The sequence below is a fragment of the Mesorhizobium sp. Root102 genome, from assembly GCF_001425625.1.
Classification (GTDB): domain Bacteria; phylum Pseudomonadota; class Alphaproteobacteria; order Rhizobiales; family Rhizobiaceae; genus Mesorhizobium.
In genome coordinates this window covers 1-115343 of the sequence record NZ_LMCP01000003.1, presented here as the reverse complement: position 1 = coordinate 115343, position 115343 = coordinate 1, and the positions used below count along the sequence as shown (strand labels likewise).

At 62.5% G+C, this 115343-nt stretch carries 106 protein-coding genes and 1 pseudogene (1 of these 107 running past the window's edge); 64 read left to right on the top strand and 43 right to left on the bottom strand.

Going from position 1 to position 115343, the window contains the following annotated elements; all coding sequences use genetic code 11:
* Positions 1-150 carry the 5' end (the start) of a LysR family transcriptional regulator gene (locus tag ASD12_RS05155; RefSeq protein ID WP_056582557.1) on the bottom strand. It extends 762 nt beyond the left edge of the window, so the window shows 150 of its 912 coding nt (coding positions 1-150); the start codon lies at positions 148-150; the stop codon falls past the left edge of the window.
* A 150-nt stretch (positions 151-300) separates the two neighbouring features.
* Here ASD12_RS05155 and ASD12_RS05150 point away from each other — a divergent pair, with 150 nt between their 5' ends.
* From ASD12_RS05150 to ASD12_RS33970, 5 genes are all read left to right on the top strand, one after another.
* On the top strand, positions 301-1497 hold the full coding sequence (locus tag ASD12_RS05150; RefSeq protein ID WP_056582555.1) for an acyl-CoA dehydrogenase: 1197 nt from the start codon (positions 301-303) through the stop codon (positions 1495-1497).
* A gap of 109 nt (positions 1498-1606) precedes the next feature.
* Entirely contained in the window at positions 1607-4966 is a 3360-nt protein-coding gene (locus ASD12_RS05145; RefSeq protein WP_056582553.1) for a transglutaminase family protein, read from the top strand.
* 6 nt (positions 4967-4972) lie between these two features.
* Positions 4973-7384, top strand: a complete 2412-nt coding sequence (locus ASD12_RS05140; protein ID WP_056582551.1) for a circularly permuted type 2 ATP-grasp protein — start codon at positions 4973-4975, stop codon at positions 7382-7384.
* Positions 7385-7387: 3 nt separating this feature from the next.
* Complete coding sequence (locus ASD12_RS05135) at positions 7388-8272, top strand: transglutaminase family protein (protein WP_056582549.1); 885 nt, start codon at positions 7388-7390, stop codon at positions 8270-8272.
* 170 nt (positions 8273-8442) lie between these two features.
* Positions 8443-8724, top strand: coding sequence for a hypothetical protein (locus ASD12_RS33970; protein WP_156398538.1), 282 nt, complete (start codon positions 8443-8445; stop codon positions 8722-8724).
* Here ASD12_RS33970 and ASD12_RS05130 read toward each other — a convergent pair.
* On the bottom strand, positions 8711-9313 hold the full coding sequence (locus tag ASD12_RS05130) for a hypothetical protein (protein WP_082525257.1): 603 nt from the start codon (positions 9311-9313) through the stop codon (positions 8711-8713). The two genes, ASD12_RS33970 and ASD12_RS05130, sit on opposite strands and share 14 nt — an antisense overlap.
* 291 nt (positions 9314-9604) lie before the next feature.
* Between ASD12_RS05130 and ASD12_RS05125 the strand changes: the two genes are divergently transcribed.
* Together ASD12_RS05125 and ASD12_RS05120 are read left to right on the top strand one after the other, a co-directional pair.
* Positions 9605-10411 (top strand): hypothetical protein, encoded by an 807-nt coding sequence (locus ASD12_RS05125; RefSeq protein ID WP_056582545.1) that lies wholly within the window; start codon positions 9605-9607, stop codon positions 10409-10411.
* Between the two features lie 267 nt (positions 10412-10678).
* Entirely contained in the window at positions 10679-11059 is a 381-nt protein-coding gene (locus ASD12_RS05120; RefSeq protein ID WP_156398537.1) for a hypothetical protein, read from the top strand.
* A gap of 304 nt (positions 11060-11363) precedes the next feature.
* Here the strand turns inward: ASD12_RS05120 and ASD12_RS05115 are convergent, their stop codons facing one another.
* A complete protein-coding gene (locus ASD12_RS05115) occupies positions 11364-12251 on the bottom strand; it encodes an IS1595 family transposase (protein ID WP_056582541.1) in 888 nt (295 codons plus the stop codon).
* A gap of 87 nt (positions 12252-12338) precedes the next feature.
* On the opposite strand from ASD12_RS05115, the gene ASD12_RS35170 reads away from it, so the two are divergent.
* The 6 genes from ASD12_RS35170 to ASD12_RS05090 all read left to right on the top strand — a co-directional run bounded on the left by ASD12_RS35170 (position 12339) and on the right by ASD12_RS05090 (position 17939).
* Entirely contained in the window at positions 12339-12896 is a 558-nt protein-coding gene (locus ASD12_RS35170; protein ID WP_244482745.1) for a glycosyltransferase family A protein, read from the top strand.
* A complete protein-coding gene (locus tag ASD12_RS35165; RefSeq protein WP_244482744.1) occupies positions 12896-13267 on the top strand; it encodes a hypothetical protein in 372 nt (123 codons plus the stop codon). The genes ASD12_RS35170 and ASD12_RS35165 overlap by 1 nt, the downstream gene beginning before the upstream one ends.
* A 111-nt stretch (positions 13268-13378) precedes the next feature.
* Complete coding sequence (locus ASD12_RS05105) at positions 13379-14485, top strand: DNA topoisomerase IB (RefSeq protein ID WP_056582539.1); 1107 nt, start codon at positions 13379-13381, stop codon at positions 14483-14485.
* A 108-nt stretch (positions 14486-14593) separates the two neighbouring features.
* Positions 14594-14968 (top strand): YciI family protein, encoded by a 375-nt coding sequence (locus ASD12_RS05100; RefSeq protein WP_056582537.1) that lies wholly within the window; start codon positions 14594-14596, stop codon positions 14966-14968.
* Entirely contained in the window at positions 14965-16239 is a 1275-nt protein-coding gene (locus ASD12_RS05095; RefSeq protein WP_056582535.1) for an RNA polymerase sigma factor, read from the top strand. Before ASD12_RS05100 ends, ASD12_RS05095 begins: the two co-directional genes overlap by 4 nt.
* A gap of 185 nt (positions 16240-16424) precedes the next feature.
* Positions 16425-17939, top strand: coding sequence for an aldehyde dehydrogenase family protein (locus ASD12_RS05090; RefSeq protein WP_056582533.1), 1515 nt, complete (start codon positions 16425-16427; stop codon positions 17937-17939).
* Positions 17940-18230: 291 nt separating this feature from the next.
* On the opposite strand, the gene ASD12_RS05085 is transcribed toward ASD12_RS05090, so the two are convergent.
* Both ASD12_RS05085 and ASD12_RS05080 read right to left on the bottom strand, forming a co-directional pair.
* Complete coding sequence (locus ASD12_RS05085; protein WP_056582531.1) at positions 18231-19088, bottom strand: hypothetical protein; 858 nt, start codon at positions 19086-19088, stop codon at positions 18231-18233.
* Between the two features lie 264 nt (positions 19089-19352).
* Entirely contained in the window at positions 19353-19727 is a 375-nt protein-coding gene (locus ASD12_RS05080) for a hypothetical protein (protein ID WP_082525265.1), read from the bottom strand.
* A gap of 250 nt (positions 19728-19977) precedes the next feature.
* Here ASD12_RS05080 and ASD12_RS05070 point away from each other — a divergent pair, with 250 nt between their 5' ends.
* The gene (locus ASD12_RS05070) at positions 19978-20160 is read left to right on the top strand and encodes a hypothetical protein (RefSeq protein ID WP_056582524.1); all 183 of its coding nucleotides are present in this window, start codon (positions 19978-19980) and stop codon (positions 20158-20160) included.
* A gap of 53 nt (positions 20161-20213) precedes the next feature.
* Here the strand turns inward: ASD12_RS05070 and ASD12_RS05065 are convergent, their stop codons facing one another.
* The 3 genes from ASD12_RS05065 to ASD12_RS05055 form a co-directional block, all read right to left on the bottom strand.
* Positions 20214-20549 carry a hypothetical protein gene (locus tag ASD12_RS05065; RefSeq protein ID WP_056582522.1) on the bottom strand — a complete coding sequence of 112 codons (336 nt, stop codon included), beginning with the start codon at positions 20547-20549 and terminating at the stop codon, positions 20214-20216.
* A gap of 74 nt (positions 20550-20623) precedes the next feature.
* Positions 20624-21472: an endonuclease/exonuclease/phosphatase family protein gene (locus ASD12_RS05060; RefSeq protein ID WP_082525256.1), complete on the bottom strand. Its 849-nt coding sequence runs from the start codon at positions 21470-21472 to the stop codon at positions 20624-20626.
* Positions 21473-21584: 112 nt separating this feature from the next.
* Positions 21585-23048, bottom strand: coding sequence for a phosphatidylserine/phosphatidylglycerophosphate/cardiolipin synthase family protein (locus tag ASD12_RS05055; protein WP_056582746.1), 1464 nt, complete (start codon positions 23046-23048; stop codon positions 21585-21587).
* A gap of 263 nt (positions 23049-23311) precedes the next feature.
* On the opposite strand from ASD12_RS05055, the gene ASD12_RS32780 reads away from it, so the two are divergent.
* The 12 genes from ASD12_RS32780 (at position 23312) to ASD12_RS04995 (ending at position 38174) form a co-directional block, all read left to right on the top strand.
* Positions 23312-23515 carry a hypothetical protein gene (locus tag ASD12_RS32780; RefSeq protein ID WP_057143041.1) on the top strand — a complete coding sequence of 68 codons (204 nt, stop codon included), beginning with the start codon at positions 23312-23314 and terminating at the stop codon, positions 23513-23515.
* A gap of 497 nt (positions 23516-24012) precedes the next feature.
* On the top strand, positions 24013-24702 hold the full coding sequence (locus ASD12_RS05045; protein WP_244482743.1) for an AraC family transcriptional regulator: 690 nt from the start codon (positions 24013-24015) through the stop codon (positions 24700-24702).
* A 223-nt stretch (positions 24703-24925) separates the two neighbouring features.
* Complete coding sequence (locus ASD12_RS05040; protein ID WP_056582515.1) at positions 24926-25444, top strand: AraC family transcriptional regulator; 519 nt, start codon at positions 24926-24928, stop codon at positions 25442-25444.
* 196 nt (positions 25445-25640) lie between these two features.
* A complete protein-coding gene (locus ASD12_RS05035) occupies positions 25641-29834 on the top strand; it encodes a YadA-like family protein (protein ID WP_056582513.1) in 4194 nt (1397 codons plus the stop codon).
* Between the two features lie 7 nt (positions 29835-29841).
* Positions 29842-30399, top strand: coding sequence for an invasion associated locus B family protein (locus ASD12_RS05030; RefSeq protein WP_056582511.1), 558 nt, complete (start codon positions 29842-29844; stop codon positions 30397-30399).
* Positions 30400-30412: 13 nt separating this feature from the next.
* A complete protein-coding gene (locus ASD12_RS05025; RefSeq protein WP_056582509.1) occupies positions 30413-31078 on the top strand; it encodes a hypothetical protein in 666 nt (221 codons plus the stop codon).
* A 37-nt stretch (positions 31079-31115) separates the two neighbouring features.
* On the top strand, positions 31116-31577 hold the full coding sequence (locus ASD12_RS05020) for a DUF4189 domain-containing protein (RefSeq protein ID WP_056582507.1): 462 nt from the start codon (positions 31116-31118) through the stop codon (positions 31575-31577).
* On the top strand, positions 31547-32110 hold the full coding sequence (locus tag ASD12_RS05015) for an invasion associated locus B family protein (protein WP_200953682.1): 564 nt from the start codon (positions 31547-31549) through the stop codon (positions 32108-32110). Before ASD12_RS05020 ends, ASD12_RS05015 begins: the two co-directional genes overlap by 31 nt.
* A 474-nt stretch (positions 32111-32584) precedes the next feature.
* Entirely contained in the window at positions 32585-34033 is a 1449-nt protein-coding gene (locus tag ASD12_RS05010; protein WP_056582503.1) for a TolC family outer membrane protein, read from the top strand.
* A 39-nt stretch (positions 34034-34072) separates the two neighbouring features.
* A complete protein-coding gene (locus ASD12_RS05005) occupies positions 34073-36205 on the top strand; it encodes a type I secretion system permease/ATPase (protein WP_082525255.1) in 2133 nt (710 codons plus the stop codon).
* A gap of 42 nt (positions 36206-36247) precedes the next feature.
* Positions 36248-37537 (top strand): HlyD family type I secretion periplasmic adaptor subunit, encoded by a 1290-nt coding sequence (locus ASD12_RS05000; RefSeq protein WP_056582501.1) that lies wholly within the window; start codon positions 36248-36250, stop codon positions 37535-37537.
* Entirely contained in the window at positions 37527-38174 is a 648-nt protein-coding gene (locus ASD12_RS04995) for a ribbon-helix-helix domain-containing protein (protein ID WP_056582500.1), read from the top strand. The genes ASD12_RS05000 and ASD12_RS04995 overlap by 11 nt, the downstream gene beginning before the upstream one ends.
* A 25-nt stretch (positions 38175-38199) precedes the next feature.
* On the opposite strand, the gene ASD12_RS04990 is transcribed toward ASD12_RS04995, so the two are convergent.
* A complete protein-coding gene (locus ASD12_RS04990) occupies positions 38200-39141 on the bottom strand; it encodes a transglutaminase-like cysteine peptidase (protein ID WP_056582499.1) in 942 nt (313 codons plus the stop codon).
* A 324-nt stretch (positions 39142-39465) separates the two neighbouring features.
* On the opposite strand from ASD12_RS04990, the gene ASD12_RS04985 reads away from it, so the two are divergent.
* The 8 genes from ASD12_RS04985 to ASD12_RS04955 all read left to right on the top strand — a co-directional run bounded on the left by ASD12_RS04985 (position 39466) and on the right by ASD12_RS04955 (position 48778).
* Positions 39466-41496, top strand: a complete 2031-nt coding sequence (locus ASD12_RS04985; protein ID WP_056582497.1) for a VCBS domain-containing protein — start codon at positions 39466-39468, stop codon at positions 41494-41496.
* Complete coding sequence (locus tag ASD12_RS35160; RefSeq protein ID WP_244482742.1) at positions 41471-42196, top strand: VCBS domain-containing protein; 726 nt, start codon at positions 41471-41473, stop codon at positions 42194-42196. Before ASD12_RS04985 ends, ASD12_RS35160 begins: the two co-directional genes overlap by 26 nt.
* Positions 42197-42755: 559 nt before the next feature.
* Positions 42756-44516 (top strand): type I secretion C-terminal target domain-containing protein, encoded by a 1761-nt coding sequence (locus ASD12_RS35155; protein ID WP_348271706.1) that lies wholly within the window; start codon positions 42756-42758, stop codon positions 44514-44516.
* A gap of 25 nt (positions 44517-44541) precedes the next feature.
* On the top strand, positions 44542-44910 hold the full coding sequence (locus ASD12_RS04975; protein ID WP_056582494.1) for a hypothetical protein: 369 nt from the start codon (positions 44542-44544) through the stop codon (positions 44908-44910).
* Between the two features lie 32 nt (positions 44911-44942).
* Positions 44943-45701, top strand: a complete 759-nt coding sequence (locus tag ASD12_RS04970) for a transglycosylase SLT domain-containing protein (protein ID WP_056582744.1) — start codon at positions 44943-44945, stop codon at positions 45699-45701.
* A 155-nt stretch (positions 45702-45856) separates the two neighbouring features.
* Positions 45857-46993 carry an ABC transporter substrate-binding protein gene (locus ASD12_RS04965; RefSeq protein WP_244482748.1) on the top strand — a complete coding sequence of 379 codons (1137 nt, stop codon included), beginning with the start codon at positions 45857-45859 and terminating at the stop codon, positions 46991-46993.
* 33 nt (positions 46994-47026) lie between these two features.
* Positions 47027-47731, top strand: coding sequence for a thermonuclease family protein (locus tag ASD12_RS04960; protein ID WP_056582490.1), 705 nt, complete (start codon positions 47027-47029; stop codon positions 47729-47731).
* Between the two features lie 444 nt (positions 47732-48175).
* Entirely contained in the window at positions 48176-48778 is a 603-nt protein-coding gene (locus tag ASD12_RS04955; protein ID WP_244482741.1) for a GGDEF domain-containing protein, read from the top strand.
* Between the two features lie 29 nt (positions 48779-48807).
* Here the strand turns inward: ASD12_RS04955 and ASD12_RS04950 are convergent, their stop codons facing one another.
* The gene (locus ASD12_RS04950; RefSeq protein ID WP_056582486.1) at positions 48808-50385 is read right to left on the bottom strand and encodes a GMC family oxidoreductase N-terminal domain-containing protein; all 1578 of its coding nucleotides are present in this window, start codon (positions 50383-50385) and stop codon (positions 48808-48810) included.
* A 43-nt stretch (positions 50386-50428) separates the two neighbouring features.
* The gene (locus ASD12_RS04945) at positions 50429-51106 is read right to left on the bottom strand and encodes an FCD domain-containing protein (protein WP_056582484.1); all 678 of its coding nucleotides are present in this window, start codon (positions 51104-51106) and stop codon (positions 50429-50431) included.
* Between the two features lie 204 nt (positions 51107-51310).
* Between ASD12_RS04945 and ASD12_RS04940 the strand changes: the two genes are divergently transcribed.
* The 9 genes from ASD12_RS04940 to ASD12_RS04900 all read left to right on the top strand — a co-directional run bounded on the left by ASD12_RS04940 (position 51311) and on the right by ASD12_RS04900 (position 60407).
* Positions 51311-52939, top strand: a complete 1629-nt coding sequence (locus tag ASD12_RS04940) for a choline dehydrogenase (protein ID WP_056582483.1) — start codon at positions 51311-51313, stop codon at positions 52937-52939.
* 289 nt (positions 52940-53228) lie between these two features.
* Complete coding sequence (locus ASD12_RS04935) at positions 53229-54380, top strand: cupin domain-containing protein (protein ID WP_056582481.1); 1152 nt, start codon at positions 53229-53231, stop codon at positions 54378-54380.
* Between the two features lie 78 nt (positions 54381-54458).
* Entirely contained in the window at positions 54459-55592 is a 1134-nt protein-coding gene (locus tag ASD12_RS04930; RefSeq protein WP_244482740.1) for a hypothetical protein, read from the top strand.
* Between the two features lie 9 nt (positions 55593-55601).
* Positions 55602-56009, top strand: coding sequence for a RidA family protein (locus ASD12_RS04925; RefSeq protein WP_056582478.1), 408 nt, complete (start codon positions 55602-55604; stop codon positions 56007-56009).
* 26 nt (positions 56010-56035) lie between these two features.
* The gene (locus ASD12_RS04920) at positions 56036-56656 is read left to right on the top strand and encodes a glutathione S-transferase family protein (RefSeq protein WP_056582476.1); all 621 of its coding nucleotides are present in this window, start codon (positions 56036-56038) and stop codon (positions 56654-56656) included.
* A complete protein-coding gene (fhmpcd1, locus tag ASD12_RS04915; protein WP_056582741.1) occupies positions 56656-57585 on the top strand; it encodes a 5-formyl-3-hydroxy-2-methylpyridine 4-carboxylate 5-dehydrogenase in 930 nt (309 codons plus the stop codon). The genes ASD12_RS04920 and fhmpcd1 overlap by 1 nt, the downstream gene beginning before the upstream one ends.
* Before the next feature lie 130 nt (positions 57586-57715).
* Positions 57716-58546 carry an ABC transporter ATP-binding protein gene (locus tag ASD12_RS04910; RefSeq protein ID WP_056582474.1) on the top strand — a complete coding sequence of 277 codons (831 nt, stop codon included), beginning with the start codon at positions 57716-57718 and terminating at the stop codon, positions 58544-58546.
* Positions 58543-59358: an ABC transporter permease gene (locus ASD12_RS04905; RefSeq protein ID WP_056582472.1), complete on the top strand. Its 816-nt coding sequence runs from the start codon at positions 58543-58545 to the stop codon at positions 59356-59358. Before ASD12_RS04910 ends, ASD12_RS04905 begins: the two co-directional genes overlap by 4 nt.
* A gap of 38 nt (positions 59359-59396) precedes the next feature.
* Positions 59397-60407, top strand: a complete 1011-nt coding sequence (locus ASD12_RS04900; RefSeq protein WP_056582470.1) for an ABC transporter substrate-binding protein — start codon at positions 59397-59399, stop codon at positions 60405-60407.
* A gap of 38 nt (positions 60408-60445) precedes the next feature.
* Here ASD12_RS04900 and ASD12_RS04895 read toward each other — a convergent pair whose 3' ends face one another.
* A complete protein-coding gene (locus tag ASD12_RS04895; RefSeq protein WP_056582469.1) occupies positions 60446-60871 on the bottom strand; it encodes a hypothetical protein in 426 nt (141 codons plus the stop codon).
* Between the two features lie 98 nt (positions 60872-60969).
* Here ASD12_RS04895 and ASD12_RS04890 point away from each other — a divergent pair, with 98 nt between their 5' ends.
* From ASD12_RS04890 to ASD12_RS04850, 9 genes are all read left to right on the top strand, one after another.
* Positions 60970-61998, top strand: coding sequence for a BMP family protein (locus ASD12_RS04890; protein WP_056582467.1), 1029 nt, complete (start codon positions 60970-60972; stop codon positions 61996-61998).
* 77 nt (positions 61999-62075) lie between these two features.
* Positions 62076-63644, top strand: a complete 1569-nt coding sequence (locus tag ASD12_RS04885; protein ID WP_056582465.1) for an ABC transporter ATP-binding protein — start codon at positions 62076-62078, stop codon at positions 63642-63644.
* Entirely contained in the window at positions 63641-64738 is a 1098-nt protein-coding gene (locus tag ASD12_RS04880) for an ABC transporter permease (RefSeq protein ID WP_056582464.1), read from the top strand. The genes ASD12_RS04885 and ASD12_RS04880 overlap by 4 nt, the downstream gene beginning before the upstream one ends.
* A gap of 3 nt (positions 64739-64741) precedes the next feature.
* Positions 64742-65677: an ABC transporter permease gene (locus ASD12_RS04875; RefSeq protein WP_056582462.1), complete on the top strand. Its 936-nt coding sequence runs from the start codon at positions 64742-64744 to the stop codon at positions 65675-65677.
* A gap of 47 nt (positions 65678-65724) precedes the next feature.
* Positions 65725-66531: a 4-pyridoxolactonase gene (locus ASD12_RS04870; protein ID WP_056582461.1), complete on the top strand. Its 807-nt coding sequence runs from the start codon at positions 65725-65727 to the stop codon at positions 66529-66531.
* Positions 66532-66557: 26 nt separating this feature from the next.
* On the top strand, positions 66558-67736 hold the full coding sequence (locus ASD12_RS04865) for an alanine--glyoxylate aminotransferase family protein (protein WP_056582739.1): 1179 nt from the start codon (positions 66558-66560) through the stop codon (positions 67734-67736).
* 38 nt (positions 67737-67774) lie between these two features.
* Complete coding sequence (locus ASD12_RS04860) at positions 67775-68521, top strand: SDR family NAD(P)-dependent oxidoreductase (RefSeq protein WP_056582459.1); 747 nt, start codon at positions 67775-67777, stop codon at positions 68519-68521.
* 127 nt (positions 68522-68648) lie between these two features.
* Positions 68649-69485, top strand: a complete 837-nt coding sequence (locus ASD12_RS04855) for a sulfite exporter TauE/SafE family protein (protein WP_082525252.1) — start codon at positions 68649-68651, stop codon at positions 69483-69485.
* A gap of 176 nt (positions 69486-69661) precedes the next feature.
* Positions 69662-71053, top strand: a complete 1392-nt coding sequence (locus ASD12_RS04850) for a family 16 glycosylhydrolase (RefSeq protein ID WP_056582458.1) — start codon at positions 69662-69664, stop codon at positions 71051-71053.
* 72 nt (positions 71054-71125) lie between these two features.
* Here ASD12_RS04850 and ASD12_RS04845 read toward each other — a convergent pair whose 3' ends face one another.
* The 5 genes from ASD12_RS04845 to ASD12_RS04825 all read right to left on the bottom strand — a co-directional run bounded on the left by ASD12_RS04845 (position 71126) and on the right by ASD12_RS04825 (position 73513).
* Positions 71126-71527: a periplasmic heavy metal sensor gene (locus tag ASD12_RS04845; protein ID WP_056582457.1), complete on the bottom strand. Its 402-nt coding sequence runs from the start codon at positions 71525-71527 to the stop codon at positions 71126-71128.
* Positions 71524-71958 (bottom strand): hypothetical protein, encoded by a 435-nt coding sequence (locus ASD12_RS04840; RefSeq protein WP_056582456.1) that lies wholly within the window; start codon positions 71956-71958, stop codon positions 71524-71526. Before ASD12_RS04840 ends, ASD12_RS04845 begins: the two co-directional genes overlap by 4 nt.
* Positions 71955-72539, bottom strand: coding sequence for a sigma-70 family RNA polymerase sigma factor (locus ASD12_RS04835; RefSeq protein ID WP_056582455.1), 585 nt, complete (start codon positions 72537-72539; stop codon positions 71955-71957). Before ASD12_RS04835 ends, ASD12_RS04840 begins: the two co-directional genes overlap by 4 nt.
* A gap of 108 nt (positions 72540-72647) precedes the next feature.
* Positions 72648-73031, bottom strand: a complete 384-nt coding sequence (locus tag ASD12_RS04830; RefSeq protein ID WP_056582454.1) for a hypothetical protein — start codon at positions 73029-73031, stop codon at positions 72648-72650.
* Between the two features lie 47 nt (positions 73032-73078).
* Positions 73079-73513, bottom strand: coding sequence for an EF-hand domain-containing protein (locus ASD12_RS04825; protein ID WP_056582453.1), 435 nt, complete (start codon positions 73511-73513; stop codon positions 73079-73081).
* A 283-nt stretch (positions 73514-73796) separates the two neighbouring features.
* Between ASD12_RS04825 and ASD12_RS32775 the strand changes: the two are divergent.
* Positions 73797-73976: pseudogene (locus tag ASD12_RS32775) on the top strand (PDZ domain-containing protein); the annotation flags it as partial.
* Positions 73977-74297: 321 nt separating this feature from the next.
* Here ASD12_RS32775 and ASD12_RS04820 read toward each other — a convergent pair.
* A complete protein-coding gene (locus ASD12_RS04820; protein WP_244482738.1) occupies positions 74298-75860 on the bottom strand; it encodes a winged helix-turn-helix domain-containing protein in 1563 nt (520 codons plus the stop codon).
* Between the two features lie 114 nt (positions 75861-75974).
* Here ASD12_RS04820 and ASD12_RS04815 point away from each other — a divergent pair, with 114 nt between their 5' ends.
* Complete coding sequence (locus ASD12_RS04815; RefSeq protein WP_056582452.1) at positions 75975-76445, top strand: cupin domain-containing protein; 471 nt, start codon at positions 75975-75977, stop codon at positions 76443-76445.
* A 79-nt stretch (positions 76446-76524) separates the two neighbouring features.
* Here ASD12_RS04815 and ASD12_RS32770 read toward each other — a convergent pair whose 3' ends face one another.
* The 6 genes from ASD12_RS32770 to ASD12_RS35145 all read right to left on the bottom strand — a co-directional run bounded on the left by ASD12_RS32770 (position 76525) and on the right by ASD12_RS35145 (position 81834).
* A complete protein-coding gene (locus ASD12_RS32770; RefSeq protein ID WP_244482737.1) occupies positions 76525-77007 on the bottom strand; it encodes a hypothetical protein in 483 nt (160 codons plus the stop codon).
* Positions 77008-77540: 533 nt separating this feature from the next.
* Complete coding sequence (locus ASD12_RS32765; RefSeq protein WP_244482736.1) at positions 77541-77948, bottom strand: SH3 domain-containing protein; 408 nt, start codon at positions 77946-77948, stop codon at positions 77541-77543.
* A 322-nt stretch (positions 77949-78270) separates the two neighbouring features.
* Complete coding sequence (locus ASD12_RS04810) at positions 78271-78696, bottom strand: hypothetical protein (protein ID WP_056582451.1); 426 nt, start codon at positions 78694-78696, stop codon at positions 78271-78273.
* 823 nt (positions 78697-79519) lie between these two features.
* Positions 79520-80008 carry a hypothetical protein gene (locus ASD12_RS04805; RefSeq protein WP_082525261.1) on the bottom strand — a complete coding sequence of 163 codons (489 nt, stop codon included), beginning with the start codon at positions 80006-80008 and terminating at the stop codon, positions 79520-79522.
* A 1008-nt stretch (positions 80009-81016) separates the two neighbouring features.
* Positions 81017-81394, bottom strand: coding sequence for a hypothetical protein (locus ASD12_RS35150; RefSeq protein WP_244482735.1), 378 nt, complete (start codon positions 81392-81394; stop codon positions 81017-81019).
* Positions 81391-81834, bottom strand: coding sequence for a hypothetical protein (locus tag ASD12_RS35145; RefSeq protein ID WP_244482734.1), 444 nt, complete (start codon positions 81832-81834; stop codon positions 81391-81393). The genes ASD12_RS35150 and ASD12_RS35145 overlap by 4 nt, the downstream gene beginning before the upstream one ends.
* A gap of 189 nt (positions 81835-82023) precedes the next feature.
* On the opposite strand from ASD12_RS35145, the gene ASD12_RS04790 reads away from it, so the two are divergent.
* On the top strand, positions 82024-83349 hold the full coding sequence (locus tag ASD12_RS04790) for a chloride channel protein (RefSeq protein WP_056582449.1): 1326 nt from the start codon (positions 82024-82026) through the stop codon (positions 83347-83349).
* A gap of 270 nt (positions 83350-83619) precedes the next feature.
* Here the strand turns inward: ASD12_RS04790 and ASD12_RS33955 are convergent, their stop codons facing one another.
* From ASD12_RS33955 to ASD12_RS04775, 4 genes are all read right to left on the bottom strand, one after another.
* Positions 83620-83847 (bottom strand): hypothetical protein, encoded by a 228-nt coding sequence (locus ASD12_RS33955; protein WP_156398533.1) that lies wholly within the window; start codon positions 83845-83847, stop codon positions 83620-83622.
* Positions 83848-84752: 905 nt separating this feature from the next.
* A complete protein-coding gene (locus ASD12_RS04785) occupies positions 84753-85538 on the bottom strand; it encodes a hypothetical protein (RefSeq protein WP_056582448.1) in 786 nt (261 codons plus the stop codon).
* Entirely contained in the window at positions 85525-86058 is a 534-nt protein-coding gene (locus ASD12_RS04780; RefSeq protein WP_056582447.1) for a sigma-70 family RNA polymerase sigma factor, read from the bottom strand. Before ASD12_RS04780 ends, ASD12_RS04785 begins: the two co-directional genes overlap by 14 nt.
* 578 nt (positions 86059-86636) lie before the next feature.
* Positions 86637-87755: an FAD-binding oxidoreductase gene (locus ASD12_RS04775; protein ID WP_056582446.1), complete on the bottom strand. Its 1119-nt coding sequence runs from the start codon at positions 87753-87755 to the stop codon at positions 86637-86639.
* Positions 87756-87858: 103 nt separating this feature from the next.
* On the opposite strand from ASD12_RS04775, the gene ASD12_RS04770 reads away from it, so the two are divergent.
* From ASD12_RS04770 to ASD12_RS04750, 5 genes are all read left to right on the top strand, one after another.
* Positions 87859-88764: a LysR family transcriptional regulator gene (locus ASD12_RS04770; protein WP_056582444.1), complete on the top strand. Its 906-nt coding sequence runs from the start codon at positions 87859-87861 to the stop codon at positions 88762-88764.
* An 89-nt stretch (positions 88765-88853) separates the two neighbouring features.
* The gene (locus ASD12_RS04765) at positions 88854-90932 is read left to right on the top strand and encodes a hydantoinase/oxoprolinase family protein (protein ID WP_056582443.1); all 2079 of its coding nucleotides are present in this window, start codon (positions 88854-88856) and stop codon (positions 90930-90932) included.
* 5 nt (positions 90933-90937) lie between these two features.
* Positions 90938-92923, top strand: coding sequence for a hydantoinase B/oxoprolinase family protein (locus ASD12_RS04760; protein ID WP_056582731.1), 1986 nt, complete (start codon positions 90938-90940; stop codon positions 92921-92923).
* Complete coding sequence (locus tag ASD12_RS04755; protein ID WP_056582442.1) at positions 92920-93222, top strand: (2Fe-2S)-binding protein; 303 nt, start codon at positions 92920-92922, stop codon at positions 93220-93222. Before ASD12_RS04760 ends, ASD12_RS04755 begins: the two co-directional genes overlap by 4 nt.
* The gene (locus ASD12_RS04750; protein ID WP_056582441.1) at positions 93219-94586 is read left to right on the top strand and encodes an FAD/NAD(P)-binding oxidoreductase; all 1368 of its coding nucleotides are present in this window, start codon (positions 93219-93221) and stop codon (positions 94584-94586) included. Before ASD12_RS04755 ends, ASD12_RS04750 begins: the two co-directional genes overlap by 4 nt.
* A 44-nt stretch (positions 94587-94630) precedes the next feature.
* Here the strand turns inward: ASD12_RS04750 and ASD12_RS04745 are convergent, their stop codons facing one another.
* Entirely contained in the window at positions 94631-95956 is a 1326-nt protein-coding gene (locus tag ASD12_RS04745) for an FAD-binding oxidoreductase (RefSeq protein ID WP_056582440.1), read from the bottom strand.
* A 224-nt stretch (positions 95957-96180) separates the two neighbouring features.
* Between ASD12_RS04745 and ASD12_RS04740 the strand changes: the two genes are divergently transcribed.
* Positions 96181-96657: an Lrp/AsnC family transcriptional regulator gene (locus ASD12_RS04740; protein WP_056582439.1), complete on the top strand. Its 477-nt coding sequence runs from the start codon at positions 96181-96183 to the stop codon at positions 96655-96657.
* Positions 96658-96672: 15 nt separating this feature from the next.
* Here the strand turns inward: ASD12_RS04740 and ASD12_RS04735 are convergent, their stop codons facing one another.
* From ASD12_RS04735 to ASD12_RS04705, 7 genes are all read right to left on the bottom strand, one after another.
* Positions 96673-98328 carry an ABC transporter ATP-binding protein gene (locus tag ASD12_RS04735; protein ID WP_056582438.1) on the bottom strand — a complete coding sequence of 552 codons (1656 nt, stop codon included), beginning with the start codon at positions 98326-98328 and terminating at the stop codon, positions 96673-96675.
* Positions 98325-99170 carry an ABC transporter permease gene (locus ASD12_RS04730; protein ID WP_200950969.1) on the bottom strand — a complete coding sequence of 282 codons (846 nt, stop codon included), beginning with the start codon at positions 99168-99170 and terminating at the stop codon, positions 98325-98327. The genes ASD12_RS04735 and ASD12_RS04730 overlap by 4 nt, the downstream gene beginning before the upstream one ends.
* A gap of 2 nt (positions 99171-99172) precedes the next feature.
* The gene (locus tag ASD12_RS04725) at positions 99173-100123 is read right to left on the bottom strand and encodes an ABC transporter permease (protein ID WP_056582436.1); all 951 of its coding nucleotides are present in this window, start codon (positions 100121-100123) and stop codon (positions 99173-99175) included.
* An 86-nt stretch (positions 100124-100209) separates the two neighbouring features.
* A complete protein-coding gene (locus tag ASD12_RS04720; RefSeq protein ID WP_056582435.1) occupies positions 100210-101820 on the bottom strand; it encodes an ABC transporter substrate-binding protein in 1611 nt (536 codons plus the stop codon).
* Between the two features lie 63 nt (positions 101821-101883).
* The gene (locus tag ASD12_RS04715; protein ID WP_056582433.1) at positions 101884-102606 is read right to left on the bottom strand and encodes an HAD-IA family hydrolase; all 723 of its coding nucleotides are present in this window, start codon (positions 102604-102606) and stop codon (positions 101884-101886) included.
* Between the two features lie 237 nt (positions 102607-102843).
* Positions 102844-104217, bottom strand: coding sequence for an aspartate aminotransferase family protein (locus ASD12_RS04710; RefSeq protein ID WP_056582430.1), 1374 nt, complete (start codon positions 104215-104217; stop codon positions 102844-102846).
* A gap of 14 nt (positions 104218-104231) precedes the next feature.
* Positions 104232-105071, bottom strand: coding sequence for a GNAT family N-acetyltransferase (locus ASD12_RS04705; protein WP_056582428.1), 840 nt, complete (start codon positions 105069-105071; stop codon positions 104232-104234).
* Positions 105072-105390: 319 nt separating this feature from the next.
* Between ASD12_RS04705 and ASD12_RS04695 the strand changes: the two genes are divergently transcribed.
* The gene (locus tag ASD12_RS04695) at positions 105391-106059 is read left to right on the top strand and encodes a haloacid dehalogenase type II (protein ID WP_056582424.1); all 669 of its coding nucleotides are present in this window, start codon (positions 105391-105393) and stop codon (positions 106057-106059) included.
* 16 nt (positions 106060-106075) lie between these two features.
* The gene (locus ASD12_RS04690) at positions 106076-107350 is read left to right on the top strand and encodes an FAD-binding oxidoreductase (RefSeq protein WP_056582422.1); all 1275 of its coding nucleotides are present in this window, start codon (positions 106076-106078) and stop codon (positions 107348-107350) included.
* A 38-nt stretch (positions 107351-107388) separates the two neighbouring features.
* On the opposite strand, the gene ASD12_RS04685 is transcribed toward ASD12_RS04690, so the two are convergent.
* From ASD12_RS04685 to argE, 6 genes are all read right to left on the bottom strand, one after another.
* Complete coding sequence (locus tag ASD12_RS04685) at positions 107389-108846, bottom strand: NAD-dependent succinate-semialdehyde dehydrogenase (RefSeq protein WP_056582420.1); 1458 nt, start codon at positions 108844-108846, stop codon at positions 107389-107391.
* A 17-nt stretch (positions 108847-108863) separates the two neighbouring features.
* Entirely contained in the window at positions 108864-109907 is a 1044-nt protein-coding gene (locus tag ASD12_RS04680) for a tartrate dehydrogenase (protein ID WP_056582729.1), read from the bottom strand.
* A 10-nt stretch (positions 109908-109917) separates the two neighbouring features.
* Complete coding sequence (locus tag ASD12_RS04675) at positions 109918-111381, bottom strand: aldehyde dehydrogenase family protein (RefSeq protein ID WP_056582418.1); 1464 nt, start codon at positions 111379-111381, stop codon at positions 109918-109920.
* A 149-nt stretch (positions 111382-111530) separates the two neighbouring features.
* A complete protein-coding gene (locus ASD12_RS04670; protein WP_056582416.1) occupies positions 111531-111884 on the bottom strand; it encodes a cupin domain-containing protein in 354 nt (117 codons plus the stop codon).
* A 23-nt stretch (positions 111885-111907) separates the two neighbouring features.
* The gene (locus ASD12_RS04665; protein WP_056582413.1) at positions 111908-112831 is read right to left on the bottom strand and encodes a glyoxylate/hydroxypyruvate reductase A; all 924 of its coding nucleotides are present in this window, start codon (positions 112829-112831) and stop codon (positions 111908-111910) included.
* Positions 112832-112842: 11 nt separating this feature from the next.
* The gene (gene argE, locus ASD12_RS04660; protein ID WP_056582411.1) at positions 112843-113967 is read right to left on the bottom strand and encodes an acetylornithine deacetylase; all 1125 of its coding nucleotides are present in this window, start codon (positions 113965-113967) and stop codon (positions 112843-112845) included.
* A gap of 240 nt (positions 113968-114207) precedes the next feature.
* Here argE and ASD12_RS04655 point away from each other — a divergent pair, with 240 nt between their 5' ends.
* Positions 114208-115110 (top strand): GNAT family N-acetyltransferase, encoded by a 903-nt coding sequence (locus tag ASD12_RS04655; protein WP_056582409.1) that lies wholly within the window; start codon positions 114208-114210, stop codon positions 115108-115110.
* Positions 115111-115172: 62 nt separating this feature from the next.
* Here ASD12_RS04655 and ASD12_RS32760 read toward each other — a convergent pair.
* Positions 115173-115343, bottom strand: a 171-nt coding sequence (locus tag ASD12_RS32760; RefSeq protein WP_348271705.1) for an IS3 family transposase, incomplete at its 5' end; no start/stop codon positions are given.

The window sequence follows — 115343 nt, the reverse complement described above, 5'->3', positions numbered from 1 at the left end:
CTGATCTTCCAGCAATCTGATCTGCCGGCTGACCGCGCCCTGGGTCAGATCGAGCTCCTGGGCGGCGGCGGTGAAACTGCCAAGCCGAGCCACCGCCTCGAAGGCGGCAAGGGCGCTGATGTTGGGCAAAAGGCGGCGCTGGACACTCATGATTCATTCCTAACGCTCATTGATCGGTGAAGCAATTTCGTTTGATTTTTTCGAGGCACAGGCCGATAAGCCGGGCCAAGATTTTGCTTGATGCCTGTCATCCCAAGCCGCTGAATATTTTTGGGGACATGCATGGTTTGGGAGAACGTCATGGCCGCCGACAAGAATGCATTCGTCTGGGAAGACCCGTTCCTGATCGAGGACCAGCTTTCGGAAGACGAGCGCATGGTGCGTGACGGCGCGGCGGCCTTCGCCGCCGACAAGCTGGCGCCCCGGATCGAGGACGCCTATCTCAACGAGACCTTCGACACCGCGATCTTCCGCGAAATGGGCGAGGCCGGCCTGCTCGGCATCAATATCCCCGAGGAATTCGGCGGGCTTGGCGCCAATTATGTGACCTACGGGCTGGTGGCGCGTGAAGTGGAGCGCGTCGATTCCGGCTATCGCTCGATGATGTCAGTGCAGTCGTCGCTGGTGATGTATCCGATCTATGCCTATGGCTCGGACGAACAGCGCAAGAAGTATCTGCCCAAGCTTGCCAGCGGCGAGTGGATCGGCTGTTTCGGCCTGACCGAGCCGGATGCCGGCTCCGACCCGGGCGGCATGAAGACGCGCGCCGAGAAGACCGCCAACGGCTACAGGCTCTCCGGCTCGAAGATGTGGATTTCCAATTCGCCGGTCGCCGATGTGTTCGTCGTCTGGGCGAAGTTGAAGGGCGAGAACGGCAAGGACGAGATCCGCGGTTTCGTGCTGGAAAAGGGCATGAAGGGGCTTTCGGCGCCGAAGATCGGCGGTAAGCTGTCGCTGCGGGCGTCGATCACCGGTGAAGTGGTGATGGAAGGCGTCGAGGTTGGCGAGGACGCGCTGCTACCCAATGTTTCCGGGCTGAAAGGCCCGTTCGGCTGCCTCAATCGGGCCCGCTTCGGCATTTCCTGGGGCTCGATGGGTGCCGCGGAAGATTGCTGGCACCGCGCCCGCCAGTACGGCCTTGATCGCAAGCAGTTCGGCAAGCCGCTGGCCGGCACGCAGCTCTACCAGAAGAAGCTCGCCGACATGCAGACCGAGATCGCGCTGGGGTTGCAGGCTAGCCTGCGTGTCGGGCGGTTGCTGGATGAAGGCAAGATGGCGCCGGAAATGATCTCGATCGTCAAGCGCAACAATTGCGGCAAGGCGCTGGATATCGCTCGCCAAGCCCGCGACATGCATGGCGGCAACGGCATCCAGATCGGCTATCACGTCATGCGCCACGCGCAGAACCTGGAGACCGTGAACACCTATGAGGGCACGCACGACGTGCACGCGTTGATCCTGGGACGAGCGCAGACCGGGATACAGGCGTTCTTTTAAGGCGGAGCGGTAGCTGCTTAAATTAGGTGCACCGCAACATCTCTGCTTGGAGAATGGTCGCCAGATGTGTCAGGGTTCGGCGGATTGAAACGCCGACTTCCGGGGCACCATGGCAATTCTGGCAGCCGTCTATCACCTGACCCACTACAAATACGATCGGCCTGTGGTTCTCGGGCCCCAGATCATCAGGCTGCAGCCGGCACCGCATTCGCGCACCAAGGTGCTCAGCCATTCGCTCAAGGTCGAGCCGGCGAACCACTTCGTCAATCTGCAGCAGGATCCCTACGGCAATTTCCTTGCCCGTTTCGTCTTTCCCGAACCGGTGACCGAGTTGAAGATCGAGGTCGACCTCGTCGCCGACATGACGGTCTACAATCCGTTCGATTTCTTCGTCGAGCCATCGGCCGAGACGTTTCCGTTCGAGTACCCGGAAGAGATACGCGATGATCTGACGATCTACCGGACGCCCGAGCCGGCCGGGCCGCTGCTGTCGGCCTTCCTGAAAACCATCGACACCAGCCCGAAGAACACCGTCAATTTCCTCGTCGACCTCAATGCCCGGCTGCAACGTGAGATCGCCTATATCGTGCGCATGGAAACCGGCGTGTTCTCGCCGGAGGAAACGCTGGCCGCCGCCAAGGGATCGTGCCGGGATTCAAGCTGGCTGCTGGTGCAGACCCTGCGCAATCTCGGCATCGCCGCGCGCTTCGTTTCCGGCTACCTGATCCAGCTCAAGCCGGATCTCGTCGCGCTCGACGGCCCGCCGGGAACCGCGGTCGACTTCACCGATCTGCATGCATGGTGCGAGGTCTATCTTCCCGGTGCCGGCTGGATAGGCTTCGATCCGACCTCGGGCCTGCTCACCGGCGAAAGCCATGTGCCGCTCGCCGCCACGCCGCATTTCCGCAACGCAGCACCGATTTCCGGCATGGCGAGCTTCGCCAATGTCGAGTTCGGTTTCGAGATGCGGGTAGACCGCATCGCCGAGCATCCGCGCATCACCAAGCCATTCTCCGATGAAAGCTGGCAAGCGCTCGATGCGCTGGGCAACAAGGTGGATGCAGCACTCGCGGCCGGCGATGTGCGGCTGACCATGGGCGGCGAGCCGACCTTCGTGTCGATCGACGATTTCGAGTCGGCCGAGTGGAACACCGCTGCCGTCGGCCCGACCAAGCGCGAGAAGGCCGATGCCCTGATCCGGAAGCTGCGCCAGCGTTTTGCGCCCGGCGGCTTTCTCCATTACGGCCAGGGCAAATGGTATCCGGGCGAAAGCCTGCCGCGCTGGACCTTTTCGCTCTACTGGCGGGCCGATGGCCAGCCGGTGTGGAGCGATCCGTCGCTGATCGCGCGCGAAAAGAGTGAGGCCGATATCGGGCCGAAGCAGGCCGAAAGCCTGCTCACCGCGATCGCCGGCGAACTTGGCATCGACAAGGCCATGGTCAGCGAAGCCTATGAGGATCCGGCCGAATGGCTGCTTAAGGAAGGCAAGCTGCCGGACAATGTCGATCCCTCCAACTCCAAGCTGGAGGATCCGGAAGAACGCAGCCGCATGGCGAAGGTGTTCGAACGCGGGCTGACCAAACCGTCCGGCTACGTGCTTCCCGTTCAGCGCTGGAACAGCCAGGCGTCGGGACCACGCTGGCGCTCGGAAATATGGAAGACGCGGCGTGGCCGGCTGTTCCTCGTGCCGGGCGATTCACCGGTCGGCTATCGCCTGCCGCTGGGTACATTGCCCTATGTGCCGCCGGAGCAATTCCCCTACATCGTGCCGGTCGATCCGTCACTGCCACGCGGCCCGCTGCCTGCGCGTGAAGCCATACTGGCCGAGCCGGCGCCGGCCGAACTGGAAGGCGCCGATGAGATGGCGCGCCGTCAGCAGGCGGTGTCCTTCACGGCGGCGACCGGCCAGCAGGACCGGGTCGAGCAAGAGATCACCGAGATCGGCGGCGCTGTGCGCACCGCACTCTCGGTCGAGCCGCGCGACGGGCGGCTGTGCGTTTTCATGCCGCCGGTCGAGGCTCTGGAAGATTATTTGGAATTGGTCGCGGCGGCCGAGAACGCGGCAAAGGCGATCGGTCTTCCCGTGCACATCGAGGGCTATGGCCCACCGCATGATCCGCGCCTCAACGTTATCCGCGTGGCGCCCGATCCCGGCGTCATCGAGGTCAACATCCATCCGGCGACCAACTGGCAGGATTGCGTGGCGACGACGACGGCGATCTACGAGGAGGCGCGGCAGACGCGGCTTGGCGCCGACAAGTTCATGATCGACGGCCGCCACACCGGCACTGGCGGCGGCAACCATGTCGTGGTCGGCGGCGCGACGCCCAATGACAGCCCGTTCCTGCGCCGGCCGGACCTTTTGAAGAGCCTGGTGCTGCAATGGCAGCGGCGTCCCTCGCTATCCTACCTGTTCTCGGGCCTGTTCATCGGCCCGACCAGCCAGGCGCCGCGCTTCGACGAGGCGCGTCACGACTCGCTCTACGAACTCGAGATCGCGATGGCGCAGGTGCCGCATCCGGACCAGGGCGCGGCTCCCTTGCCGTGGCTGGTCGACCGGCTGTTCCGCAATTTGTTGACCGACGTCACCGGGAATACGCACCGTTCGGAAATCTGCATCGACAAGCTGTTCTCGCCGGACGGACCGACCGGCCGGCTGGGGCTGGTCGAGTTCCGCGGCTTCGAAATGCCGCCCAATGCGCGTATGAGCCTCGCGCAGCAACTGCTTGTTAGGGCGATCATTGCCCGCGCGTGGAAGAGCCCGCTCGACGGGCGCTTCGTGCGCTGGGGCACGTCGCTGCATGACCGCTTCATGCTGCCGCACTATGTATGGGCCGATTTTCTCGACGTGCTCGACGACCTCAAGCTCAACGGATTCGAATTCAGGCCCGAATGGTTCGACGCACAGCTCGAATTCCGCTTCCCGTTCTGCGGCGAGGTTCAGCACGCCGGCATCAAGCTGGAACTGCGGCAGGCGCTCGAACCCTGGCATGTCATGGGCGAGCAGGGCGCGATCGGCGGCACCGTGCGCTTCGTCGATTCCTCGGTCGAACGGCTGCAGGTCAAGACCGAAGGTCTCAATCCGGAACGCCATGCGGTGGTCTGCAACGGCCGTATCGTGCCGATGAAGGTCACGGACAACAGAGAGGTCGCGGTGGCGGGCGTGCGCTTCAAGGCCTGGCAGCCGGCATCGGGCCTGCATCCGGCATTGCCGGTCAACACACCGCTGGTGTTCGATATCTATGACCGCTGGTCGGGCCGGGCGGTCGGCGGCTGCGTCTACCATGTCGCCCACCCTGGCGGCCGCAACTACGACACCTTCCCGGTCAATGGCAACGAGGCGGAGGCCCGGCGGCTCGCCCGCTTCGAGCCGCGCGGTCATACGCCATCCGCCTATGTACTGCGTGAGGAACAACCGGCGGAAGATTTCCCTATGACCCTTGACCTTCGGCGGCCGGCAAGACTCTGATCAGCGATGGCAAAGGGGAATCACAAGAGGGTACGCGGCAAGCCGCAGATACACAGCCTGCTGGAGCACTACCAGCCGATCGACGGCGTCGTCGACGAGATGGTCGATGCGTCAGGCAATCCCCGCCCGGTCTGGAGGCACTTCATCGAAGCGCTCGACGAGTTGGGGCCTGAAAAGCTCGGCCAGCGTTTCGCCCGCGCCGACCAATATCTGCGTGATGCCGGCGTCTACTACCGCGTCTACGACAAGGCTGGCGCCAATGAGCGCGAATGGCCGCTGGCGCATGTCCCGGTTCTCATCGAGGAGAGCGAGTGGGCTGCGATCAGCGCCGGCCTCGTGCAACGCGCCGAGCTGTTCGAGGAAACCATTGCCGATATCTACGGGCCCAACCGGCTGGTCGAAAAAGGTATCCTGCCGGCGGGACTGATCGCGGCCAGTCCGGAATATTTGCGGCCAGTCGTTGGCACCAGGCCGGCCGGTGGCCATTTCCTGCATTTCTGCGCCTTCGAGCTCGGCCGCGGGCCTGATGGCCAGTGGTGGGTGCTGGGCGATCGCACCCAGGCGCCGTCCGGCGCCGGCTTTGCGCTGGAAAACCGCGTCGCCACCACACGCGCGCTGTCCGACATCTATGGCGAGATGCATGTGCATCGCCTTGCGGGCTTTTTCCGCCGTTTTCGCGATGCGCTGATCGGCATGGCCAAGGAAACCGACGGCCGCGCCGCCATCCTGACGCCGGGGCCGCTCAACGAAACCTATTACGAACACGCCTATATCGCCCGGTATCTCGGCATCATGCTGCTCGAAGGCGAGGATTTGACCGTTTCAGGCGGCCGGCTCATGGTTCGCACGGTTTCCGGCCTGATGCCGATCAGCGTGTTGTGGCGGCGGCTCGATGCCGCCTTCGCCGACCCGCTCGAACTGCGCGCGGATTCGCAGATCGGCACGCCGGGCCTGGTCGAGGCGATCCGCCATGGCGCGGTTGCGACGGTCAATGCGCTGGGCTCCGGTCTGATGGAGACGCGCGCGCTGCTCGCCTTCCTGCCGAAGATTTCGCGTGCCTTGCGGGGCGAGGAATTGCTGCTGCCAAGTGTCGCGACATGGTGGTGTGGGCAAGCAACCGAACGCGCGCATGTGCTGGCCAATATCGATCGCATGGTTATCGGGCCGGCGCTGTCGACGAGACTTGCCTTCGAGGATGACGAACAGACGAAGCTCGGCTCGGCGCTGTCCGCCGGCGAGCGGGCGAAGCTGGTGGCGCGCATCGAACGCTATGGCGGTGACTTCGTCGGCCAGGAAGCAGTGACGCTTTCGACGACGCCCGTCTATGTCGGCGGCTGGCTGGAGCCGCGGCCGGCGAGCCTGCGCGTCTATCTGGCGCGCACGCCGGACGGCTGGACGGTGATGCCGGGCGGTTTTGCCCGCGTCGGCCTGTCGCTCGACCCGACGGCGATCGCGATGCAGCGTGGCGGCCAGGCAGCGGATGTCTGGGTTGTCAGCGACAAACCGGTAGAGCGCGAGACGCTGTTGCCGCAAGAAGGCGACAGCTTTGCCCGCACTAGGCCTGGTAGCCTGCCCAGCCGCGCGGCGGAGAACCTGACCTGGCTCGGCCGTTACATCGAGCGGTCGGAAGACACGGTGCGCATCCTGCGCGCCTATCATGTGCGGCTGGCCGAGACCTCCGACCCGGACATGCCGCTGCTCGCCGACATCAGGGATTATCTCGAACCGTTCGGTGTCGACGTCGAGGCGGCGATCCCGTCGGGGCTGATCGGCACGCTCGACAGCGCGGTCTACAGCGCCGGGCAGATCCGCGACCGCTTCTCGCCCGATGGCTGGCTGGCCCTGAAGGACCTGTCGAAGACCATCCATCAGTTTGCAACGACGGTGGCGCCCGGCGACGACGCGACCCGGGCGATGACGGTCATCCTGCGCAAGCTCGCCGGCTTTTCCGGCTTGCTGCACGAGAACATGTACCGCTTCGCCGGCTGGCGTTTCCTCGAGATCGGCCGCCGGCTGGAGCGCGGCATCCAGATCGCCCGCACCCTGTCGCGGCTGACCAGCGCCAAGGCGCCGGACGGCGCGCTCGACATGATGCTGGAGATCGGCGACAGCGTGATGACCCACCGCCGGCAATATCCGGTGCAGGCCGGCCGGCACACGGTGATCGACCTGCTGGCGCTCGATCCGCTCAATCCGCGCTCCATCCTGTTCCAGCTCGAAAGGCTGAAGGCCGAGATCGGCCTGTTGCCGTTGGTCGGCGGCGAGGGGCACATGTCGCCGGCGGCGAAAGAGATCCTGCAGCTCAACACCCAGATCGCCATCAAGGAGCCTTCGGACATGACGGCAAAGGCGCTGGACGAGCTCGCCTACGAAATCGGCGGCCTCTACAACAGCCTCGCCAAAGCCTATTTTGGATAAAGCATGCTTTACGACATCAGGCTTCATCTCCACTACGACTATGCCGCGGCGGCCGGCGGCGGCCGCCATCAGATCCACGTGCTGCCGTCGACGATTTCCGGCGTGCAGCGCGTCATCGCCGCATCTCTGTCCTTTGCACCGGCGCCCAACGAGCGCTCCGACTTCTCAGATTTCTTCGGCAACAACGTCACCTCGATCGCCTTTCGCGATGCGCATGACGCGCTCGACATAAGGATGAGCGCACGCATATCGGTGTCGCGGCCCGAGCCCGGGCTCGACGTGTCGCCCGATATCGGCCGGCTCAGGCAGGAACTAGCCGCGGTGCGGTCGCTGGCGCCTGACGCACCGCACCATTTTCTGACGGCCAGCACTCACGCCGGTATCGATGCTGCGATCACCACCTACGCACGGGACAGCATCGCCGGCTCCGCCGCCGGCACGGCCATGAACCTGTGCAATCGGATCCATCGCGATTTTACCTATGACGGCGAAGCGACCACGGTGCGAACCCGAGCTAGCGATGCCTTCAAGCTGAAGCGCGGCGTCTGCCAGGACTTTTCGCACATCATGATCGCCGGCCTGCGCGGTCTGGGCATTCCGGCGGGTTATGTCAGCGGATTCCTGCGCACCATCCCGCCTAAGGGCAAACCCCGGCTGGAAGGCGCCGATGCCATGCATGCCTGGGTCAAGGTCTGGTGCGGGCGCGATGCCGGCTGGCAGGAATTCGATCCGACCAACGGCATGCGGGCCAGTAACGACCATATCACCGTCGGTTACGGCCGTGATTATTCGGACGTGGCGCCGATCGTCGGCGTGCTCAAGACAACGGGGGGACAGGTCGGCGAGCAAGCTGTCGACGTCATTCCAGTCGTGCTCGAAAAGACCTGAAAGCATCCGCTGCAATTGCTGGCAGACAAGACTCTCAAACAACGACGTGATCGCTAATCTGCATTCATTTCAAGGTGGACGAAAATTGTAGGGAATTATCCCCTTGAGATACGTACTTGCCTGAACCGCAGTTCCGAGTCATTCTCCCCCACCTAACGGGAGGGGAAGAAATGGCAAAGAAACCGGGAAGAGTGGGCGAAGCAGATATTGGGCCGGATGTGCTGGCAGTCGTAGATGCGCAGCCCGGTCGTCAGATCACCACTACAAGGTTGATTTCAGAGTTGCGGAAGCGCATTCCGCTAAACGCCGACGACGAAGAACAGCTAGACGGTCGAAATGACGATCGTTTTTCTCAGATAGTTCGAAACATCAAATCTCACAAAAAGCAGCCCGGCAATCTAATCCATGACGGGCATTTGATTGCTATCCCTAGGGGCTTTAAACGACCTTAGAGAACTGTGCCTTGTAACCCGGCCTGAACCACTTCAATTCTGTTTGGGCCGGGGCGCCTTTGTCCCAGACGAACCAGGCATATGCTGTCGTGCCGGATCCTGCTTGCACGGCCCCGGCTGGGTAGAACGTGATCCGCTCGCTGAACACCCAGACGCGAGCCGGCGGGCACTCTGCGAAGATCGTATTGGCGCGGTTTGCACCCTCTAGGAAGGCAAGCCTGAGAAGCAATGCAAACTTGTTCCGCGCCAGCTTCACGCCAGATCGTACGAAGCTCTCAGCGCTGTTGTACGGCGGATTGGTCACGATGTTGTCTGCCGGCGTCGTGGCCGTGTTGAAGTCAATACCAGCCGTGCCGAAGCCCCGGTCAAAGAGGTCCGAACTCCGGACAGGGTTGCCGCGGCTTTCCAGCACGCGAGACATTGCGCCGTCGCCGCAGGCGCTCTCCCATATCTCGCCGACGAATTTCTCGTTTTCCATAAGGGCGTGTGTCGCCCATGCTGGTGTCGGGAAGTAGTCCGGGCCAGCCAAATCGGCGAACCGCTTCATGGTCGGCTTAAAGCCGCCGTTGAGATTATAGGTCGCGTCCAAGGCGATTCGCCCTCCGTTAAGGCAAAACCATAACAGAATCATATGGTTAAGGAAGCTTTAACGGCATGCGACCAATTGACTCAGACTCTTGGCGGAATTGATGTACGCGTCCCCATTTCCGGCAAGCCTTGACAGCTACGGCCATGTTCCGGTGATGTTCTGGGGATAGATGCAGAATTCTCATAAAAATCCAGACTAGGGATGGACTCGCCGCTGAAGCGAGAGTATTGGAGTCGCCGCGCGTCCTGATCCGGGACGTGGTTTGTCCCTTTCGGGGATACGGAGGCGGCGATGGCCGATGAAGCGAACAAGCCTGCACAGTCCGTTCCGCCCAAGCAGGCGGACCGTCAGTCCCGTGAGCAATCCACAATTCAGTTCCCCTACGGCGATCTAAATGACGCCGCAGCTGTCGCTAACGCGCTGATCGCAGCAGGCGGCCATCCCGCCGATATCGACCAACTCGCAGGCTTTATGAAGCAGCAGCCGAACAGCGGAAACTTTCGCCTTAAGATCGCGACGGCGCGCATGTTCGGCGTCATCGAAACTGTAGCGAACAAGTATACGCTGACAGACCTTGGCTTCGCGATAGTTGATGAAGCCCGAAAGAAGCCAGCCCTCGCAGACGCCTTTCTGAACGTGCCTCTCTACCGGAGGGTTTACGACGATTATCGGAACAAGCAACTTCCGCCGCGGCCTTTGGCCCTTGAGCGCGCCTTCGTCGGGTACGGCGTAGCCCCGAAGCAGGCAGACAGGGCGCGTCACGCATTCGACCGGAATGGCCGCATTGCCGGGTACTTTGAGCATGGTAACGACAGACTAATCCGCCCCGTGGTCGGGAGCTTCAACGCCACGCCGCCGTCTGAGGGCGATGCGCCGGAGCCACTTACGGCAGATCAGCATCCGCTGGCCCTAAAACGTAAGAACGGCGACGGTGGCGACGGATACCACCCCTTCATTCAAGGCTTGCTCAAGGAACTTCCCGAGCCCGGAACCGAGTTCAGGATGCAGATGCGCGTGAAGTGGCTGAGGTTAGCAGCGAGTGCCTTCGACATGATCTACGAGGGCGGCGAGGGAGAAATCCACATCGGGGAGGCATGAAAGAGGGACGTGTTCAGGCCGAACACGTCGCTCTTCTCAAGATAGGATCGAGTGTGTCACGTCTTAGCTTGCCGGCGGTCGTGACACAGAACACAAGCTAGGAAGCGGTAAGGGCCGCGAAGCCTATGGTGTTATTGGACTGACTAAAGCCCCGCCGGTTAACGTGGCGTAGCCACGGTGCCCCGGCGGGCACCTTTATACCAACAAATCATTTGTATGCCAATGAAGAATGTCGGGCGCCGCTGGGCAGCCCGCAAGGATGCCCCTATGCCGCATTCGGTATTCATTCTGCAGGTCATTACGAAGTATGACATCGAGGACACGCCGCGCTTGACCCGCGAGGTGCTGTCATTCGTCAAGCGATGGTGCAAGCCTGGTATGCACGCAAAGCGCAACATCGCCTATGTGATTGTGACAGACGAGACACTGCACGACCTTGCCTCGCGGCTCTGGAACGATTTGATCCGATTGCAGGAGCTAGGCAGCGTCGAGAGGTTTTTCATCCAGCCGGCGCCGGACGAAGTCATAAGCGATCACGGTAGCGTCGACGCGCTCATGCATTGGATGCGGGCTGGACGGGTAGAAGCTTGGGAGAGGAACAAGGCGCAGGACGTGCGACATCGAAAGCGCTGGCATCGCCGGGTATGAGACCCGGTATATCGTCTCCAGCGCCGCGCAATCGGTCAAGTGTTTGTCGAACGATCTGGAGTGCGGCAAGCGGCGCAGAAGCCTCACCAGACGCAGGGCTACGGACATCAAACCCTCCCGAAGTTCGCGCTTATATAGGTTACGTGCTATCATCGCAGGATGGCAACTGTAAAAGGACACATGATGTTAACCTTATCGGAGGCGCAGAAGACGGGCCGCTTGGCCGACTTCGTCCGCCAGCAAGAAGAGGCTGGTGTTGGTCCGGTGAGGGAGGCCGACTTCTTGTCGGCAGCAGCCAAAGTCATCAAACACGAGCCACAATCAGATCGAACATCGCGTTCTGCATCTGGCGATGGTTCGACCGAAAAGTGAACTCGTCCAGATAGCGGTGCATGTGCTTTGACGACACGTGAATGTGCGTCGAGCGAACCGACCGCTTGAACAGAACCCAAAAACTTTCGACATGGTTTGTCGAATAGGTTTCCCCATCCCGCCAATCGTAGTGCGACCAATCCTTTTGCGAGTGCGTCACGGTGCCGTGCTTGTAGCCGTCGCCTTCCAATAAACCGTAAGACATGAGTTCGTCGGTCGAGACGGCAGATCCGGGCTTGACGTTGCGAAGCGTCACGTCACGAAGCGTAGCCTTCTTTACGTCCGGGATCACCACGGCGCGCATGTCGCCGCCACGTTCCTTCATGCCCATGACGATGGTCTTGCCGGCGGCGCCGCGACCGCGTGTGCCAGGACGATAGCCGCCCACATAGGCCTCATCCATTTCGACGTGGCCTTGCAGCATGTCAAAGTTCTGAAGTGAGCCGATAAGCTCGCGGATTTTCATGCCCATGCGGTAGGCGGTCTTGTAGGTCACGCCAAGCTGGCGCTGGAGTTCTTTACCGGAAACGCCGTGGCGCGTCGTGACGAACAGATAGATGGCATAGAACCACGATTGCAGCGGCGTACGGGTATCTTCGAACACGGTGCCGGCAGTCGGATGAACATGATCACCGCACTGCGAGCAAGCGAACGCACGGACCTTGGAAAGGCGATGGAACGTGGCAACGTTCAGGCACTTCCGGCACGGATGCTTCATGCCGAAGCGGACTTCCATGATGTGGTTCAGGCAGGCATCGTCGTCCGGAAACCGGGCGAAGAAGTCGCGAACCGAAAACAGTGGGGATTTGCTCTTGCTCATGCCCTCAATATAGGGCAATCACCGTACGTACGTCAAGGGGATAATTCCCAAATTGTATCCTCAAGCGCGAGGCGCGGGGTTTTGTAATTGAGAGCGATCAGTGTCGTCATTCCTGCTTGCAACGCGGCGGCGACCATCACGGCAACGCTTCGCAGCGAGGCCGACATCATCGGCGAGATACTGCTGGTCGACGATGCATCGACAGACGGCACGGCGGCCGTGGCGCGGCAGGCCGCGGCGGAACGGTCGTTGCCGTTGCGCGTGCTGCCGGCCAGTTGCCGCGATGCCGGCGGTGCTCGCAATGTGGCGCTGGCGGAGGCGGTCCATCTCTGGATATACCCGATCGACGCCGACGACCTGCACCTGCAAGGCGGATTGCGCTTGCTGCTCCGGCAGGTGGAGGAGCAGCCTAAAGCCGATATGATCGTAAGCGCCTACCGGCGAAGGGTGAACGGCCAGGATCGACAGATCAAGGTGCCAAACGGCTATCGGGCCGTGTGCTTGGCAAATGCTTCGGCCTATGCGAAAGGCGACATACATTCGGTCGCCGTGGGCAGCGTTCTGGAATCCCGATCCCTGATCGGCGAGACGAGATTCCCGGTCGGATTGGCCTATGACATGATACGCTGTTCTGGGCGCGGCTGATGAGCAAGGCATCGCTGGCCATGGTTTCGCAACCCGTCATGGTCTGCGAGGTTTCGCCGGAACGTTCCGGCGACCGCTTTGCGATCAATCCGGTAAGGCGCTTCCTGGATTGGCGCCGACAATTGCGCACGCTTACCGACTGTAACATCCTGATCTCGGCGCTCAAGGCCAGGGAAGGGCTTGTCGCCCTCAAGATCTCCCGGGTCCACTATGCGCGCGGCGATCTGGACACCGCGGCACGCTTCCTGGCGGTGGCCGCGGCAGCCCCAAAGCGGCGCTCGGAAGCCTGGCGCTGTCTGCGCTACAAGTTCCAGCTCGCAGCGCGGCGGCGTTTGTCCGCGTCGTTGATCCAGCTACAGGGCGCTCTGTAGGTGCGCCAGTTCCGCCGGGACCGACACTATATCGTCGCACAGGCTTTTCGGACGCGAGTGGAACCAGCAATCGGCCAGTAGCTTATCTACGGATATTTGCGTGGAGCTGACATGCTGCAAAAATCCGGATTGTCGCCCAGCCGCTCGGCTGAGGAAGATGCTGGGCCGAAAAGTAGCGAGCCGAAGAACGGGGTGCAAAGCTCGGCCGATCATGCGTCGCTTACCTATGTCAGCGATGCCGAGCCCGGTATTCGGCGACTGAAGACAGGCAAGGGGTTTTCCTACAAGGGGCCGGACGGGCGGGTGGTTCCGGACCCTATCAGGGCGCGCATCGATGCGATCGTCATTCCGCCGGCCTGGACGGATGTGTGGATTTCGCCCGAAGCCGACGGCCACATCCAGGCAACGGGTAGGGACGAGCGCGGACGCAAGCAATACCGCTACCATCCCCAATGGGCCGAAGAACGCGACAGCGCCAAATATTCGAGCCTTGTCGCCTTCGCCGAAAGCCTGCCGAACCTGCGGCGCAGGATCGACAGCGATCTGCGCCGTCGTGGCCTGCCGCTCGAGCGTGTCGTCGCCACGGTCGTCTGGCTGCTCGACAACACGATGATCCGGGTCGGCAATGCCGCCTACGCCCGCGAAAACAAGAGTTTCGGGCTGACCACATTGCGCGACCGCCACGTCGATATCGTCGGCTCAAGCCTTCGGTTTGCCTTCAAGGGCAAGTCCGGCAAGGAGTGGAAGCTGAAGCTGATCGACCGCCGCATCGCTGGAATCGTGCGTGGCGCGCAGGACCTGCCTGGCCAGAAGCTTTTCCAGTATCTCGCTGAGGACGGCGGCAGGCGGCCGGTCCGTTCCGAGGACGTCAACCGCTATATCCGCGAGGCCTTAGGGGATGCATTCAGTTCGAAGCATTTCCGCACATGGGGCGGCACCATCCATGCAGCCTCGCTGTTTGCACAGACGGAATTGCCGCAAAGCCAGGCGCAGCAAAAGCGGGTGATGAACAGCGTCATCGACAAGGTTGCCGAGCGGCTGGGCAACACGCGCGCCGTCTGCCGCAAATGCTACATCCATCCGCAGGTCTTCGACGCCTGGTCAGAGGGGCGATTGCTGGACGAAATGGCTCAGGCCAACAAGCGCAAGCGCGCGATCGATGGTCTCGATGACGAGGAAGTTCTCGTGCTGCGATGGCTGAAGATGCGCGAAAGCTGACTAGCGACCACCGGCCGCCGTCAAATCCACGGCATCGGGATTTTTTTATCGACGTCGTGTCGGGATCGGTCTTACTGTTTCGTCCTTTGACAGAGAAAAGGACCAGCCATGCTCTACGCAATCCTCTGCTATGCTTCCGAAGACGTCGTCTGCTCCTGGAGCAAGGCTCAGGACGACGAGGTCATGGCTAATCTCCTCGACGTCCAGGACAAGTATGCCAAGGCCGGCCGGCTTGGCCCGGTGGCGCGGCTTTTACCGACCACGGCGGCGACGACGCTGAGAAAAGTCAAGGGCGAATCGGTTGTCATCGACGGGCCGTTTGCCGAAACCAAGGAACAGTTCCTCGGTTTCTACACGCTCGAATGCGCCGATCTCGATGAGGCCGTGGAGTTCGCTCGCGAGCTTTCCGAGGTCAATCCGAGTGGCGGCTCCTATGAGATTCGGCCGGTCTCCGTCTTCAACCCCACCAAGGTTTCCGCATGACCGAACTCGCCTGGATCAGCTCGGCGATCAGCGCCGCCCGTCCGCAGGCGATGGGCGCGCTGCTGCGCTATTTCCGCGATCTCGATACGGCGGAGGAAGCTTTCCAGGATGCGTGCCTCAGGGCCATCAAGAACTGGCCGCAGAACGGGCCTCCGCGTGACCCCGCGGCCTGGCTGATCTTTGTCGGCCGCAACAGCGGCATCGATGCGGTGCGCAAGCGCGCCAAGCAGGCGCCGATGCCGGAGGAAGACCAGATTTCCGACCTGGAGGACGCCGAGAGCGATATCGCCGAGCGGCTGGACGGGGCGCATTACCGCGATGACATTCTGCGGCTGTTGTTCATCTGCTGCCATCCCGATCTGCCGGCAACGCAGCAGATCGCGGTGGCGCTGCGCATTGTCTCGGGCCTCACCGTCAAGCAGATCGCGCGCGCCTTCCTGGTCGGCGAAAGCGCCATGGAGCAGCGCATCACCCGCGCCAAGGCGCGCATCGCGGACGCCGGCGTGCCGTTCGAGACCCCAGGCGCCGTCGAGCGGTCGGAACGGCTCGCCGCTGTCGCCGCCATGGTCTACCTGATCTTCAACGAGGGCTATTCGACCAACAGCGGCGAGGCACCGGCTCGCGCGCCGCTGTGCGAGGAGGCGATCCGGCTGGCACGGCTGTTGCTGCGGCTGTTCCAGACCGAGCCGGAGATCATGGGGCTGGCGGCACTGCTGCTTCTGCAGCATGCGCGGGCACCGGCTCGTTTTGACGAGAGCGGCGAGATCGTACTGCTCGAGGATCAGGATCGCGGCCTGTGGAGCCGCAAGATGATCGATGAGGGGCTGGCGCTTGTCGACAAGGCGCTGCGCCATCGCAAGCCCGGCCCCTATCAGGTGCAAGCGGCTATTGCCGCGCTGCATGCGCGGGCCGAAAAGGCCGAGGACACCGACTGGAACGAGATCGACCTGCTCTACCGCTTGCTCGAGCAGATGCAGCCATCACCGGTGGTCACGCTCAACCGGGCCGTCGCGGTCTCCAAGGTGCGTGGTCCGGCAGAGGCGCTCGCCATGATCGAGCCGCTGGAGGACCGGCTCTCCGGCTATTTCCACTTCTTCGGCCTCAAGGGTGGCCTTTTGATGCAGCTTGACCGGGGCGAGGAGGCGCGTGTCGCCTTCGACCGTGCCATTGCGCTGGCAAACACAGCGGCGGAAGCGGCCCATATCCGCATGCATATCGATCGGCTGATGAAGGACGGTGCCGTGCGCCCGCCGGCGAAAAAGGCAAACTGAGCGCCGTCTGCCCATCTGGCTTAATCGTGTCAGCCGACCTTGGACCATACCGGGGTGGCGATTCTTCCCTGAAACGAGTAATGCCACGCCATGACTGTGCCTGAAGTACCTTTCGGTACGCGGGCGACACGGCGAAGGCTTGACCCAGCGCCATATGATGGCGACGGGATCTGAAAGGGACAAAAATGACGATAGCGAAGGAAACAACCGAGCTTCTGGCGAAACTGGGTGTGGCCAAGGAGACGCTTGTCGGCGGCGACCTGATCGTGCGCAGCCCGGTGACGGGCGAACAGATCGCGGCGCTAAAGACGATCTCGCCGGCCGAGACGGCAAAGACCATCGATGCCGCGCACACGGCGTTCCAGGCGTGGCGGATGGTGCCGGGTCCGCGGCGCGGCGAGCTGGTACGGCTGCTGGGCGAGGAGCTGCGCACGCACAAGGCCGAGCTAGGGCGGCTGGTGTCGATCGAGGTCGGCAAGATCCCGTCCGAGGGCCTCGGCGAAGTCCAGGAGATGATCGACATCTGCGATTTCGCCGTCGGTCTCTCCCGGCAATTGTACGGCCTGACCATCGCCACCGAGCGCCCGGGCCATCGGATGATGGAAACCTGGCATCCGCTTGGCGTCGTCGGCGTCATTTCGGCCTTCAACTTCCCGGTCGCGGTGTGGTCGTGGAACACGGCCCTGGCGCTGGTCTGCGGCGACGCGGTGGTGTGGAAGCCGTCGGAGAAGACGCCGCTGACGGCGCTCGCCTGCGAGGCCATCTTCAAGCGTGCGGTCAAGCGTTTCGGCGCGGACGCACCGCAAGGCTTGGCGCCGGTGCTGATCGGCGACCGCGCCGTCGGCGAGATCCTGGTCGATCACCCGAAGGTGGCGCTGGTTTCGGCCACCGGATCGACCCGCATGGGCAGGGATGTCGGCCCGCGGCTGGCCAAGCGCTTTGCCCGTGCCGTGCTGGAACTTGGCGGCAACAATGCCGGTATCGTCTGCCCGACCGCCGATCTCGACATGGCGCTGCGCGCGATTGCCTTTGGAGCGATGGGCACGGCCGGCCAGCGCTGCACGACGCTGCGCCGCCTGTTCGTCCATGACAGCGTCTATGATACGTTGGTTCCGCGTCTCAAGAAGGCTTACGAAAGCGTATCGGTCGGCAATCCGCTCGAGACCGCTTCGCTGGTCGGCCCGCTGATCGACAAGGCGGCCTTCGACAATATGCAGAAGGCGCTGAAGGAAGCCACCGCCCATGGCGGCAAGCTGACCGGCGGCAAGCGGGTCGAGAATGGTCATCCGGATGCCTATTATGTGCATCCGGCGTTGGTCGAAATGCCGAAGCAGGTGGCTCCGGTCACGGAAGAGACCTTCGCGCCGATCCTCTATGTGATGAAATATTCGGATTTCGACGCCGTGCTCGACGAGCACAATGCGGTCGGTGCCGGCCTGTCGTCGTCGATCTTCACCCGCGACCTGCAGGAATCCGAGCGCTTCCTCGGCGTCGACGGGTCGGACTGCGGCATTGCCAATGTCAACATCGGCACCTCGGGCGCCGAGATCGGCGGCGCCTTTGGCGGCGAAAAGGAAACCGGCGGCGGCCGCGAGAGCGGCTCCGATGCGTGGAAGGCTTATATGCGCCGCGCCACCAACACGGTGAACTATTCCAAGGCGCTGCCGCTCGCCCAGGGCGTTTCGTTCGATATCGACTGAGAACGCCGGAGGTCTGATCGCCCGGCGGAAACCATTCCACGTTGTCGCATCTCCCGCGCGGGATGCGACAACGCCGGCAGCAGTCAATCGCCGGCACCGGCCGGCGGCAGGCACGTCTCGAAGGCGGCATCGATGATAGCCAACTCGACGGCTTGGGCGGGCAAGCACTCTCCACGCTTCGATTCAGCCTCGCGGCTGCGACGACGCAACCGCATTTTCAGCCTTTGGCTACTGTGTCCGGACGCAGGGGCGGCGATTTTCTTGCGCAGATGCAATCTCCCCGGCCCAATTTCAGCCAGTCGGCGGAAAACAGGCGTCGAAGGCGGCATCGACAATGGCCAGCTTGGCGGCCTGGACGGTCATGTACTCCTGGTAGAAGGTGCTCGACACCCACATCACCGAATGGCCGCGCTGGCCGAGCCAGCCGATGCTGCCGAGTTCCTCGGCGGCGCGCAGCTTGCGGGCAAGGTGGGTCCGCGAGAGCTTCAGCCATTTGGCGAAATCTCCGATCGAAACCACGCTGGTCGGAATCCGGTCCAGGCCGGCATGATCGGGGTCGATGCCCGACATCAGCCAGTCCATGACGATGCCGCCATTGTTGAGCCAGATGAACAGGGAGAAGGTCTGGTTGGGCTCGCGCACCGGCTTGGAGGCAAGCAGGCCGTCCGCCACCAGAGGCTGCAGCCTGGCAACCATCTGGGGCCGCTCCAGGAACCTGGCCAGCCTGTCGCCACCGTCGAGATGATCCAGCGTCTGCAGATGGGCAAGGACCCAACCGGTAAAAGTCTGCACGGTGGCCGCTGTCGGCTGCAAGGGGTGCGTACGGCCGTCCCCGCCCGACACATACTCAGCAATGTGGTAGTGCAGCATCTCCTTGATGAAAGCGTCCGCCGTGTTGCGGCTGGCCACAGCGTGCTGGTGCACGAACTCGATGAAACGCGATACCGTCAGTTCCTTGCGGCGGTCGTTCGGGTCGCGCCTGAAATGCATGGCAAGGCCGACATGGCCCATCAGCCAACGCTGCTGCGTGGCGAAAATGGAAGCCAGCCGAGGGCTCTCTTCATAGATCCGGATCAGCGCCAGGGACTGTGCCTGAACATAGCGATGCAGCGCCGGATGGCCGGCAATGTCTTCCAGATTCAGCGCCATCCTCCTCATGTTCCGATTCAACTCCAAACACGGAGTTGCGTCCACATTTTTCAGCCTTCCACAGCTGTGTCCAGAGGGTACCAAAGTTGGAGAAGAGGCCCTGTCGGATAGCGGCCAGTCCATGACGCAGCGTGCTAACTGATTGCTATGACCAGAGCATAGGAGACGCCGCGTCGGTCCAGCAGATGTTTGCCTTCTCTATCTCCCATCGGAAAAGCCGGCGCCCCCGAAAATCGCTGGAGGCGCGATCATTGTCTGCCTGCGTCAGCCGTTGGGATAATAGCCGCCATCGGCGCCGTCGCCGATGTAGAAGCCGCCGCCTGAATCGTCTTTCAGTCGCTGATCCAGGTTCTCGATCTGGCTGAGCAAACCTTGGTATGCGCCACCGCCCGTGGCCGACCGATGGATGCTGTCGGCCCTCATCATCAGATCGTGCTCCTGCTCAGGGGTGATCGTCTTGGCATCCCTTGCCTCGACAATCCCCTGTTTCACGCCCTGCAACTGGTCGAGGACCGCTCTTGCCTCGACAGACATGGCCTGCGGTTTGACCCTGTGGCGGTGTGCCGCGTATGCACTCGATAACGGCACCGCCGCCAGTAGCGATGCGATTGTTATGATCCTCGTTGTGAAATTGCGCATGGTCGCGCCTCCCTTCAACGGGAAAACCGGTATGGATATCGCTTTCCGGACACGGGCAATCCGCTCCGTCGTGTCGCGGTGATCCTGTCATCGCCGGCGGTTCGTGGCCCGCAACATCCATATAGGGGCGTTCGAATCCCTGGGATGGTGGCATTGAACGAAAAGTTGACAGATTGTGATCGCTGAGAGAGTTGGCAATTCTCAAGCTTGAGGGTCGCGGTCTGGACCATGGCCTGCGGCAACTGGCTACATGCGCATCAGCAGGCTGCCGTCGATCGAGGCGTTCGCCACATCCGATTTCTGCGCCGATGCCTTCGGCGAGGCCTTCCGCGACAATTATGCCGGGAGCCGGCGAGCCGAGCAGGCGGCATTCGACGCCTGGCAGGCGTCGAACATCACCGACTTCGAGTGGCAGCGCTATTTCGTCAACTGATCACGCCCAAATGAAGCCAGCCGGCTTTCGCCGGCCGGTTGGTCTGACCAGGATCAGCCGCAGACGCGGACCTCCTCGATCACCCTGTGGTGATGGCGCCAGTGCTTGACCAATTCGATGTGGCAGCGGTGATGCCGGTGGTGGCGGCGATATTCGCCACCTTGGTAATCACCGAACTGAACGCTGCCGTTCTGATCGTCACCATACTGGTTATCGTTGTTATACCGGTGATGGCGGCGAACGACAATTTCGCCGTTGTCGGACTGATCGTCCGGTGAATACTGGTTGTTGTCGTCGGACTGGATAATCACACTTGCGGCCTGCGTTGGCGCGATGACCGCAGCAGTCGCGGCAAATGCCAACACGGAAGCAAAAATCAGTTTCTTCATTTCATTCTCCTGCGAGTCAAAGACATGAACTCGACGTATCAACTCGCGGAAGAACCGGGCGTTCCACTTTGAATCTACACGCTTTGCGACGCCGGAGACATCAAGGCGTTATCGGAGACACGTTCCAAACGCACGAAGGCCGTCAGCGGCAGGTGGTCGGAGGCAATGCGCGAAAGCGGCGTGTCATGTGCGTCGACGGACGCAATCATGCCGTGCCTGTTGGCCATGATCCGGTCGAGCGCCAGCAGCGGCAGGTTTGAGGGGAAGGTGGGGACCGCCGGCGGCTGCGGGCCGAACGTCGCATGCAGCGTGTTGAGCGCGGAGCGGTTGCCGAGCCGCCATTCGTTGAGGTCGCCGAGCAGCAAGGTCGGCTTTTCGTCCGGGCTGTTCATCAGGTCGAGCACGACACGTGCCTGCTGGGAGCGCGAGCGGCGCAGCAGGCCAAGGTGGGCGGCGATGATGCGCAGCGTCTGGCTTCCATCGAGGTCGATCTCCGCCACCACCGCGCCGCGCGGTTCCAGTCCCGGAAGCTTGATCTGATGCACGTCACGAACGACGCCCTTCTTGAACAGCAAGACATTGCCATGCCAGCCATGGCCCTTGCCGGTCGCGGAAATAGGCACCGGAACCAGGCCGGTTTCCCGCTCGAGCCGGGGCAGGTCGAGAAGCCCATCACGGTCGCCGAAACGGTTGTCGGCTTCCTGCAACGCAATGACATCCGGATCGATTTCGCGGATGACGCGGATGGTCCGCTCCGGGTCGAATTTCCTGTCGACGCCGATGCATTTGTGGACATTATAGGAGGCTACCAGCGTGCCAGTGGTGGCCGTCGTCTTGTGTGCAGCGGCGTTTGCCTTCTGCATCCGGCGGTCACGAAGGGACAGAAGCATGCTTGCCGGGAGGCTGCGTCCAGTTCTCTGCATATCAGTGCTGCTCGTCCTCGCTGGCTTCAATTCAGAAGCTGGATACAGTCAAAATAGGCAATGTCGGCGTATGTTCCATGACAGACGAGCTCCACAACGACGCACCTCCGCCCTAGAGATAGGGTGAACCGAGCCAAAGGACCCGGTCGAACAATCGGATAAGAAACGGCCGGGCTCGCAAGGCTTCCAGCGTCACCGGCGCGGCGGAGGCGATCGCCGACCCGATCCGCGCCTCGATCTCGCTGGCAAAGCCGGCGTCGAGGACCTCAAGGTCGATCTCGAAATTCAGCCGCAGCGAGCGGGCGTCAAGATTGGAAGAGCCGACATAGGCCCACACACCGTCGATCGAAAGCAGCTTCGAATGGTCGAACGGTCCCTCGGTACGCCAGACGCGGCAATAATGTTTCAGCACCTGATCGAACTGGGCGGTCATTGCACGGTCGACCAGGAAAAGATTGTTCACGGCCGGCACGACGATGTCGATTTCGACACCGCGTCTGCCGGCGGTGATCAGCGCACTGACCAGTTCCCGATCCGGCAGGAAATAGGGCGACATCAGGCGGATCGACTTGCGCGCAACGGAGAATGCACCGATCAGCAGCTTGTGGTTGGTCTCGTTGCTGGCATCCGGGCCGGAAGCGACCGCCCGCACCAGCATAGGCACGCCGGGCGACGGTGACAGCGGGGCAATCCGCCAGGCATCACCCTTCAGCGCCTCGTTGGTGGCGAAGCGCCAGTCCTCGGCGGCGACCGAAAGGAGGTCGGCGACGACCGGACCGGTCACCCGGAAATGTGTGTCCCTGGCACTGTTGGAGCCGGCGAATTCGGCCGAGAAGCCCTTGCGGATGTTCATGCCGCCGGTGAAGGCGGCCATGCCGTCGATCACGAGTATCTTCCGGTGGGTCCTGAGATTGGCGTAAGGCAGGCGCAGGCCCATGACGATGTTGCCGTTGAAGACATCGGCGGTGATGTTGGCCTCGCGCAAATGCCCAAGGATGCTCGGCACGGAGTAGCGGGCGCCGACGGCGTCGATCAGCACGCGGACGGTGACGCCGCGCCGGACAGCGCCCGCCAGCGCTTCGACGAAGAGCAGGCCGACGGCATCATTGTCGAAGATATAGGTCTCCAGCAGGATGCTGCGCTCGGCGCCATCGATCGCCGCGCACATGGCGGCATAGGCCTCGTCACCTGTTTCCAGCACATCGATTGCATTTCCCGGGTTGAGCGCGCGCCGCGCCACCCTGTCGCCCAGTGTTCTCAAGCCCGTGAAGCGCTGGCCGTACCGCTCGACGATCAGGGCCTCTTCGGCGGCAAGGTCGCGCTCGTGCTTGGCGGACACAGCATCACCGGCAAGCGGGCGCTGGGCGGTGATCGTGGCACGACGGATGCGGTTGATGCCGGCGACAGCATAGATCAGCACGCCGAGGATCGGCGACAGCACCATGATGCCGACCCAGCCGGTGGCGGCGCGGACATCCTCCTTGGTCATGACGGCGTGGGCGATGCCAGCGGTCGCCATCACCACCGAGATGACGGCGAGAATTCGCGGCCAGTGAGTCGCCAGGGTCTCCAACATGGCCGAGACTATCCAGCGAGCGGTTGCAGAAGGCAATGCGGCCGGATCATGTCGCCGGACTGTGCGGACCTGTGTGTGCCCAGCCGAACTCGCTAGCGCATAACGCCGCCGCGCGGCATGCATGTGCGGCTGCTTCGGCGCGTTGTCCTTCGCCGCCATTGGTTCTTCAAGGCTTCCTATGCTTTGGTCCTGGATGTAATATATATCAGCAGGACTAAAACTAACGATGTAACATTTTGATTGATGGCGAGGGGGGGCGCCGAATGGTGAAGTTCAACTTCGATGGGCCTCCTGTGGATAACGCAGCTGTCGACACATCGGCCGAATGCCAACGCCAATTGCTGCCTCTCATCCGTGAAATCGTTCAGGCGGCAGTCGCTGCCGGGTGGAACGAGGAGGATGTTCTTTTGGCCTTTGTGGAACTTGCATGGGGCTTGTACGAGAATCGTCGAGATGATCTGCAATGACCAACCCGGTAGCTCTGCGTCGGCTTGTTGCATGGCCCGCCGAAGTGGCCGAATTATACCCAAGCCCAATGGGTGCGCTGCGTTGATGGAGGGGCTCTCCATCGAGTAGGAAAATATGTTCTAGAACTTCCTTTGTCGGCCATATTTTTTCTTCTTATCCCGAACAAAATTTTTTCTTTGCGCACGAATGTTATTCACTATCCGCAGCATGTGCGTTACGCTGGGTTCGGGTCGGGTCAAGGGGCATTTCAGGCGGCGGGCAGAGCGGCTGAGGCCAGGCGATGAAGAATGCGGACGAGGCTCGGGAAAGCGGCGATTCCCGAGGCGTCGATCGGGACCGGACAGCTCGATATGTCTTGGACATAATTCCCGAAAGTGCCGGGCCCAGAAGGGCCACCGCGCGGGGCAGCGTAATACATTCCGTTCGTGGTCCCGGATCGCAGACATTTCTGGCCAAGGAGCATTCCACGGGAATTGTGCTGAGGCCCGTCCACAAGTTGAGAGCCTCGCTAGGCAGCGACAGGATCACCGAATACGATGCGCCGGTCGGATGCCTGGTCATCAATCCCGCAGGCGTCGACAGTACTCTCGCCTGGTCGCAGACCAGGGAAAACGCTGTCGTTTCGATATCTCCGGAAGCATTGTCGGAATTGGCAGCTCACGAGTCCGGTCTCGCCGACGCAGAGCTTGAGCCGCCCGCGTTCGGCACGGTCGACCTGAGGGCGCTCAATATTGCGCAGATGATCACTGCCGAACTGACCGGGATGCTGCCTCCAAACGAACTTTACCTGGACTCGCTGCTCACGGTGTTCGGTGTTCACCTGCTGCGCACCTACACAAGCTGCAACAGGCAGACAGCATCGCCCAAGGGCGGGCTCTCTCCCGTTGGCGCCCGACGCGTGCGCGAGTATCTCAACGAGAATTTCGTGCGGAAAATAATGGTCGCCGAACTTGCGTCGGTGGCGGGGGTTTCCCCCAATCATTTCATAGTCGGGTTCGCCAGGACATTTGGAATGCCGCCGCATCGCTATCTGATCAATCTGCGCCTGGACCTTGCCGACAAGCTGCTTGTCGGCGGCGAGTTCGCGATAGCCGAAGTCGCCTACCTCGCGGGGTTTTCTGATCAGAGCCATCTGGCCGCGACCATGAAGAAGTACAGGGGAAGGACGCCGACCAAGGCCGGATAGGCTTCGGTTAAAAAAGAGAGTTCAAGGTACGGCAAAGGGACCGCCCTGCTGATGCATCACCAATGCATGATCAAAGATCGGAATTTCCTACAAAGCTTCCGGTATTTTCCAAAATACATCCGCCACGAACATGCCCAAGCCTGCGTGGGAGCCATTCGGAATATGACGCAGCCTCGACATTATCCGCCACGTGGCCGGATCGATGAAATGAACTGGACTGGCGATGCAGGGGCGGCTCGATCAATCACGAATTGTTTTGCGGGGGAACGGGGAGGGAGGCCTCGGATTGAACTTCATCTGGGACGTATCAGGAGGCCAAAAAATGCCGGGTGATGATGGTTTCCCCGGCTCGGCTTTCGGTACCAATTCGGCGCGGCAGCCAACTCTCAATGCGAAAGGCGGGCTTTCGGTCCGCAGCACACGCCGTGTGCAGGAGTTCCTGGACGAGAACTTCACGCGCAAGCTGGCGCTTGCCGAGATGGCCGCGGTTTGCGGTCTTTCGCCCTATCACTTCGTGCGGGCTTTCTCGCGGACGTTCGGGGTGCCACCGCATCAGTATGTCCTCGATCTGCGGTTGGATTTCGCTGAAAGACTGCTTGTCGACAGCCGCATGACGATCGCCGACATCGCTCATCTGAGCGGCTTTTCAAGCCAGAGCCATTTTACCACCGTGATGAAGAAATACCGGCAGATGACGCCGTTGCAGGCTCGGATTGACAATCTTAACGCGAAGGTCAAATGAAGCATTGCTTACAGAGTTGCTTGATCTTTTGGTTTTAAAGCAATGCCTAAAGTAACGGGCCGTTAACCTCTGTGGGGTTGCTCCGCTCTTTTCTCACAAGACAGCAATTTCATGAAATACCGCAGGCGGGAATCATGTCTTCCTGTCGTTGATCGGAATTGTCAGACATTTCGTGCCGGCCAGCGGAGAGGGAACCATGACCGACAATCAGATTTCGAGCGGCTCGTTTGTTCAGCGTCGCGCGGCGCATTTCGCCGGGCACTGGATCTCGGGCGCCGATTTCGGCTGTCGCTCGCTGCGCCGACGCCTGATGGCGGTCCTGCGTATGGCGCACCGGGTGCTCGGCATGCGCCGCCAGGGACATGGGCTCGGCATGCTCTGCATTGGCAGGTGTCTGGCAGCGGCGCTGGGTGCGATCGCATTGGGCGGCATCGCCACGCCGGCATTAGCACAGGTTTTCGGCGGTGGCGGTACGGCAAACGGAGTGCGCGGTATCGCGTTTGGATCCGGAGCCGTGCAAAACGGAGCCGATTCAATAGCCGAGGGCACCAATGCCAATGCGGGCAGCCAGAATGCCGTCGCGGTCGGCTTCCAGTCGCTCGCGACCCAGATCAACTCCATTTATCTTGGCTCGCGCACCGCAGCGGGGACGGGTGCCACTGCCACGAGCGCCATCGGCATTGGCACGGATGTCACCGCTTCGCAGGTCGACGCCATCGGGATAGGGCGTTCAGCCGTTGCGTCGGCGCAATACTCGGTGGCTCTCGGCCTGCAAGCGAAGGCCACAGGCGCCGGCGGCGCGATGGCGCTGGGCTCAGGCACGATTTCAAGCGGCGTCAATTCGGTCGCGCTCGGCGTTCAGGCCAATGCTACCGGAGCCGGTGCTAACGCCTTGGGCACTTTCTCCGTTGCTTCGGGAGGGAACTCCACCGCCCTCGGTACCAGCTCCGCAGCCAGCGGCAACTATGCCACGGCCGCAGGCTGGGGAGCCGTCGCCAGCAAGGATAGTGCTGTTGCCATGGGCAAGTCGGCCAGCGCGACAGGGCTGAACGCGACAGCGCTCGGCTCCAGCACCAATGCCTCGGCTGATTTCGCATTGGCGCTGGGCAACCAGGCTGTATCGAGTGGAGTCGGCTCGGTGGCAGCGGGCTCGGGCGCCCAGGCCACGGACGTCTCCGCCACGGCGCTCGGCAACAACGCCTCGGCGACCGCCGCGAGCGCAACCGCGCTGGGATTGGGCGCCACGGCGAGTGGCGTGAACGCCAGCGCGATCGGCAAGTCGGCCAATGCGAGCGCGCAGGACGCCATCGCCTTTGGTACGAGCGCCAAGGCCGATTCGGCCGAGGCCATCGCCATGGGCACCAATGCGGTGGCGACCGGCGGCAAGGCCGTCTCCATCGGTTCTGGCAACACCGCCTATGGCGACGGCGCGGTCTCCATCGGCGATCCCAGTTATGCCAGCGGCACCGGTGCCTTCACCGGCGGCGCCAACAACATCGCCAACAGCGACGGCACGGCGAGCGCCACCGCGGCCAATATGGCTAACGGTGCTGTTGCGATCGGCAACAACAACAAGGCCATCGGGCAAGGCTCGGTGGCGCTGGGCAACGGCTCCACGGCAGGTGCCGTCGGCCTTGCGGGCAATGTCGCGCTGGGCAATGGCGCGACGGCGGCGGCGAGTTCCGGCGACGTGGCGCTCGGCTCGGGCTCAGTGACCGCCGTGGCTGTCGGCACGCCCAGCGCCGTGATCAACGGCACGACCTACGTCTTTCAGGGTACCACGCCGACCTCGACGGTCAGCATCGGCGCGCCCGGTGCCGAGCGCACCCTCACCAATCTGGCAGCGGGGCGGATCAGCGCGCTCTCGACCGACGCGGTCAACGGTTCCCAGCTCTTCGCCACCAACCAGGCCGTCGACGCCATCGGCGCCGTCGTCAACAACATCAACGTCGGCGGCGGCATCAAGTATTTCCATGCCAACTCGACGCTGGCGGATTCCCAGGCGCTGGGAGCCGATTCCGTCGCTGTCGGCCCGAACGCGGTGGCCAACAATGCCGGCGATGTGGCAATCGGTCTGAATTCGGCGTCGGGTGTGACAACCGCCGTTGGCGGCGCGACGATCGGCGGCGTGAACTACACCTTCGCCGGCACCACGCCGGCTGGCGCCTTCTCGGTTGGCTCGGCTGGAGCCGAGCGCCAGATCCAGAATGTCGCGGCCGGACAATTGAACGGCGGCTCGACCGACGCGGTGAACGGCTCGCAGCTCTTCGCCACCAACCAGCAGGTGACGCAGAACACGACCGACATTGCCAATATCGGCACTGGCGTGACTGATCTCGGCAACACCATCAACAACATCGCCGGCGACACCTCGACCGCCTATACCGACGCCAATGGCATAGGCATCCGCTACGCCCGCACCAACGAGGCCGGGCTGGCGCAAACCGATTCCTTCGCCCAAGGGGTTGGCTCCACCGCCGTCGGCTACCAGGCGACCGCGACCGGCATCAGTGCGCTGGCACTCGGCCGCGACAGCAACGCCAGCATCGACGGCAGCGTGGCGCTCGGCTCGGGTTCGGTCTCCGATCGCGCGATCGCTCCCGCTACCGGGCAACTGCCCGCCGGCCCATCCAACTTCATCCAGTACAACACCACCGACAAGACGCTGCTCGGCGCCGTTTCGGTCGGCACCGCCACCTCCTACCGGCAGATCACCAATGTCGCGGACGGCACGCAGGCGCAGGATGCTGTCACCGTCCGTCAGCTGCAGGGGGTGATCGCCTCGGTCTCTGCGACGTCGACCAAGTATTTCCACGCCAATTCGACGGCCGGCGACTCGCTTGCGGTCGGGGCGGAGTCGGTCGCGGTCGGCCCGACGACGGTCGTCAACGGTGACAACGGCGTCGGCATCGGCAATGGCGCCATCGTCGACCAGACCGCACCGGGCGGCACGGCCATCGGTCAGAACGCGCATGTCATGCTGGCCGACGGCCTTGCGCTCGGCACCAATTCGCTGGCGTCCGGCATCCAGTCGGTGGCGCTCGGCGCCGGCGCCCAAAGCACCTTCATCAACAGCGTCGCGCTGGGCGCTCAGTCCATCACCTCGGTCGGCGCGCAGGCCGGTTACACGGCCTTTGCGCTCGCAGGCCCACAGACCTCGGTCGGCGAGGTGTCGATCGGCGCCGCAGGGGCCGAACGCAAGCTCACTAATGTCGCGGCGGGTTCGGCCGATACAGACGGCGTCAACGTCTCGCAGCTGCGCGGCGTGACGCAAAACGTCACGAACCTGTTCGGCGGCGGCACGACGGTCAATCCCGACGGCTCGGTCACCGGCCCGACCTATACCATCCAGGGCAACAATTATTCGACCGTCTATGATGGGTTCACGGCCGTCAACAACGCGCTGACCAACATCAGCAATGGCGGCGGCATCAAGTATTTCCACGCCAATTCGACGCTGGCCGACTCCACCGCCAGCGGCACCGACAGCGTGGCGATCGGACCGGCCAGCGTGGCCAGCGGCACCAACAGCCTTTCCGCCGGCAATGGCTCGACAGCCACGGGCCAAGGCGCGGTGGCACTCGGCCAGGGCGCCAAGGCCAACAACGCCAACGATGTGGCGCTGGGTTCGGGCTCGGTGACGCAGGCTGCGGTCGGCACCTCCAGCACCGTCATCAACGGCAAAACCTACGCCTTTGCCGGGACGACTCCGACCGGAACCGTCAGCGTCGGCGATGCCGGGGCCGAGAGGACGATCACCAATGTCGCCGCCGGACGGGTCAACGCCGGCAGCACCGATGCGATAAACGGCTCGCAGCTCTACGCCACCAACACGGCGGTCGAGGATTTGAAATCGGGCCTCGGATCGCTCACCCAGAATGCGGTGACCTATGACACCAATCCAGACGGCAGCAAGAAGAACAGCATCACGCTGCAAGGCGGCGACGTCAACGCGCCGGTCGTCATCTCCAATGTCGGTCCCGGCGTTGCCGGCACCGATGCGGTCAACGTCACCCAGATGAACAACCGCGTGGATTACGCCATCAACACGTCCAACAGCTACACCGACAAGGTGGCCGCCACGACCTTGCAGCAGGCCAACAACTATACCGACCAGAAGCTCAGCCAGCTCAATACCGACATGAGCGGCATACGCGACGAAGCCCGGCAGGCGGCGGCGATCGGCCTTGCCGCAGCCTCGCTGCGCTACGACGACCGGCCCGGCAAGCTGAGCGTTGCGGCCGGCGGCGGCTTCTGGCGGGATTCGAGCGCCTTGGCCTTCGGCGCGGGGTACACGAGCGAGGACGGCCGCATCCGCGGCAACGTGTCGGGCACGGCCGCTGGCGGTCATGTCGGCGTCGGCGCCGGCATCAGCTTTACGTTGAACTGAGGCAGGAATGAAAGGACTTGTTGCCCTGACCTGCCTGGCGCTCTGCGGCGGCCTCGTGCCGGCTGCCGGGCAGGTTGCCTCGCCGTACAGGATCAAGCCTTCGGACGTGGTGGTGCCGCCCGAGGTGAAGCTCGGAGACTACCAGCGCACCATCCGCCCGTTCGCGAACTGGACGCTGATCTGCGACGAGAACCTCAAAGCGCGCAAGAAGGTCTGCAATGTCTCGCAAATCATCGAGGACGCGTCCGGCAAAATGGCCTTCAGCTGGTCGCTTGCCGCCACTCAGGACGGCAAGCCTTACATGATCCTGCGCACCGCTCCGAACGCCAGGAGCGACGGCGTGGTGTCGCTGAAGTTCGATGGGCGGGGACAGGCGATCGACGTCCACCTGAACGGCTGCAACGAGATGGTGTGCGTCGGCATGTTGCCGGTCGGGCCGGTCATGCGTCAGCAGATCTCGCAGAACGCGACGCCGGCGATCTCCTACCCTACCGTCGACGGCAAGACGATCACCGTGGCCGCAACGCTCAAGGGGCTGTCAGAGGCCCTTTCACCACTCAAATAACCGGGGCACCACCATGAGCCAGCAGGATCAGTTCACGTCCGCAAAACGCACTCCGACCGTCGAGGCGGATCGACAGAGGCTCGTCGAATCCGCCCGGGGGCGATGGCCGCGCGTCGTCGGATTTTCACTGTTGGGGCTTGTCGTGGCGGGCTTTGGCTTCGCCGCCGGCAACTATGCCGCGATCGCCAATCTGGTCGGCGGCGCGACGGCAGCACAGGCTTCGACGCCGTCGCCGGCACTTCCGGACACGCCTTTCCTCGAGCACGTCAAGCAGGCCGGCGTGCAGGCCTGTTCGACCATCTTTCCTGTGCTTGGACAGATTTTGACGACCGGCACGAAGTACAGCGTCAAATCGTTGTGGAACGACCAGGCCGCCGACAAGCATGCCGTCCAGGCCTTTGTCGGCATGGATTATGCATCGGAACGCTATAGCGGGCCGGCTGCCGGCGTCGTTTTCGCATCGCCCACCGCTTCGGGTTGCGAAGGGGCGATGGTGCGGGTTGCGCCATTCGCCAGCCCGTGTGCCGACATCCCGTCCATTCTTCCGCAGGGCAGCAAGATCACCGACCATCTTGGGCAGGTCGAGGTGTACGAACTTGGCGGCAACGCCGGGGAAGCCCTTCTCCTGCCGACGGGCAAAAGCTGCGTGGTGATCTCCGTCGCTTCGGCGGCGAAGTAAGGCGAAGCGAATGGGATTAAGGAAAGGGGCGCCGACCATGAGATTGCGGGCTTTGGCAGTTTTGAGCTTGACCTTGTTGTGGAGCGGACACGTCATCTCGGCCGACCTGGTGGCGCCGCCGGAGCCGCAGCAGGAGGAAAAAGGCATCTGGGCGGCCATCGCCTATTCGCAGGCCGATAGCAAATACGGCTTCTTCTGGGGCGCCGACAAGCGGCAGGAGGCGAAGGACATCGCGCAGAAATATTGCGAGAATGCGGGCGGAAAGGCCTGCAACGTCGTCGCCGTCTTCCGCAACCATCGCCATTGGAATGATGACGACGAGACCGGCTTTCCCTACAAGCACTGCGGTGCGCTCGCCGTGGCAGACAAAGCCGAGAACCGTTTCACGCCCTGGGGCGTGAATTCGGCCGAGACCCGCCGGGAAGCCGAAGACCTCGCTTTGCAGGCCTGCGAGGCGGCGGGAAGCAAATGCAAGATCCGCGAGTGGGTCTGCACATGAAGTTTGGCCCAAACGCCGTCTCCGCATGTGGGGCAATCCTATTTTCATTGATGTCGCCGGCGTCGGCGCAGCAACAGGTGGCGGCTGTCCCGGATGGACCGTCGTCTCTGCGCGAAGTCTATCAGGACTGGAGCGTGGCTTGCTCTGTCCAGGAGAATGCGAGGGTCTGCTCGCTTTCGCAGGACCAGGTCCAGAAGAACGGCCAAAGGCTGCTTGCCGTGGAGATACAGAGACGCGCGGACGGGTCGACGATGGCTACATTGCTTCTGCCCTTCGGCATCTTGCTCGATCCGGGCGTGACGCTCCAGATCGACGATCAGCCGCCCTTGTCCCCGCAGCGCTTCAGGACCTGCCTGCCAACGGGTTGCATCGCGGTCTTTGCCATTGATCGGCCGACACTTGGAAAGATGAGGGGAGGCACGGTGCTGAAGCTCAACGTCACGACCGACGCCGAGACCCCGCTGACATTCCCGGTGTCGCTGCACGGCCTGACCGCGGCGCTCGACCGCATGGTGGCGTTAAGCGCAAATTGAGGGGAACGGGTCAGCTCGCAACCTTCCGGAGCGGGTTCGCGGCTGCCCGGCCATGAGGCTGTAACGGGCGATGCCTGCGGCATGACACGCACACCGGCCGCCGCCGATGGCGTATTTTTTCGACGCGGCACTTCGGGTCGCGCTGTCCGAAACAGCAATCCAACTCCGGGTCCAGTCGTCAATAGCGGATGTTCGCGCCTGCTATGATTCTGCCTGGTTGCCTAACGACCCTTCAGTTTCTTGTGCTTTCCCACAGATAGCTACATCCGGGTGCAACCGCAGCGGGTCGATGTTTGTGTGCCATTTTTGCTACATCTCGCCGCCTTGTTGTCTGAAACTGCGCTTTAGCGCCCGCTAAATCAATAATCGCTCACATATTTCGTGAATTTGTGGATAATCCGTCGACGGGCAGGCCTTGGCTTGGTTGTAGCGCTCTTATAAATGGGGCGCTGGGGAAACGTTAGGGTGGGTAAAATGAACACGACAAACGTGTCGACCATAGGCAAGCGCCTTGGTCTCTTGATGGCGGCAACCATGCTGACCTGCGCGAGCGCTCATGCGCTCACGCTCAAGGAGGCGATGGCCGTTGCGGTGGAATCCAATCCCGAGATTGGACAGGCAATCGAAAACCGCGAAGCAATCGAGTTCGAGTTGCGGCAGGCCAAGGGCCTTTATCTTCCCAGTGTCGATGTCGAGGCATCGGCTGGCGTTCGCCGACTCGACAATCCATCCCGGCGCTCGCTTTCCATCCAAGACGACGCGCTCTATCCGGCTGAAACGGATCTTACCGTTTCGCAGACGCTCTATGACAGCGGCGCAAGGCGGGCCGAATTGAACCGTCAGGCATCGCGCGTCGATGGCGCTTCGTTCCGGGTGCTGGAACGATCCGAATTCATCGGGCTGTCCGTTGTCCAGGACTACCTGGAATACATGCTGCAGGCCTCGATCGTTGCCGAAGCCAAGAAAAATCTCGGCTTCCACCAGGGAATTCTCGGCGACATCCGGCAAGGCATCTCGGGCGGCGCGCTGAACGAGGCCGACCGGCAACAGGCCGAGGAACGGCTGTTCGCCGCCAAGGCGCGCATGCAGGAGGCGACCGAGGAACTGGAAGCGGCCAAGATCCGCTTCTTCAAGACAGTCGGAAAGCCACTGACCAGCCCTTCGAGGCCAGGCGATGTCTCGGCCGCACTCCCGCGCTCGCTCGACGAGGCAATAGGGTTGGCACGGGAAAGCAATCCGCGCGTGCACATGGCCAACAGCGACATCGACGCGGCGGCCTCCCTCGTGGACGCCGCGCGGGCAAAATTTGGCCCCTCCATCATCGCTGAAGGTCGCGCCCGGGCGGGAACCGACATTGACGGTGACGATGGCGACACCACCGACCTGCAGGCGCGCTTGGTCCTGCGCTGGAACCTCTACCGCGGTGGCATCGACAAGGCCAACGAGCAGGAGCAGATCCGCCGTACCAGCGAACAGCGTCTCGCGCTGCATCAGGTCCAGCGCGAAATCGAGGAAGCCGTTCGCACCTCATGGGATCGCCGTTTCCGGCAAGCCGATCTGGCAAAGACCCTGAGGCAACAAGCCGCCGCCAATGAGAAGCTGGTCGCTTCCTATCGCGAGCAGTTCAAAGTCGGACAGCGCTCGCTGCTTGACGTGCTCGATGCGCAGAATACGCGTTTCAACACGGCAACGCTGGCCGATACCGCGTCCTATGCATCGCTGTTTGCCCAGTACCGGCTTCTGGCCGCGACCGGACAGTTGCTGAAAACGATGAACCTTCAGCCGGCAAAGCAAGCGACGGCCTATGCACGAGCCGAGTTTGCAGCACCGGAAACCGCAGACACTGAAACCTATGCGCGGACGCCATCGGAGCAGAAGAACGACCTACCTTTCGATATTCTCGCCCCAGTGAGGAAGCAATAAGACGACGCAAGGTCCAGCGAGAGTCCTGACGGGCAGATCGTGAACCAGCAACCCAACATTCTCTCCCCAAAGGAGGCGTTCAAGGCCTGCTTTTCGGCGGTTGCTGGATATCTCGGCAGGCCGAGCGCGGAGACCGTGCTGTTCGCCGGCGTGCCGCTCTCGGACACGCGAATTGAAGTCGACGACATCAGGCACCTTGCAGAGCGCATCGGCCTTGAGGTCACCGAGTTCGGCCACCGCGACTTTCTGAGAGGACGCGTGGATCTTCCCGCCATCGTCTTTCGCGTCAGCCAGTTGCCAGTCGCCCTGCTCGCCCAGACCGAAGGCGGTGGATATATCACCGCGCCGCAGGAAGACGGCCGCACCGCAATCGACAGATCGGAACTCGCCGCCAGCTACATCAGCGGCGGCGTATCGTTCTCGATAACCTACGCCAACGCCGCCGAAGGCATGACGATCGGCTCGGCAGCCAAGATCGAGCGGAGACATTGGCTGACCGGAACGATGGGCGCCTTCTGGCGCACCTATTCGAAGGTCGTTCTGGCGGCGGTGTTCATCAATGTGCTTGCCATAGCCTCGCCGATCTTCACCATGAACGTCTACGACAGGATCCTGCCGAACAAGGCAGTATCGACACTGTGGGTTCTGGCAATCGGCATTGGCGCCGTCATCCTGTTCGACCTGCTTTTGAAGACGGCCAGGGCTTCTCTCATCGACTATGCCGGGCGCAAAGCGGATCTTCGGATATCCTATCTCCTGTTCGAAAAAGTGCTGAACTCGTCGCTGTCGGCGCGTCCCGGCTCGACCGGTGAATACGCAAACAGGGTCACGCAATACGAGTTCGTCAGGGAGTTCTTCACCTCGAACACCATCAGCGTGTTTATCGACACGGCATTCGTCTTCGTCTTTCTTCTTGTCATCTATGCGATAGGCGGCTGGCTGGTGATCATACCGGCGCTGGCTTTCGTGATGTCCGTCATCGTCGGCTTGATCACCCAGCGCCGCATCGGCAAGCGCGTCGCCGCCTCGATGAACGAAGCTTCGCAACGCCAGGCCCTGCTGGTTGAATCCATCTCCACGCTGGAGACCATCAAGTCGCTGCGCGCCGAGGCGTATCTGCTGCGCAAATGGGGGGAGCACTCCAAGAACGCCGCCAACACGTCCGAGAAGATCAAGCAGCTTTCGGCGGCCGCGGGCAACATAACCCAGTCCATACAACAGCTGGTGACCGTTGCTCTGGTCGTGGCCGGCGCTTATGCCTTCTCGGAAGGGCATGTTTCGACGGGAGCAATCATAGGAACGGTGATGCTGGCGAGCAGGGCCGTGGCGCCGCTCGGCCAGATCGCCATCACCCTGTCCCGGTTTCGCCAGGCCATGCTCTCGTTGAGAATGGTGAACTCGATCATGGCTCAACCAGAAGACCGGCCGGACACGGTGGGTTTCGTCAACCGCCCCATTCGCAAGGGGGCAATGGTGTTCAGGAATGTCGGGTTTGTCTATCCCGGCTCGGAAAACGAGGTTTTGACCGGCCTGAATTTCTCGGTGAAGCCGGGTGAGCGGATCGGCATCATCGGCCGCATAGGATCGGGGAAGACGACGATGGGCCGGCTGATCGGCAGGCTTTTCCTGCCGACCTCCGGTGAGCTGCTGCTGGATGGGATCGATATTCGCCAGTATCACCCGTCCGAGGTTCGCGCCGCGGTCGGCATCGTTGCGCAGGCTGGCGATCTGTTCTCGGGCACCATCAAGGAAAACCTCCTGATGGCATGCCCGGAGGCTACCGACGACCAGATCATCGAAGCGGCTAAGGCTGCCGGCGTCGACGATTTCGTCTCACGCCACCCGCGCGGCTACGACATGAATGTCGGCGAGCGCGGCACCAATCTTTCAGGCGGGCAGAGGCAGACGGTGGCGATCGCACGCCTGCTGCTGACCAAACCGAAAATCGTCTTTCTGGATGAGCCGTCGGGCTCGATGGATCTCGCATCGGAACGCCAGTTGATAAAGCAGCTCAAAGTCGCCTTTGACCGCGACACCACGCTGATCGTCTCGACACATCGCTTCAGCATGCTTGAACTGGCCGACCGCCTGATCGTTATCGAACAGGGCAAAATCGTAGCCGACGGACCGAAGGACCAAGTCATACAGGCGCTGCAGAAAACAAGCGCCTGACAAAACAGATATTGCTGTATCCAATGCGTTGGGGCGTGGGAAATGCTTGCCAGGGAAGATCGACCGCCGCTGTTTGCGTCGGCGTCCATATTCATCATAGGAGCGCTCTTTGTCGTTTTTGTCGCCTGGGCGTCCTTTGCCGAAGTCGATGAGATCGCACGCGGCGACGGCAAGGTCATACCCGCTTCCAAGACCCAGATCATTCAGGCGAGCGAAGCCGGCGTCGTTCAGGAGATCGCCGTGACGATTGGCCAGATCGTCAAGAAGAACGATCTCATCATTCGCCTGGACAATACGCTCAACACGTCCAGCCTTGGCGAGCAGCAGGCCAAGGCGCGCGCGCTGGAAGTGCGCATAGCAAGGTTGAAATACGAACAGGGCGGCAACCTCTCGGGCCCATTTCCGTGCCCGCCGGACATTCAGTCAATAGCTCCGCAAATCTGCGACAATGAACAGAAGCTGCTCATCGCCCGGCGCGAGAACTTCGACAACAAGCTGTCCGTGCTCAAGTCACGCCTTGACCAGCGCGAGAAGGAGCTGGCCGAGGCGATAGCCAATTCCGACCGCCTCACCAAGAACCTGGCCGTCAGCGACCAGGAGGCAAAACTGGTCGACGCGATGGTCAAGAAAGGCCTGATGGCAAGGACCGAGCAGCTCCGGGTGGAGCGCGAACAGACCGAACTCAACGGTCAGCTGAACCTAGCGGGCGAAACAATAAAGAAAGCCAAGGCCGCGATCACCGAAGCCCAGCTTCAGGTCGAAGAATTAGGCCTGCAACTCCAGCAGGAGGCGTTGGATGACCTTACCCAGGCGCTGGCGGACCTTTCGGTGGTGGACGAAACCATAAGGGGGGCCACCGACAAGGTCGCGCGCACCGATATCCGGTCTCCCGTGGACGGCATTGTCAACACGCTGGAGCTGAACACGGTCGGTGCCTTCGTCCAGCCTGGTGCCGTGGTGGCCGGCATCGTGCCAACCTCGGAGACGTTGTTGGTGGAGGCACGGGTCTCGCCACGGGATGTCGCGTTCATTCGCCCCGACCAGGAAGCACTTATCAAGGTCACCGCCTATGATTTCTCGATCTTCGGCGGCATCGAGGGCAAGGTCGCGAACATCACAGCCGACAGCCTGGTCGACCAGAAGACAGGGGAGCCCTACTACCAAGTGCGCGTGTCGACGGACAAATCGACTCTTCTGAGGGATGGCAAGGCCTACTCGATCATCCCCGGAATGATCTGCTCGGTCGACATCAAGACCGGGCGCAAGACGATCCTGCACTACCTCTTGAAGCCGATCAACAAAGCGCGTGAGGAGGCGATGAGTGAGCGGTAGCGCCAGCTCTCATTCTGATCGCGCGGATCGCGAGCGGCTGCTTCCTCCAGTTGCGGCCGAGGATTTCGGACTGGAATTTCGGGTTGTGGCGCGCGGCGGCATACGACGCGGCATCCGCTTGGAACGGACATTCTGGTTGTCGCTGAAGCAGATGGCCGAACGCAGGAAATGCACGATCGGCATGCTCATCGATGAGATCGCCGAAAGCCAGGCGCAGACAGGTAACCTGACATCCGCGATCAGGGTGGCTTGCATGCGTGGATTGGCGGACGAAAACCTGACTTTGCGAAGGCTTGCGTCGATCAATACCATCAGCGCCATACTGCTCGCTTGCCCGTCACCGGCCTTTGCCCTGGCTTCATCGAAGAAGATCCTGACGTTCAACGCGCCGTTCCAGCAACTGGTCAAGCGTCAGTTGCCGATCGTTCCAAACGATGATGCCCGGCACGACCTCAAGCTGGCGCTGGACCTCAATGTGGCCGACATCTTCGCGCGGCTCGATGCCAATGGCGAAGCGCCGGTGGCTACCGGTTTTGTCATCGGCGCCGGTGAGCGTCGATACCGGGGTCAGTTGAATGCGGTGCGGGCCCCAGTGCTCGAACCGGAGTTGCTGATGGCGTTCGTCTTCGGCGGCTGAATGCGCCGCCAAGCCTAACGAGAACCTATGGCTGAAAACCTTCGCCAGGTGCGACGGTTGCGAAACCGCCTTTGATGTCGGCCATCTGGGCTCCGCCCGGTCTTGAGCCGTGGATCCAGGCCCGGTCCGTGCTGAACGAATAGAGCGGAACGTAATCCGGGAGATCGCTATCGCGCACAACGCTGTTGCTGAGGCTGTCGAGAATGAAGGTGCCGCTGCCTGTGCTCACCGACAGCACAGCGTGAAAGAAGCCTCGCTTGCGGTCCTGGAGGACAACCAGCGCCATGCTTTGCGTTGGAATGCCGGCCCGCAGCAGGGCCGTCATCTTGAGGATGGCAAAATCCTCGCAGTCGCCGGCTCGCCGCTCGAGAATCTCTGAAGGCTTTGCCCAATAGTCGAGTTTGCCGTAGACGACGCTGTCTTTCCTGTAGGCGATCAGCCGATTTACGCTGCTGTTGACGAAGGATAGTTTCTCACTGAATCCCTTGCCTTGAGCGGCGGAGATCATGCTGGCGAAGGCCGCGCTCTTGCGCTCGCAGGGGCTGCCTGCCGAGCAGGCGGTGATGGCCCGGTAGACGGGCGCCCAGCGCGCCGCGACGGGAAAATTGCGCATGGACAAGGCAACCGATCCGAAGACACCCGGAATGATCGACGCCGTCTGCACCGGATCTATCCCGGCCTCACCTTGTCCCACTGACGAGCCATCCCCGCGGTCGACAACCGCGGCGCCATAGCTGCCGAAAACCATGCCGATCCGGTATGGGGCCGAAGGCTGCCATGGCAGAGGCCTCGCCAGCGAAACACCGCCGAGACTGGGCGGCGTCTGGACCTTGTCCAGAGCCATGCCGGGTGCGGCGATCTCGCTGGAAACGGCATCCGCGAAGGATGGCCCCGCCAGCCCGACAAGCCCGATTGCCAGCAAGAGCACCTTGAGCCTGGTTTTTCCCAGGGAGTTTTCTTTTTTCATAACGCCCACCTTTGACTGTGGACGCTACCAATCTTGTCTCAAATTATTGGAAAGGAAGGTGGATAACTTTCTCACAAATCACTACATCTATTTTCTATAAAATTTTATTCAATTTTATACTTTCATTTACCAGAAATCCCTGGTCTGCCATCGGTCAAGCAAGCTGCATGGAGGCCAACATATATCCAGTTATATTATCGCGGTTTACCACGTGTAAAAAATGCCAAGCCATGCATATCAGAGTATATGAATCAGTTTACGGGACTGTTGCAAAGTAGAGGCGGTCACTGTCTCTTTCCGGGAAATACCGGAGGGGTTTCAGCAATGACCACCAATATCGATTTGGACAGTTTTTCGGGTTCCTTGAACGAGCATTCCGCGTCCAATGAACACGACAGCCAGACATCGCCAGCAGAGAGGCAGGTCGCACAAGCAAATTCGACGCAGCAGGCCGCACCGACAGCGTCCGAACCCGTGCCGGTCGATGTCGGCGGCGGAGCGCCTGTCAAACCAGAAGCCCCCGCGGAAGCAAAGGCATCGCCGGCAGCTGCGCCGCACGAATATGTGGCCGACGCCAGCCACGTGGTAAGGCTTCCGGCCAACGTCTCGATCGACAACATCAAGGTCGACGGCCACAACCTTTTGCTCGAACAGGCCGACGGCACGGTGATCGTGATCAAGGACGGCGCCTTGAACGTGCCGACCTTCATCATTGGCGACGTCGAGGTGCCGCGCGTTGCGCTGCTGGCAGCGCTGGAAGCCAGCCATGTCGATGTCGCCTTCGGCGCCGACGGTTCCATGTCGGCCGGCCCGGGCGGTTCGAATTCGAGTGCAGGCGGAGACTTCTCGGTTCCCCCCGGCGGCATCGGCGACGGGTTCGACCTGTCGGCGCTGTTGCCGCCGACTGCCTTGCAGTTTGGGCTTCTGGAGCGGCGCGAACTGTTCCCATCTATCGTCGACAGACCGGTTTCAGTGGTGGCCACGTCATTGCTCAGCCCGGACCAGGCTGCCAGCGAAACCGGCCTTGACGGTGGTCCGGCTCAATCACCCGGCAGCGACGCGCCCAGCAGCTCTGAAACCTCCGGCATCGGAACGATCAACATCACCGCACCGGATGGAATTGGGTCGATCGTCATCAACGGCGTCACCGTCACCGGCGTCGGCCAGCCGATCCCGGGCGATTTCGGCTTCCTGACGATCGTCTCCTACAATCCGAGCACCGGTGCTATCCAATACAATTACACGGTCACCGAATCGGTCACTCATCCCAATCAGACGAACGGATTCGAGCCCACCGACACGGTTCCGGACAATTTCAGCATCACTGTCACGGATGTCGACGGCGATTCGGCCAGCACGACCTTTGCCGTCGCCATCGTCGACGACGTGCCGACGGCGGTTGCCGATACGGACAGCATTGCAGCCGGCCAGTTTGGCCCCGCGACAGGCAATGTGCTTGTCGGCGGAACGGATGCGGTCGACGCCAACACCACGGACGGCGTTGCCGACACCCAGGGCGCCGACGGCGCGACGGTGGTGGGCGTTACCAAGGGTACGACGAATGTCGATCTGGACAGCGCGGCTACACTCAACACACCGGTCCAGGGCGAATACGGCAAGCTGACGCTGCACAGCGACGGCAGCTATACTTACGTGCGCGATGCCGGCACACCCGGTGGCGTCGCCGATGTCTTCACCTACACGATCAAGGATGGTGACGGCGACACCTCGCACACCACGCTGACGATTTCGATCGGCAACTCGACGCCTGTGATCACCGACCTGACGCCGGAGGCCAATGGCGGCGACGTCATCGTCAACGAAGCGGCATTGAATGTCGGCACGCCGGGCGGACCTGGGTCCGATCCTGCAAGCACGGCCGAGGCCGCCGCCGGCACCTTCACCGTCTCCTCGCCCGACGGCATCCACTCGCTGGCGATCGACGGCAACGCCTTCATCACCGACGGCGTGTTCACGGCGGGCTCGTTCACCACCGCGCTCGGCAACACACTCAACGTGACCGGTTACAATGCCGCCACCGGCCAGGTGAGCTACACCTACACGCTGGTCGACAACGAGGCGCATGATCCCATTCAGGGCCAGAACAATCTGTTCGAGAACTTCACGGTCACGCTGACCGACCAGGACGATCAGAGTGTAAGCGACACTCTCCATCGTCGACGACATTCCGGTTGCCGACAACGATGCCAACAGCGTTACGGAAGGGCTTGGCCACTCGACAAGCGGCAATGTGTTTGGTGCCCTGGGAGCAAGTGCGGGCGACGATGCCGACACGATCGGCGCCGATGGCGCTGCGGTCGGCGGAGCGGTGACGCGAGCCTACTTCGGCCTTGAGGCCAATGCCGCCGGCGCGACCTACACGACGATCTCGGGAGCGACGGTGATTGCCGGCACCTATGGCAACCTGACGCTGCATACCGACGGAACCTACACCTACGCGCTGACGACGGCGTCGATCCCCTCGGGTGTGACGAGCGAGACCTTCACCTACGAGATCAAGGACGGCGACGGCGACACCGACCTCGCGCAGCTGGTGATCGGGCTCAACCAGGACCTGAACGTGCCGGAGACGACCGGCTCGACGGCCACCGTCTACGAGGACGGCCTTGCCGACGGCGTGCAGCATGGCGCGACCAGCGAGACGGCGACCGGCACCTTCACGGTCGACGGCAACAACGAAGGCTACACACTGACGCTTGACGGCGATGCCGGCGGGCCAGTGACGATCACTGCGATTGGCGACATTGTCACCACCTCGAAAGGCGTGCTGGAGATCACCTCGATCTCGGCCCCGGATGCCGGTGGCGTCGTCACCTACGGCTACAGCTACACGCTGTCGGGTCCGCTACCCCATAGCGGCCAGGGCGAGGTCACTCAGCGACACCATCACCATGGCGGTGACGGACGCCACCGGCGACAGCGACACCACCCCGGCCTCGATCGTCATCTCCATCGTCGACGACATTCCGGTGCTGAATTCGATCCAGAATGCGATCGTGGCCAATACGACCGGCACTGTTACCGGCCATATTGATGTTCAGTATGGGGCGGACGGTCCTGATGCCGGTTCCGCGCTGGTCATCACAAGCTACGAAGACCTGTCTGGAATCGTCGAAGTTCTGTCAAACGGCGGTCAAACGCTTACGGGCTTTATCGATACCAACAATGACGGCATCCATGACGTGGACGAAACGCAGGAGTTTTTCAAACTCAGCCTGAATGATACCGACAATACATATACCCTGACCTACACTGAGCGTCCTGTCGTCTCCATTCCACTTGACTTCAGCTCGGCAAGTGGCAGCGGAGGCGCAGAGACTTTGACTGTGCCCGCTGGCGATTACGAACTGACGTTCAATGGCGGTATCTTCAACGGAACGACTTTGGTCGACCTTGGCGAAGGACAGCTAGGTGACGACAATGATGACGTTAAGCCGACAGGTACCGGTTTTGGCATAGGAGACTCGACAGCCCAAACGACGATCGAGAACAACGAAGGTTTCTTTGTCAATGTCACATCAAACGGAAACCCCACAGTTGCGGACGCGTTGACGTTTGAAATAGATCGAAATGGTGGTGGTGGCACCACTACAATGGTGGTCAACTGGCGCGCGTTTGACGCAGATGGAAATCTGATCTCGGGCGGCACCGGCTTTAACGCTGGATCGGGTTCTCAAACCTTTACAGTTGTGAAGTCGCCGAGCACTGGGTTTATCACCATAAACCCGCCCGGGGAATTCGCGACGATGGAAGTATGGTTTACCAACCAGAACGGCGGCGGAAACACCAGAATTGACGGCGTACAACTCGTTACGACTGTCATTCCTGAAGATCAGCCGCTCTCCTTCGATATTGCAGCGCAGGATGGGGATGGTGACGTAAGTGCGCCAGCTACGCTGAGCGTCCTCCTGCAGGGCGGCGAAGGTCCTGGTTACACGCTGCAAGGAACGGCAAGCGATGAAATAATGACCGGCGGTTCCGCCAACGACACGATCTGCGGCGGCGGCGGTAACGATATCCTTATTGGTGGCACCGGGGTGGATCAGTTCCGGCTCGCGACCAATACCGGAATGGATACCATCAAAGACTTCGTGGTCGGCACCGACAAGATCGGCCTGCTGGACACCGGCTCGACCGGAAGCGGTAGCGTCAATTTCGCCAACACCACAGGAACCTCGGGCGGCAACGCCCTCAATGTCAGCGACTTCTCGATCCGGGCCTCGATCTCCGCACTCACGGCCGGCGATTCGGCGCATATCGTTAGAATCGACGCGGCACAGACGTCGGTGCAAATCGCGGCAGCAACAGCAGCGGTGGCAGCCAACACCTATGTGCTGGTCTTCAACTCGACCACAGGACATGGCGAACTCTGGTTCGACGCGAATTGGAACGACGCCGCCGGCCGCACCCAGGTGGCAACCTTCGACAACATCACCACGCTAGGGCAGCTTACCACGCTTACCAGCGCGGATTTCGTCGTCCACAACAGCGCAACCGATCCCATCATCCTCGACCTGAACCATGATGGGTTCGCTTTCTCCGACCTCAGCCATGGCGTCCAGTTCGACATCAATGGCGATGGTGTAAAAGACCAGGTTGCCTGGAACACATCCCATGATGGCATGTTGGCAGTCGACCTCAACCATGACGGCAAGATCGACGACGGCACCGAACTGTTCACGCCGAACTTCGGCGGCGGCAACTTCGCCAGCGGCGCTGCGGCATTGGCTTCGCTCGACAGCAACCATGACGGTGTCATCGACCACGACGACGCCGCCTTCAGCAGCCTGCTGATCTGGAAGGACGCCAATGCCAACGGCGCCAGCGACGCCGGGGAATTGTCACACCTCGCTGATAACGGTATCGTCTCCATCAGCACAGCGGCTACTCCGACTGTTGGCGAAATCGACGGACAGACCGTGACAGGCAACGGAACCTTCCAAATGGCCGATGGCACGACCGGCACCTATGTCGAGGTCGAACTCGACACCTCGCTTGTTGCACCGGCAGAGCCGTCCGTTGCCTCCGATGGTACGAAGACCTTCACCATTGGCTCGCTTGACGCCGCCGATCTGATCGCGGACTTCCATGACGGCGCGAACGGCGACAAGATCGATCTTTCCGCATTGCTCAAGGGCCTGGCAGGCGTCGTCGATCTCGAAGCCGGCGGCTTCGTGGAGATCGCGCAGTCCTCGGCCAATGCGGCGAACGCCGAAGTCAAGGTCGATACGGATGGCGGCGGCGACAACTACCATACGGTTGCAGTGCTGGAGAACTATGCATTCCACAGCGCCGCCGAAGCAGTCAAAATACTCTATGATGACAGCCACGGCACCAAGACGGACGTGGCCTAAGGGCGAAAGGGACGGGGTAAGCAACATGAACAGAATTTTGCGAGTGGTTTTCGGGGCAGGTCTGCTGTCGATCTTGTCGACAGGACTCAATGCCGCGGACATCATCGATGGTCCAACCGGCGACTATTGCCGTGTCGTCGGCACCTCCAACCTGGTGCTGAACGACAACATCGTCGATCTCAGGGAGCAGGTGGTGAAGCTGATGGACGAGTCGGTCGCTGTCGCCAACAGCTCGGAGTGGATCCACTCGTCGCGTCCCGTCTTCGTCTGGGCGTCGGAGGCCAAGGTCGCCTGCGGCAAGGCCTATGGCTACCTCAAGACTAACTATAAGGACGAAGACACCCTCAACAAATGCGAGTGTTTTCACGATCGCATGGTCGAGTACATGCACTGACCGGATAGGCGAACCCACGCCTGTTGGCCATCATGACAGCCGACGGATCATTCTCGAAGGCGATCGCAGGCGCGATCGCGTTGGTCGGCCTTGGCCTCACTGTCACGCTGGCCCACGCCAACTGGCTGGAACGACCGTCCGTGGACCAACGGCAGTCGCCCGGCCTGACGCGGGCGGTGCACTGTGACGCTGCCACGCAGTGGACCCGGCAGACATTCAAGGCGTTTGCCAGCTGCCAGGCATCGATCTATGGCTTGGAGCCGATGCTGGCGCATGCCGTGATGGAGATCGAAAGCGGGTTCGATCCCGGCGTGCAGGGCGCCGACGGCGAAGTCGGCCTGATGCAGGTTATGCCGGCGACGGCCAGAATGCTTGGCTTTCGAGGCTCCCTGGACGATCTGAGCGCGCCGGCGACCAACATCGCCCTGGGAGTCAAATATCTTGCGCAGGCCAACAGGCTCGCCGCGGGCGATCTGTGCACCACCGTCATGAAGTATCGCGCCGGGCACAATGAAAGCCGGTTCTCGGCCCTTTCGGTCCGCTACTGCCAGCGTGCGCGGGCTATCCTGGCAAGGGAAGGGATTGAAGTGACCGGGCCCTTGCCGGTGGCGACATTCGGGTTTTCCGCATTTTCGCCAGGAGGAGAGGGTGGCGCTCCTGCCCAGGGAAAGGGCGTTTGCGTGCGGCGCGTGTTCGTGCCGGGGCCGCGATACATGAAATGCGCCGACTATCGAAGTGCTGGGCAAGCAAGGCAGATCAAGGCGCTCAGAGCCAGGCTTTTCGGCAGCTAAAAGAACTGCAGACGGCACGGCAAGTCCGCCGTAACATGACTTGAAGACCAGACCGGAAAGAAATACCCGGCGGCACAGAGGGTGGAGCAATCATGGAAGCTGGCCGACAGGTCCACCGTCCGCGGACATGGAAAATCGCCTTTGCGCTCGCCGTGATGGTGTCGGGCTGCCAGTCCAAAGGCGGCGTTTCCGAAGTGCTCGATCCGGCGGCGGTCACCGTGCCTGCCGGGCAGAATGGCGCCGCTGTTGCCGGTCCCGCCCAGGCGACCCAGTCGTTGGGCACCGGTTCGACAAAAGTCACGATGCTGCTGCCGTTGTCCGGCCCCGGAACAGCGGGCGAAAACGGCAGGAAGATGCTGGATGCGGCCAAGCTGGCGATGACGGATATTGGCAATGGATTACTTACGCTGACGGTAGAAGACACCAAAGGCGACAGCGCACTGGCCGGCAAAATGGCGATAACGGCCATAACGACGGGGTCGAAGGTCGTGATCGGCCCAACCGAACTGCCGGCAGCCCAGCATATTGCCACGCTGTCTGGATCGAAGCGGCCACCAGTCCTGGCGCTTGCCGATAATTTCGCCGGCGGCGCCGGGGTTTATGCCGTGCGTCTTGGCGAAGCGGACAGCGCCGCGGCGGGCGCCGCCGGACTGGCGGCGAAAGGCAGCAAGAAGTTCGTATTGTTTGTCGCGGAGGGCCCAAACGCCGGCGCCATGGAGAAGCGGGTCGCCAACAGCCTCAGCATCTATGGCGCGACGCTCGCGGTCACTCTCCCGTATTCGGCCGGTGACGGTGGCGCGAAGGCAGTCGACGAAATGGGCTCACTCGTGGACAATCCCGACGCCGTCATCGTTGCCAGCGGCAATGACAGCCCGTCGCCTATCCTGGCCGCCCTCAAATCAAAGGGCATTCCGGGAAAGACGATCTCCGTCGTCGGAACGAACCGCTGGCTGGAACACCCCATGGACCCACTGTTTGGAGGGGCATATATCGCCACGCTCGATCCAAGTGAAACCGGGCCGATCGCCGACCGCTTCAGGACGGCATACAACTATCCGGCCGATGTCAATGTGGCCTACGCCTATGATATGGTTGCCCTGACTGCAGGGATTGCCAGCGCGGTCGGGCCTGATGGCTTCAGCAAAAAGGTTCTCGAGAATCCAAACGGGTTTCGTGGGTCGACAGGTCTGTTCCGGTTTCGGGCTGACGGATCCAGCGAACGATCGATGCCGTTCTACCGGATTGAAAAAGGTGCTCTCAAACTGGTTGCCAAATCGACGTCGGGTTTCTGACCGGCGAGCCTTTTTGAGAAGCTGTGCAACCTGATGGGCAGGCCGGGCCGCAGCCGCTTGGCGATCGTGCTCGGAAGCCTCCTGCTTCTGGCCGGAGTCCTGCTGATCATTCAGGCCGGTGCTTTGCTTTCGGTCGATCGGCCTGTCCTTGCCCCTTCGAAGGCTGTTGACGATACGCAGCCAATCCGGCCGGTTGCCCCGGTTACCGACGCACAACGCCCGGAACCGGCGCGCAAGGTTGCTCAAGACCTGATCGCTCCGCCACGGCTTGATCCAGCTGAGATCGAACGGGCGGAGCCCCGTCCGCCACTCGGCGAGCTCGGTCTCGCCGTGCCCCCGAAAACGCCGATGCCCAGGGACTGGCGGGAGGTCTTGCTCTTCCGCCCTATTGCCACATCGTCGGCGATGTTCGAATCCATGGGTCGGAAGGTGGTCATCAGCGGGGTGCAAGGCATCGATGTCGACAGATCCTGCTCGTTTCAAGACGTTACGTGGCCTTGCGGTCAGCGCGCACGCGCCGCTTTCAATTCCTGGCTGAGGGGACGCGCACTGAAATGTTTCGTGCCGCCGGACGTCGAGCGTTTTGCCATCGCCGCGACGTGCAGCCTGGGCAAGCAGGATGTCGGAGCCTGGCTTGTCTCCAATGGCTGGGCCACCGCGCTGCCAAGCGGCATCTATGGCAAGGCGGAGGCGACCGCCAGGGACGCGGAGATGGGCATATTCGGCCCGGCACAATAGCTGGTCGTTCAGCTCCTGATATTTTGTTTGTTAACCGTCACGGGCAGCTTTCCCTAAAACGCGTCGCCTGAATCCATTTAACGGATTCAGGCGACGCGCTTTAGGTCTTTGTTTTCTATGCATGTCGTTTTCCCAAAACCGAGGTCACTTTCAGGGCGACATGCATTGGGAACAAGCCAATTTCGTCCGCAGCCTTGATGGGGTCATCGCGCAATCGATTAAATTGCAAGGTTCCTTGAAACTGAAATTGCAACACACCGGCCTTATACCAGCCCATCCACAGGAGATCGGCCAGTGACAAAGACTATGGGGACCACCACCGCCCAGGCATGGAAAGGCGTCGCTTGGCTGACCTTTCTGGGAACCACGGGAATCCTGGCCCTTTCCGTCGGCCTCAACTATCTGCTCCTGTTCTCGGAGGCGCTGACGCCATTTGGGCGCAGCATGGTCACGGCAATCCTGTTGCCTGTTATCCTTGGTGTTCCGCTTTTTCTGTTCGTTGGCTTGAAGCAGATCGAGCTGCGTCGCTATCGCCGGGAACTCGACAAGTCGGCAACCTTCGACACCATGACAGGCTGCCTGAACGGAGCGGTCTTCACGTCGATGGTCGAAAAAAGAACAGCAAGGCCAGCGGCTCCTGGTCCGAGATCGGGTGCCTTCCTGGTCATCCATTCGGAACATTTGCGGTCCATCAACCTGCGCTTTGGCCTTGAATGGGGCGATGAGGCGTTGCGGCTCGTTGCCTCAACCATAAAATCATCGGTGCGCGAGGAGGATCTGGTTGGACGCATGGGGGCTTCGATGTTCGGGGTTTTCCTCTCAGGCGCCACCGAGGCAGAAGCCAGGGAAATTGGCGAGCGTATCCGGGCGCGTATCGCGCAAGTCTATTTCGCGCCAAAAGGAACCGAAGATGCCCTGACCGTCAAAGTCGGCGGCGTTGTGTTCGAAAACGAGGCGGAGTTCGCGGACATGTTCCGGTCGGCCGAGCAGCGCATGGCGGGCATCCGGGACGGAGCCACGTTTGAATTGACGCATCTCCACAGCTGACTACCGCCGGGCGCCAGCGCGAGGGCCATTCAAACCCCAGGGGAATTGTCAGGCGCAGCGGCCGCTGTCGAGGCGGTAACCCGTGAAGACGCCGCCCAGGTTTCCGCGATGGCAACGATTGCGGCATTGATCGGTCCGCTCGGGATCGCCGGCATCACCGAGGCGTCGACGACAAAGATGTTGTCGAAGCCGTTCAACCGCAAGTCAGGATCGACGACGGCCTCGGCATCACGACCCATCCGGCATGTGCCAGCTGGATGATGATGGGTGGAAGCGGCCCTGGCGATGAAGGCATCGAGCTCGTCGTCGGACTGAACCGGTGCGCCCGGCAGGATCTCCGCATCGCGCCATTCGTCCAGAGCCGCATGATGGCCGACCATGCGCGCCCGCTTCAAGGCCATCCTGAAGGCCGTGCGGTCGTGTTCGGTTTCGAGATAACGCGGATCGATGACGGGCGTGTCGTTGCGGCCCGGCCCGCCTGGGGCAATGCGCCCGCGGCTTGTCGGATGGGTGACGCCGCACAGGATCGTGAAGGCGGAGCCGTAGGGCGGGGCATTCAAGCCCTCGGCCACTGACGGAGCGACGACGCAGGCGAGCACGATGTCGGGACTTCCCGTGGAACGGGTCGGGTCGTCGCCATGGAGGTACATCAGCGATTCGGAGTGCTGCAGGCGGGACGGCGGCACCGGCTTTTTCGCGGCGTAGACATTTCCAAGAGCCAGCAGATGGTCCTGCAGATTGCGACCGACATCGCGTCGATCGGCAAGGCAGCGTATCCTCGCCTGCTTCAGAGTATCCGGACAGCCAATGCCCGACCGCATGAGGATGAGCGGCGTGGACACTGCGCCGGCGCAAAGGACAATCCGGTCGGCGGAGAGCGTTCCGGTCTCGCCCTCGCACACCACGCTCACGCCCGTGACCTTGTGGCTGTCCAGCACCAGATGCTCGACCTCGTGGCCGGTGAGCAAGGTCAGGTTCGGCCGCGCCATGACCTGCGGCGGCAGATAGGCGTCGGCGACGCTGAGGCGCTTACCGTCGCGTATGTTGAGTGAATTGGGGCTGGTGCCGACCAGTTCGCCACTGTTGTGGTCGGTCAGGGCAGGAGCACCCATGGCCCGTCCGGCGGCGATGTAGGCACGCACGACCGGACTGACCTCGGCGTCCGGCAGATAGACGTCCAGCGGGCCGCTCCTGCCGCGTGCCGGCCCGTCGAAGGCGGTGAAGGCTTCGCTGCGGATGAAGCCCGGCAACAATCCCCGATAGGACCAGCGCTCGCCGCCGGCTTGTGCCCAGGATTCGAAATCATCGGGATGGCCGCGCACATAGGCCATTGCATGCAGGCAGCTCGAGCCGCCGACGATCTTGCCGCGTGGCCATTCATGGATGCGGTTGGCGGTGAAAGGCTGGGGTACGGTCCGGTAGGCCCAGTCGTAGGCGCGGCCCTGGAGCATCGTCCATTTCAGCGGGTCGGCGATGTCGGGATCGGCCGGCATCGCCCCTGCCTCGATGAGGCCGACCCGGCATGACCGGTCTTCACTGAGCCGGCTGGCAACGACCGAGCCGGCGGATCCCGCGCCGATGACCAGCACGTCGAAATGACGTTTCAATTTGAAATTCCCCGCACAGGCTCGATATCAGAAGCTGATAAGATCACGCGGCAAAGGCGCCGGCATTCGACCGTTCCATGATCTGTCTCTGCACGGACAGCAGGTGCGCGCGCATTGCGGCCTCCGCCGCTTCTGGATCGCGCTGCGAGATCGCTTCGGCGATCAGGCGATGCTCGCCGTCGCGCTGGGCGATCCGCTTGGGGCAGGTGGGCGCCGCGGTGCGCGCAACCTTCACCCGCGCATCGACCCCGACCTGACGCAGCATCTTGTAGAATTCCGCGGCGAGATGGTTGCGGGCGGCGGCGACGATCGCGAGATGGAAGGCGAAGTCGACCTCACCCGACGGAGCATTCTCCGGCGTGGTTGCCGCGTCGAGGATCCGCGCCGTCTCGAAGGAGGAGGCGCGCAGCGACGCCAACCGAGCAAGGCCCGGCTCCATGAGCAGGCGCAATTCCAGAATCTCGATCGGATTGGTTACCCTGACCAGTTCCTCGCCATATCTTGGAAGGGCGGTCGGCGCCCGCCTGGCGCGCGCCGGTTTGAGATCGCCTGAGTGGCGCAGCACTTCAAGCGCTTTGCGAAGCTGATGGCGCTTTACGCTCAGATGTTCCGCAAGATCGCGCTCGGACGGAAGCTTGCCGCCGCCCTGCTGCAACTGGCGGACCGCGGCAATGATGTCGTCGAGATCCGATGGTCCTACCTGCGGCTCGAATGCGCTCAAAACCAAATCTCCTGTCCGATCGGCAGACCGCCGACTCAACGTCCTGACATCATATTGTGACACGAAAACCTGTTCGACGGCACTCAACCAATTCAACCAATCTACAACTGTACGCAATGGTTGACAACACCAGTTGCGCGATGGTTGACTGCCTTCGTCGACGGTTGCCATCGCGGCGGGCCGTCTTTCTCCCGAGGATGACGCATGCCGGCTGGCGAAACCTTTGACTACGTCATTGTCGGTGCGGGATCGGCCGGCTGCGTGCTGGCGAACAGGCTGAGCGAAGACCCCGCGGTGTCGGTGCTTCTGCTGGAGGCGGGAGATTGGGACCGCGATCCGATGATCCACATCCCGCTTGGTTGGGGCAAGATACTGACCGAGCGCCGCCACGACTGGATGTATTTCTGCGAGCCCGAGGCCAATGTCGGCGGGCGCAAGGTCGAATGCGCGCGCGGCAAGGTTATCGGAGGCTCTTCTTCCACCAACGCAATGGCCTATGTGCGCGGCAATCGCGGCGATTACGATCGCTGGGCGGCAAGCGGCCTGACGGACTGGTCGTTCGACAGGGTGCTGCCCTACTTCAAGAAGCAGGAGCGCTGGGAAGCGGGCGAAAGCCGGTATCGTGGCGGCAGCGGGCCGCTGAACACCCAGTTCTGCCGTTACAAGGATGAATTGATCGATGCCTTCGCCACGGCCAGCCGTGACGCCGGATACCCGCAGACCGAAGACTACAACGGCGCCGTCCAGGAAGGCTTCGGCCGTTTGCAGATGACAATTGCGAACGGCCGGCGCTGCTCGACCGCGACCGCCTATCTGCGGCCCGCCATGCGCCGCGGCAACGTCAAGGTTCTGACCGGCGCGATGGCGACGAAGATCCTCCTGAAGGATGGGCGCGCAACGGGCGTTGCCTACACCAGAGGCGGGGCGAGCCATGAGGTTCTCGCGCGGCGCGAGGTTCTGCTTGCCGGCGGCGTCATCAACACGCCGCAACTCATGATGCTGTCGGGCATAGGCGACAGCGGCGAACTGGCGGCGCATGGCATCGAGACGAAGGTTGATCGTGCGCAGATCGGAAAGAATTTGCAGGACCATGTTTCGGTCATCCTGATGTATCGACGCAAACAGCCCGGACCGTTTCTCAAGATGATGCGGGCCGATCGTATCGGGCTGGATTTCGTCAAGACCTATCTCACCGGAAAGGGCTTTTCGGGAGATGTGCCTGGCGGCGTCGTGGCATTTCTGAAAAGCGATGCAAGCCGGCCGTTGCCGGACGTCCAGCTGCTTTTCACCGCCGCACCGCTTGGGGCATGGCCTTACATGTCGCCATTCAAGGCACCGTTCGCCGACGGCTTTGCGACCCGTATCGTCGCCGTGCAGCCGGAGAGCCGTGGCAGCGTCAAGCTGGCGTCGAGCGATCCGGTCGCCGCTCCGCTGATCCATCAGAACTTCCTGTCCTCGCAGCGTGACTGGCAGTCGCTTCGCGCCGGCTTTCGTGTTGCGCGCAACCTTGCAAGCCAGCCTTCCATGGCCCCGTTCGTTGGCGCGGAATTCTTCCCCGGACCGAAATGCGAGAGCGACGAAGAGATCGACGAGCACATCCGCAAGACGTCGATCACCGTGCATCATCCGGCCGGCACGTGCCGTATGGGTATCGATGCGGAGTCGGTGGTCGATCCGGAATTGCGGGTACGCGGCGTTGCCGGACTTCGTGTCGTGGACGCCTCCGTGATGCCGGATCTCGTCTGCGGCAACATCAATGCGGCGGTGATCATGATCGCCGAAAAGGCCGTCGATCTGATCCGCAACCGCGCTCAACAGAGCGTGGCGGCCTAATAGCGGCGGCCGGGATGCAACCAAAATCTTTTGGTTGAGACTAAAAATCTACATTGGTTGAACTGCCGTGAGCCTGCACGGCCGTAACGAACAGGCTTCACTCTGCCTTCCTGAGCATGTTCTGTGCGAATTTTTGGCCATTCCTGCCTATTTTTGGGTATTTGCCTGTCGAAAATGCACTTCAACCAAAAACTTATAAATTTCGCAATTTGGGGATTGTCGAGCAAAACCAATGCGAATACGGTTGAGTTGGTTAGAAGCATTTTCTTCGTGACGAGAGGTGTCCGATATGTCCCTGGCGCAACCAGCTAACGATGTGCTCACCAACAAGAAGGCAGCACTCAAGGGCCTCTATGACGCTCTCTACGAAAAGAACATGTTTCCGTTCTGGGCGACGTCGGAAGGCGTCGACCATGACGAGATCAAGCAACTGATGGCGACGTCGAAGGCCGTTCCCTTCGTGTGGTCCTATTCGGACATCGAGCCGCTGCTGCAGCGCGCCGCCGAACTGGTGACCATGGACGACAGCGAGCGCCGCTCGCTGATCCTGGTCAATCCTGGACTTGCGCCCAAGCGCGCATCGGTCAGCACCATGTACACGGCCTACCGCTTGAATGATCCCGACGAGATCATGCCGCCGCACAAGCACTCGCCGAGCGCCATCCGCTTCGGCCTGACCGGCAAGGGCAACTTCACAGGCGTCGAAGGCGAAGACGTAGTCTTCGGCCCCGGCGACATGGTGCTGACGCCCAACGACGCCTGGCACAATCATGGCACCGTCGGCGGCGAGCAGGCGGTCAACCTGTCGGTGCTCGACCTGCCGCTGGTTGAGACGCTGCATGCCGTGCATTTCGACCACAAATACACCGAGATGGTCGACGGCAAGGAAGTCGAGAAGAAGGTGCAGACCGCCCGCTATCCGAGCGACTACTCACAGCGCATCTATGGCGAGGGCGGCCTGATGCCGCGTTTCGTCGACCACAAGCGCGGCGGCGGCCTGTCGTCGCCGATGTACGTCTATCGCTGGGAGAAGATGGAAGCGGTCCTCGAGGCCCACAAGGATTGGGATGGCGACCCTCATGAAGGCATCGTCATCGACTATGTAGATCCGACCACCGGCGGCCCCGTCTTTCACACCATCAATTTCTACGTGCAGATGCTGCGCCCCGGTGAGAAGACCTTGCCGCAGCGCGAGACCGCCAGCCTGCTTTTGGCGCCGTTCCGCGGCAACGGCCATTCGATCATCGACGGCAAACGCTATGACTGGAACCAGTTCGACACCATCGCCATACCCGGCGGATCGTGGGTCGAACATGTCAACGGCTCTTCAAGCGAGCCGGTGATCTTCTTCGGCGCCACCGATGCGCCGACGCAGAAGGCGCTGCTCCTCTACAAGCGCTGGGGCCGCAACCAGGCCGGCGATCTGCTCCGCCTCGTCTAGTTCCGGTCCTTCGGCAAGCACTGTCCCGCCGCCAATGGCGGCGGGGGCATCGAAATGACGTTTCAGCAGCAAGGGCGTATGCATTTGGTTTCGGCGTTCAACACCAAGCAGATCGGCCACGTCGACTGCCCAGGCGGCGGCCAGGTCTGGGTCGACGGCAACATCCTCTATATCGGCCATATGCGGCCGCCGAGCGGCACGACGCTGGTCGACATTTCCGACCCACGCAATCCGCGCAAGATAGCCACGATCGATGTTCCGCCCGGCTGGCACTCGCACAAGGTGCGCGCCAAGGACGGGCTGATGATCATCAACCACGAGCGCTTTGGCGACGCCGGCCCCGCCGATTTCGGTGGCGGACTGGCGCTCTACGACACCACCAAGCCGGCACAGCCCAAGCTCATCTCGAAATGGATAACCGGAGGCAAGGGCGTCCACCGCTACGACTTCGACGGCCGTTACGTCTACATCTCGCCGACCGCCGACGGTTATGTCGGCAATATCGTGATGATCCTCGACCTGATCGATCCCACGAAGCCAGTCGAGGTCGGACGCTGGTGGATACCCGGCCAGTGGACCGGCGGTGGCGAAGAATACCCCTGGCATGACTATGTCACGCCGCGTTGCCACCATCCGCTGCGCATGGGCGACCGGCTCTATGTCAGCTACTGGCATCACGGCCTGTTCATCCTCGACATTTCGGACATCAGCAAGCCGAAGCTGGTCTCACACGTCAATTCGAGCCCGAGCTTTCCGCATCCCACCCACACCTGCCTGCCGATCCCACAGCCGCTCAAGGGTCGCAGCATCATGGTGGTGGCGGACGAGGATGTCGCCAAGCTTCGGCCATCACCGCCGGCCTTCACATGGATTTACGACATCACCGACGAGACCAACCCGTTGCCGATCTCTACGTTCCAGGTGCCGGGCCTCGACCCGGACGGTGAGCCGCAACCGCCGATGACGGGCTGCCATCAGCCTTCCGAACGGTTCAAGGGCACGATCATCCCGTTTGCATGGTTCGCGCAGGGGCTTCGCCTCGTCGACATCGCCGACCCGTTCGCACCAAAGGAGGTCGGCCATTTCATGCCCGACGCGCCGGAGGGAGCGGAGCGTTCCTCGTCCAACGACGTGACCATCGACGACCGTGGCATCGTCTACCTGATCGATCGCATCCGTGGTGTCGACATCATCGAAACCAGCGTTCTCTAGGAGCAGGCATTGAGCGACAGCACGCGAAAATCCGCCAGCCACTACGCCATCGGCAACAAGAACCCGAACCTGCCGTTTCATCCGGCGGTGCGTGCCGGCGATTTCATCTTCGTCTCGGGCCAGGTGCCGAAGGACGAGAACAACAACATGATCAGCGGCACGATCGAGGAAGAGACGCTGGCCACGTTGAAGACCATCGCGCGCGTCATCGCGCATGAAGGCGCGACGCTGTCGGATGTCGTGCGGATCACCACCTATCTTGAGGATACGCGCGATTTCGGCCGCTACAACAAGGCGTTCCTCGAAGGTATCGGCGACGCCGTCCTCGCGCGCACGACCGTCGAGGCAAAGGCGGTCATCAACACCAAGATCGAAATGGACGCCATCGTCTATAAGCCGCTGCCGGCGGGCAAGTAGGCCTTGGACACAATCGAGGAGACGACATGTACAAGCTCTTAGGCCGCCAGACATCAGGCAACGTCCAGAAGGTGCTCTTCATGCTCGAAGAGCTTGGGGCGCCCTACAAGCGCGAGGACTACGGCCGCCAGTTCGAGAACACCCAGACGGCGGAGTACAAGGCGCTCAACCCGACCTCCAAGGTGCCGACGCTGGTCGACGGCGACACCGTGATCTGGGAGTCCAACACCATACTGCGCTATCTCGCGGCATCCGGCGGCGAACAGTTGAATGGCGCCACGCCGGCGGAAAAGACCGAGGTCGAACGCTGGATGGACTTCCTGCTGGCGGCGGTCAATCCCGGCTACCTGGCGGCCTTCAAGGGCGCCAAGCTGACGCCCGAGGAACAGACCGCCGAATACAAGGAACAAGTGAAGGACCTTGTCGCGCAGCTCAAGATCATCGACGGCCACCTGGCCGGCAAGGACTTCCTGGCGCTCGGCAAGCTGACTCTTGCCGACATCGCCTGCGCGCCGATCCTGAAGCGCTGCGTCGATTTCAAGATCGACCGGCCGTCGATGCCCAATCTTGAGCGCTGGGTGGCCGCGATCGCCGCTCGGCCGGCCTTCAAGGCGGCAACCGCCGCTGCTCCCGCAAAGGCGGCATGATGATCAAGCGCGCCGCTCTCATCGGGCTGGGAACGATGGGTCCGGGCATCGCCGCGCGGCTTTCGCGCGGTGGGCTCGATGTCACGGCGTATGATGTTTCGCAGGCGGCAGTCGAGCGTGCCCGCGGCATGCTTGATCTCGCCGGCGGCGTGCTCGACCGTCTCGACATCAAGGCGCCCGTGACAGGCACCGGCAGCGTACGTTTCGTCGAGACGATCGCCGAGGCCGTCGACGGCGCCGAACTGGTGATCGAGAATGTGCCCGAGAATATCGACATCAAGGCGCAGACCTATCGCGACATCGATCCGCTGATCGGCCCGTCCGTCATCGTCGCTTCCGACACGTCGGGCATCCCGATCACCACGCTGCAGGCGCATATCTCGCATCCTGAGCGGATGGTCGGCATGCACTGGTCGAACCCGCCGCACATCATACCGATGATCGAGGTGATCGGCGGCGAAAAGACCGCGCCTGAAACCGTGGCTGTTATCCGCGACCTCATTCGCTCTATCGGCCTGCTGCCGGTGGTGGTGAAGAAGGACGTTCCGGGCTTCGTCGAGAACCGCGTGCTCTATGCGCTGCTGCGCGAGGCGGTCGACCTCGTCGAGCGCGGCGTCATCGAGCCGGAAGATCTCGACACCTGCGTGTCGTGGGGCATCGGCTACAAGATCGCCGTCATCGGCCCGATGGCGCTGCTCGATATGGCGGGGCTGGATATCTACAAATCCGTCTCATCCTTCCTGAATGCCGATCTCTCCAATCGCGACGATGTCGCGCCGATTGTGCTAGAGAAGACGGCTGCGTCGAAGTTCGGCATCAAGTCGGGCGAGGGCATGTTTGCCTATACGCTCGAGCAGACAAAGGTGCTGCAGGGCGAACGGGCGCGCAAGCTTGTCGCGGTGCGGCGCATCCTGGAAGGCCGGGAGTAGCCAATGTCACATGGAGCGCAGAGGGCAGGCCGGCTTGAGGAGTTCCACCGGTCGGCTGTTTGTGTGAAGGGCGCCTTCGCCATCAAGATGGTGCGGGTGCGGCAGAAAACAGCGCGCGGGGCGACAAGCCATGCGCATTGAAACCATTCGAACCGCCGGCGACAGGCCGGCCCATATCCGCCATGACGATCTGATCTCCGCCAAAGGCGTTTCGGTGGTCATCGCCCGGCAGTTGATCCTTAGGAATATCGATCTTTCGGTGCCAAAGGGGTCGTTCGTCTCCCTTATCGGTCCTTCCGGCTGTGGCAAGAGCACCTTGCTCAAGGTGCTGGCCGGGTTGGTGCAGCCGACCCAGGGCAGCGTTTCGATCGCGGGGCTCGCGCCGGTCGAGGCGGCGCGCAAGCGCATGATCGGCCTCGTCTTTCAGGACGCCAACCTGCTCCCCTGGAAAAGTGCCGTCGACAATGCCTCGCTGCTGCTCGGTATCGCCGACAAGTCGCTGTCGCGCTCGGATCTGCGGGCGCGCGGGCAGGAGATGCTGGAACTGGTGGGGTTGGGCGACAGCGCCCACAAGCGCCCAAACGAACTGTCGGGCGGCATGCGGCAACGGGTCGCCATCGCACGAGCCCTGGCGCTCGACCCGGCCGTGCTGCTGATGGACGAACCGTTCGGTGCGCTCGACGCCATTACCCGCGATTCCATGGGCCAGTCGCTGCTGGAGATCTGGCAGCGTACCGGCAAGACGATCGTGCTCGTCACCCATTCCATCGACGAGGCCATCCACCTGTCACGCCATGTTCACGTGCTGGGGATCAAGCCGGGGCGGATCACCGAGAGCCTCGACATTGCGCTGCCTTATCCGCGCGACCTGTCGGTTACCGAAGATCCGGAGTTCGTCAGGCTGGTGGTTCAGTTGCGAACGATGCTGCGCTCCAGCCATCAACCGGGGGGCGCGTCATGAGCGACCAACCCATCACGGATCTTTCCGAGGCCCGCCTCGCCTCCAACTGGAGCGCTGCGACAGGCAGCTGGCTGCCGGCGGTCATTCTGCTGCTGGTGACAATCGTGGTGTGGGAAGCCGCCGTGCGGATCTTTGCCATATCTACTTTCATCATTCCTGCCCCTTCCGAGATCGCGAAGTCGCTGGTCGCGCAATGGGGCACGCTGATGCAGGCGACGCTGGTGACGGCGGGCGAGATCCTGTTCGGCTTCCTGGTCTCGGTCGTGGTCGGGATTGCCATCGCGCTGGTCATCGTGCGCTTCGATTGGCTGGGACGCGCGCTGTATCCACTGGTGGTGCTGTTCCAGAACGTGCCGAAAGTCGCGCTCGCGCCGATCTTCATCCTCTGGTTCGGCTATGGGCTGGCGCCCAAGATCGGCCTGATCCTGGTCATCGCCTTCTTCCCCGTGACGCTCTCCATGTTGGCGGGCATGCAATCGGTCGACCGCTCGCTGCTGTCATTGATGAATTCCGTCGGGGCCAGCCCGACGCAGATCCTGTTCAGGATCCGCGTTCCGCACTCCCTGCCGAACCTGATGGCTGGAACCAAGATCGCCGCGACGTTGAGTGTGATCGGCGCCATCGTCGGCGAATTTGCCGGCGCTTCCGACGGTCTCGGCTACGTCATCCAGTTCGCTTCGACCCAGCTCGACACAGCGCTGGTCTTCGCAGCGCTGCTGCTCGTTTCCGTGCTTGGCATCGCCTTCTACTACGCCGCCGAAATTCTCGAACGCATCGTGGTGCCGTGGGCGCCGAAATTCAGCCAGTCCTAGGCCCGCTCGATCAACCAACGTCAAAAAAGGGAACAAAAATGCTGAGACGCTCACTTATCAAGGCCGCTACATTCGCGGCGTTTGTCGCAGCATTCGGCTTCTCCAGTGCGGCTCTGGCGGCCGACAAGGTCAACGTCCAGCTCGACTGGGTGGTGCGCGGCAATCACGCCATGTTCTTTGTCGGCAAGGAAAAGGGCTTCTTCGCCAAGAACGACATCGATGTGGCCGAGATCCGCAAGGGGTCCGGCTCGCCGGACGCGATGCGGCTGGTGGGCAATGAGAACGCGGATTTCGGGTTCGGCGATCTTCCCACGCTTGCCGTCGCACGGTCGCAGAATGTTCCGGTCGTGGCGCTGGTGGCCGTCAATCAGCACTCGCCGCTGGGGATCATTTCGCTGGCCAAGACAGTGAAGCTCGCAAAGCCGTCCGACCTGAAGGGACTGACCATCGGCATTCACCCTGCCGGCTCCACCTACATCTTCTTCAAGGGCTTCCTGGCCGCCAACGGCCTGACCGAAAAGGACATGACGCTGAACAGCGTCTCGCCGCCCTATGAAAGCTACCTGCTGCTTGGCCGGGTTCAGACGGTCGTCGGCTATGTCGACGCGGAGGTTCCCGAACTGGAGGCGAAGGCTGGAGGCCCAGGCTCTCTCAGCATCATGATGGGGGCGGACTATGGCTGGAAGGCCTATGGCTCGGGTCTGTTCACCTCGCAGACGATGATCAAGGACAAGGCGGACGTCGTGCGCCGCTTCGTCAAGGCATACAGGGAGGCCTTCGACTACGTCGTGGCGCATCCGGAAGAGGCTGCCGAGATCACCGCCAAGGCAGCGCCCGGCTATGCGGACAAGAAGGGTGTCCTGCTGGCGCAGATCAACGCCGATATCGCATCGACGTTCAGTAGCCCCGACACCAAGGAACACGGTCTCGGCTGGATGACGAAGACACAATGGGAAGAGACCTTGAAGACGCTGACGGATCAGGGCGTGCTCAAGGCGGCTCTGTCGGCGGACGACGTCTTCACCGACGCATTCCTGGCAAAAGAATAAGGGGCGCGCGGTGTTCGAACGGAAAGATCGATGAGCGCCTACCGGCAGACCAAACTGTCCTGCGCCTTGGTGCAGGACACGTCACGCTCGCCTTTCGCCGCATCGGCGCGGTCGAGCGTAACCTGCACGCGGGTGGCATATGCGCGGCCCTCGAGGCCGCACCAAAGCCGCTCGACGGGCAGGTTCTCGCGCTTGTCGTTGAGGATCGTGAACGTGCCGGTCTTCGGATCGAACCAGAGTTCGATGCGAGCGCTCTTGCCCGGTTCGACCGTTGCGATCCCGGCCGAATACCAGTGGGCGAAGTCGGCGTTGCAGGAGAGGCCTTCGCTGCCCGCATTCGAAATCGTCAACGGAACCATGTCGAGCCCGTCAGTGCCGGTGCGGACGGTGACATGGTGCAACTCAACCGCGTTGGCGAAGGACGATAACGCCAGCATCACCGGAAGGGCATAACGGATCTTCACTTTGCCTGAGCTCCATATGTAATTTTCCTAGGCAATCTATCTCGCTTTCGCGCAATAACAATAAGAATATTGATTGATAAAACAACAGAGAGGGTAACATGTTAAAGCTTCTTAAGAGCAGTGTAAGTGCAGTTATATTGACCGGTGTCTTGATGAGCGGCGCGCTTGCCGGCGAGGTCAAGTCGATCGCCATCCTGACGCCTGAAGAAGGCACGGATTATGGCTGGAACCAGCAAGGCATCGACGCCGCCAAGGCGGCGGGCAAGGCCGCCGGCGTCGAGGTGGTCGTGGCCCAGGGCCTCGGCTATGGCGATGTTCGTCCGACCTTGCGGGAACTTGCCTCCGACGGCGCCAGCCTGCTGATTGCGCATGCCAGCGGCTACAACACCTCGGCTCCGGAAATCGCCAAGGAACTGAAAGTTCCGGTGGCGATCGTCGACACGCCGACCGGCCTGGAGAAGGGCCTTGTCGCCGACTACACGCTGAGCGGCCACGAGGGCGCTTACCTCGCCGGCCGTCTCGCCGCCAAGGTGTCGCGCTCCAAGTCGGTCGGCATCGTCGTCTCGGGCGAGCCGCCTTCGTGGAATTCGCAGTCGGCGGCGTTCGCGCAGGGCGTGAAGGCGGAAAACCCGGACGTCAAGATCACCTATGCGGTGATCGGCCCGGCAGCCTACAGCGATGCGGCCGGCGGCAAACGCGTCACCGAAAGCGTGATCGCATCAGGTGCCGACATCATCTTCGGCCAGGGCAACGGTTCGAGCTTCGGCATGCTGCAGGCGGTCGAGACGACCAAGGCTGCCGATGGCGGCAAGGTCTATTTCATCGACGTCATCGGTGACAAGTCGCCGATCGACAAGGGCTTCCTGCTGTCGTCGGTGGTGTGGAACATCGAGCCGGTCTATGCGGCGATGATTGCCGACCTGAAGGCTGACACGTTCGGTACCAAACACTATACGATCGGCCTCAAGGACGACTCGGTCAAGCTGCTGAAGACAGCCGCGATCCCGGATAATGTCTGGACGGAAATCCAGGCGCTGCGCGAAGACGTCATTTCCGGCAAGATCAAGGTCGATCCGGTCTATGACGCGGCCGCCGTCAGGGCATTGATGACCAGCGTCGCCCAGTAAGGCGATTAAGGTCAGCTGCCGGAGGGGTGATCCGTTCACCCCTCCGGTCGATTCCCAATTTTTAGTGCTAGGCTTTCATGAGCGGTTTTTCTTCATCGTCCGTCGACAGGCGCGACATCGTCGCGCTTGAAGGCGTGACCAAACGGTTTCCCGGCATCGTTGCCAATGACAGCGTCGACCTGTCGATCCGCCCGGGTGAAGTGCATGTGCTGCTGGGCGAGAACGGCGCTGGAAAATCGACATTGATCGGCATGTTGTCCGGCCTGCAGCAGCCGGACGAAGGTCGCATACTGGTCGACGGCAAACCGACCCCGATCACCTCGCCGCGCCTTGCGCTGGCGCTCGGCATCGGCACCGTGTTCCAGCATATGATGCTGGTGCCGACGCTGACGGTGGCGGAAAACCTCTTGCTTGGCGGGCCATGGTGGCAGCGTCCCAGGACCGAAGAACTGGCGGCGCGGGTCGCCGAGATCACCAGCACGCTCAGCATCACCGTCAAGCTTCATGCCAAGGTATCGGAGCTGTCGCTCGGCGAGCAGCAGCAGGTCGAGATCCTGCGCGCGATGCTGCGCAACAGCCGGTTGCTCATCCTTGACGAGTCCACCTCCATGCTGACGCCGAAAGGCATCGACGAACTGGGCGCGCTGATGCGTCGTCTCGTCGAGCAGGGTCTCGCGATCGTCTTCATCACCCACAAGCTCAAGGAGGCGGCAGCGTTCGGCGACCGCATCTCGGTGCTGAAGCTCGGCCGCAAGGTCGGCGAGATCCCACCCGAGCGGCTTCGCGCGCTGGGTGAACAGGAGATCGTCTCGGAGATCGTGGAATTGATGTTTGGCAAGCAGAAGGATGATCCGGAAGCCGTCGAGCGTCCTGTCCGCACCGCCCGCGCCGGAGCGGCCCCGCTGCTTCAGGTCGAGGATCTGACGGTGGCACCGACGGACAACGCGCCGGGCCTGTCGTCGATCTCCTTCGACATCCGCCCGGGTGAGATCCTGGGCATAGCCGGCATCGACGGCAACGGCCAGAAGCAGCTGGCGGAAGCGCTGGCCGGCCAGCGTATAGCCACCTGCGGCTCGGTGCGGTTGGACGGCGCCGCCATCGAGACGCTGAGCGTCGGCGAGCGCCGCCGTCGCGGCCTTCGCTACCTGACCGACGACCGGCTGGGCGAGGGCACCGTCGGCACCTTCCCGGTCTCGATGAACTTCTTCCTCAAGCAAGTCGGCGCGGCCCCGTTCTGGCGCAACGGCGTCGAGCAGCGCGCGGAGATCGACAAGCGCGCCGCCCAGCTCGTGCGCGAATACGATGTGCGGACGCCGAGCCTGAAGACGCCCGTCGCGCGGCTGTCCGGCGGCAACATCCAGAAGGTGCTTCTGGCGCGCGAACTGGCAGAGGGCGCCAAGGTGGTCATTTTCAACAAGCCGACCTATGGGCTCGATCTTGCCAACACATTGGCGTCGCGCCAGCGCATCCGCGACACGGCGGCGCGCGGCCTTGCCGTGCTGCTGATCTCCACCGACCTCGAGGAATTGCTTGGTATGTGCGATCGCATCGCCGTCATCGCAAATGGAGCTTTGGTCGGCACCGTCGAGAATGCCGACGACGCCCGCACCAAGGTCGGTCGCCTGATGATCGGACTTGCCGCATGAGCATCGACACCGCACCCACGGTCAGTGCCACCGCACTCGATGCCACGAGCGGGGCGGTGACGCGCCGCGACATCCTGCACCGACTGCTGATGACGCTCGGCCCGATCCTTGCCGCTCTCGTCATAGCCGGCTGTATCCTGCTTGCCGTCGGCGTCGACCCGCTCGCCTATTATGGCTACGTGCTGGAAAAAGGACTGTTCTCGCCGCTCGGTATCCAGCAGACACTGACGCGCATGGCGCCGCTGCTGTTTCTTGCCGCCGGCCTGATCGTTGCCTTTCGCGCCGGCATGTGGAATCTCGGCGGCGATGGGCAGTTCCTGCTCGGCGCGGTGACGGCTGCTGCCAGCGCTCCCGTGTTCGTGCAGATCATGCCAGCCTGGCTGGCGCTGACCTGCTCGTTCCTCATCGCCATGGTGGTGGCGATGATCTGGTCGCTGGTGCCGGCCTTGCTGCGTGCCTATCAGGGCGTCAACGAGATCATCACCACGCTGATGATGACGTTCCTCGGCACCTCGCTCGCCAATGTGCTGGTCAAGCTGGCATTTCGCGATCCAGCCACGACCGTGCCGCAGACTCGTACGCTGCCGGTGGAAGACCGGCTGCCACGCCTGTTCGAAACGACCATCACCAGTGGCCTGCTGCTTGGACTGGCGGCGATCATCATCGTGCATCTGGTGATGACGCGCACGGCGTTCGGGCTGAAGCTGAGGATCGTCGGCGCAAATCCACGCGCGGCGGTTCACTCGGGGCTCGGCGTCCCCGGCCTGACCGTTGCGGTCTTTGCCATTTCGGCCGGGCTGGCCGGGCTTGCCGGCGCCGTCGACATCATCGGCGTCCAGGGCAATGTCCGCGCCGACTGGAATCCCGCCTATGGGCTTGCTGTGATTCCAGCCGTGTTTCTCGCCCGCATGAACGGCTTTGCGGCAATAGGCTTCGTGTTCCTGCTCTCGGTGCTTTCGATCGGGGGCGAGAGCGCGGCCCGGCGGCTCGGCGTGCCCAATCATTTCACGCTTGTGCTGGTTTCCATCGTGCTGATCGTGCTCGCGCTCGCCGAATATTTCGATCACCGGTACAACCAGTCGCGGAGGGCCTAGCGGATGACCGGGCTCTTCAGCGAAGTCTTTCTGAGCGCGCTGCTGTTCGGCGCCGTCACCGCGGCGATCCCGCTGCTGCTAGCCGGGCTCGGCGAGCAGATTTCCGAAAAGGCGGGCGTGCTCAATATCGGTATCGAAGGCATGATGCTGGCCGGCGCCTATCTCGGCTTTGTCGGCGCTTTCTATTCGGGATCGCTGTGGCTGGGCTTTCTCACCGGTGCCGCCGGGGGTGCCGCGGTGGCGGTTGTCATGGCGCTGCTTTGCGTGCGCATAGGGCTGAATCAGATCGTCATCGGCATTGCGCTGACGCTCGGACTTGAGGGTCTGACGGCACTGCTCCACCATTTCCAGTTCTCACGCAGCTACCCGCGCCTGCCGGCGGCGGATGCGACCGTCATTCCGTTGCTTTCGGACATTCCGGTCATCGGGCCCGCATTCTTCAAACATCATCTGATCGTCTATCTGGCGGTCGCGCTGGTTTTCGGCATGGGCTACATCTACCGGCGCACGCAGCTGGGTCTCAACCTGCAGGCAGCAGGCGACAAGCCGGCCGCGCTCGATGTCGCCGGCATCGATGTCGTGCGGACCCGCACCATAGCCGTGTTGACGACCGGCGCGCTGGCAGGGCTCGGCGGCGCCTATCTCGCCAATGTCGGGGCCGGGCTGTTCATTCCGTTCATCACCAACGGCGCGGGCTTTCTCGGCATCGTGCTGGCCATGCTGGCGCGCGGTCGACCGATCTGGGTGCTGTTCGGCGCGTTGCTGTTCGGCGTCTGCCTGTCGCTGACCACGGCCATGCAGGTGGCCGGCATCAACATACCGACCGATATCATCCAGATGCTGCCGTTCCTGGCGGTGATGATCATGCTGGTGCTGTTCGGCCGGCGCGCCAGCCTGCCAGCAGCGCTCGGCATTCCATACGAGCGCGGCGCGCGCTGACCACAATTCATGCGCGGATGGGACCCGCGCCAATAAGGAGGCAAGAAATGTCGGATACCAAGGTCTACCTGCTCGACGGCGGCTCGCTCGTTCTCGACGGATATCATGTGTTCTGGAATCGTGGCCCTGGCGGCGAAGTGCGCTTCCCCGTCTATTCGATCCTGATCGAACATGCCGAGGGCCGGTTCCTCATCGACACCGGCTACGACTACGATCATGTGATGAAGGTGCTGCCGTTCGAAAAGCCGATCCAGGAAAAGCACCAGACCATCCCCGGCGCCCTGGCGCTGCTCGGCCTTGAACCGAAGGACATCGATGTCGTCGTCAATTCGCATTTCCACTTCGACCATTGCGGCGGCAACAAATATTTTCCCCATGCCAAGAAGGTCTGTCACCGGACAGAGGTGCCGCAGGCCTGCGATCCGCAGCCCTTCGAACATCTCGGCTATTCGGACCTGAGCTTCTCGGCGGAGGCGGCGGAGGCGCGTGGCGCGACGGCGCAACTGCTGGAAGGCACCACGCGCGCCAACTCGACCTTCGAGGGCATCGATGGCGACGTCGAGCTTGCCAGGGGCGTCCGGCTGATCTCGACGCCCGGTCATTCGATCGGCCACTACAGCCTGCTGGTGGAGTTTCCCAAGCGCAAGCCGATCATGTTCACGATCGACGCGGCCTATACGCAGAAGAGCCTTGAAACGCTGTGCCAGGCGGCCTTCCACATCGATCCGGTGGCGGGCGTCAATTCGATGCGCAAGGTGAAGAAACTCGCCGAGGACCATGGCGCCGAGCTGATGTACTCGCACGACATGGACAACTTCAAGACCTACCGGACCGGCACGCAATTCTACGGCTGATGGCCGCCAAATCGGGAGACAAGACGATGCGCTATCTCGAACACGCCGATCCGGTCATCACCCTGACCGCGGGGCCTGTGAACGCCTACTCTGAAGTGCTGCGCGGCCTCGGGCGCACGGTGCTCTACGACTACGACCCGGCGTTCCAGCTCTTCTACGAGGGTGTGGTCGACAAGGCGCAGAAGGCGATGCGGCTGTCGAACAAACCGGTCATCCTGCATGGCGAGCCGGTGCTGGGCCTGGAGGCCGCCGCGGCCTCGCTGATCGCGCCCGACGATGTCGTACTCAACCTTGCCTCCGGAGTTTACGGCAAGGGGTTTGGCTATTGGGCGAAGCGCTATTCGCCACATCTGCTCGAGATCGAGGTGCCCTACAATGAGGCGATCGATCCGCAGGCGGTCGCGGCAATGCTGAAAGCGCATCCGGAAATCACCGTCGTTTCAGTCTGCCACCACGACACGCCGTCCGGCACCATCAACCCGATCGACGCCATCGGCGCGCTGGTTTCGGCGCATGGCGGCTATCTCATCGTCGATGCCGTCTCGTCCTTTGGCGGCATGCAGACGCATCCGGAGGATTGCAAGGCCGATATCTATGTCACCGGCCCGAACAAATGCCTGGGCGCGCCTCCCGGCCTCACGATGATGGGCGTCAGCGAGCGGGCCTGGGCCAAGATGAAGGGCAACGAGGCAGCCCCCCGCGCGTCGATGCTGAGCATCGTCGACTGGGAGCATGCGTGGTCGCGGGACAAGCCGTTTCCGTTCACGCCGTCGGTCTCGGAGATCAACGGGCTCGATGTCGCGCTCGACCTCTATCTCCATGAGGAGCCGGAGGCAGTGTGGGCGCGCCACGCGCTCACCGCCAAGGCCATGCGGGCGGGCATTGCTGCGATGGGCCTGTCGATCTGGGCCGCCAGCGACAAGATCGCGTCGCCGACCACGACAGCCGTCCGCACGCCCGAAGGCGTCGACGAGAAGGCGCTTCGCCAGGCCGCGCGCGCCCGCTACGGCGTGGTGTTTTCGTCTGGCCGCGGCGAGACCTTGGGCAAGCTGACACGCATCGGTCACATGGGTCCGACCGCCCATCCGATCTATGCGATCGCGGCGCTGACGGCACTTGGCGGCGCCATGAACGCGGCCGGCCAGAAACTGGCGATCGGCAAGGGGATCGACGCGGCGCTGGCCGTGGTCGACGCCGACGCCTGAACAGACATCACCAGATCACGGATTGAGGGAGCATTTTCATGACTGAACGGCTTGCGGGAAAGACGGCCCTGGTTACGGGCGCCGCGCAGGGTATCGGCAAGGCGATCGCAGCGCGGCTTGCCGCCGACGGGGCAACCGTCATCGTCAGCGACATCAATGCCGAAGGCGCCAAGGCGGCGGCCGCGGCGATAGGCGGAAAGGCGAGGGCGATCGCCGCCGACATTTCCGATCCGGCATCGGTCAAGGCACTCTTCGCCGAGATCCAGGCCCTGACCGGGGGCATCGATATCCTGGTCAACAATGCCAGCATCGTGCCGTTCGTCGCCTGGGACGATGTCGATCTCGACCATTGGCGCAAGATCATCGACGTCAACCTGACCGGCACCTTCATTGTCAGCCGCGCCGGCACGGACCAGATGCGTGCGGCGGGCAAGGCCGGGCGGGTGATCAGCATCGCATCCAACACCTTCTTTGCCGGCACGCCGAACATGGCGGCCTATGTCGCGGCCAAGGGCGGCGTCATCGGCTTCACCAGGGCGCTGGCCACAGAACTCGGTAAATACAACATCACCGCCAACGCGGTGACGCCTGGCCTGATCGAGAGCGACGGCGTCAAGGCGAGCCCGCACAATGAGGCGTTCGGCTTCGTCGAGATGCTTCAGGCGATGAAAGGCAAAGGGCAGCCGGAACATATCGCCGATGTGGTTTCGTTCCTGGCCTCCGACGATGCGCGCTGGATCACCGGCCAGACGCTCAATGTCGACGCCGGGATGGTGCGCCACTAGCCAAAGCGCATCCCAAAAACCGCTGCAGCACTTCTGGGCGACCCTGCATCGGGTCGCAACAGCGGATGAGCGCGGCCGAAGTATCCGCAAGGCCGTGTCGCGGTTGGCGAATCAAAGGGAAATCATAGTGGACTTCGGATTCGACACGTCGATGTTCGACGGGCCGACGATTGCAATGCTGGTCGCCGGTCTGGCGATAACCGGCGTTGCGTCCGGCGTGTTGGCAGGCTTGCTCGGGGTCGGCGGCGGCATCGTCATCGTCCCGGTGCTGTTCTGGGTGCTTAGCCTGTTTCACTTCTCTCCTGATGTGACCAGCCATCTGGCGGTCGCGACGTCGCTTGCGGTTATCATTCCCACCTCGATCTCATCGATGCGGTCACACAACAAGCGCGGCAATGTCGATCGGCCTCTGCTCAATCTGTGGGGACCGGCGATTTTCGTCAGTGCCCTCATCGGCGGCATCATGTCGAAATTCATCCCGGGTGCTGGCTTGCGGCTGGTCTTCGGCGTCGTCGGCCTGCTGGTGGCCGTCAACATGGCGTTGCCGAAGCATCTCGTGATCTCCGATCGCCTTCCGCAAAGCGGCTGGATCAACCGTGCGATCGCATCGACCATCGGCGTTGTCTCTTCGCTGATGGGAATTGGCGGCGGCACGCTCTCGGTGCCGACGCTTTCCAGCTTTTCCTTTCCGGTCCACCGGGCCGTCGGCACATCGTCGGCGCTTGGCCCGCTTATCGCGCTTCCAGCGGTGGCCGGCTTTATCTGGTCGGGTCTCGAGATTGCCGGCAGGCCTCCGCTCAGCCTGGGATACGTCAGCCTGCCGGCTGTTGCCATCATAGCGCCCGTGAGCTTCCTGTTCGCACCCTTGGGCGCCAAGCTCGCCCACGCGCTTGACCCGCGCTACCTGAAACTCGCCTTTGCGTTTTTCCTGGCGATCACGGCCGGGCGAATGTTGCTTTCCTGAATCCCAACCTTGATGCATTCGAGGCAATGGCGGCGGCCCGGACCGCCTGCGTGTTAAGTTCTTGGTAACCCTCACAAGTCGAACACAACTCGAAGGCCCAAAAAGGCATTGGCTTCTGGTGTCCTCCATAGATGCTAGGGCCGACATTGAGGCGAGTCCAAGGAGCTGAGACCAGCATGGCCACTGTCCTGAACGCCAAGGGCGTTCCACTTCCCTACAGCGGATCCTCGACCAGGTGGTACTCGGCGACGAATTCCGGCCCGGCCCTTTATGGCAGCATCTATAACGACTCGCTCTACGGCGACAGTAGCGTCAGCGTCACGATGTATGGCGGCAAGGGCGATGACATTTACTATCTGTATTCCACGAAGAACAAGGCGGTCGAGCTGGCCAACGAGGGTGTCGACACCATCTCGACCTGGATGAGCTACAGGCTCCCGGCGCATTTCGAGAACCTGACGGTCACGGGCGACAAACGCTATGCTTTCGGAAACGAGCTGAACAACATCATTACCGGCGGCTCCGGCCAACAGACGATCGACGGCTTAAAGGGCGACGACGTTCTCAAGGGCGGCTCCGGGGCAGACATTTTCGTCGTGGCCCCCGGCAACGGCAGTGACCTGATCCTGGACTTTAGCGCCGAGGATACAGTGCGCGTCGGGAGCTACGGCTTCACCTCCTTCGAGCAGGTGCACGCCAACATGGTCCAGTCGGGAGCGAACGTCCGACTTGATCTGTCCGACACCGAGTTTCTCGTCTTCGCCAACAAGACGATCGACCAGTTCACCGCAAGCCAGTTCGATCTGGCCTTGGACAGGTCGCATCTGGAACTCACCTTCTCGGACGAGTTCAACACACTGAACCTGTGGAATGGCTCGAGCGGCACCTGGGACACGAACTTCTGGTGGGGAGGCGCGAATGGCAGCTCGCTCACGAGCAATAGCGAGCTGCAATGGTATATCGATACCAGCTACGCCCCGACGAGTTCCGTCAACCCGTTCAGCGTTGAGGACGGTGTTCTCACGATTACCGCCGCCCGAGCCGCTGAGGCCATCAAGCCCTACATAAACAACTACCAATACACGTCAGGTCTGCTGACAACTTACGAATCCTTCGCACAGACCTACGGCTATTTCGAAATTCGGGCCGACATGCCCGAAAAACAAGGCGCATGGCCGGCCTTCTGGCTTCTGCCGGCGGACGGCTCCTGGCCACCGGAACTGGACGTCATAGAGATGACCGGTCAGGATCCGAACAAGCTTCTTTTGACAAGCCACTCGAACGAGACGGGAACTCATACAACAGCGGCCTCGACTCCCTTTGTCTCGGATACCGGAGGGTTCCACACGTATGGGGTGCTGTGGACGGAAGACGAACTCGTCTGGTATTTCGACGACGTCGAAGTTGCCCGCGCCGCGACACCTGCCGACATGCACGAGCCGATGTATATGCTGGTCGATCTGGCAGTGGGCGGCATCGCGGGAGCGCCCGCCGACGGGCTTGCGACGCCCGCGGAAATGCAGATCGACTACATCCATGCCTATTCGTTGAACGATTGGGTTATCTAGGCGCGACAACTGAAGCACTGAGGTGTGGGCGATCGCCTGCGACGATTGTGCCGCCAGTGGGGCCGCAGCTGCTCAACCTCCCGCGGCGGGCTTCGAATTGACGGTCTTCAGCGCGGTCAGGAGATAATCCTGCATGGTCGCCTGAAGGTTGGTCGTTGCGGTGCGCACCGCCGCCATCGCGTCCTTCACTGCGGCTTCGTCAAAGGGCATGGCTTTCTGCGTAGCCGCCAGATTGGCGCGCGCGCTGCGCAGGTCGCGCAGCGCCTGGAAGGTGCGCGCGCGGTTGTCGCGCAGCACGCCGCGGAACTCCTTCCTCACCTCTGGCGGATAGCTGCTGGCAATATCCGCCAAGAACACACGCGCCGCCGCGCCTTGCCGCAGGCCATGCATGGCATAACCGACCAGGAAGAAGTTGACGGCCAGCGAAAGGGCAAGCAGCACCAGCGTCGCCGTCCATATCCAGGAACGCTTCAAAGCGAGCCCTCCCCTTCCGGATCGGCCGCGACACCGCCGCCATCGGCCACCGCCGAACCGGACGCCAGCGCCAGAAGCTCCGTATCGGACGGATCGTCCTGCAGCCGCGCCACCTGGTAGCCTGCCAGCGTCGCCGCCACGAGCGCGGCAGCGGCGCAGGCCGCGAACCCGGCCGGGCTCAGGAAGAGGCGCGGCAGCAAGTAGGGGCGTGCCGAGCCGGCTGCGATACGGGCCAGCACCTTGCTAGCCAGTTCCTGGTCGTCGCCATCGGTCAGAGCCGCCTCGAGCACGAGGCGGTCGAGCGCGGCATCCGGATCGTCCTTCTGCTCCGCCGCCATCAAGTTCCGCGCTTGCTGCCGGAACGGCGCCGGCCAGGCTTCAACGGTGTCGCCGAAGCGACGCCTGTTTCGTTCGAATTCGTCCCGTGTCATGAGGACTTCCTTTCGCGGCCCACGGCCGCCATTGCCAGATGATCCCTGAGTGCGCGCCGTCCGCGGACAAGCAATTGCTCGGCCGAGCCGACGCTGCTGCCCATCACCTCCGCGATCGCCGCGATGTCGAGGTCGCCGACGGCCCTGAGCAGCACCGCCATGCGCTGCCGTTCCGGCAGGCGCGAGAGCCCGTCACGCACGATCGCCAGTTCCTGCCGCGCTGCAGTTGTCGTCTCGGCATCGGCCTCGGACGAGGCGACCTCGTCCCTTATGTCGTCCAGCCCAATGAAGCTGCGTAGTGCCCTGCGCCGGCGCTGGTCAATGCAACGGTTGGCTGTGATCCGGTAGAGCCAGGTCGAGGCCCGCCCTCTGGCAGGATCAAACCGAGCGGCTTGTTTCCAGACAGTCACGAACACCTCCTGCACAACATCCTCGGCGTCGCCGGCATTGCCGAGATAACGCGCGGCAAATATCCGCAGCCCACGGCCATGGCGGGCGATGAGCTCGGACAGTGCGCTTTGGCTGCCTGCTGCGATGCGTACCAGAAGGTCATCTTCGCCACAGGGCTCCTCATGTCGCACGGCGGCGCGCTTCCACGGGCGAGACTGCTGGTTCGGCGAATCCGAAATTCGCATCGATCAGGAGCAGCACAGAAACGAATTTCGGATTCAAGTCCATCACACCAGATGTCAGCGCCGCCAGCGGCGGAAGCCGTGGACCGTATTGCCGTTCGGGCCGGTGAAGCTGCCGGCCGATCGGCCATGGAACGGCCAGCGCGCCGACACCCGCTTGCCGGAGAAGGTCTGCCCATTCGGCCCGGTGCCAGAATAGCTGCGGGCACAGCGGTCAACAACGCCTCCGACGCATTTTGAGCTGGACGTGTAGGTGCCGCCATTGGGGCCGGTGCGGGTGGTTGATCCGGTATAGACGTTGCCGTCCTTGCCGACGCTGCGGCTGATTTCGCCGCCATACGCGGTCGGCCGTTTCCATTCCTCGGCCGAGGCCGCAGATGCTGCCGATGCGAGGAAGATGACGCCGAGGCAGAACAGCTGGATTTTCATTGGAAAGGTCATGTGATGCTCCTTGGTGAGGCCGATGGAAGATCGATCGGTATTGAAGATCAGTTGGCACGCTCGGCGATCAGCTTGCGGATGGAGGCGATCTCGTCAGCAGAGAGTTTGCCGTCGCCGTTTCGGTCGGCCAGCTCGAACAGCGGCATGCTGCCGGCGAACTCCTGTTCCGAGACCTTGCCGTCGCCATTCTTGTCCAGGCGCCGCCAGCGGTTGCCGACTCGCGCCTGCGCCACCTCGGCGCGGTCCTTGATCGCCTGGCGGGCGCTCTCGATTTCCCTCTTGTCGACGACGCCATCGCCATTGCGGTCGAGCTTCCTGAATAGGCGCTCGCGGGCGGCCGTCATCTCGTCCTTGGAGATGGCGCCGTCGCCGTTGGTGTCGATCCGTTGCAGGATGCGCTGGCCCGGCATGTCCTGTGCCTGCGCCGCGCAGAGCGGTGCGAGTCCGATAAGCAGGGCCGCAATGAGTGCTGAGCGTTTCATGATGGTGGTCCTTTCGTGTCGGGTTGCGGGGGCGACTGCTGACCGATACGCAGCACGCGGCCGAACCCTACGCTCGACGCGGAGGATTCTTTGCCGGACCTGCCAATCTCTGTCGCGGCGGGATCGGCCGTTGCGCCGGCAGCACCTTGAAAAAAGTCACCCCGCGCCGCGTAGGGGCACGGGAGGCGCTGCGTAAAAGGCTCTGCAAGGACGGTCCGCGGCGGGCTGTCCGACGCAATGCGGAGATCAGCATGAAAAAGTTCGTCATGGCTTTTTCCGCCCCGATCGTGGCATCCAGCCGGGCGATGTCATCACCGCTGTCAATTCGACCGAAGTGAACGGCACCGACGACGTCACCAAGGCGATGACCGATGCAGTCAAATCCGGCCGCATGGCAGTGCTGATGCAGATCACCCGCGACGACACCAATCGTTTCGTCGCGCTGCCCGTCGCCAAGGGCTGATGAGAGTTCCGGAACCCGAGTTCGGTTTCGGAAGCCGTTCGACTTTTCCAGTGCGGCAGTTTCAAACACCCCCGAGCCGACGCACGGGAAAGCATGGAGGAGCGCGCGTTAGTCAGTCATCGTGCTCTCCCCCGGCGGCAGCGGGCCTCCCATCGTCCCGCTGCCGCACAGGTTTTCCGCCCACACACCCGGTTCCAATCCGAGGCGGCCACCTAAGGACCTATTCATAGATCGAGGGCGGTTTGCCTGATATCCGTGCCAATTCGGTGATTCGTGCGATCGCTGAGCGGCATTCGGGACGAAAAGCCCGAATGGGCAGTCCTACTCCGGTAGCCCGGCAGCGCTAAGTGCCTCAGCCATAGAGACCGCCAGAGCCGGCGCACAGTCGACACCGGAGAATTGCCGACTGTAACGGAACGTGGGGTGCAATTCGAGAACCCGTGCCGCGGTCGCCTTAGCCTCTGGCAGGCGCCCAAGCTTGGCAAGCGCCGCTGCCAACTGCGCGTAGGTGATGCTGTGGGCGGGATTGGCCCGGATGGATTTGTGGGCTGCATCGGCCGCATCTTGGTAGCGACCACCACGAAAATGGCCAAGTGCCTGAGCGTCGTAGGCTGCAAAGGCCCACGGATCGAATGGGCTGAGGCGGATGCCTCGCTCGCTCCAATCGATCGCGCGCTCAGCGTCACCCGCCCAACCCGCCACCACACTCCCGAGAATGTAAGTGAGCGCGCACGAGGGGCTCAATGCCAGTGCTGCCTCGAAGGCAGCGAACGCGCCCGGGCGATCGTGGCCGTCCATGCCAAGGGAGAAGCCCGCAAGCGTCAAAGCTCGAGCATCGTCCTGGCCAAATGTCATGGCGGCATCGGCGTGACGCAACGAGGCTGCCCGGTTTTCTTCCTTAAGGCCGACGCGCAGGAAGAGGCAATGGTGGCACATGGCGGCGTTCGCGTGTGCCAAAGCGTAAGTCGGCAGCAGAATTAACGACCGCTCAAGGCATACGAGTGCGCGTGTGACCTGCTGCGGCATACCTGAGTCGACGTCAGGTTGCGCCTTGAGGACGAGCTCGTAGGCGTCGAGGCTATCCGGCCGTTTGCGCCTGACGCGCTCGATCTCCGCGCGCTGAAGCCCCGGCTCCATCGCGGCCACGACCGACGAGGCGATCTCGTCCTGCAGAGCGAACACATCATCTAGCTTGCGATCGTACCGCTCCGACCAGACCTGCGCACCGCTCGTTGCGTCGACAAGCTGGCAGTTGATGCGAACGTGATCGGCGATCTTGCGCACGCTCCCTTCCAGCACGTATCTCACGCTGAGTTCCTGGCCCACCTGTCGCGGGGCAACCATGCGGCCTTTGTAGAAGAAGGTCGTGCCGCGCCCGATCACGAACATCCATTTGACACGCGACAAGCCAGTGATGATGTCGTCGACCATGCCGTCGGTAAAATAGGCTTGCTCGGGTTCGTCACCCAGGTCGGCAAAGGGAAGCACGACGACGGATGGTTTGAGCGGCAGCTCCAGAGATGGAGCCTCTGTGGTGCCAACGTCAGGGTGGCGGGTTACGACCGGCGGGCCGACGTACCTGTAGCCCCGGCGTGGCAAAGTCTCGATCCACCCTGCACCGCCCACTTCTTCCAGGACTTTGCGAATGGCGGCGATTTGGACCGTCAGGTTGCTGTCTTCGACAGCGAGTCCCGGCCAAGCGGTCTGGAACAGCAACTCCTTGGCAACCGGTTGCGTGGCCCGATCAAGTAGCAACTGAAGCAAGGCGGCCGCACGATGTCCGATTCCAGTGGGCTCTGATCCACGCAACAAGATCCCGAGGCTGGTGTCGAGGTGGAACGGGCCGAATTCGTAAATCGCTGACATGGATCGAACAACTGTCATTCGGAAACGTTTCGCAACATTTTCGCAGGCCCTTCACGACATGTCGAGCTGGCACGATGCACCCTATCGGCGGCTCCTCGATGAGGGAGCTTGCAGCAAACAGGGAGTTTCGCCATGCCCGCAAATGCAGTGATCAGGCGGCCAAATGACGTTACGGGCGTTACGCTCGCCGGCCAGCCTATGGCCTTCCTCGTGACCGGTAAGCACACCAGATACACGAGCATGTTCGACTGGACGATACCCGCACGGTTCTCCACCGGCCGGCACGTGCACCGCGTGCAGGAGGAAACCTTCTATGTTGTCGAAGGTGAGTGCGAATGGCATATCGGCGATGAAACCGTCAAAGCCACCTCCGGCACGTTCGTGTTCATCCCGCCGGGCGTGCCGCACAACATCGCCAATACGACCGACAGGCCGGCACGGGTGATCATGACCGTCTCGCCCCCTGGGCACGAGCACTATTTCGAGGAGCTTGCCGAGATGGTCTCGCGATCTGGGCCACCGGACCCGAAGGCGGTCGGAGACCTTCGCCATCGCTATGATACCGAGCAAATCTCGGCGCTCCAGACCACCTCCGAGGACTAATGACCAGCAAAGCAGAACCTCTGGCAGACCTAGCTTAAAACGGGTTAAGTAGAAAACTTCCAGTGAGCAGCGGCGAGGTCTAAAGCGCGTCTCGAAGGCGTTCAATAAGGCGGCGAGGACCTGACAACGGATGCTCGAGCCATGGATGGACCTGGGGATCTGGAATGACATGAGGTTGCGGCGCGCCGGGGCAGCCTTCCTGCACCTTTGTCCATGATGGATTATTGAGCACGGTGTCGCAGCGCGCCAGGTGCGTGCTGCCGTCTACGATGAGACAGGCGAAGCCGCTGGGCGGGAAGAACTGGTCGTTGGCCCGGCAGACAGATGTAGCCAGAGCGGGTCCTGGTGCCGGGCCGCCCGGACAATGATCAAGCACCTCTTTCCAGGACAAGATATTGAGGCTCGCTTCACAGCGGGCCAGGTGGCTCGTCTCGCCGACTCTCAAGCAGGCATACTGCCCGAGCTCAAACCGTCCCGCTGGGGCCATACATGCTGTATCCGCCCACGCCTGCGCCGTCATACCGACGAGCGCCACGGCTGCAGGGATTACGGTGATCTTCAATTTATTGAATCCATCGCTCACGCTTGATCTATCGCATTGTCCGATTGTGGCAAGATAAGGTCCAATGGGCTGAGGTCGTGACGTAGAAGGCGACGTCTCCATGCTTCCGACACGCGGGGCTCTCCAATGCGGTTAAGCGCACGAGACGTCGATCTGCCAAGCGCATAGCAGAGTTTGCTGGCTCAATATGCGGTGTACGAAGATACTCCGGATCGGGCCCTCCGTTTGGCGACGGCAAGTTGGCGTCAATCAACAATGGCAATGAGAAATCACGCATTATTGCCAAAAGGAACAATTTCGTGATTGCGGGCCACCGTGTCGAAATTGCCCAACTCGCGCCCCAAAACGGGTAGTATACCAATGGACTGCAAGTGGCCCTATCTGCACGATGACCGGACTAATGTCAGGGAAGGTCAGAGCGGTGAGGGACAGGCTACGTACTCGCCCAAGTGAAGACTCCCAAGACTGCGTCAAAAGGGGTAACGGACAGCGCTCGAGTGCCCGTCAACGCTTTTTTCTCCAAACCTTGTTGTTCACAGAACTTCGCCGGGATAAGCCCCCCACAAGTCGATCTGTTTGACGAAGCCGGACATCGACTTCAGCGCCACTCTGCACCATTGTCCGTCGCATCGCCTGAGTTTGACTCCAACGTCAGGTTCGAGCCAGGAAGTGACAGGGCTATCCAGTGTAGGCTTCTTGCGCAGTGCAACGTTGCCTTTGCTCCACGGAGCGACGACTGCGGTTCTGCGCGCCGACAGAAGCGCCACATCAATCCATCCGTTGGTTCCGGTCCAATCTCTTACCCGGCGCCAGTTGCCGTATTGCTGGTAGATCTCAAGTGGAATGCCCGGCCGCATGAAGACCCATTCAACGCTGTAGTCGACACCAGGTCCAATGCGTAGATTGGCGGGTGAAACCTTTAACGAGACGAAGCGCGGCAAAGGGATCCTGCTGGTCTCGGCTCGCGATCCCGTCGTCGTTGCAGAGGCGGCCAGCAGAGCTGCGGCGAGAACTGACCGAACGAGCGCGCCCACGATAGACAAACGATGCAAGACTTCACCGCGCTTTTAAGAAATGGAAACCGCTTCGACTCAGACACTTCCCCGCCGGCAAATTCGGGAAAGGCGTGACCGGTCGCCATCAAGCGGGGCCGACCCTGCTGTATCGAATCACGCACCAGGAACCACCTCGCCTCGATCTGCAAGTGCTGTGTGACTATCCGTCCCGATATGCAGCCCTCGCTGACGAAATATCGACCTTTCCTCAGCCGCTGGTTTGGGCCGGCGAAACGGTGCGCGCGGGGATCGCATCCATCGCCGCCAGTTTATCTGCGCACAGATCTGCCGCGCCGGGCGCTTTGTTTTTCATGCCGGCAAGATTGGTCCAGCCTCCATCGGTGACGAAGCTATCGCGCTGGTAGGACGATGTTTCCTTCAGTTTCGCCAAATTCTGGCTCGCATCGGCTGCGCTGATAAACTTTTCGACACACAGATTTGCGACCAGTTCGGCCCGCGCGTCTCGTGCGGAGGTTTGCGCCATTTGCGTCGCAGTCCCCCCGGTCGTCCAGCCACCGGCTGTGAAGCCGACGATCATGGTCAATACTGCGGCGCCGACCAGCGACCAGAACCAGAGTGTCTTGGACGGCTGATAGTTGTCCCAGCGTTGGGACAAGCTTTGATTGTCTTCCATTCTACTTCCTTTCCGCTACGACTAGTTCAGATTTCAAGGCAGCTCGGCATTATTTCCGAAGCGAAGATTTCCATCCGTGGTGCAGGCGACACTCTTTACTAATAGGTTCCGCTCAGCGGCAATCAGCCAAGGGAGCAATGGGCCGGAGATGTCACAGGCGTGCGTGAGGGCAAGGTGAACACAAGGGGCCTCTTGCACCAAGTCGCCAGTGTCGGAGTCATAGCGTGTAGGCAACCCGCCATAAGGAAACCTTCCAACGAGGAGTGGCGTCGAGCTTCACCTTCATAAGCAATATACCGAGACGGATCAGAAACTATTCCAGCCCGATAGCATTTTTTTCGGCAAGCGCCGGACTGAGAAAATTGGCGCCGCGAGAATTTGGGAACCTCGCTTGGTTTGGGACGAATAAGTTGGCACGGCAAAGCTACCGGCGACCGGACTACCTCACGCAACACTTCGAGCCAAAGGTGCGCGCACAAAGGTGCTGGCGTCTCTTCGCGGTAAGCCAGAAACACTCGAGCTGACAATCGGATCCGGCGGACCGAACTGAAAGCCTTTTGGCGCCAGCAAAAGGAGGACGACAGCGATCGCTATCAATACGATGATGATAGCGGTGTTGACGAACTCTCTCATGTTTTTTGGGCGCCGTCTAACCATCCAACTGGCGCTTCTCCATGTGGAGAACGCAGCCAGCGCTTCCTTGTTGCAGGAGCTGCCGCACGACAGCCGCTCGCGATAATCCGATCGGATGGGTGTGCCGCCGACAATTCAGGCGCGAGCGTTTGTCGCTTCGTCCAGTGTAGGGTCTTTTTGTTTGAGCATTCTATTTGCAAGTCTTGCTCGCCTTCAAGGCGGCGGTAAGTCCGACTAGGGAATAGGCATACTGGGTGTGTGTACCTCTCCAGGACGTGGCGAACAGTTTCATTCTGCTGCCGGCCCGCATGGCATCAACCATTGATCGATCCTCATCGGCGTTCGGCAGCCAAGCCTTGTTGTCTTGGGTAAACATTGAGAAGCGCTGGTCTGCAATCACCACATCGATGTCCGAACCTGGTTTAAGCCGATACCCCATGATGGCTTCGGGTTGCTCGTCGTCTGGCGCCTGCGAGACCATGACAAAATTCTCGCCATGATCGACATCTGTGGGCAGTTTGGAGACGGGGACACTCAAGACATAGCACCTTGTGGTGTCAGAGCGATATGAATAGACGCCCCAGGCGCCGTGCTGAGAGAGGAGTGTGGGGGCGGCCTGCGCCCAGGTAAAGGAAAGTGCCAAAGATGCGACGGTCACACCAACTGCTTTGATGGTCATCGTTTCCTTCCTGCTCTGTAGCGCCATAGCATTGGCCAACATGGCTTTCCGAACCAACAAGATTTGGTCGCCGGGTTCTCAATGCGGTCATCAGAAATTCGTAATTGTCGTCAACTCGGGCCGTGTCTCGGCTTCATCAAACAGATCGCCTTGTCGGGGCGTTGGACGTTGTTGCTCCATCGTAGAAGCCCGTCCTTTGCGTTTTAATAATCCCGGATCGCAACAAGCCGGTCCCCCTTTATCGTGGCGATAACGAGATGGGATGCCTGCGGATAGTATCTTGGCAAAGCCGCCGCTTGGTGCGTCAGCGTCGCGCCATCAAGTCCACACAACGCCCCTCCGAGCAATCGAGCACGGTCCCCCATGCCATCCACCACAGCTATGTAGTCTCCGTCGTATGGGTAGCCTATTAGCGCAATCTCCTCATATTCTTCCAACTTCCGCATCAGTGTTTGCCTCGTGTGCAGTCCAAAACACCTATAATCAGCGCGTGGCGTGTGCTCACTGCGCTGATCACGCCGCAGGAAACAATCGCTTGGGTTGAACGGGGCCAGTCGGAACGGCCCAGCGGTTACGGACAGGGGGGTAACCGCTGGGCCAGATGAGAGCGCGCTCCTCCCGATCGCAAGCGCTGACGTAGTCGCAAATCATCAGCACCCGCGCTGCGCTCCCAAGATGGCGCTGCCGCTCCCAGCATCGGACGATGGCTCCGTTGGTTTGATGCGCCACGTCGAAGTTCACTCTCATGCGGCATATACCGAGCGTGGCGGGAAACTATTCCAGCCTGACGGGCATTTTTTCGGGAAGCTGGCGCGAGTGGCTGTTACGCGCCATGCGGGAGGAGCGTTTTGGGACTATACTGAAGAGGAGGCGTTGCTTTCGAGATTCGACCTCGCGACCGTCAACTCATCGGGGTTGGCCAGCGATAGTCGGGTAGCTGCAGGGTGTCGGTAATTTCCCTCCCGATCGCCAGACGTGCCACCCCGGGGATTTCGAATGTCCTTATCACTAGGTTGCGCAACAGCAGGCCAAGTCGCGTCCTTGGTGCAAAGGCTGTGGCAAATCGCTCGGCGCCTTGCTGCTTTGTATGGATGTAATCTCGCAAGAAACCTTCCTCCCCATGCCGCCGTCGGCTCTGAAGAGTTCGCCTGCCAGCACATAGGCGGAAATCATGGCCAAGGCTGAACCTTGTCCTGCTAACAAGGACAGGCAAAACGCGGCATCGCCGGTCAGGGCAATGCGCCCTTGCGACCAACTGTTCATCCTGATCTGACTGACGCTGTCGAAATAGAGCTCAACTGCGTAGCCGAGTTTCTTGTCGAACTCGTGCTGTGGTCCGAAGGCCAGCCTACGAACGCCGGAATGCAAACCGTCCGCGCCGATCACCAGATCAAATGCGCGCTCGCTTCCAGTTTGAATTGAACGCGCACGCCAGCTGACTGCTCTTGAAGTCCGACGATCTCGTCGTCGAAGATGATTTCAGTCGTATTTTTGATCTTTTCGAACAGCAGCTGCGAGAGGTCGCTGCGTCCGAGCGTCACAAAGCGCCCGCCGGTCAACTCGGCAAAAACGTCTGTGCCAAAACCTGCGACGCGCTTTCCGCGATCGTTGACAATGCGCACTTCGCGCACATGATAGCCTACGCGGTTTATGTCTGCCTCAAGCCCCATCCGCTCGGCGATACCGTAGCCAAGGCCCCAAAAGTCAATGACATACCCTCCGGTGCGCAATCGAGGCGCCCGTTCGATCAGGGTTGGTTTGAATCCGGCTTCTTTGAGCCAAAAGGCAAGAGCAGGCCCGGCAATCCCGCCGCCGGAAATCAACACTGTTCGGTCGGTCATATTGAAGAGTTAGCGGAAGTGGTCATCATGGCAAGAGAGGTCAGTCGAGGCTAAGCTCGCATTCTTCGCCCGGCCCCCGCCGGAGATGTTGTCGTTTCGCCAGGGGTTCGTGTTAGTAGTGCTCCTTGCCTAACAGGACAGCCTTCCGTGACTCGACAGATTACAAAGTCCCGAATGGTCCGCCGTTCGCGCGCGATGTGGGGTTCGCGCCGCGTTTGGCAGCCGCGTCTGGTGTTCTGGGCCGGCGCCATTGCCATCGGCCTGATCAGCGTGCTGTTCGCTGTTCTGGCGGACCAAGCGCAGGCACTGTTCCATCAAATCACTGGCGACAGTGGCGGCGCGCGCAGCTACCTGCCGCTCGCCTTGACACCACTCGGTTTCATCCTGTGCGCCTGGCTTGCCTACGTCTTCTTTCCTGGCTCGCAGGGCAGCGGCATTCCACAGGCGATCGCTGCACGACACTTGCGCGATGACGAAGACCGCAGCCACATCCTTTCGCTGCGACTGGTCGTCGGCAAGATCGCACTCACCATCGTCGGCCTGTTCTGCGGTGCCTCGATCGGCCGCGAAGGGCCAACCGTGCAGGTGGGCGCGTCGCTGATGCTGCAGGTGGCGCGCTGGGGCGGCATGGCGCAGGCGCGCGGCCTGATCCTGGCCGGTTCGGCTGCCGGCATCGCCGCCGCCTTCAACACGCCGCTCGCCGGCATCGTCTTCGCCATCGAGGAGATGGGCCGCACCTACGAGGCGCGCACCAACGGGCTGGTGCTAACGGCGGTGATTTTGGCAGGCATCGCGTCGCTCGGGCTGCTCGGCAACTACACTTATTTCGGCGTTGCCAAGGAAACGATCTCACTCGCTGCCGCCTGGCCGCTGGTGCTTGCCTGCGGCGTCATTGGCGGCGGTTTGGGCGCGCTGTTCTCGCTGTTGGCGTTAAAGGCGACGCGGCGAATCCGGCGCTGGAACGCGCTGCAGCCCTTGTGGCGTACCTTGCTGGTGGCCGCCATTTGTGGGCTGGCGGTGGCGATAATCGGCATCCTTTCAGGTGGGCTCACGTTCGGCACCGGTTATGCTCAGGCGCGTAGCGCGGTAGAAGGCTCGCCGCTTCCATTGTTCTTCCTCGCCGAGAAATTGCTGGCAGGTCTCTTGTCGATGATCTCTGGCATTCCGGGCGGCATTTTTGCGCCCTCGCTGGCGGTCGGCGCCGGCATCGGCAGTTCGCTTGGCCTCCTCTTTGGCGCCAGCACAGGGGCGGCGGCGCTGCTCGGAATGGCCGGCTATTTCGCCGGCGTGGTGCAGGCGCCGATGACAGCCTTCGTCATCATCCTGGAGATGACCGGCAATCACGACAATGTCATCGCGCTGATGCTGGCCTCGATGCTGGGCTACGGCACGGCGCGCTTGATCTCGCATGAGCCGCTCTATCACGCGCTGTCGCGCGTCTTCATCGCCGAGGCGATCCGGCGGCGGCGGGCGGAATCTACTGAAGGCGTCAAGGCGTAGGAGCTGCAGCGACCGATCTGGCTGGCCGACTTGATGGAATTCGCAGTTTGTCGATCCTGCTCTATGGCCGGGAAGCTACCGAAGGGTCATATCCATTTGGCCCGCCATGCAGGCCTCGGCGGCGTAAAAAACCGGGGGCAGATGCAATTCGAGACTGAGGTAGCCAGCATTACCCAAAGGGTGATTTTCAGCCAGTCCTTTTCCATTCCAATCATGCTACTCATACGGCTGTTCGCTGCAAACAATACCAGGGCGGGATCGCCAGCGCAGCTATTCATTCGCGGCCATACGGGACTCGTTGCGAGATTCCAGCCAATCACTCAAAGCCATCCGAATGACATCCAGGCGGCTCATGTTCATCTCGGTGGCTATTGCTAAAAGTGCATTTTCGGTCGCCACATCGAACGACAAATAGGTGGTCTCGCGTAGCATTGTCGCTGCGCGCAGATCAGCAAGCCGTGCATTTTTGCGCTCGCCCCCGGAAGCCCCATCCGTCACATGAATGCCCTTTCAGCTGGTTCCAGCGCCCCTGCGCCGCCCCGTTCCCTTGCCGTGGATCGCTCCGCAAATGCTCTGAATAACAGGGCAGATCGGCCCGGCACCAACCCCGCCGGAAATGCCGGGCCGCGAGGAAACGCCCGCGGGTGCGCGTCCTCGAACAGCATCATTCTTGCGCGCCTTTCGTCGAAGACCGTGACGTTCGTGTTGTCATGGACACTCACACGAACTCGGTGCTGATCTCCCAAACTGCAATTATTCACCGCCGGTCAGATCTTCATTCGCACAAGCTATGAGCGCAATTCCCCGAGTATCGGAAGTTTGTTGCCGGGCCTGCGAAAGCCACGCCTCGCGATGATCCTGCGACATGCCTTTCATTGCCAATCGCGCAGCGACGGTGATCTCGTATCCGCCGCAACGAGCGCACTGGAATTCGACTTTCCGCAGGATGATATCGGCTGCGAGTGCAGTTCCTGCGCAAACTGGGCACGTCGACGGGTAGTACCGCATTGCTTCTGTTGTCGGCGTCGGAAGCCGTATCATGCTGCTTGTCCCGAAGCTTCAGGCCTTGAAGGCGGCTCGGGATCTAGGGGGTGACGCGCCCTGTTACTTGAGGACATATTCACGCCACGCTGAGTGCGGCCAAGCCGACTTTCATAGGATACGAGCACTCGGTCAATCTTCCTTGCGATATTTGGTGCGGTCTTTTCGAGCTCTTCGAAAGCCCACGTCACAAATGTCTCAGAAAGTCTGTCTGGCCGGTATAGAACCACCTCACGTGGGTCCGCAGGATCACTGAACGATACCCCCACATCTGCACCAAGAAATTTTACGAAATGTTTCTGAATTTGCTCAGCAGACATGCAGCTTCACCTTCCTCTGGCTAGTGCTTGTGGTTTTGGTCATCAGCCCCTTCTCTTGGAAGCAACGTTCCTCCGCGTAGCAACTTCGATTTCCTTAGCTTCTTTCTCAAGCCGATCTGGCGCGGCAGGACCCATCAGAGCGTAGGCTGTGCCACCCGATTGCCAGTAGACGGTCGGCACGCGGCCATCCGTAGCGGGAGTAGGCGGTACAGCGTCTTCGCCGCTCATCGCGACCGCAACCAGTGTGATCCGGCCAACGCTCGGCGTGTCGGCCGTCACGACAAGGCTCTGCCGCCCGTTCCAGGGCTGCACCTGAACATCTTTCACCCTCCATGTCGCTGGAAGATCCGGCATGCTGATGTTCATTGCGCCGACCAGTCGTTCGATCTTGTCCTGCTTTGGTTCACTGCCTTTTTCCGGGCCGGCATTCAGCTGAGCGACACGCAAGGCATCACGCGCGGCGAGAATGAAATTCTCATCTGTGGTTTGGCCTCCCTGCCGGAGAGGCAGGGTCAATGAGTTGGCCGACCAACCCACCAAAACGAGCAAGGCGGCTGCCGTTTGCAGTTTGAGTGCACTAAATATCCTTCGCCGCCGAAATGCATTTTCCAGTCGCTTTGCCTTGTCCACGCTGGCACGCGGTGGGAAAAGCCGCTGCGGTTGAGCGACGCGCAAAGCTTCCATGCGCTGTGCCTGCGCAAACACGTCCGCCGCCAGCTCCGGCTCCAGAGCAAGACGGGCCTGGAGGTCAGATCTCTGGGGCTGGGTCAGCTCGCCGTCGAGAAAGCGGTTGATCTCTTCTTCGGAAATACGGTCACTTGGCCACATGGCGGCCTCCTACGATTTTCAACCGCACAGGTGCGCTGTCGGTCAATTTTTCCATATTGCGTTTCAATGCGGACCGAGCGCGGCTCAGGCGTGACATGACAGTTCCATGCGGTACGCCGAGCACGTCAGCGGCATCGGAATAAGTGAAACCCAGGACGCCGACCAGATGGAGGACTTCGGCCTGCTCGGTCGGCAATTCCGCCAATGCCTTCCGCACATTGGAGAGCTCGGCGCTATGCTCCTGAGATGGTAGAAGCTGCGGGTTGGACTGTTCAGCATAGGCCGCAAGACGGCGCCTCTCGGCCTCCGCGCGGACTGCACTTGTCAGAAACGTATTCCGGACGATGGTGATCAGCCACGGCATAAGCGGACGCGAGCCGTCGTAGCTGCGAGCCAGTGTCAGGGCGCGAGCAAGCGCTTCTTGCACCAGATCATCGGCGTCTGCGTCGTTGTGCGTGAGCACCCGACCGTACCGCCAGAGATCCTCCAGATGAGGAGTGACGTCGAAGCTCGCCTTCATATGCCGTATACTGGGACCAGCGGGAAACTATTCCAACCCAATTTGCTTTTTTTGGACTGCCGTAAGGCGCTTACCACCGTTAAGCCAGCGGCGCTTGGCGGCGTGGAGGTTGACGTCCTGGAAACTCCCATCGGCCGCAGCCGCCGGGTTCATTGTGCCGAAAGCGCGCAAGGGACTGGGCTGTAATATTCCCATATGGTAATTTGACTATGGCGAGGCAACCCAATTCCTGCGCCATCGAGCGTCGGGCTACCGGTCCCCGTAGCTGGCCGATGGGGACGGTCGGGCGCTCGTCTTCGTCAAAGGGCGAAAGACGATCTCTTTGACTTGTGCGGAATGCACGTCCGTAGCAGGCTCCAGAATGCCCGTGAGCGGCGACGCCGGGGTTCGTCAAGGTTCGATGATTTGAAGGCTGGTGCTGGAGATAGCGTATTCATCCTGGCGGCGTTCATGATTCTGCCGACCTGGCGCGCAACGCCCGCTTGAGATCCTCATACTCGAAGGCGCCGGCGAGACTGACTATCCCGCCCTTGGCGGCCAAAGGAGCCATCGTTGCGCGGATGTCGGAAGTTGCTCCTTCAGGCGGCGCGGCCGAAGCGATCGACCCTGAAATCGTAGAGCAGCGTTTCGCAACGGTCGGTTGTGATGAGTTCGGCCATGGCGTCGCCCACGCCCGGACCGAGCTGGAAGCCGTGTCCACTGAAGCCGAAGGCGTGGAACAGGCCTGGCGTCGTCGCCGAGCGCCCCATGACCGGCAGCATATCCCTGACATAGCCCTCGCAGCCTGACCAGGTGCGGATGACCGTAGCCTGCGCGATCGCCGGCAGCAGTCGCGCTACGGCGCGCAACTGCGTTGGCAGGTTCATGGGGTCGGCGGCCGCGTGACCTGGATCGAGGTCCACCACAGCTCGTTCGGCCGCTCCGCCGAAGACGATGTTGCCGCGCTCGACCTGACGCAGATAGGCGCCATGGTCCTTGTCGCGCGTCCAGATGCCGACCACCGGCAGGATCCGATGCGGCAGCGGCTCGGTCACGCCCATCTGCGGGCCGCGGGCGTCGAGCGGGACCTCTTCGCGGAACTGCGCGGCGATGCGCGCGCCCCAGGCACCGGCGGTGTTGAGCAGAAACTCAGCGGCGAATGCACCTTTTGGACTGGCGACAAGGAAGCTGGAGCCCGTGTAGGTGATCTTATCGACCTCAGCTCCCTCAATGATTTCCGTGCCGAGCTTGCGGGCCGCCTCGGCAAAGGCCGGTGCGATCAGCCGCGGATTGCCGCTGCCATCGTGCGGCGAGAACGACGCCGCAACAGCATCAGGACCGAGACCGGGAAAACGGGCGCGAATCTCGCGCGGGCCGAGCTCCTCCAGCTCAAGCCCCCAGGGCAGCGCCGCTTCGGCATATGCCCGCATGTCGGCGAGGCTATCTTCATCGAAGATCAGCCGGATGTGGCCGGTAGCGCGGAATTCTAGGTCACGGCCAAGCATTTTTTCGGTCTCGCCCCACAGCCTGAGCGAGCGATGGGCCAGCGGAAGCTGGGACAGATGACGCCCCGTGCGTCGGATGTTGCCGAAGGAGGCGACCGTTGCTCCAGTGCCGATCCGGTGGCGCTCAATCAATGTCACGCGCGCGCCACGCCGGGCGAGGAAATAGGCCGAAGCCGTTCCCATCAGCCCGCCGCCCAGCACGATCACATCCATGGCGCCCTCTTGCATTGAATCCTTGACCAATCTTGTCCGCGCGACGGTATTGCGTCAAAGATGGGTTTAGACAGAAGCCATAAGCTTTACCTATGGAGTGGCAATGCGGGCCCGGCAGCTCGAAGTGTTCATCGCCGTCATGCGAGCGGGCACCGTGACTGCCGCGGCGCGGATGCTGAACATTTCCCAGCCCGCGCTCAGCCAGATCCTACTCCACGCCGAGGACGAACTCGGCTTCACTCTGTTCGAGCGGGTGAAAGGCCGGTTGCGACCGACCCCGGAGGCGCTCGAGATCTTTCCCGATGCCGAGAGGTTGTCGGCGGGCCTTGAAGGCTTGCGCCGCAAGACCACCGATCTACGCCTGGGTCGGGCAGGGCTGGTGCGGGTCGCCGCCTCACCACCGCCAGCCATGGCTATCTTGCCGCATGCGTTCACCAAATTCCGGGCCCTGCACCCCAACATCATGTTGCGTGCTCATAGCGCGCCGATCGCCGCCATCGTCGACATGCTGCGTGCGGGCGACGCCAGCCTTGGCGTGGCTATGGACGACCGGCTCCCTCCGGATATCGAGGCGGAGGTGATCGGCAGCGTCGGCTTCGCATGCCTGCTGCCCGCCGGGCACGCGCTGCAAAAGAAAGCCGAACTGACGCTCGCCGACCTCGTCGGGGAGGAGCTGATATCATATCGCGGCAACACCCGCCCCGCCGACGAACTGGCCCACGCTGCCCGCGCGCAAGGTGTGGCGCTTTCGCCGTCGCTCGAGATCGACGTATCCATCTCCGCGGTTGGTTTTGTCCAGGCCGGTCTGGGCATCGGCTTGGTCGACGCGCTGTTGCCTTGGCATCAGTTTGCCGGGCTTGCGGTCAGGCCGCTGACGGCAGGGCCGGAATTTCCGATCGCGCTTCTCACCTCGCGGACGCGGGCCCTTTCACGCGCCGATGAGATGATGCGCGATGAGATCCGCGCGGCCTGTGCCGCCGTCCTGAATGAGCATCGCGTGAAAGCATAAGCAGGACTTATATCCTTGCCCGTCATACGTCTTGGACCTGCACCATCCGGTCGTGCCAGTTTTGCTTGGCAGACAGGAAGGGACGCATCATGGATGGTGTCATCACGGCAGATGAGGCGCAGAACGAGGCCGACTGGAAGGTCGGCGTCGATATCGGTGGGACATTCATCGATTTCTGCGCGCTCGAAGCGAATTCCGGACGCCTCGCATCGCTAAAGGTGCTGACGACGCCGGAAGATCCGGGCGCCGAACTGATGACCGGTCTCACCCTGCTGGCCGAGCGCGAAGGTTTTGACCCTGCCCATATGACGCGCTTCGTGCACGGCACGACCGTCGGCATCAACACGATCATCCAGCGCAAGGGCGCGCCGCTGGCCCTGTTCACCAATGCCGGCTTCGAGGACGTTATCGAACTCGCAAGGCTTCGCATGCCGGACATGTATTCGCTGTTCTGCTCGCGGCCGGACCCGTTGATCCCGCGCGACATGGTGTTCGGCATTCCGGTCCGCATGCGTGCCGATGGCAGCGAATCCCGGGCGCCGGACATGGCGGCGGTGGAGAGGGCGGTGGCAGTGGCGAAAGCGAATGGAGCGCAAGGGATCATCGTGTCCTTCCTCCATTCCTGGCGCAATGCCGTGCAGGAAGCCTCCGTGAAGGCAGCGATAGCGCATCTTGCGCCCGAGCTCTTCGTCTTTTGCTCGGCCGAGGTGTGGCCGGTCATTCGCGAATACGAGCGCAGCTCCACCGCCATTCTCAACGGCTATGTCCATCCGCGTGTCTCTGGCTATCTGACGGCGCTGGAAGAGCGGCTGAAGGGCCAAGGCGTGCCGGCCCGCCCCATGCTGACGAAATCGAACGGCGGGCTGATGAACGCTGCCGAAGGCAAACACGCCTGCGTCAACATGCTGCTTTCAGGAACGGCTTCCGGCGTCATCGGCGCCTCGTGGTTAGCGCGTCAGGCAGGCGAAGACAGGATCCTTACCCTCGACATCGGCGGCACCTCGGCCGACTTCGCGCTCATCATCGACGGCAAGCCGCAGTTCGGCACCGGCGAACTGATCGGCGAATTTCCGCTCCATATCCCCTCCGTTTCGGTGAGCTCGATCGGCGTCGGCGGCGGTTCGATCGCCAGTGTCGATGCGCAAGGTGTGCTGCGGGTGGGGCCGGAGTCGGCCGGCTCGACGCCAGGACCGGCATGCTACGGCCGTGGTGGCGAACGCGCGACGGTGACGGACGCCATGGTGGTGTGCGGATGGCTCGGCCACAGCGAGATGGCCTATGGCCAGCTCAGCATCGATACCGGACTGGCGCAGCGCGCGGTCGGCGAGCTTGCCGCCCGGCTCGGCCGCCCGGTCGAGCAGACCGCGCAGGCGATCCTCGACATCGCGGTGTCGGAGATGTTCGTCGAGGTCGAGAAACTGGCCTCGCGCGCCGGCGTCGACTTGCGCGATTTCACGCTGATGCCCTTTGGCGGCGGCGGCCCGATGCTTGGCGCCTTTCTTGCCCGCGAACTCGGGATGAAGCGCGTCATGGCGCCCCGCCGCCCCGGCGTGGTGTCGGCGCTTGGCGGGCTGGTGGCGGATCTGCGCGGCGATTTCATTCGCACCATGTTCAGCCCGTTATCGGGCACATCGCTACCCGCAATCCGCGAGGCGTTCGAGACCCTCGCGCAAGAGGGCCGCGATTGGCTGGTGGCGCAGGGGCACAACGCGGCCGCGCAATTCAATCTATCGTGCGACATGCGCTACATCGGGCAGAGCTATGAAATCGAGGTCGTCCTTTCGCCGGAATGGCTGGCGAACGGCAACGCTGCTGCCATCGCGGACGCCTTCCACCTCACCCATCAACGCCTCTACGATTTCCACGACCCGTATGGCACGATCGAACTTGTGAATGTCCGGCTCTCCGCCGTAGGCGCGGGGCCGAAACTCTCCTTCCCCGAGATCGACGTGATCGCCGCCCCGGCCATTCCGGCGCGCCGGCTCTCGGTCTATACGGGCGTGAATGTCGAGACCATCGACCTCCACGACCGGCAGACCCTCGCTCCGGGCAGCACGTTCCACGGGCCTGCTGTGGTCGTACAGGAAGACACCACCTTTGCTATTCCCGCAGGCGCGCAAGCAAGCGTCGACCGCCATCTCAACCTTTTGCTAACCTTCCCGGAGTGATGCCTTTGTTTGACCGGACAAAACTGCAGGTTCTGGCTAACCATGCCCGCGCGGCCGCCGAGAACATGGCCCACACGCTGCACCGCACCGCGCACTCTGCCTTCGTCAAGGAGACGCAGGACTTCACCGTGATGCTGATGGACCGTTCGGGGGCAACCTTCGCCGTCCCGATGGAACTTGGCGCCACCTGGTATCCCGGGCTTTCGTATCGCTGCGCGATCGCGATGGTGGACGACTACCGTCCGGGCGATGTTGCCTTCACCAACGATCCCTATTCCGGCCACGTTGCCACCCACGCGCCCGACACGCATCTGTGGAAGCCGGTCTTCGTCGATGACGAAATCGTCGCCTGGACCGGAGGGCACATCCACAACACCGACATGGGCGGTGCGGTGCCAGCTTCGCTCAGCCGGGCGCTGACCGAAATCCATCAGGAAGGCATCCGCTTTCCGCCCATGAAGCTCGTGAATGAGGGCGTCTTCGACGAGATGATCCTGCGGATCATGAGCACCAATGTGCGCAAGCCAGATCTCAACATCGGCGACATCAAGGCGCTGGTCGGCGCGCTCAACACCGGCGAGCGCAAGATCCAGGCGATGGTGCGGAAGTTCGGCAAGGCCGGCTTCGTCGAAGGCGTTGCCGCGCTTCTCGACCATGCGGAGGCGCAGGCGCACGACGTGCTGCGCTCCATGCCCGACGGCACATGGCAATTCGCTGACTATGCCGACGAGGATTCAGTGGAGGCCAATCCCTGCCGGCTGAAGTTGAGGCTGACGATCAAGGGCGACGAGGCCGTGCTCGACTTCACCGGTTCCGATCCGCAGCTCGGCTCCTCGCTCAACGTGCCCTCGGGCGGTGACCCGCGCCACACCATGCTGCTCGTCGGCGTCTACTATGTACTCTATACGCTCAACCCGAAGATCCTGCTCAACACGGGCCTCACCCGGCCCTTCACCTGCATCACCCCTCAAGGTTCGGTGCTGAACCCGGTCTATCCCGCCGCCGTGGGCATGCGCTCGCTCACCTGCGCCCGCCTGCGATCGGTCATCTTCGGCGCCTTTTCGCAAGCGGTTCCGGAGCGCCTGCCTGCTGCTCCGGCCGGCAACAATTGCATCGTCAACGTCATGACGACGGACGAGCGCACCAGCCGGACCGTCATCGCTGCGGTGAACCCCGTGGTGGGCGGCGGCGGCGCGATGCCGCATCGCGACGGCACCAACGGATCGGGCGCCGATGCCGCCTATCTCAAGAACACGCCGATCGAGATTACCGAAACCGAGACTCCGGTCGAATTCGTGAGATACGGGCTCGCCCGGGATAGCGGTGGAGCGGGCCGCTGGCGCGGCGGGCTGGCAACCGAGATGGCCTTCCGCGTCTTCGCGCCGGACTCCCGGATCACGGCGCGCAACCGCGACCGCAGCTTCTTCCGGCCCTGGGGCGTGCTGGGCGGCAAGGCGGCGGGCTTGTCGGACATGGTTGTCAATCCGGGGACCGCGCACGAGCGGCGGCTGGGCAACATCGACACCGCCGTCCTGCAGCCCGGCGACATGCTCGAAATCCGCTCCGCCGGAGGCGGTGGGCGCGGCGATCCGCATCAGCGCGAGCCTTGGCGGGTCGCGCAGGACGCGCGGCGCGGCTATATCTCGCCGGCAGCGGCCGAACGCGACTACGGCGTTGTCATCCGCGGCGGCGAGATCGATGAACAGGCGACTAACCTGCTGCGCGCAGGCAAGGAGCCATCGGCCGGCCATTTCCATTTCGGTCCAGAGCGCGAAGTTTACGAGACGCAGTGGACGCCGGCGGCCTATGACCGCCTCCACGCCGTGCTGGACGCCTTGCCCATCCATTGGCGGTTCTTCGCCAAGACGGAGATTTTCCGTCGCATGAAGGGGCGCTCGGGGCCAGAAGGCGTCCAGGCGGCATTCGATGCGGTCTGCGAACGGTTCCCCGAATTGCCACGTCCCCGCCCGATACGGGAGGCAGCGGAATGAACACGGCCGGCCGCATCGTCCGGCTGGCCGAGCGCGACCGGGCAGAGGTGCATTTCTTTCTTGACGGCGAGATGCGCGCTGCACTTGCGGGCGACACCGTGCTGACCGCGACGCTGGCTTCCGGACACGCCTTGCGATGGTCCGAGTTCGGGCCTGAGCGGCGCGCCGGTTTTTGCCTGATGGGAGCCTGCCAGGATTGCTGGTTATGGCAGGAGGAGGGGCCGCGCCTGCGGGCATGTTCGACGCCAGTCACCGAGGGCATGCGGCTACGCACGACGCCACCGGAGAGCTGGCCGTGACTGAGACATCATCGCCACGGATCGTGATCGTGGGCGCCGGTCCCGCCGGCATCAGGGCCGCCGCCACGCTGGTCGAGGCTGGGCTCCAGCCTGTGGTGATCGACGAAGGGCATCGCGCTGGTGGGCAAATCTACCGCCTTCCGCCTGACGGGTTCATCCGCACGCCGGAGCAGCTCTACGGGTCTGAGGCTGCGAAGGCGCGCGCGCTGCATGAGCTCTTCGACCGGCTGGCCAAAGAGGGGCGGCTCATCCATTGCGCGGCGAGCTCGGTCATCGCCATGCATGAGGGCCGGCTACACGTGCTGGGGGAGAGCGGCGTGCAGGTGACCAGCTACGACCGCCTGATCCTTGCCACCGGCGCGTCCGACCGCGTCGCGCCGGTCCCCGGCTGGCAGAATGCCGGAGTCTACAGCCTTGGTGCGGCGCAGATCGCACTCAAGGCGCAGGGCGTGGCACTGGGGCGGCGGATCGTGTTGATCGGATCGGGGCCTTTGCTGACGCTGGTCGGCGCCCAACTTGTAAAGGCTGGGGCGGACGTGGCGGCTGTATTGGATACCTCCTCCTGGCGACAGCAGATGCGGGGTCTTTGGGGACTTGCCGCCCGGCCGGTTGTCGCGCTGCGCGGCCTGGCTCTGCGGGCGCGGCTCGGTCGCCGCTATCATGCGGGCGTGACGCTGGAGCGGATCGAGGCCGATGAGCAGGGTGTCGCAGCCTTGTGCTGGCGGGATGCTGGCGGCCGGCAGTGCCACACCTCTTGCGACATGATCGGCATGGGCTGGCACCTGCGGGCCGAAACCCATTTGGCCGACCTGGCAGGATGCGCCTTTGGCTATGACGAGCAATGGCAACAATGGCTGCCGAAGACCGACGAGATGGGTCGGGCCGGCAACGGCGTCTACCTGGCTGGCGATGGGCTCCGTCTCCTCGGGGCTGATGGCGCCGAGATCGCGGGACGCCTTGCTGCGGCGGCGTGCCTTGCAGATCTCGGATATCAGGCGCCCGTCGCCAGCGCCGATCTGCGCAAGCGCGCGCGGGTCGAACGCTTTGCCCGTGGTCTGGCTCGCGCCTTTCCCTGGCCCGCCGCGATGGTGCGGGCGCTCCCGGACGAAGCGATCGTCTGCCGCTGCGAGAGCGTGAGTGTCGCAGCCGTGCGCGAGGGCGCGGACCTCGGCAGCGGTGAGGCCAACCGGGTGAAGTCGCTGTCTCGCGTCGGCATGGGGCGCTGCCAGGGGCGCTATTGTCAGTTGGGCGCCGTCGAACTCATCGCGGCGCAAGCCGGCTGCGCGCCCGATGCTGTCGGCCGGTTTCGCGGACAGGCTCCTGTCCGGCCGGCTCCTATTGGCGCCTTTCTTCGGGAGGGCTGATGCGATTGCGAAAGCCACGCCTGGATGTCGGCATTGATCACGTCTCAGAAGTCGGCGACCTTGCCCCAGGCCGAAGCGTCGAAGCGCCGCGGATGGTAGGATGCAGCATCGACGATCGGTTCCGAACCGGTCATCAGATCGGCTACGAGGTGCCCGGCGCCCGGCCCGATGCCAAAGCCGTGTCCCGAAAATCCGGCGGCCAGGAAGAATCCTGGGACGGAATGCATTTCGCCGATGGCGGGCACGCCGTCCGGCGTGCTGTCGATATAGCCGGCCCAGGCCGCGCTGATCTTGGTCTGGCGCAGTGCCGGCAGCAGCTCGATCGCGCGGGCATGCGTCAGGCGGATGGTCGCCTGATCGGGAACCGGATCGAGGATGCGCATCCATTCCATCGGCGTCGGCCGGTCGAGTCGCCAGCGCCGCAGCGTTTCGTGGCCCGAACGCATGCCTTGCAGCCCGCCGGGTCCGAGGCTTCGCCACCGCTTAAGGAACATGGGCAGGAACTGCGACGAGAAGCGCAGCTGCTGCGGTGTCACGTCCACGCGTCCGCGTCCGCTTATGGCAAGCGTGTAGCCGCCATCGCCGCGACGCGTGGCCGAAATCCGTGCCGTGTGCAGCGCATCCGGCAGGCCCTCCGCACCGGGCGAGACGGACAGGATGGAGGAGCGGACCGATGCCTGCGGGAAGCGGAAACCGAACTGATGGCAAAACGAAGAGGCCCAGGCGCCGCCGGCCAGCACCGCAGCCTTGGTCCGGATCGTTCCGCTTTCGGTGACCACGCCGCTCAGGCGCCCGCCCTCGGTTTCGATGCCGCGCGCGGCGCAATGCTGGTGCACGGTGCTCCCGAGCTTGACGATGGCGCGGGCGACAGCGGGTGCGGCCCGCGACGGATCGGCGGTGCCGTCGGTCGGCGAGAAGACGCCGCCCTTCCAGGTTCGGCTTGTGGCGCGGGCTCGCTCGCTGGCCTCTGTCCCGTCGAGCATATGGGTGGTGACGCCGGCCGTTCTGGCGAAGTCACGCCAGCGCGCCCAGCCGGCCAGTTCGACCTCGTCATCGCTGAGGTAGAGCAGGCCGCAGCGGCGAAAGCCGGTGTCTTCGCCGGTTTCAGCCGCAAAGCTGTCCCACAGGTCGAGGCTTCGGGTTGCCAATGGCAGCTCGCGGGCGTCGCGGTTCTGCTGGCGGCACCATCCCCAGTTCCTCGAGGACTGCTCGGCACCGACGCGTCCCTTTTCGACAAGCGCGACCTTCAGGCCGCGCCGTGCCAGGTAATACGCCGCGAAGATGCCTACGATGCCGCCGCCGATCACCACCACGTCAGCGGATTGCGGCAGTTCGCCGGATGTCTCGATTTGCTGCAGCGGCGCGCGCATGGTCCCTCTACCTTTGAAGTTCCAATCTACCGCGTTGCGCAGGCAGCCGCTGCTGCAGTTGAGGCTGAGGCAGAATTATATTCCGACCAGCCCGCGCAATTCGAGAGCCCATGCGTTTTAAAGCACTGTCCGTTCGGATGGACAGGCAGGCGGGCTGTGGTAATGTCGACGGATATCGGCAAGGCAGCATTTTGTGCTGTGGCATGAGTTCTGCGGAGGCAGCCGTGAAACTGGATCGGATCGACATCAAAATTCTTCACGAATTGCAGAAGAATGGCCGCATCACCAATGTGGAACTGGCTGATCTGGTGCATCTGTCGCCAAGCCCGTGCCTGATGCGGGTCAAGAAATTGCAGTCGGAAGGCTACATCGAGGGCTATTCCGCACAGGTCAATATCGGCAAGCTCGGCCAGATGTTGACCGTATTCACCGAAATCACCCTGAGGAACCACCGCCAGGTGGACTTCGCCCGCTTTCTCGCCGTCGTGGAGAAGATCGATCAGGTCATCGAATGCCACCTCGTGTCGGGCGGCTACGACTACCTGATGAAATTCGTGACCGCCGGCATCGGCGAGTACCAGACGATCATGGAGCGTCTGACCGACATGGATATCGGCATCGACAAGTATTTCAGCTTCGTGGTGCTGAAGTCCCCCATCGTCAAGGCGCACATGCCGTTGCCCAGCCTGTTTCCCAGGTGAGGCTCTGCAGTTTCGTCAGCGATGGCCGTACTGGCTGACGAGCTCGGGGTCGCGGACGAGGCCATCGAGCCACGTTGGGTCAAGCTTCGGCACGGAGGAGAACAGAAGCTTGGAATAAGGATGGGTGGGCGCCTTGAGCTTGTCGGGCGTGATTTGCTCCACCCGCTCGCCGTTGTACATGACCATGATTTCGTCGCAGATCGCTTCGACTACCGAGAGGTCGTGGCTGATGAAAATGTAGGAAAGGCCCAACTCGCGCTGCAGTTCCTTGAGCAGCTCGATCACGGCGGACGCCACCACCGTGTCGAGCGCCGAGGTGATTTCGTCGCAAATGATCAGCTTGGGGCCGGCCGCCAGAGCGCGCGCGAAGTTCACCCGCTGCTTCTGGCCGCCCGACAGCTCCGATGGATGTCTGTAGCGCAGGCCTCGCGGCAGGCGCACCATGTCGAGCAACTCGTCTACGCGCTTCGAGCGCGCCTGCCGGTCTAACCGGTGATAGAAGGCCAACGGGCGGGAGATGATGTCCTCCACCGGCTTGGCTGGATTGAGCGCGGTGTCGGCATATTGGAACACGATTTGCATCTCGCGCAGCTGGTCCTGGCTGCGTTTCCTGGCGGCGCGCTCCAGTTGCTTGCCGTCGAAGACGATGTCGCCGGCCGCCGCCGGATGGATGCCGGCGATGACTCGCGCCAGCGTCGATTTCCCACAGCCGGATTCGCCGATGACGCCGAGATTGCGCCCGGTCTCCACGACGAGGCTGACGGAATCGACAGCGCGGATTAGCGGCAGTCCGTCATCGCGCACCGCGCCATAGCCGGCCGTCACATTGTCGATACGCAGCAGCTGTTTCGTCCTGGCGTCGGCGTCTGCATGTGATTGCCGCGGCTTAGGTTCGAAGGCGGCCAGCAGTTCGCGCGTGTAGGGGTGCTGGGCGGCTGAAAGGATTGCCGCCGTGGTGCCGGTCTCCTGCACTTCGCCGCCTTTCAGCACCACGATGCGGTCGGCGATCTGGGCAACGACCGCCAGGTCGTGGGAAACGTAGACACCCGCAATTCCGCCCGCCCGCATGACCGACTTGAATGCCTTCAGCACGTCGATCTGCGTCGTCACGTCGAGTGCAGTCGTCGGCTCGTCGAAGATCATCAGCTTGGGATCGCCGATGAGCGCCATGGCCGCCGACAGCCGCTGCAATTGCCCGCCCGAAACCTGGTGCGGATAGCGCGCTCCGATCCCTTCCGGATCTGGCAACGACAAGGCCCGGAACAGCTCGACCGCGCGCTGGCGCGCCTTCTCGGGCGGCATCAGACCGTGGATTCGCGTGACCTCGATGACCTGCTCCATGATCGTCGACGAGGGGTTAAAGGCAGCGGCAGCACTTTGCGGAACATAGGCAATATCGGTGCCGCGCAGCTTGGCGCGTTCCTTTTCGGAGAGCGCTGCCATGTTCTTGCCGTTTACATTGATCTCGCCGCCGGTGATCCGGCAGCCGGGCCGCGCATAGCCCATGAGCGAGAGCGCTACCGTCGTCTTGCCGGAGCCGCTCTCGCCGATAAGGGCGACGATCTCGCCGTCGGCGATGTCGAGGCTGACGCCCCTGATGATTTCGACAAGCCGTCCGGCGTCCGTCGTCGCCTCGATCCTCAGGTTCCTGACCTCGACGAGATTGGTCATGCGTTCCTGTCCCTGATCTTCTGCGGCAGGTTGTCGATCAGCAGGTTGACGCTGATGGTGAGGCTGGCGATTGCCAGCGAAGGCACGATAACGGCTGGCGCCGCGAAGGGCAGGCCGCCGATGTTCTCGCGCACCAGCGCGCCCCAGTCGGCGAGCGGCGGCTGCAGGCCGAGCCCCAGGAAGGAGAGGCCGGAAAGCAGCAGCACGATGAAGACGAAGCGCAGCCCGAAGTCGGCGAGCACCGGCCGGATGATGTTGGGCAGGATCTCGGACCCGATGAGATAACCGATGCTTTCGCCGCGCACGCGAGCGACGGTCATGAAGTCCATGGTGTTGATGTTGACAGCAAGCGCCCGCGCGAAGCGGTAGGCGCCCGGAATGTAGATGACGGCGAGCGTCAGGATCAGCGCCGGGATCGACGAGCCGACCGCGGCGACGACCACAAGACCGAACAGCTTGCTGGGGATCGAGTTCATGGCGTCCAGGAAGCGGCTGAGGCAGCTGTCGAGCCAGCCGCCGGTGACGGCCGCGATCATCCCCAGCACGACGCCGGAAAAGCAGGCGATACAGACGGCCGCAAGCGATATGCCGACAGTGTAGCGTGCGCCCATCAGAACCCGTGAAAGCATATCGCGTCCCAGGTAGTCCGAGCCGAACCAAAGCCCCTGGCGCATCGGGCCGAAATAGTCGTCGTCGACGATCTCGCCGATCGGATGGGGAAGGATGTAGGGCGCGAAGATCGCGACGAGCGTCCACGCCAGTATGACCAGCGCGGCCACGACGCCCACGAGATTGTAGCTGTGGCCAAGGAAGGACCGTCGGGAGACTGCGGCGCGCGCCATCGTTATCTGAGCCTCGGGTTGGAAATGACGGCGATGATGTCGGCGGTCGTGATGAGGGCGAGATAGCCGAGGCAGAAGATCATTGCGCAGCTTTGGATCAGCGGCAGGTCGCGGGTCGCGACCGCATCAACCATCAGCTTGGCGATGCCGGGATAATTGAAGATCGTCTCCACGATGATGACGCCGCCGACCAGATAGGACAGCGAGAGCGCGACGGCGTTGACGATCGGCCCGAGAGCGTTCGGAAGCGCATGCCTCAGGACCATGCGGCCGCGCGATGCGCCCTTTAGAAGCGCCATCTCGACATAAGGTGTGGAAAGCGTCTCGATCACCGCGGCGCGGGTCATGCGGATCATCTGGGCGGAGATGACGAAGGTGAGCGTGATCACCGGCATTGCATAGATGCGCACGAGGTCGGTCAGCGAATGCGCCTCGTTGACCGAGGACAGCGCCGGCAGCCATTTGAGGTAAACGGCGAAAAGCAGGACCGCGAGGGTCGCGACCATGAATTCCGGCACGGAGATGATGCCGATCGAAAGAATGGTGACGGTGCGGTCGTAAGGAGAACCGCGCAACATGGCGGCGGTGATGCCGAGCGTCAGCGCCAGCGGCACCGAGAGCAGCGTGGTGATGCCGGCCAGCTTCATGGTGTTTACGAAGCGTCCGCCGATCAGTGCGGCGACCGGCATGTCGTTGGCATAGGAGGTGCCGAGGTCGCCGTGGAGCAGGCCGAGAAGCCAGCGCAGGAAGCGCAGGATTGCCGGATCGTTGAGATGCATGGCCTCGCGCAGGCCGGCGACGGCTTCCGGAGTCGCGGCCTGGCCGAGCAGGATCGACGCGGTGTCGCCGGGCAGCATGCTGGTGGCGAAAAAAACGGCGAACAGCACGATCAAAAGCGTGACAGCCGCGATCGCCAGCCGCTTCAGCACGAGGTTGAGAACCCCAGACGTCATGGAAGCGCTCCTGCGTTGCGTTCGGCCAAGCCATGTTGCGCAATGGGGTGCCGGGGACCGAAGGTCCGGTCCCCGCCAGGCGCCTCTCAGGCTTCGAGCCAGAGATATTCCGCCATCGCATAGCCCATCATGCCACCGAGCGGGTTCGCTTCCAAACCCTTCACCTTGCTGGAGAGGGCATCCACGTTGGAAATATAGGCCGGGATGATGGTGCCGGCCTCCTCGGAGACCATGACCTGCATCTGGTTGTAGATTTCCTTGCGCTTGGCCTGGTCGAGCGAGCCGCGCGCCTCGACGAGCAGCTTATCGAATTTCTCGGACTTGTACTGGCTTTCGTTCCACGGGGCGTTGGAAGCGTAGAGGAGCGAGAACAGGATGTCCGGCGTCGGCCGCGGATTGATGTTGCCGAAATGGATCGGTGCCTTCAGCCAGTAATTGTCCCAGTAGCCGTCGGACGGGACGCGCTGGACATCGAGCTTCATGCCGATCTCGGCACCGGCGGCCTGGACGATCGTCGCCATGTCGATCGAAGAGGTCGCGGCATCGGAGGCGACCACGGGGATGGACTGGCCAAGCAGGCCCGACTTCTGGAAGTGGAATTTGGCCTTGTCCGGGTCGAAGGCCTTCGGCTTGAGGTCGGCATTGTGGAAGATGTTCGCCGGCGAGACGGGCTGGTCGTTGCCGACTTCGCCGAGGCCGCGCAATGCCGATTTGACGATCTGCTCGCGGTTGACGAGATACTTCATGCCGGCCACGAAATCGGCCTTGCTGCCCGGATCCATGTCGAGCCGGATGTTGAGGTCCGTGTAGTTGCCCGAGGTCGTCTTCGACAATTCGAAGCCCTGCTGGCCGCCGATGAGCTTCATCGCGCGCGGATTGATCGAGGCGGCGAAATTGATGTCGCCAGACAGGAGCGCGTTCACGCGGGCGCTGTCCTCGCTGATAGCGATGAATTCGAACGAGTCGAGATAAGGCTTGCCCGACTTCCAATAGTTCTTGTTCTTGGAGACAACCGACCGCACGCCCGGTTCGAACGTTTGAAGCACGAAGGCGCCCGTGCCGTTGCCCTTGGAGAAGTCGGTGGTGCCGTCCGCCACGATCATGAAGTGGTGCAGCGCCAGGATGGTCGGAAGGTCGGCATTCGGATCGGCCAGCGTGATTTCCACGGTCGACTTGTCGACCGCCTTGAAGCCGGTCATCTGCGCGGCGATCTTGGCGACCTTGGAACCGACCGCCGGATCGAGATGGCGCGTCATCGAGAAGACGACGTCGTCGGCGGTGAGGTCCTTGCCGTCGTGGAAGGTGACGCCCTTGCGCAGCTTCACGGTCCAGGTCTTCGCGTCCTTGCTGTCGAAGCTTTCAGCCAGCTCCATCTGCGTGACGCCGTCCTTGTCGAGGAAAGTCAGGCGGTTGTAGAGCGAGCAGCAGCGGACATAGTCGGTCGACAGCGACGCCTTTGCCGGATCGAGCGTGTCGGCGGTCGAGGACGACCAGCCGGCGGCCTTGAAACTCCCGCCGGAAACCGGCGTGGCGGCGACGGCATTGGTGGCGCGGCCAAGTACCATGCTGCCCGCGGCAACCGCGGCGCCGCCGGCCAACAGCATCTTGAGGAGTTCGCGGCGGCTCGCGCCCCGCCGAATGGCATTTTCGACCATGGCATCATCTGCGCTGGTCCAGTTCGTGATCTTGTCTGTCATATCATTCCCCTTTCTGTTTGTTTTCCAGGTTGCTCGTCTTGACGCGGCTTTCCGGGCTTGGGCTCAGGTTCGTTCCTTCAGGCTTTCCCGCACGGCCGCCGCCAAGGCCGCCATCGACGTGAAGTGGTGGTCCGGCACGGTGAAGCGCTCGGGCTCGATCGTGCCGCCATAGCCCTTCTGGGCTTGCCGGCGCTCGATCCAGCAGTTGGTCAAGCCAAGCGCCCGGGATATGCCGATATCGTGATACTGGCTTTGCGCGACGTGCAGGATGTCATCCTTGCTGTCGCCCCTTGAGGCCACGAAATCGAAGACCTTCTGGAAAAAGGCCGGGTCCGGTTTTTCCGTGCCGGTATCGTCAGCGGTGAAGGTCGCGAAGAAGGGCAATCCGAGGCGCTTCTCGAAATGATCGAGCGCCCATCGCCGGGCATTGGTCATGGCAATCAGCTTGTGGGATTTCGCAAGCCCGGCCAATGCCGCTGCGCTGTCGGGGAAACCTTGCCAGGCGCTGGCGGAGTCCCGCAGGCGGGCGCCGTATTGCTCCTCGGCCGGCAGGCCGAGCCGCGGCGCGATGACCATATAGACACGTACGAGATCGTCGGGAAACAGGCCCGCATCTGGCATGTAGCGGGCCTGCCGGTACAAGGCCAATGCGGCTTCGCCATCGATGGAAACGCCAGCGTCGGCTGCAATCCCGGCCAGGCAGGTCGTGATGCCGCCTTCGAAGTCGATCAGCGTGCCGACGACATCGAAGGTCATGTATTCGAATTCGCTAAAGCCCCTGGGCAAGACTGGCTCTCCTCTGCGCGCGGCCGGATTGCATGTGCTGAACAGAACAAAATTCCGTGCTGTCCGGGGCGTCGGCCTTTTTCAAAGGCCCGGAGATCCGAGCTTTCTGGCCTTGTCTTAACTGCAGTCTGGCACTTCCCCCGCGCCGAATTCGCCGAAAAGGCGTGAGGGGGCGGCACAAAATTGCGAAATCGTCTGCCCCGGCGCTATTTCGAAACGCGCGGTATTCGTCGCCCGTCATACCAGAGCCTGGCGGACATCGGGATCGGCCAGCGTCTGGTCGAGCGTCCGGCGCGTGCGCTCGATGATCGCATCGATGTCGTCGTCAGTGCAGCAGAGCGGGGGAGCGTAGCCGAGAACCCCGTTGGCAAAGGCACGGATGATCAGACCGTTTTCCCACGCCCTGTCGAAGACGCGCCGCGCCGGCATGGCTGACGCCGGAAGCGGTGTTTTCTTCTGCTTGTCGACCACCAGTTCAATCGCAGCAAGCATGCCGCGACCGCGCACATCGCCGACGAGAGGGTGGTCGCTCAGGCCTGCCAGCCCCGCCATCAGGCGGGCGCCGGCCTTGATGCCATTCTCCAGAAGGCCGTCTTCGTAGAGCCTCAACACTTCGAGCGCGACGGCGGCGCTGACGGGATGGGCGGAGTAGGTGTAGCCGTGGCCGACCGCAGAAGCGCCCGCGCCATCGGCGATGACGCCGTAGACATGATCGGACATGAATACGGCGCCCATTGGCACATAGCCCGACGTCAGCCCTTTGGCGGTCGTCATGAAATCGGGAACGATGTCCTCATCCGTGCAGGCGAACAGGGGTCCGGTGCGGCCGAAACCGGTGATCACCTCGTCGGCGATGAACAGGATGCCGTACTCCCTGCAGAGCTCGCGCACCGCCTTGATCCAGCCCTTCGGCGGGACGATGACGCCGCCCGAGCCCTGGATCGGCTCGGCATAGAAGGCAGCGGCCCGCTCCGGTCCGATCTCCTCGATCTTGGCCTTCAGCGCGCCGAGCGATGCGGCGATGATCGCGTTGCCGTCCTCGCCCACCGGGTTGCGATAGGGATAGGGAGAAGGGATCTTGTGCTGCCATTCGAAGGGAATGCCGAAACCGGCGTGAAAGGCGGGCAGCGCGGTGAGGCCCGCGCCGACCACCGACGATCCGTGATAACCCTGCTCTATGGAAATGAACTGGTCGCGTTGCGGCTCGCCCATAGCATTCCAGTAGTAGCGGACGAAACGGATCGTGCTGTCGACCGCGTCCGACCCCCCGAGCGTGAAAAAGACGTGGTTGAGATCTCCGGGAGCGCGCTCGGCCAGTTCCGAGGCGAGCCGGATGGCCGGCTCCGAGCCGAGATCGAAATAGGCGGTGGCATAGGGAAGCTCACGCATCTGCCGGGCTGCGGCCTCGACGATGCTGTCGTGGCCATAGCCGGCGTTGACGCACCACAGGCCGGCGAAACCGTCTACGAGTTGCTTGCCGGACGCGTCGGTCACGGTCGCGCCCTTCGCCGATTTCAAGACGCGCACACCGAGCGCCTCATGGCCGCGATAGGACGAGACCGGATGGATGAGATGGGCGCGGTCGAGTTCGATCAGGGAATTGGCGAGCATGGTTGTCCTCCGGATTAACCGAGCGCCTGGTTGGCGAGGGCGTATACTTTTGGCCGGGCCTGTGCCGCGTCCTTCCTGGACGGACGGTCCATGGTCACGCCGCCGCCGACATGTGCGAGGCCGATTTCCCCGAGCCAGTCGGCGATGCCGGCCCTGCTGTCGGTATCCACACGCAGGAAGGCGCCGGGGCGCGTTGTGGCGAAGAATCTGATGAGTGCCTTGGCGTCCTCGACATTTCCGGCGATGACCGGGCCGATCACCTCGCCGCGTCCAAACGGGCGGATCGCCGCATAGGCCTCGATGGCGCCGTTGCGGCGGATGATCGCGAATTGGCCGCGCTCGGCCAGCGCATCGATCAGAGCTTCACGGTTGGCGCCATAGGCGTCGCGGTCCATCGCTTTGATCGTCGGTAGATCATCGGCACCCGCTGCTTCCACGCCCTCGGGCGCGCCAAGCTCTGTAACGTTGCCCTGATGCTGCAGGATCGTGCCAGACGGCACGAAGCCAAGCTTCTCATAGAGCTGCATGCCGGCCGTCGTCGCGACGAGCCGCAGCGGACGGTCGCCGGCAAGAGCGAGGGCCTGATCCATGAGCCGGCGCCCAAGCCCCTTGCCTCGCACGTTCTTGTCGACGATCACCATGTTGATCATGGCGCAAGCCGCGCCGTAGGGCGTTACCAGAATGGTTCCGGTGACGCGGCCCTGGTCGTCGAGCGCGACCGCGCCGCTTGAGAGCCGCAGCGCCATCTGCCAGTCCTGCGGGCGATGCGGCCAGTTCTCCTGGCGAGATAGCGCCACTGCGCCCTCGATATGTTCCGGCCCGAACGCCTGGAGTTGGATCTCGCTCAGCTGCATGAGGCATCCCTTCCGTCTGACGCCAGTCTCGGCCATCGGCGCGTCGCAGATCGTCTGAAGGTCCTGGCTTGGGCAGTATCTTTCGCCGTAGCACAAGGGATGCGCCGCATCTTGTGCTGGCGGCCTCCGCGATGAGTGCGCCTTAGGTCGCGAAAGGCACTCTCATTGGCCGTCAAGATGCCACTGCGTGCCAAACCGGATGGCGGATACGGAACTTTCTGCTTTCGGGAGGCCCATTTCGGTCAGGTGGCTCGTCGCCTGGCGACTTATGATGAAGTGCATCGCAAAGCTTGTGTGCTTCCACGGGAGATCGACAGACATGGCTTCTTTCCGGCCCAAATACATCACCTTCGACTGCTATGGCACGTTGACCAATTTCCAGATGGCGGAAGCGGCGCGCGACCTTTACGGCAGCCGGCTGGACGAGGCGCGCATGCAGGAGTTCATCAAGAACTTCGCCGCGTATCGGCTCGACGAGATCATGGGCGACTGGAAGCCCTATGCCGAGGTTGTCCACAACGCGCTTGAACGCTCCTGCAAGCGCAACGGCGTCGCCTTCAGCCCCGACGACGCCAGGATGGTCTATGAACGTGTCCCGACCTGGGGGCCCCATGCAGATGTCCCGGCAGGCCTGGCGAAGGTCGCCAAGGAAATTCCGCTTGTCATCCTGTCCAACGCCATGAACGCGCAGATCATGTCCAATGTCGAGAAGCTCGGCGCGCCGTTCCATGCCGTCTATACGGCCGAGCAGGCGCAGGCCTACAAGCCCCGGTTCAAGGGGTTCGAGTACATGCTCGACATGCTGGGTTGCGGGCCGGAAGATATTCTTCACTGCTCGTCCTCGTTCCGCTACGACCTGATGTCGGCGCACGATCTCGGCATCAAGAACAAGGTCTGGGTCAATCGCGGCCACGAACCGGCAAACCCTTACTATGGCTATGTCGAGATATCAGACATTTCCGGTCTTCCGGGCGTGGTCGGGCTTTGAAACAGGCGGATTGCCGATGAAACTGATCTCCTACTGGCACGATACCGCCCCTGTCTTTTCCGGCGGAGCGCAAGGCCCGGTCGAGGGGCACTATGACGCCGTCATCGTCGGTGGCGGCTTCACTGGTCTCGCCGCGGCGCGCCAACTGGCGAAGGCCGGCGCGAAGGTGGCGGTGCTGGAGGCGGAGCGGGTGGGCTGGGGCGCATCCGGTCGCAATGGCGGGCACCTGAACAACGGCCTCGCGCATAGCTATCTTTCGGCCAAGGCGGAGCTTGGGAAGGAACGGGCAATCGCGCTCTACCGCGCGCTCGACGACTCCGTCGACACCATCGAGGCGCTGGTTGCCGAAGAGGGCATCGACTGTAATTTCCGCCGCGCCGGCAAGCTGAAGCTCGCCTCCAAGCCGCAGCATTTCGAAGCGATCGCCCGCAACTTCGAAGCCCTCCATGCGGAAGTGGATCCGGATACGGCGCTGCTGTCGGCGGCCGACCTCAAATCCGAGATCGGCTCGCCCTTCCACGGCGCGATGCTGTCGAAGAAGAGCGCCATGATGCATATGGGCCGCTATGTGGCAGGCCTGGCCACGGCCGCCGCCCGCCACGGCGCCATCATCCACGAGAACGCAGCGGTGACCGACCGCAAGCAGGTCGGTGGCAGGCATGAGCTGACGACCTCCCGCGGCCGGATCAAGGCCGACAATGTGCTGGTAGCGACCGGCGCCTATACCACGCCGAATTTCGGCTATTTTCGCCGCAGGATCATCTCCGTCGGCAGCTTCATCATCGCCACGCGGCCATTGAGCGACGCCGAGATCGCCGCGACCATGCCCGGCAACCGGACATGCGTGACCTCGATGAACATCGGCAACTACTTCCGGCTTTCACCGGACAGGCGACTGATCTTCGGCGGTCGCGCGCGCTTTTCGGCGACATCGGACCAGCGCTCCGATGCCAGGAGCGGACAGATATTGCGGGCCGGCCTCGCGGCTATCTTCCCGCAGCTCGCCAAGGTCGAGATTGACTATTGCTGGGGTGGGTTGGTCGACATGACCAAGGACCGTTTTCCGCGGGCCGGCTACCATGACGGTGTCTGGTACGCGATGGGCTATTCCGGTCACGGCGCGCAGCTTTCCACCCATCTCGGCATGATCATGGCCGATGCCATGCTCGGTCGCGAGGATCGCAATCCGATGAAGGGGTTCGAGTGGCCTGCCATTCCCGGCTATTCCGGCAAGCCGTGGTTCCTTCCGATGGTCGGCCTCTACTACAAGGCGCTCGATCGGATTCAGTGATCGTCGATCCGTTGTAGTCGAGCTTCAGCCAAATTGCCTCAACTGAGCCCGCCCATGTGGAAGCTCTTCATCTCGAGATATTCCTCGATACCGGCCTGCGCACCCTCACGGCCGAGGCCCGACTGCTTGACGCCGCCGAAGGGGGCGACTTCCATCGAGACCGAGCCGGTGTTGAGCCCCACCATGCCGAACTCCAACGCCTCGCCGACGCGCCAGGCGCGCTTCAGGTTCTCTGTGTAGAAGTAGGAGGCAAGGCCGTAGGGTGTGCCGTTGGCGAGCGCGATCGCCTCCTCTTCCGTCTCGAAGCGGAAAAGCGGCGCGACCGGGCCGAACGTTTCCTCGCCGGCGAGCTGCATGTCTTTTGTGGCGCCGGTCAGCACCAGCGGCGCGACATACTGAGGGCCCTCCGGCAGCGCCGGCTTTTCGGTGATGATCGCCGCTCCTTTGGCGAGCGCATCCTCGACGTGGCGGTTGATCTTCTCGACCGCCGCCATGTTGATCATCGGCCCGATGGCGACACCGGGTTCTGTGCCCGGCCCCACCTTCATGGCGTTGACGCGGGCGGAAAGCTTCGCGGCGAAGGTTTCGTAGACTCCGGCCTGGACGAGGATGCGGTTGGCGCAGACGCAGGTCTGGCCGCCGTTGCGGAACTTCGAGACAAGCGCGCCCTCGACGGCGAGATCGAGATCGGCGTCGTCGAAGACGATGAGGGGCGCGTTGCCGCCGAGTTCGAGGCTGAGCCGTTTCACGGTATCGGCCGCTCCGCGCATCAGCAGCGAACCGACCCGCGTCGAGCCGGTGAAAGAGATCTTGCGCACGGTCTCGTTCGCCATGATCTCTTTGCCGATCTCGGCCGGCATGCCGGTGACGATGTTGATGACGCCGGCGGGGATGCCCGCGCGTTCGGCAAGCACGCCGAGCGCGAGCGCCGAATAGGGGGTGAACTCGGATGGCTTGATCACCACCGTGCAGCCGGCGGCCAGCGCCGGCGCGACCTTGCGGGTGATCATCGCGTTGGGGAAGTTCCACGGCGTGATGATGCCGCACACCCCGACCGGTTCCTTCTGCACGATGATGCGCCGGTCCGGCGTGGGCGAGGGGATGGTGTGGCCATTGATGCGGCGTGCCTCCTCTGCGAACCATTTGACGAAGGACGCGCCGTAACGGATCTCGCCTTTGGCCTCGTCCAGCGGCTTGCCCTGTTCCGTCGTCAAGATCAGCGCGAGATCGTCCAGATGCGCGAGCATCAGGCCATGCCAGGTCTCCAGGAGGCCCGAGCGCTCGGCGTTGGTCTTCTTCTTCCAATCGCCATAGGCGGAAGCCGCGGCGTCTATCGCTGCGCGAGTCTCCGGACCGGCCATGTCGGGCACCGTGCCGATCGTTGCCTGGGTCGCCGGATCGACGATATCGACCGTCTTTCCGGAAGAGGCCGCGACCCATTTGCCGCCGATCAGGCCGGCCTCGCGGAACAGACTTTTGTCTTTGAGATTTTTCATCGAAAACGACCTTGCAATCAGGAGAGCGCTGCGACGACGGCGGCCGTGATGGCCTCCGTTCTGTCTTTGCCAGGAGTGGTTCCAATGCCGTGCGCGGTTGTCGCTTCGACCGCTTGCATGACCCGGCCGGCGGCGGCCGCTTCGCCGAGATGGTCGAGCATCATGGCGCCGGACCATATGGTGGCGATCGGATTGGCGATGCCCAGATGGGCGATGTCGGGCGCGGAGCCGTGCACAGGCTCGAACATGGACGGCGCCGAGCGGTCGGGATTGATGTTAGCGGAAGCGGCGTAGCCGAGCCCGCCCTGGATCGCCGCGCCGATGTCGGTCAGTATGTCGCCGAACAGGTTGGAGGCGACGACGACGTCAAGGCTCTCCGGCGCCATGATCATGCGCGCGGCGAGCGCATCGACATGATAGCTGGTCACGTCGACGTCCGGATAATCCGCGGCCAGCTTTCGCGTGATGTCGTCCCAGAACACCATCGAATATTTCTGCGCGTTGGACTTGGTGACCGAGGCCAGCTTGCGCCGGCGCGACCGCGCCTGCTCGAAGCCGAAGCGCAGGATGCGCTCGACGCCGGCGCGGGTGAAGATCGAGGTCTCCACGGCAACTTCGTCCAGCGTGCCCTGATGGACGCGTCCGCCCGCGCCCGAATATTCGCCCTCGGTGTTCTCGCGGATGCAGAGGATGTCGAAGTTTTCCGCCCGCAGCGGTCCGGTGACGCCCGGCAGCAGGCGGTGCGGCCTTATGTTGGCGTATTGCAAGAATGCCTTGCGGATCGGCAGCAGCAGGCCGTGCAGCGAGACCGAATCCGGCACCTCCGCCGGCCAGCCGACGGCGCCCAGAAGAATGGCGTCGAAGCCGCGCAAGGTCTCGATGCCGTCCTCGGGCATCATGCGGCCGGTTTCCTTGAAGTAGCGGCAGGACCAGTGGAGCTCGGTTCGCGTCAGGGCAAAGCCGAAGTTCTTGGCCGTGGCTTCCAGCACCCTCCAGGCGGCGGCGGTCACATCGCGGCCGATGCCGTCACCGGGGATCAAAGCGATCGAGTAGGACTTCATCGGCATCCCTCTAGAGGCTGATCAGGACGCTCTTGGTCCTGCGGTTGGCGAGATAGGCCTCGCGGCCGAGATCCTTGCCGATACCGGAGCGCTTGTAGCCGCCAGTTGGCAGGATATGGTCGCGCGAGCGGCTGTAGCGGTTGATCCAGACGGTGCCCGCTTCGAGCTTGCGTGCCAGGCGGATCGTACGGGACAGGTCGGAGGTGAACAGGCCGGAAGCCAGCCCGTAGGTCGGATGGCTGGACAGCGTCAGCGCCTCTTCCTCGGTCTCGAAAGTCTGGATGGTCAGGACCGGGCCGAAGATTTCCTCGACGATCGCCGGGTTGGCCTGGTCGACATTGGCGATCAGTGTCGGCTCGTAGAAATAGCCGGGGCTGACCATGGCGCCGCCGCCGGTCAGGCACTCGCCGCCGATCGCGACGGAGGCCCGCACGATGCTATCGACACGGGCTCGCTGCCGTTCCGAGATGATCGGCGAATACTGCGTCGCCTCGTTCCAGGTGGGGCCGGGCCGCACCGCCTTCATCTTGTCCAGGATGGCGGCCGTCAGCCTGTGGGCCACATTCCTCTCGACAATCAGGCGCGTGCCGGCGACGCAGGCCTGGCCGGCGTTGAAGGTGACGCTGCCGGCGATGGCTGTCGCCGCCCTCTCCAGATCGGCATCGGCAAAGACGATCTGCGGGCTCTTGCCGCCGAGTTCCAGCGTCATCGGCTTGACGCCGGTGCGGGCGATGTTCTCCATGATGGCCGAGCCGGCGCGGGTCGAGCCGGTGAAGCTGACCTTGGCGATCTCGGGATGACCGGTCAGCGCCGTGCCGGTCGTCGGACCGTCGCCGAGCACCACGTTGATCAGCCCGGCAGGCAGGCCAGCCCTGACGGCGAGCTCTGCCATATAGACGGCCGAGAAAGGTGTCATTTCCGACGGCTTCAGCACCACCGCATTGCCCGCGGCGAGTGCCGGACCAAGTTTCCAGCCGGCCATCGAGATAGGAAAATTCCAGGGCGTGATCGCGCCTACCACGCCATAAGGTTCGCTCATGATCATGCCAAGGGTGGCATCGTCCGTGGGCACCAGTTCGCTGCCTTCCTTGTCGGCGAATTCGGCAAAGAAGCGGATCTGCTCGGCGGTCACGGCGATGTCGCCGGCAACGAGCTGGCCGACGGGCCGCGTCGAGCACAGCGCCTCGATTTTTGCCAGCGTTTCGGCTTCCGCCTCGATCAGGTCGGCCCAGGCCTGGAGTGCCCGAGTGCGCTCGCGTGGCCGGACGCCGCCCCAGTTGCTGGCCTTCAACGCCGCCTTGGCGCTCTCCACCGCACGGTCGACCATATCGAGGTCGGCTACGGGGCTGGCGGCGTATGCCTTGCCATCCGAGGGTCGGCGCATCTCGATCGCACCCTCGGCCGCGATGAGCTCTCCGCCGATGAAATGGCCGATGGGAAGGGATACGGTATCCGGATCGAAGCTCAACTTCATAGGCGACCACCTTGCAGCATTCTGCGGGAGCCTAGCGCGAGCAGGAGCGCAGCATGCACCGTTCGACGATCAGTCGCGGATGATTGTTGCGTGCTGGCGATGAGGGACGGCAAAATCTGTTGCGGGGCCAGCACCTCGCTCGCACGCCATTACCCTACCGTCACGTAGATCTTGCGCACCGTTTCAATGGTCTTCCAGACACCGGTGAAGCCAGGCTTCATAACGAAGCTGTCGCCGGCGCGGTAGGTCACCGCCTCGCCGCCATCGGGCGTGATTTCAATCACGCCGGTGAGGATATGGCAGAACTCGAAAGTCTCCCCCTTGATCGAGCGCGTCTCGCCCGGCGTCGCTTCCCAGACGCCGGTATGGACGAGATCGCCCTTGGCCGCGTCCTGCGCCCAGGTCTTGAAAGCAGGCTCGCCGGCTATCAGCCGTTCGGGCAGCGCCCTGGATTCGCGCGGCGGGAAGGCAGGGCTGGTTTCGACGGTCTTGAGCAGGGACAAGGGATGGCCTTTCAGGTTGGACTTCAATAGCCGCGCGACCGGTCGACGAGCCCAATGGGGTCGAGGCCGGCGCGGTGGCGTCGGATGTTTTCAATGACGGCGCGCGCAGCGGTCGCGGGCTGGGTGACGCTCGCGACATGCGGGGTCAGGATGATCTTCGGATGCGACCAGAAAGGATGACCCGCGGGCAGCGGTTCGGGATCGGTCACATCGATCATCGCCGCCGAAAGGTGGCCGCTGTCGAGCGCGGCGGCAAGTGCTTCATGATCGAGCTGTGCCCCCCGGCCGGTGTGGATGAGCGCCGCGCCCTTGGGCAGCTTCGCGAACAGGGCGGCATCGAGGAAACCGCGCGTTTCCTCCGTCAATGGCAGCAGGCAGACCAGTATGTCGCTGGCCACGAGCATCTCCTCCAGTCCAGGTTCGCCATGATGACAGGTCACGCCTTCGATCTGCCGCGGCGAGCGGCTCCAGCCGGCGAGCGGAAAGCCGAAGGGCTTCAGGCGATCGAGGACGGCCTGGCCGAGTTGCCCGAGGCCGAGCACGCCGATCCGGCGCGACCCGGCTTGGAGTTGCCCGATGTCGCGCCATTGGCCGGCGCGCTGGTGCGCCAGATAGGCGGGCACGTTGCGATGCAGGGCGAGCACGGCAAGCGTCACATACTCCTGCATCATGCGCACGATGCCTTCCTCGATCGTCCGCACGATCTTCGCCTTCGCCGGCACGGCATCGAAGCGAAATTGGTCAACGCCTGCGCCCAGGGAAAACAGGATCTCCAGGTTCCGGTAGCGGGCGAGGTCTTCTGGCGCGGTCCAGGTAATGAGATAGCGTACCGCGTCGGGATCGACCGTTGTGGCATCGATGGTAAAGCGGACGTCCGGCAGTTCTTTGGCGAAGGCTTCGGCGAAGATCGCCCCGCGCCGCGCATCGGAATTGAACAGGAATGTCATTCCGATTCCCTTCAAGCCGCGCAGCGGGCGCCCAGCGCCTCGACCAATCGCTGGCAGGCGATGAGTTCGCTGGTGAGAATGTACTCATCCGGCTTGTGGGCACGGCCGATGTCGCCGGGGCCGCAGATGATTGCGTCGAAGCCAGCGGCTTGGTAGAGTCCGGCCTCGGTTCCGTAGCTGACGGCGGCGATCGGCGTTTCGCCGGTTAGCTCTTGCAGCAGCGCCGCCACCGGCGCGTCCTGTGGCAGCGACAGCGCCGGATAGGCGCTGAGCGGCGTCCATTCGACCCGAAAGCCGTCGGCCTCACAGGCCTCTGCCTTCGCCCTTACCGGTGCAAGCAGGCTGGCCGGGTCAACGCCCGGAATGGCGCGCGCCTCCAGCTCCAGCGTGCAGCTGTCGGGAATGATGTTGACCGACTGTCCGCCCTTGATGACGCCAGCCTGCAGCGAGGAATAGGGCGGCGCGAAGGCCGGGTCGAACGGGCCATGCGTCAGCCGCTCGGCTTCGCTCACGACCGCAGCCAGCGTTTCGGCCATGGCGTGGACGGCGTTGAGGCCGATGTCGGGCCGCGAGGAATGGCCGGAGCGCCCGTTGATCGTCACGCGGGCGGCTGCCTTGCCCTTGTGGCCGCGTACGGCGCGCAAGCCACTTGGCTCGCCGACGATCACGCCGAGCGGCTTGGCGCAAAGTTCGGCAAGGCGGGCGATCAAATGCGGCACGCCGCGGCATCCCAGCTCTTCGTCATAGGAGAAGGCGAAATGGATTGGCCTGGCAAGGCGCAGCTTCGCCAGCGTGGGCACGGCCGCGAGCACCGCAGCCAGAAACCCCTTCATGTCCGTGGTGCCGCGTCCATAGAGCCGCTCGCCCTCCCGGCGCAGCGCAAAAGGGGCCGAGCTCCACTGCGGTTCGCCGGCGGGGACGACGTCCATGTGGCCGGACAGGATGTAGCCCGGGACATCGACAGGGCCGATCGTCGCGAAAAGATTGGAACGGTCGCCTTCCGGCCCCGGCAGCACCGTGACCTGCGCGCCGTGCCCAGCGAGATAGGCCTCGATCCAGTCGGCGATGTCACCGTTCGGCTTGCCGGCGACCGATGGGAAGGCGACGAGACGGTCGAGGATGTCGAAGACGTCCATTCCAGCCCTCAAAGCATATCGGGATCGCCGGGATCGATGCCGACGATTGTGTGCTGCTACATTTCCGCAGAGAATGTCTGCGTTCTCCCGCGATTGCGTGCCGAAAGCGGAAATGTTTCAGTTGAATCTTGCGTTGGCAGGGGGCTTTCGAGCAAATCGTACGGGCCTGTTTGTTTAGCGTTGGTTGACAGACGGCGGCTGCGGCGTGTTGCCGGTCGATTTGCGGGATATTTCAGAGGCATGGACTTGAAGCCGTCCGGAAACTTGAAAATCGATACCTTCTCGATGCGTATCGGCGACATCGAAGGCGTTGAGCTGGACCGGTTGCATGCACTCTCGCTCTCCGTGGGATGGCCGCATCGCGCCGAGGATTGGCAATTCCTGCGCGAATCGGGAGAGGGGTTCGTGGCGCTAGACGAGATCGGCCGGGTTCTCGGTTCTGCTATGTGGTTCGCGCATGGTGCCGATTTCGCCACCGTGGGGATGGTCATCACCTCGCCGCGACTCCAGACGCTGGGAGCGGGGCAATGGCTGATGAAGCGGGTCTTCGACAGGGTCGCCGGGCACGATTTGCGCCTTAATGCAACGCGCGCGGCAAGACGGCTCTATCTCTCGCTCGACTTCCAGCCGGAGAAGACCGTTTATCAATGCCAGGGCATCGCCCGGATGCAGACGATGGCTGGGCCGGCCGATATTCGAGGCGATGTCCGGACTTTGGACGCAAGGGATATTCCCGCGGCAATCGCGCTCGACGCGGCAGGATTTGGCGTGAGGCGGGCGGCGCTCATCGAAAGACTTTTCGCGCACTCGGCCGGCTATGGTCTTTTCAAGGGTGACAAGCTGAACGCGTTCGCGCTTTGTCGGCCGTTCGGGCGGGGCCATGTCGTGGGGCCGGTCGTGGCGGAAAGCGACGCCGACGCCGTGGCGATCGTCCGGCCGCACGTGGCCGACCATTCGGGGTCTTTCCTGCGCATCGACACCCATATGGACAATGGCGAGTTCGCAGCCTTTCTGTCGCACAGCGGAATGCCGGTTTTCGACACGGTGCTCACCATGTCGATGGGCAAGCCCCTCAACGAGTTTGCCGTCGGCGGCTCAGCTGGACCGGTGACCTATGCGCTTGCCAGTCAAACTCTCGGGTAGTCGAGTCTAGGCAGGCGCGGCTATTCAGCCCATCACAGGCACTCTTGTGGCGCAAGGAGAACCTAAGTGTTCAGTCCCGGCATTTGCTGGATCGGGTTTAGGGTGAACCGTTGCGGGTCATTTGTCCATGATTTGCATATGAACTCGTAAGGCGTGAGGCCCTTTAGGGTCTTGAGGCGGCGAGCAAAATTGTAGGCTGCTACGAAGTCATTCAGGTGTCTGCGCAGTTGATC

Excerpts from the sequence above, each read along its gene's own strand:
- ASD12_RS05150 (WP_056582555.1), top strand. The coding sequence starts at position 301 with ATGGCCGCCGACAAGAATGCATTCGTCTGGGAAGACCCGTTCCTGATC.
- ASD12_RS05145 (WP_056582553.1), top strand. The coding sequence starts at position 1,607 with ATGGCAATTCTGGCAGCCGTCTATCACCTGACCCACTACAAATACGAT.
- ASD12_RS05140 (WP_056582551.1), top strand. The coding sequence starts at position 4,973 with ATGGCAAAGGGGAATCACAAGAGGGTACGCGGCAAGCCGCAGATACAC.
- ASD12_RS05135 (WP_056582549.1), top strand. The coding sequence starts at position 7,388 with ATGCTTTACGACATCAGGCTTCATCTCCACTACGACTATGCCGCGGCG.
- ASD12_RS33970 (WP_156398538.1), top strand. The coding sequence starts at position 8,443 with ATGGCAAAGAAACCGGGAAGAGTGGGCGAAGCAGATATTGGGCCGGAT.
- ASD12_RS05125 (WP_056582545.1), top strand. The coding sequence starts at position 9,605 with ATGGCCGATGAAGCGAACAAGCCTGCACAGTCCGTTCCGCCCAAGCAG.
- ASD12_RS05120 (WP_156398537.1), top strand. The coding sequence starts at position 10,679 with ATGCCGCATTCGGTATTCATTCTGCAGGTCATTACGAAGTATGACATC.
- ASD12_RS05115 (WP_056582541.1), bottom strand. The coding sequence starts at position 12,251 with ATGAGCAAGAGCAAATCCCCACTGTTTTCGGTTCGCGACTTCTTCGCC.
- ASD12_RS35165 (WP_244482744.1), top strand. The coding sequence starts at position 12,896 with ATGAGCAAGGCATCGCTGGCCATGGTTTCGCAACCCGTCATGGTCTGC.
- ASD12_RS05105 (WP_056582539.1), top strand. The coding sequence starts at position 13,379 with ATGCTGCAAAAATCCGGATTGTCGCCCAGCCGCTCGGCTGAGGAAGAT.
- ASD12_RS05100 (WP_056582537.1), top strand. The coding sequence starts at position 14,594 with ATGCTCTACGCAATCCTCTGCTATGCTTCCGAAGACGTCGTCTGCTCC.
- ASD12_RS05095 (WP_056582535.1), top strand. The coding sequence starts at position 14,965 with ATGACCGAACTCGCCTGGATCAGCTCGGCGATCAGCGCCGCCCGTCCG.
- ASD12_RS05090 (WP_056582533.1), top strand. The coding sequence starts at position 16,425 with ATGACGATAGCGAAGGAAACAACCGAGCTTCTGGCGAAACTGGGTGTG.
- ASD12_RS05085 (WP_056582531.1), bottom strand. The coding sequence starts at position 19,088 with ATGGCGCTGAATCTGGAAGACATTGCCGGCCATCCGGCGCTGCATCGC.
- ASD12_RS05080 (WP_082525265.1), bottom strand. The coding sequence starts at position 19,727 with ATGCGCAATTTCACAACGAGGATCATAACAATCGCATCGCTACTGGCG.
- ASD12_RS05070 (WP_056582524.1), top strand. The coding sequence starts at position 19,978 with ATGCGCATCAGCAGGCTGCCGTCGATCGAGGCGTTCGCCACATCCGAT.
- ASD12_RS05065 (WP_056582522.1), bottom strand. The coding sequence starts at position 20,549 with ATGAAGAAACTGATTTTTGCTTCCGTGTTGGCATTTGCCGCGACTGCT.
- ASD12_RS05060 (WP_082525256.1), bottom strand. The coding sequence starts at position 21,472 with ATGCAGAGAACTGGACGCAGCCTCCCGGCAAGCATGCTTCTGTCCCTT.
- ASD12_RS05055 (WP_056582746.1), bottom strand. The coding sequence starts at position 23,048 with ATGTTGGAGACCCTGGCGACTCACTGGCCGCGAATTCTCGCCGTCATC.
- ASD12_RS32780 (WP_057143041.1), top strand. The coding sequence starts at position 23,312 with ATGGTGAAGTTCAACTTCGATGGGCCTCCTGTGGATAACGCAGCTGTC.
- ASD12_RS05040 (WP_056582515.1), top strand. The coding sequence starts at position 24,926 with ATGCAGGGGCGGCTCGATCAATCACGAATTGTTTTGCGGGGGAACGGG.
- ASD12_RS05035 (WP_056582513.1), top strand. The coding sequence starts at position 25,641 with ATGACCGACAATCAGATTTCGAGCGGCTCGTTTGTTCAGCGTCGCGCG.
- ASD12_RS05030 (WP_056582511.1), top strand. The coding sequence starts at position 29,842 with ATGAAAGGACTTGTTGCCCTGACCTGCCTGGCGCTCTGCGGCGGCCTC.
- ASD12_RS05025 (WP_056582509.1), top strand. The coding sequence starts at position 30,413 with ATGAGCCAGCAGGATCAGTTCACGTCCGCAAAACGCACTCCGACCGTC.
- ASD12_RS05020 (WP_056582507.1), top strand. The coding sequence starts at position 31,116 with ATGAGATTGCGGGCTTTGGCAGTTTTGAGCTTGACCTTGTTGTGGAGC.
- ASD12_RS05015 (WP_200953682.1), top strand. The coding sequence starts at position 31,547 with ATGCAAGATCCGCGAGTGGGTCTGCACATGAAGTTTGGCCCAAACGCC.
- ASD12_RS05010 (WP_056582503.1), top strand. The coding sequence starts at position 32,585 with ATGAACACGACAAACGTGTCGACCATAGGCAAGCGCCTTGGTCTCTTG.
- ASD12_RS05000 (WP_056582501.1), top strand. The coding sequence starts at position 36,248 with ATGCTTGCCAGGGAAGATCGACCGCCGCTGTTTGCGTCGGCGTCCATA.
- ASD12_RS04990 (WP_056582499.1), bottom strand. The coding sequence starts at position 39,141 with ATGAAAAAAGAAAACTCCCTGGGAAAAACCAGGCTCAAGGTGCTCTTG.
- ASD12_RS04985 (WP_056582497.1), top strand. The coding sequence starts at position 39,466 with ATGACCACCAATATCGATTTGGACAGTTTTTCGGGTTCCTTGAACGAG.
- ASD12_RS35155 (WP_348271706.1), top strand. The coding sequence starts at position 42,756 with ATGGTGGTCAACTGGCGCGCGTTTGACGCAGATGGAAATCTGATCTCG.
- ASD12_RS04975 (WP_056582494.1), top strand. The coding sequence starts at position 44,542 with ATGAACAGAATTTTGCGAGTGGTTTTCGGGGCAGGTCTGCTGTCGATC.
- ASD12_RS04970 (WP_056582744.1), top strand. The coding sequence starts at position 44,943 with ATGACAGCCGACGGATCATTCTCGAAGGCGATCGCAGGCGCGATCGCG.
- ASD12_RS04965 (WP_244482748.1), top strand. The coding sequence starts at position 45,857 with ATGGTGTCGGGCTGCCAGTCCAAAGGCGGCGTTTCCGAAGTGCTCGAT.
- ASD12_RS04960 (WP_056582490.1), top strand. The coding sequence starts at position 47,027 with ATGGGCAGGCCGGGCCGCAGCCGCTTGGCGATCGTGCTCGGAAGCCTC.
- ASD12_RS04955 (WP_244482741.1), top strand. The coding sequence starts at position 48,176 with ATGGTCACGGCAATCCTGTTGCCTGTTATCCTTGGTGTTCCGCTTTTT.
- ASD12_RS04940 (WP_056582483.1), top strand. The coding sequence starts at position 51,311 with ATGCCGGCTGGCGAAACCTTTGACTACGTCATTGTCGGTGCGGGATCG.
- ASD12_RS04935 (WP_056582481.1), top strand. The coding sequence starts at position 53,229 with ATGTCCCTGGCGCAACCAGCTAACGATGTGCTCACCAACAAGAAGGCA.
- ASD12_RS04930 (WP_244482740.1), top strand. The coding sequence starts at position 54,459 with ATGCATTTGGTTTCGGCGTTCAACACCAAGCAGATCGGCCACGTCGAC.
- ASD12_RS04920 (WP_056582476.1), top strand. The coding sequence starts at position 56,036 with ATGTACAAGCTCTTAGGCCGCCAGACATCAGGCAACGTCCAGAAGGTG.
- fhmpcd1 (WP_056582741.1), top strand. The coding sequence starts at position 56,656 with ATGATCAAGCGCGCCGCTCTCATCGGGCTGGGAACGATGGGTCCGGGC.
- ASD12_RS04910 (WP_056582474.1), top strand. The coding sequence starts at position 57,716 with ATGCGCATTGAAACCATTCGAACCGCCGGCGACAGGCCGGCCCATATC.
- ASD12_RS04905 (WP_056582472.1), top strand. The coding sequence starts at position 58,543 with ATGAGCGACCAACCCATCACGGATCTTTCCGAGGCCCGCCTCGCCTCC.
- ASD12_RS04900 (WP_056582470.1), top strand. The coding sequence starts at position 59,397 with ATGCTGAGACGCTCACTTATCAAGGCCGCTACATTCGCGGCGTTTGTC.
- ASD12_RS04890 (WP_056582467.1), top strand. The coding sequence starts at position 60,970 with ATGTTAAAGCTTCTTAAGAGCAGTGTAAGTGCAGTTATATTGACCGGT.
- ASD12_RS04885 (WP_056582465.1), top strand. The coding sequence starts at position 62,076 with ATGAGCGGTTTTTCTTCATCGTCCGTCGACAGGCGCGACATCGTCGCG.
- ASD12_RS04880 (WP_056582464.1), top strand. The coding sequence starts at position 63,641 with ATGAGCATCGACACCGCACCCACGGTCAGTGCCACCGCACTCGATGCC.
- ASD12_RS04875 (WP_056582462.1), top strand. The coding sequence starts at position 64,742 with ATGACCGGGCTCTTCAGCGAAGTCTTTCTGAGCGCGCTGCTGTTCGGC.
- ASD12_RS04870 (WP_056582461.1), top strand. The coding sequence starts at position 65,725 with ATGTCGGATACCAAGGTCTACCTGCTCGACGGCGGCTCGCTCGTTCTC.
- ASD12_RS04865 (WP_056582739.1), top strand. The coding sequence starts at position 66,558 with ATGCGCTATCTCGAACACGCCGATCCGGTCATCACCCTGACCGCGGGG.
- ASD12_RS04860 (WP_056582459.1), top strand. The coding sequence starts at position 67,775 with ATGACTGAACGGCTTGCGGGAAAGACGGCCCTGGTTACGGGCGCCGCG.
- ASD12_RS04850 (WP_056582458.1), top strand. The coding sequence starts at position 69,662 with ATGGCCACTGTCCTGAACGCCAAGGGCGTTCCACTTCCCTACAGCGGA.
- ASD12_RS04840 (WP_056582456.1), bottom strand. The coding sequence starts at position 71,958 with ATGACACGGGACGAATTCGAACGAAACAGGCGTCGCTTCGGCGACACC.
- ASD12_RS04830 (WP_056582454.1), bottom strand. The coding sequence starts at position 73,031 with ATGACCTTTCCAATGAAAATCCAGCTGTTCTGCCTCGGCGTCATCTTC.
- ASD12_RS04825 (WP_056582453.1), bottom strand. The coding sequence starts at position 73,513 with ATGAAACGCTCAGCACTCATTGCGGCCCTGCTTATCGGACTCGCACCG.
- ASD12_RS04820 (WP_244482738.1), bottom strand. The coding sequence starts at position 75,860 with ATGACAGTTGTTCGATCCATGTCAGCGATTTACGAATTCGGCCCGTTC.
- ASD12_RS04815 (WP_056582452.1), top strand. The coding sequence starts at position 75,975 with ATGCCCGCAAATGCAGTGATCAGGCGGCCAAATGACGTTACGGGCGTT.
- ASD12_RS04810 (WP_056582451.1), bottom strand. The coding sequence starts at position 78,696 with ATGGAAGACAATCAAAGCTTGTCCCAACGCTGGGACAACTATCAGCCG.
- ASD12_RS04805 (WP_082525261.1), bottom strand. The coding sequence starts at position 80,008 with ATGACCATCAAAGCAGTTGGTGTGACCGTCGCATCTTTGGCACTTTCC.
- ASD12_RS04790 (WP_056582449.1), top strand. The coding sequence starts at position 82,024 with ATGGTCCGCCGTTCGCGCGCGATGTGGGGTTCGCGCCGCGTTTGGCAG.
- ASD12_RS04785 (WP_056582448.1), bottom strand. The coding sequence starts at position 85,538 with ATGTGGCCAAGTGACCGTATTTCCGAAGAAGAGATCAACCGCTTTCTC.
- ASD12_RS04780 (WP_056582447.1), bottom strand. The coding sequence starts at position 86,058 with ATGAAGGCGAGCTTCGACGTCACTCCTCATCTGGAGGATCTCTGGCGG.
- ASD12_RS04775 (WP_056582446.1), bottom strand. The coding sequence starts at position 87,755 with ATGGATGTGATCGTGCTGGGCGGCGGGCTGATGGGAACGGCTTCGGCC.
- ASD12_RS04770 (WP_056582444.1), top strand. The coding sequence starts at position 87,859 with ATGCGGGCCCGGCAGCTCGAAGTGTTCATCGCCGTCATGCGAGCGGGC.
- ASD12_RS04765 (WP_056582443.1), top strand. The coding sequence starts at position 88,854 with ATGGATGGTGTCATCACGGCAGATGAGGCGCAGAACGAGGCCGACTGG.
- ASD12_RS04755 (WP_056582442.1), top strand. The coding sequence starts at position 92,920 with ATGAACACGGCCGGCCGCATCGTCCGGCTGGCCGAGCGCGACCGGGCA.
- ASD12_RS04745 (WP_056582440.1), bottom strand. The coding sequence starts at position 95,956 with ATGCGCGCGCCGCTGCAGCAAATCGAGACATCCGGCGAACTGCCGCAA.
- ASD12_RS04735 (WP_056582438.1), bottom strand. The coding sequence starts at position 98,328 with ATGACCAATCTCGTCGAGGTCAGGAACCTGAGGATCGAGGCGACGACG.
- ASD12_RS04730 (WP_200950969.1), bottom strand. The coding sequence starts at position 99,170 with ATGGCGCGCGCCGCAGTCTCCCGACGGTCCTTCCTTGGCCACAGCTAC.
- ASD12_RS04725 (WP_056582436.1), bottom strand. The coding sequence starts at position 100,123 with ATGACGTCTGGGGTTCTCAACCTCGTGCTGAAGCGGCTGGCGATCGCG.
- ASD12_RS04720 (WP_056582435.1), bottom strand. The coding sequence starts at position 101,820 with ATGACAGACAAGATCACGAACTGGACCAGCGCAGATGATGCCATGGTC.
- ASD12_RS04710 (WP_056582430.1), bottom strand. The coding sequence starts at position 104,217 with ATGCTCGCCAATTCCCTGATCGAACTCGACCGCGCCCATCTCATCCAT.
- ASD12_RS04705 (WP_056582428.1), bottom strand. The coding sequence starts at position 105,071 with ATGCAGCTGAGCGAGATCCAACTCCAGGCGTTCGGGCCGGAACATATC.
- ASD12_RS04695 (WP_056582424.1), top strand. The coding sequence starts at position 105,391 with ATGGCTTCTTTCCGGCCCAAATACATCACCTTCGACTGCTATGGCACG.
- ASD12_RS04690 (WP_056582422.1), top strand. The coding sequence starts at position 106,076 with ATGAAACTGATCTCCTACTGGCACGATACCGCCCCTGTCTTTTCCGGC.
- ASD12_RS04685 (WP_056582420.1), bottom strand. The coding sequence starts at position 108,846 with ATGAAAAATCTCAAAGACAAAAGTCTGTTCCGCGAGGCCGGCCTGATC.
- ASD12_RS04680 (WP_056582729.1), bottom strand. The coding sequence starts at position 109,907 with ATGAAGTCCTACTCGATCGCTTTGATCCCCGGTGACGGCATCGGCCGC.
- ASD12_RS04675 (WP_056582418.1), bottom strand. The coding sequence starts at position 111,381 with ATGAAGTTGAGCTTCGATCCGGATACCGTATCCCTTCCCATCGGCCAT.
- ASD12_RS04665 (WP_056582413.1), bottom strand. The coding sequence starts at position 112,831 with ATGACATTCCTGTTCAATTCCGATGCGCGGCGCGGGGCGATCTTCGCC.
- argE (WP_056582411.1), bottom strand. The coding sequence starts at position 113,967 with ATGGACGTCTTCGACATCCTCGACCGTCTCGTCGCCTTCCCATCGGTC.
- ASD12_RS04655 (WP_056582409.1), top strand. The coding sequence starts at position 114,208 with ATGGACTTGAAGCCGTCCGGAAACTTGAAAATCGATACCTTCTCGATG.